112 protein-coding genes and 2 rRNA genes (1 of these 114 only partly in view) are annotated in these 109043 nt (G+C 70.3%); 57 read left to right on the forward strand and 57 right to left on the reverse strand.

Annotation, left to right across the window (positions count from 1 at the left end; translation table 11 throughout):
• Window positions 1-620 carry the 3' portion of a FadR/GntR family transcriptional regulator gene (locus ACWCSU_RS40635; protein WP_357697438.1) on the forward strand. Its footprint begins 55 nt before the window's first position, so the window shows 620 of its 675 coding nt (coding positions 56-675); its start codon lies beyond the left edge, outside the window; it ends in the stop codon at window positions 618-620.
• Between the two features lie 38 nt (window positions 621-658).
• A complete protein-coding gene (locus ACWCSU_RS40640) occupies window positions 659-1606 on the forward strand; it encodes a DNA polymerase ligase N-terminal domain-containing protein (protein ID WP_449942042.1) in 948 nt (315 codons plus the stop codon).
• A gap of 17 nt (window positions 1607-1623) precedes the next feature.
• On the opposite strand, the gene ACWCSU_RS40645 is transcribed toward ACWCSU_RS40640, so the two are convergent.
• From ACWCSU_RS40645 to ACWCSU_RS40685, 9 genes are all read right to left on the reverse strand, one after another.
• A complete protein-coding gene (locus ACWCSU_RS40645; RefSeq protein ID WP_357697434.1) occupies window positions 1624-2544 on the reverse strand; it encodes an aldo/keto reductase in 921 nt (306 codons plus the stop codon).
• A complete protein-coding gene (locus ACWCSU_RS40650; protein WP_357697432.1) occupies window positions 2541-2846 on the reverse strand; it encodes an L-rhamnose mutarotase in 306 nt (101 codons plus the stop codon). Before ACWCSU_RS40650 ends, ACWCSU_RS40645 begins: the two co-directional genes overlap by 4 nt.
• Window positions 2846-3835 carry an ABC transporter permease gene (locus tag ACWCSU_RS40655; protein WP_357697430.1) on the reverse strand — a complete coding sequence of 330 codons (990 nt, stop codon included), beginning with the start codon at window positions 3833-3835 and terminating at the stop codon, window positions 2846-2848. Before ACWCSU_RS40655 ends, ACWCSU_RS40650 begins: the two co-directional genes overlap by 1 nt.
• Window positions 3832-5313: a sugar ABC transporter ATP-binding protein gene (locus ACWCSU_RS40660; protein ID WP_449942043.1), complete on the reverse strand. Its 1482-nt coding sequence runs from the start codon at window positions 5311-5313 to the stop codon at window positions 3832-3834. The genes ACWCSU_RS40655 and ACWCSU_RS40660 overlap by 4 nt, the downstream gene beginning before the upstream one ends.
• Window positions 5313-6353, reverse strand: a complete 1041-nt coding sequence (locus ACWCSU_RS40665) for a sugar ABC transporter substrate-binding protein (RefSeq protein ID WP_357697426.1) — start codon at window positions 6351-6353, stop codon at window positions 5313-5315. Before ACWCSU_RS40665 ends, ACWCSU_RS40660 begins: the two co-directional genes overlap by 1 nt.
• Window positions 6354-6359: 6 nt before the next feature.
• On the reverse strand, window positions 6360-7103 hold the full coding sequence (locus tag ACWCSU_RS40670) for an SDR family NAD(P)-dependent oxidoreductase (RefSeq protein WP_357697424.1): 744 nt from the start codon (window positions 7101-7103) through the stop codon (window positions 6360-6362).
• Window positions 7100-8389, reverse strand: a complete 1290-nt coding sequence (locus ACWCSU_RS40675) for an L-fuconate dehydratase (RefSeq protein ID WP_449942044.1) — start codon at window positions 8387-8389, stop codon at window positions 7100-7102. Before ACWCSU_RS40675 ends, ACWCSU_RS40670 begins: the two co-directional genes overlap by 4 nt.
• Window positions 8389-9234, reverse strand: coding sequence for a fumarylacetoacetate hydrolase family protein (locus ACWCSU_RS40680; RefSeq protein WP_357697421.1), 846 nt, complete (start codon window positions 9232-9234; stop codon window positions 8389-8391). Before ACWCSU_RS40680 ends, ACWCSU_RS40675 begins: the two co-directional genes overlap by 1 nt.
• Window positions 9235-9523: 289 nt before the next feature.
• Window positions 9524-9805, reverse strand: a complete 282-nt coding sequence (locus tag ACWCSU_RS40685) for a hypothetical protein (RefSeq protein WP_449942045.1) — start codon at window positions 9803-9805, stop codon at window positions 9524-9526.
• Window positions 9806-10005: 200 nt separating this feature from the next.
• Here ACWCSU_RS40685 and ACWCSU_RS40690 point away from each other — a divergent pair, with 200 nt between their 5' ends.
• On the forward strand, window positions 10006-11190 hold the full coding sequence (locus ACWCSU_RS40690) for a cytochrome P450 (protein WP_449942046.1): 1185 nt from the start codon (window positions 10006-10008) through the stop codon (window positions 11188-11190).
• Between the two features lie 26 nt (window positions 11191-11216).
• On the opposite strand, the gene ACWCSU_RS40695 is transcribed toward ACWCSU_RS40690, so the two are convergent.
• The 4 genes from ACWCSU_RS40695 to ACWCSU_RS40710 form a co-directional block, all read right to left on the reverse strand.
• Window positions 11217-12038, reverse strand: a complete 822-nt coding sequence (locus ACWCSU_RS40695; RefSeq protein WP_449942047.1) for a hypothetical protein — start codon at window positions 12036-12038, stop codon at window positions 11217-11219.
• 116 nt (window positions 12039-12154) lie between these two features.
• The gene (locus ACWCSU_RS40700) at window positions 12155-13003 is read right to left on the reverse strand and encodes a CU044_5270 family protein (RefSeq protein WP_357697413.1); all 849 of its coding nucleotides are present in this window, start codon (window positions 13001-13003) and stop codon (window positions 12155-12157) included.
• Entirely contained in the window at window positions 12996-13568 is a 573-nt protein-coding gene (locus ACWCSU_RS40705; RefSeq protein WP_357697411.1) for an RNA polymerase sigma factor, read from the reverse strand. The genes ACWCSU_RS40700 and ACWCSU_RS40705 overlap by 8 nt, the downstream gene beginning before the upstream one ends.
• A 97-nt stretch (window positions 13569-13665) precedes the next feature.
• Window positions 13666-14505, reverse strand: coding sequence for an LLM class flavin-dependent oxidoreductase (locus tag ACWCSU_RS40710; RefSeq protein ID WP_357697409.1), 840 nt, complete (start codon window positions 14503-14505; stop codon window positions 13666-13668).
• A 76-nt stretch (window positions 14506-14581) separates the two neighbouring features.
• Between ACWCSU_RS40710 and ACWCSU_RS40715 the strand changes: the two genes are divergently transcribed.
• A complete protein-coding gene (locus ACWCSU_RS40715) occupies window positions 14582-15055 on the forward strand; it encodes a MarR family winged helix-turn-helix transcriptional regulator (RefSeq protein ID WP_364085357.1) in 474 nt (157 codons plus the stop codon).
• Window positions 15056-15060: 5 nt separating this feature from the next.
• Here the strand turns inward: ACWCSU_RS40715 and ACWCSU_RS40720 are convergent, their stop codons facing one another.
• From ACWCSU_RS40720 to ACWCSU_RS40730, 3 genes are all read right to left on the reverse strand, one after another.
• A complete protein-coding gene (locus tag ACWCSU_RS40720; RefSeq protein ID WP_357697406.1) occupies window positions 15061-15900 on the reverse strand; it encodes an SRPBCC family protein in 840 nt (279 codons plus the stop codon).
• Window positions 15893-16450, reverse strand: a complete 558-nt coding sequence (locus tag ACWCSU_RS40725; RefSeq protein ID WP_449942048.1) for a helix-turn-helix domain-containing protein — start codon at window positions 16448-16450, stop codon at window positions 15893-15895. The genes ACWCSU_RS40720 and ACWCSU_RS40725 overlap by 8 nt, the downstream gene beginning before the upstream one ends.
• A gap of 262 nt (window positions 16451-16712) precedes the next feature.
• A complete protein-coding gene (locus ACWCSU_RS40730; protein ID WP_357697402.1) occupies window positions 16713-17741 on the reverse strand; it encodes a GDP-mannose 4,6-dehydratase in 1029 nt (342 codons plus the stop codon).
• A gap of 265 nt (window positions 17742-18006) precedes the next feature.
• Between ACWCSU_RS40730 and ACWCSU_RS40735 the strand changes: the two genes are divergently transcribed.
• From ACWCSU_RS40735 to ACWCSU_RS40750, 4 genes are all read left to right on the forward strand, one after another.
• Window positions 18007-19278 carry a glycosyltransferase family 4 protein gene (locus ACWCSU_RS40735; RefSeq protein WP_364085369.1) on the forward strand — a complete coding sequence of 424 codons (1272 nt, stop codon included), beginning with the start codon at window positions 18007-18009 and terminating at the stop codon, window positions 19276-19278.
• A 46-nt stretch (window positions 19279-19324) separates the two neighbouring features.
• Window positions 19325-20035, forward strand: a complete 711-nt coding sequence (locus ACWCSU_RS40740) for a class I SAM-dependent methyltransferase (RefSeq protein ID WP_357697398.1) — start codon at window positions 19325-19327, stop codon at window positions 20033-20035.
• Entirely contained in the window at window positions 20032-21087 is a 1056-nt protein-coding gene (locus ACWCSU_RS40745; RefSeq protein WP_449942049.1) for a prenyltransferase, read from the forward strand. The genes ACWCSU_RS40740 and ACWCSU_RS40745 overlap by 4 nt, the downstream gene beginning before the upstream one ends.
• 75 nt (window positions 21088-21162) lie before the next feature.
• On the forward strand, window positions 21163-22209 hold the full coding sequence (locus ACWCSU_RS40750; protein ID WP_449942084.1) for a DUF1702 family protein: 1047 nt from the start codon (window positions 21163-21165) through the stop codon (window positions 22207-22209).
• Between the two features lie 69 nt (window positions 22210-22278).
• On the opposite strand, the gene ACWCSU_RS40755 is transcribed toward ACWCSU_RS40750, so the two are convergent.
• Window positions 22279-22920, reverse strand: coding sequence for a class I SAM-dependent methyltransferase (locus tag ACWCSU_RS40755; protein WP_357697392.1), 642 nt, complete (start codon window positions 22918-22920; stop codon window positions 22279-22281).
• 73 nt (window positions 22921-22993) lie between these two features.
• Between ACWCSU_RS40755 and ACWCSU_RS40760 the strand changes: the two genes are divergently transcribed.
• From ACWCSU_RS40760 to ACWCSU_RS40775, 4 genes are all read left to right on the forward strand, one after another.
• Window positions 22994-23446 (forward strand): pyridoxamine 5'-phosphate oxidase family protein, encoded by a 453-nt coding sequence (locus tag ACWCSU_RS40760; protein WP_357697390.1) that lies wholly within the window; start codon window positions 22994-22996, stop codon window positions 23444-23446.
• Complete coding sequence (locus tag ACWCSU_RS40765; RefSeq protein WP_357697388.1) at window positions 23443-23634, forward strand: ferredoxin; 192 nt, start codon at window positions 23443-23445, stop codon at window positions 23632-23634. The genes ACWCSU_RS40760 and ACWCSU_RS40765 overlap by 4 nt, the downstream gene beginning before the upstream one ends.
• Before the next feature lie 22 nt (window positions 23635-23656).
• Window positions 23657-24745, forward strand: a complete 1089-nt coding sequence (locus tag ACWCSU_RS40770) for a Zn-dependent alcohol dehydrogenase (protein WP_357697386.1) — start codon at window positions 23657-23659, stop codon at window positions 24743-24745.
• A gap of 172 nt (window positions 24746-24917) precedes the next feature.
• Window positions 24918-25241 carry a hypothetical protein gene (locus ACWCSU_RS40775; RefSeq protein WP_357697384.1) on the forward strand — a complete coding sequence of 108 codons (324 nt, stop codon included), beginning with the start codon at window positions 24918-24920 and terminating at the stop codon, window positions 25239-25241.
• 69 nt (window positions 25242-25310) lie between these two features.
• On the opposite strand, the gene ACWCSU_RS40780 is transcribed toward ACWCSU_RS40775, so the two are convergent.
• The gene (locus ACWCSU_RS40780) at window positions 25311-25679 is read right to left on the reverse strand and encodes a MerR family transcriptional regulator (protein ID WP_357697768.1); all 369 of its coding nucleotides are present in this window, start codon (window positions 25677-25679) and stop codon (window positions 25311-25313) included.
• Between the two features lie 101 nt (window positions 25680-25780).
• On the opposite strand from ACWCSU_RS40780, the gene ACWCSU_RS40785 reads away from it, so the two are divergent.
• Window positions 25781-26296: an SDR family NAD(P)-dependent oxidoreductase gene (locus ACWCSU_RS40785; protein WP_449942050.1), complete on the forward strand. Its 516-nt coding sequence runs from the start codon at window positions 25781-25783 to the stop codon at window positions 26294-26296.
• Between the two features lie 31 nt (window positions 26297-26327).
• On the opposite strand, the gene ACWCSU_RS40790 is transcribed toward ACWCSU_RS40785, so the two are convergent.
• Window positions 26328-27551, reverse strand: a complete 1224-nt coding sequence (locus tag ACWCSU_RS40790) for an NAD(P)/FAD-dependent oxidoreductase (protein ID WP_449942051.1) — start codon at window positions 27549-27551, stop codon at window positions 26328-26330.
• A gap of 252 nt (window positions 27552-27803) precedes the next feature.
• On the opposite strand from ACWCSU_RS40790, the gene ACWCSU_RS40795 reads away from it, so the two are divergent.
• Window positions 27804-28331, forward strand: a complete 528-nt coding sequence (locus ACWCSU_RS40795; RefSeq protein WP_357697379.1) for a hypothetical protein — start codon at window positions 27804-27806, stop codon at window positions 28329-28331.
• 25 nt (window positions 28332-28356) lie between these two features.
• On the opposite strand, the gene ACWCSU_RS40800 is transcribed toward ACWCSU_RS40795, so the two are convergent.
• The 8 genes from ACWCSU_RS40800 to ACWCSU_RS40835 all read right to left on the reverse strand — a co-directional run bounded on the left by ACWCSU_RS40800 (window position 28357) and on the right by ACWCSU_RS40835 (window position 37391).
• A complete protein-coding gene (locus ACWCSU_RS40800; RefSeq protein ID WP_449942085.1) occupies window positions 28357-29364 on the reverse strand; it encodes a sugar phosphate isomerase/epimerase family protein in 1008 nt (335 codons plus the stop codon).
• Window positions 29361-30512, reverse strand: coding sequence for a Gfo/Idh/MocA family protein (locus tag ACWCSU_RS40805; protein ID WP_449942052.1), 1152 nt, complete (start codon window positions 30510-30512; stop codon window positions 29361-29363). Before ACWCSU_RS40805 ends, ACWCSU_RS40800 begins: the two co-directional genes overlap by 4 nt.
• Before the next feature lie 11 nt (window positions 30513-30523).
• Window positions 30524-31570, reverse strand: coding sequence for a substrate-binding domain-containing protein (locus ACWCSU_RS40810; protein ID WP_397037952.1), 1047 nt, complete (start codon window positions 31568-31570; stop codon window positions 30524-30526).
• Window positions 31567-32574, reverse strand: a complete 1008-nt coding sequence (locus ACWCSU_RS40815) for an ABC transporter permease (protein ID WP_449942053.1) — start codon at window positions 32572-32574, stop codon at window positions 31567-31569. The genes ACWCSU_RS40810 and ACWCSU_RS40815 overlap by 4 nt, the downstream gene beginning before the upstream one ends.
• Entirely contained in the window at window positions 32574-34058 is a 1485-nt protein-coding gene (locus tag ACWCSU_RS40820) for a sugar ABC transporter ATP-binding protein (protein WP_449942054.1), read from the reverse strand. The genes ACWCSU_RS40815 and ACWCSU_RS40820 overlap by 1 nt, the downstream gene beginning before the upstream one ends.
• A 10-nt stretch (window positions 34059-34068) precedes the next feature.
• Window positions 34069-35226, reverse strand: coding sequence for an ROK family transcriptional regulator (locus ACWCSU_RS40825; protein ID WP_357697369.1), 1158 nt, complete (start codon window positions 35224-35226; stop codon window positions 34069-34071).
• A gap of 178 nt (window positions 35227-35404) precedes the next feature.
• Window positions 35405-36277, reverse strand: a complete 873-nt coding sequence (locus ACWCSU_RS40830; protein ID WP_449942055.1) for an SDR family oxidoreductase — start codon at window positions 36275-36277, stop codon at window positions 35405-35407.
• 55 nt (window positions 36278-36332) lie between these two features.
• The gene (locus ACWCSU_RS40835) at window positions 36333-37391 is read right to left on the reverse strand and encodes an MBL fold metallo-hydrolase (RefSeq protein WP_449942056.1); all 1059 of its coding nucleotides are present in this window, start codon (window positions 37389-37391) and stop codon (window positions 36333-36335) included.
• Window positions 37392-37437: 46 nt separating this feature from the next.
• On the opposite strand from ACWCSU_RS40835, the gene ACWCSU_RS40840 reads away from it, so the two are divergent.
• On the forward strand, window positions 37438-38283 hold the full coding sequence (locus ACWCSU_RS40840) for a glutathione S-transferase family protein (protein ID WP_364085439.1): 846 nt from the start codon (window positions 37438-37440) through the stop codon (window positions 38281-38283).
• Here ACWCSU_RS40840 and ACWCSU_RS40845 read toward each other — a convergent pair.
• Window positions 38231-39520, reverse strand: a complete 1290-nt coding sequence (locus tag ACWCSU_RS40845) for an MFS transporter (RefSeq protein ID WP_449942057.1) — start codon at window positions 39518-39520, stop codon at window positions 38231-38233. The two genes, ACWCSU_RS40840 and ACWCSU_RS40845, sit on opposite strands and share 53 nt — an antisense overlap.
• On the reverse strand, window positions 39517-40098 hold the full coding sequence (locus ACWCSU_RS40850) for a winged helix-turn-helix domain-containing protein (RefSeq protein ID WP_449942058.1): 582 nt from the start codon (window positions 40096-40098) through the stop codon (window positions 39517-39519). Before ACWCSU_RS40850 ends, ACWCSU_RS40845 begins: the two co-directional genes overlap by 4 nt.
• Window positions 40099-40173: 75 nt before the next feature.
• On the opposite strand from ACWCSU_RS40850, the gene ACWCSU_RS40855 reads away from it, so the two are divergent.
• The 5 genes from ACWCSU_RS40855 to ACWCSU_RS40875 all read left to right on the forward strand — a co-directional run bounded on the left by ACWCSU_RS40855 (window position 40174) and on the right by ACWCSU_RS40875 (window position 46559).
• The gene (locus tag ACWCSU_RS40855) at window positions 40174-40818 is read left to right on the forward strand and encodes a B3/B4 domain-containing protein (protein WP_449942059.1); all 645 of its coding nucleotides are present in this window, start codon (window positions 40174-40176) and stop codon (window positions 40816-40818) included.
• Between the two features lie 204 nt (window positions 40819-41022).
• The gene (locus ACWCSU_RS40860) at window positions 41023-44661 is read left to right on the forward strand and encodes a multifunctional oxoglutarate decarboxylase/oxoglutarate dehydrogenase thiamine pyrophosphate-binding subunit/dihydrolipoyllysine-residue succinyltransferase subunit (RefSeq protein ID WP_357697355.1); all 3639 of its coding nucleotides are present in this window, start codon (window positions 41023-41025) and stop codon (window positions 44659-44661) included.
• A 90-nt stretch (window positions 44662-44751) separates the two neighbouring features.
• Window positions 44752-44931: a DUF6104 family protein gene (locus tag ACWCSU_RS40865; protein WP_352323532.1), complete on the forward strand. Its 180-nt coding sequence runs from the start codon at window positions 44752-44754 to the stop codon at window positions 44929-44931.
• 99 nt (window positions 44932-45030) lie between these two features.
• Window positions 45031-45834, forward strand: coding sequence for a DUF4097 family beta strand repeat-containing protein (locus tag ACWCSU_RS40870; protein WP_357697353.1), 804 nt, complete (start codon window positions 45031-45033; stop codon window positions 45832-45834).
• Entirely contained in the window at window positions 45831-46559 is a 729-nt protein-coding gene (locus ACWCSU_RS40875; RefSeq protein WP_357697351.1) for a PadR family transcriptional regulator, read from the forward strand. Before ACWCSU_RS40870 ends, ACWCSU_RS40875 begins: the two co-directional genes overlap by 4 nt.
• Before the next feature lie 61 nt (window positions 46560-46620).
• Here ACWCSU_RS40875 and ACWCSU_RS40880 read toward each other — a convergent pair whose 3' ends face one another.
• From ACWCSU_RS40880 to ACWCSU_RS40900, 5 genes are all read right to left on the reverse strand, one after another.
• The gene (locus ACWCSU_RS40880; protein WP_357697349.1) at window positions 46621-47478 is read right to left on the reverse strand and encodes an oxygenase MpaB family protein; all 858 of its coding nucleotides are present in this window, start codon (window positions 47476-47478) and stop codon (window positions 46621-46623) included.
• Between the two features lie 75 nt (window positions 47479-47553).
• Window positions 47554-48510, reverse strand: a complete 957-nt coding sequence (locus tag ACWCSU_RS40885) for a zinc-binding dehydrogenase (protein ID WP_449942060.1) — start codon at window positions 48508-48510, stop codon at window positions 47554-47556.
• Between the two features lie 101 nt (window positions 48511-48611).
• Window positions 48612-49487, reverse strand: coding sequence for a hypothetical protein (locus tag ACWCSU_RS40890; RefSeq protein WP_397037970.1), 876 nt, complete (start codon window positions 49485-49487; stop codon window positions 48612-48614).
• Between the two features lie 129 nt (window positions 49488-49616).
• A complete protein-coding gene (locus ACWCSU_RS40895; protein ID WP_449942061.1) occupies window positions 49617-51056 on the reverse strand; it encodes an acetyl-CoA acetyltransferase in 1440 nt (479 codons plus the stop codon).
• A gap of 332 nt (window positions 51057-51388) precedes the next feature.
• Entirely contained in the window at window positions 51389-51631 is a 243-nt protein-coding gene (locus ACWCSU_RS40900; protein WP_357697341.1) for an SSI family serine proteinase inhibitor, read from the reverse strand.
• Between the two features lie 346 nt (window positions 51632-51977).
• Here ACWCSU_RS40900 and ACWCSU_RS40905 point away from each other — a divergent pair, with 346 nt between their 5' ends.
• The 3 genes from ACWCSU_RS40905 (at window position 51978) to ACWCSU_RS40915 (ending at window position 54839) form a co-directional block, all read left to right on the forward strand.
• Window positions 51978-53099, forward strand: coding sequence for a trypsin-like serine peptidase (locus ACWCSU_RS40905; protein ID WP_357697339.1), 1122 nt, complete (start codon window positions 51978-51980; stop codon window positions 53097-53099).
• Between the two features lie 197 nt (window positions 53100-53296).
• Window positions 53297-54457 (forward strand): trypsin-like serine peptidase, encoded by a 1161-nt coding sequence (locus tag ACWCSU_RS40910; protein ID WP_357697338.1) that lies wholly within the window; start codon window positions 53297-53299, stop codon window positions 54455-54457.
• Window positions 54458-54644: 187 nt separating this feature from the next.
• Window positions 54645-54839, forward strand: a complete 195-nt coding sequence (locus tag ACWCSU_RS40915) for a hypothetical protein (RefSeq protein ID WP_364085482.1) — start codon at window positions 54645-54647, stop codon at window positions 54837-54839.
• Window positions 54840-55009: 170 nt separating this feature from the next.
• Here the strand turns inward: ACWCSU_RS40915 and ACWCSU_RS40920 are convergent, their stop codons facing one another.
• On the reverse strand, window positions 55010-55294 hold the full coding sequence (locus ACWCSU_RS40920) for a GntR family transcriptional regulator (protein WP_449942062.1): 285 nt from the start codon (window positions 55292-55294) through the stop codon (window positions 55010-55012).
• Window positions 55295-55473: 179 nt separating this feature from the next.
• Here ACWCSU_RS40920 and ACWCSU_RS40925 point away from each other — a divergent pair, with 179 nt between their 5' ends.
• The 6 genes from ACWCSU_RS40925 (at window position 55474) to ACWCSU_RS40950 (ending at window position 62934) form a co-directional block, all read left to right on the forward strand.
• A complete protein-coding gene (locus ACWCSU_RS40925) occupies window positions 55474-55689 on the forward strand; it encodes a DUF397 domain-containing protein (protein WP_357697332.1) in 216 nt (71 codons plus the stop codon).
• A 73-nt stretch (window positions 55690-55762) separates the two neighbouring features.
• On the forward strand, window positions 55763-56179 hold the full coding sequence (locus ACWCSU_RS40930) for a hypothetical protein (RefSeq protein WP_449942063.1): 417 nt from the start codon (window positions 55763-55765) through the stop codon (window positions 56177-56179).
• Between the two features lie 33 nt (window positions 56180-56212).
• Complete coding sequence (locus tag ACWCSU_RS40935; RefSeq protein WP_449942064.1) at window positions 56213-57007, forward strand: inositol monophosphatase family protein; 795 nt, start codon at window positions 56213-56215, stop codon at window positions 57005-57007.
• Between the two features lie 537 nt (window positions 57008-57544).
• Entirely contained in the window at window positions 57545-59149 is a 1605-nt protein-coding gene (locus tag ACWCSU_RS40940; protein WP_449942065.1) for a trypsin-like serine peptidase, read from the forward strand.
• A 440-nt stretch (window positions 59150-59589) separates the two neighbouring features.
• Entirely contained in the window at window positions 59590-61209 is a 1620-nt protein-coding gene (locus ACWCSU_RS40945) for a hypothetical protein (protein ID WP_449942066.1), read from the forward strand.
• A gap of 180 nt (window positions 61210-61389) precedes the next feature.
• A complete protein-coding gene (locus ACWCSU_RS40950; protein ID WP_449942067.1) occupies window positions 61390-62934 on the forward strand; it encodes a hypothetical protein in 1545 nt (514 codons plus the stop codon).
• 42 nt (window positions 62935-62976) lie between these two features.
• On the opposite strand, the gene ACWCSU_RS40955 is transcribed toward ACWCSU_RS40950, so the two are convergent.
• Both ACWCSU_RS40955 and ACWCSU_RS40960 read right to left on the reverse strand, forming a co-directional pair.
• The gene (locus ACWCSU_RS40955) at window positions 62977-64335 is read right to left on the reverse strand and encodes a hypothetical protein (protein WP_357697321.1); all 1359 of its coding nucleotides are present in this window, start codon (window positions 64333-64335) and stop codon (window positions 62977-62979) included.
• 280 nt (window positions 64336-64615) lie between these two features.
• Complete coding sequence (locus ACWCSU_RS40960) at window positions 64616-65824, reverse strand: NAD(P)-dependent malic enzyme (protein WP_449942068.1); 1209 nt, start codon at window positions 65822-65824, stop codon at window positions 64616-64618.
• A 262-nt stretch (window positions 65825-66086) separates the two neighbouring features.
• Between ACWCSU_RS40960 and ACWCSU_RS40965 the strand changes: the two genes are divergently transcribed.
• The 4 genes from ACWCSU_RS40965 to ACWCSU_RS40980 are packed head-to-tail and all read left to right on the forward strand — an operon-like array spanning window position 66087 to window position 68999.
• Entirely contained in the window at window positions 66087-66944 is an 858-nt protein-coding gene (locus ACWCSU_RS40965) for an ABC transporter substrate-binding protein (RefSeq protein WP_449942069.1), read from the forward strand.
• 3 nt (window positions 66945-66947) lie between these two features.
• A complete protein-coding gene (locus ACWCSU_RS40970) occupies window positions 66948-67775 on the forward strand; it encodes an amino acid ABC transporter permease (protein WP_357697315.1) in 828 nt (275 codons plus the stop codon).
• Window positions 67772-68515, forward strand: coding sequence for an amino acid ABC transporter ATP-binding protein (locus tag ACWCSU_RS40975; RefSeq protein WP_357697313.1), 744 nt, complete (start codon window positions 67772-67774; stop codon window positions 68513-68515). Before ACWCSU_RS40970 ends, ACWCSU_RS40975 begins: the two co-directional genes overlap by 4 nt.
• A gap of 55 nt (window positions 68516-68570) precedes the next feature.
• Entirely contained in the window at window positions 68571-68999 is a 429-nt protein-coding gene (locus ACWCSU_RS40980; RefSeq protein ID WP_449942070.1) for a CGNR zinc finger domain-containing protein, read from the forward strand.
• A gap of 37 nt (window positions 69000-69036) precedes the next feature.
• Here ACWCSU_RS40980 and ACWCSU_RS40985 read toward each other — a convergent pair whose 3' ends face one another.
• On the reverse strand, window positions 69037-69330 hold the full coding sequence (locus ACWCSU_RS40985; protein ID WP_357697309.1) for a S24 family peptidase: 294 nt from the start codon (window positions 69328-69330) through the stop codon (window positions 69037-69039).
• 89 nt (window positions 69331-69419) lie between these two features.
• On the opposite strand from ACWCSU_RS40985, the gene sodN reads away from it, so the two are divergent.
• The 3 genes from sodN (at window position 69420) to ACWCSU_RS41000 (ending at window position 71171) form a co-directional block, all read left to right on the forward strand.
• Window positions 69420-69821: a superoxide dismutase, Ni gene (gene sodN, locus ACWCSU_RS40990; protein ID WP_352331376.1), complete on the forward strand. Its 402-nt coding sequence runs from the start codon at window positions 69420-69422 to the stop codon at window positions 69819-69821.
• Window positions 69822-69948: 127 nt separating this feature from the next.
• Window positions 69949-70374, forward strand: coding sequence for an ATP-binding protein (locus tag ACWCSU_RS40995; RefSeq protein WP_357697307.1), 426 nt, complete (start codon window positions 69949-69951; stop codon window positions 70372-70374).
• A gap of 17 nt (window positions 70375-70391) precedes the next feature.
• Window positions 70392-71171, forward strand: a complete 780-nt coding sequence (locus ACWCSU_RS41000) for an RNA polymerase sigma factor SigF (protein ID WP_352352343.1) — start codon at window positions 70392-70394, stop codon at window positions 71169-71171.
• Here the strand turns inward: ACWCSU_RS41000 and ACWCSU_RS41005 are convergent.
• Window positions 71168-71551 (reverse strand): hypothetical protein, encoded by a 384-nt coding sequence (locus ACWCSU_RS41005; RefSeq protein ID WP_357697305.1) that lies wholly within the window; start codon window positions 71549-71551, stop codon window positions 71168-71170. The two genes, ACWCSU_RS41000 and ACWCSU_RS41005, sit on opposite strands and share 4 nt — an antisense overlap.
• 89 nt (window positions 71552-71640) lie before the next feature.
• On the opposite strand from ACWCSU_RS41005, the gene ACWCSU_RS41010 reads away from it, so the two are divergent.
• Entirely contained in the window at window positions 71641-72606 is a 966-nt protein-coding gene (locus ACWCSU_RS41010; RefSeq protein ID WP_449942071.1) for a diacylglycerol/lipid kinase family protein, read from the forward strand.
• A 272-nt stretch (window positions 72607-72878) separates the two neighbouring features.
• On the forward strand, window positions 72879-73133 hold the full coding sequence (locus ACWCSU_RS41015; protein ID WP_113705541.1) for a WhiB family transcriptional regulator: 255 nt from the start codon (window positions 72879-72881) through the stop codon (window positions 73131-73133).
• 141 nt (window positions 73134-73274) lie between these two features.
• On the opposite strand, the gene ACWCSU_RS41020 is transcribed toward ACWCSU_RS41015, so the two are convergent.
• Entirely contained in the window at window positions 73275-74744 is a 1470-nt protein-coding gene (locus ACWCSU_RS41020; protein WP_357697301.1) for a histidine kinase N-terminal domain-containing protein, read from the reverse strand.
• Window positions 74745-75206: 462 nt separating this feature from the next.
• On the opposite strand from ACWCSU_RS41020, the gene ACWCSU_RS41025 reads away from it, so the two are divergent.
• On the forward strand, window positions 75207-75926 hold the full coding sequence (locus tag ACWCSU_RS41025; protein WP_357697299.1) for a GntR family transcriptional regulator: 720 nt from the start codon (window positions 75207-75209) through the stop codon (window positions 75924-75926).
• A gap of 35 nt (window positions 75927-75961) precedes the next feature.
• Window positions 75962-76669, forward strand: coding sequence for a dethiobiotin synthase (gene bioD, locus ACWCSU_RS41030; protein ID WP_449942072.1), 708 nt, complete (start codon window positions 75962-75964; stop codon window positions 76667-76669).
• Here the strand turns inward: bioD and ACWCSU_RS41035 are convergent.
• Entirely contained in the window at window positions 76666-77241 is a 576-nt protein-coding gene (locus ACWCSU_RS41035; RefSeq protein WP_449942073.1) for a hypothetical protein, read from the reverse strand. The genes bioD and ACWCSU_RS41035 overlap by 4 nt on opposite strands.
• Before the next feature lie 135 nt (window positions 77242-77376).
• Between ACWCSU_RS41035 and ACWCSU_RS41040 the strand changes: the two genes are divergently transcribed.
• From ACWCSU_RS41040 to ACWCSU_RS41055, 4 genes are all read left to right on the forward strand, one after another.
• A complete protein-coding gene (locus ACWCSU_RS41040; protein ID WP_357697293.1) occupies window positions 77377-78537 on the forward strand; it encodes a sensor histidine kinase in 1161 nt (386 codons plus the stop codon).
• Window positions 78528-79181, forward strand: a complete 654-nt coding sequence (locus ACWCSU_RS41045; RefSeq protein ID WP_357697291.1) for a response regulator transcription factor — start codon at window positions 78528-78530, stop codon at window positions 79179-79181. Before ACWCSU_RS41040 ends, ACWCSU_RS41045 begins: the two co-directional genes overlap by 10 nt.
• Window positions 79178-79951, forward strand: coding sequence for a DUF4097 family beta strand repeat-containing protein (locus ACWCSU_RS41050; protein ID WP_449942074.1), 774 nt, complete (start codon window positions 79178-79180; stop codon window positions 79949-79951). The genes ACWCSU_RS41045 and ACWCSU_RS41050 overlap by 4 nt, the downstream gene beginning before the upstream one ends.
• A 77-nt stretch (window positions 79952-80028) precedes the next feature.
• Window positions 80029-81675: an acetolactate synthase gene (locus ACWCSU_RS41055; protein WP_449942075.1), complete on the forward strand. Its 1647-nt coding sequence runs from the start codon at window positions 80029-80031 to the stop codon at window positions 81673-81675.
• A 4-nt stretch (window positions 81676-81679) separates the two neighbouring features.
• Here the strand turns inward: ACWCSU_RS41055 and ACWCSU_RS41060 are convergent, their stop codons facing one another.
• Window positions 81680-83449: a serine/threonine protein kinase gene (locus tag ACWCSU_RS41060; protein WP_449942076.1), complete on the reverse strand. Its 1770-nt coding sequence runs from the start codon at window positions 83447-83449 to the stop codon at window positions 81680-81682.
• A 239-nt stretch (window positions 83450-83688) separates the two neighbouring features.
• Between ACWCSU_RS41060 and ACWCSU_RS41065 the strand changes: the two genes are divergently transcribed.
• Window positions 83689-84072, forward strand: a complete 384-nt coding sequence (locus tag ACWCSU_RS41065; RefSeq protein WP_357697283.1) for a thioesterase family protein — start codon at window positions 83689-83691, stop codon at window positions 84070-84072.
• Here ACWCSU_RS41065 and ACWCSU_RS41070 read toward each other — a convergent pair.
• The 7 genes from ACWCSU_RS41070 to ACWCSU_RS41100 all read right to left on the reverse strand — a co-directional run bounded on the left by ACWCSU_RS41070 (window position 84062) and on the right by ACWCSU_RS41100 (window position 90491).
• Window positions 84062-84274: a biotin/lipoyl-binding carrier protein gene (locus tag ACWCSU_RS41070; protein WP_357697281.1), complete on the reverse strand. Its 213-nt coding sequence runs from the start codon at window positions 84272-84274 to the stop codon at window positions 84062-84064. The two genes, ACWCSU_RS41065 and ACWCSU_RS41070, sit on opposite strands and share 11 nt — an antisense overlap.
• A 42-nt stretch (window positions 84275-84316) precedes the next feature.
• Complete coding sequence (locus ACWCSU_RS41075; RefSeq protein WP_449942077.1) at window positions 84317-85696, reverse strand: acetyl-CoA carboxylase biotin carboxylase subunit; 1380 nt, start codon at window positions 85694-85696, stop codon at window positions 84317-84319.
• Between the two features lie 101 nt (window positions 85697-85797).
• Window positions 85798-87096: an HD-GYP domain-containing protein gene (locus ACWCSU_RS41080; protein WP_357697277.1), complete on the reverse strand. Its 1299-nt coding sequence runs from the start codon at window positions 87094-87096 to the stop codon at window positions 85798-85800.
• A complete protein-coding gene (locus ACWCSU_RS41085; RefSeq protein ID WP_357697275.1) occupies window positions 87093-88448 on the reverse strand; it encodes an HD-GYP domain-containing protein in 1356 nt (451 codons plus the stop codon). The genes ACWCSU_RS41080 and ACWCSU_RS41085 overlap by 4 nt, the downstream gene beginning before the upstream one ends.
• Window positions 88449-88673: 225 nt before the next feature.
• A complete protein-coding gene (locus tag ACWCSU_RS41090; protein ID WP_357697273.1) occupies window positions 88674-89612 on the reverse strand; it encodes an NAD-dependent epimerase/dehydratase family protein in 939 nt (312 codons plus the stop codon).
• A gap of 10 nt (window positions 89613-89622) precedes the next feature.
• Entirely contained in the window at window positions 89623-89889 is a 267-nt protein-coding gene (gene rsrA / locus ACWCSU_RS41095) for a mycothiol system anti-sigma-R factor (RefSeq protein ID WP_357697271.1), read from the reverse strand.
• Window positions 89886-90491 carry a sigma-70 family RNA polymerase sigma factor gene (locus ACWCSU_RS41100; protein WP_357697269.1) on the reverse strand — a complete coding sequence of 202 codons (606 nt, stop codon included), beginning with the start codon at window positions 90489-90491 and terminating at the stop codon, window positions 89886-89888. Before ACWCSU_RS41100 ends, rsrA begins: the two co-directional genes overlap by 4 nt.
• A gap of 234 nt (window positions 90492-90725) precedes the next feature.
• On the opposite strand from ACWCSU_RS41100, the gene ACWCSU_RS41105 reads away from it, so the two are divergent.
• Window positions 90726-91466: a class I SAM-dependent methyltransferase gene (locus tag ACWCSU_RS41105; protein ID WP_357697268.1), complete on the forward strand. Its 741-nt coding sequence runs from the start codon at window positions 90726-90728 to the stop codon at window positions 91464-91466.
• A gap of 96 nt (window positions 91467-91562) precedes the next feature.
• Here the strand turns inward: ACWCSU_RS41105 and ACWCSU_RS41110 are convergent, their stop codons facing one another.
• Together ACWCSU_RS41110 and ACWCSU_RS41115 are read right to left on the reverse strand one after the other, a co-directional pair.
• A complete protein-coding gene (locus ACWCSU_RS41110; protein WP_357697266.1) occupies window positions 91563-91895 on the reverse strand; it encodes a TraR/DksA family transcriptional regulator in 333 nt (110 codons plus the stop codon).
• Between the two features lie 156 nt (window positions 91896-92051).
• A complete protein-coding gene (locus ACWCSU_RS41115) occupies window positions 92052-92795 on the reverse strand; it encodes an SOS response-associated peptidase (protein ID WP_364085585.1) in 744 nt (247 codons plus the stop codon).
• A gap of 62 nt (window positions 92796-92857) precedes the next feature.
• Here ACWCSU_RS41115 and ACWCSU_RS41120 point away from each other — a divergent pair, with 62 nt between their 5' ends.
• The 3 genes from ACWCSU_RS41120 to rsgA all read left to right on the forward strand — a co-directional run bounded on the left by ACWCSU_RS41120 (window position 92858) and on the right by rsgA (window position 96362).
• A complete protein-coding gene (locus tag ACWCSU_RS41120; protein WP_449942078.1) occupies window positions 92858-93889 on the forward strand; it encodes an NAD(P)-dependent alcohol dehydrogenase in 1032 nt (343 codons plus the stop codon).
• Window positions 93890-93961: 72 nt separating this feature from the next.
• The gene (gene aroA / locus ACWCSU_RS41125; protein WP_357697260.1) at window positions 93962-95236 is read left to right on the forward strand and encodes a 3-phosphoshikimate 1-carboxyvinyltransferase; all 1275 of its coding nucleotides are present in this window, start codon (window positions 93962-93964) and stop codon (window positions 95234-95236) included.
• A 94-nt stretch (window positions 95237-95330) separates the two neighbouring features.
• Window positions 95331-96362 carry a ribosome small subunit-dependent GTPase A gene (gene rsgA, locus ACWCSU_RS41130; protein WP_357697764.1) on the forward strand — a complete coding sequence of 344 codons (1032 nt, stop codon included), beginning with the start codon at window positions 95331-95333 and terminating at the stop codon, window positions 96360-96362.
• A gap of 12 nt (window positions 96363-96374) precedes the next feature.
• Here rsgA and ACWCSU_RS41135 read toward each other — a convergent pair whose 3' ends face one another.
• Window positions 96375-96830 carry a DUF4442 domain-containing protein gene (locus tag ACWCSU_RS41135; protein WP_449942079.1) on the reverse strand — a complete coding sequence of 152 codons (456 nt, stop codon included), beginning with the start codon at window positions 96828-96830 and terminating at the stop codon, window positions 96375-96377.
• Window positions 96831-96883: 53 nt separating this feature from the next.
• Here ACWCSU_RS41135 and hisN point away from each other — a divergent pair, with 53 nt between their 5' ends.
• Window positions 96884-97717, forward strand: coding sequence for a histidinol-phosphatase (gene hisN, locus ACWCSU_RS41140; protein WP_449942080.1), 834 nt, complete (start codon window positions 96884-96886; stop codon window positions 97715-97717).
• A gap of 18 nt (window positions 97718-97735) precedes the next feature.
• On the opposite strand, the gene ACWCSU_RS41145 is transcribed toward hisN, so the two are convergent.
• From ACWCSU_RS41145 to ACWCSU_RS41155, 3 genes are all read right to left on the reverse strand, one after another.
• Window positions 97736-98107 (reverse strand): Rv3235 family protein, encoded by a 372-nt coding sequence (locus tag ACWCSU_RS41145; RefSeq protein WP_357697256.1) that lies wholly within the window; start codon window positions 98105-98107, stop codon window positions 97736-97738.
• Between the two features lie 164 nt (window positions 98108-98271).
• Window positions 98272-99057 (reverse strand): fructosamine kinase family protein, encoded by a 786-nt coding sequence (locus ACWCSU_RS41150; RefSeq protein ID WP_449942081.1) that lies wholly within the window; start codon window positions 99055-99057, stop codon window positions 98272-98274.
• Complete coding sequence (locus ACWCSU_RS41155; protein ID WP_357697252.1) at window positions 99044-99517, reverse strand: low molecular weight protein-tyrosine-phosphatase; 474 nt, start codon at window positions 99515-99517, stop codon at window positions 99044-99046. The genes ACWCSU_RS41150 and ACWCSU_RS41155 overlap by 14 nt, the downstream gene beginning before the upstream one ends.
• A 137-nt stretch (window positions 99518-99654) precedes the next feature.
• Between ACWCSU_RS41155 and pstS the strand changes: the two genes are divergently transcribed.
• The 7 genes from pstS (at window position 99655) to ACWCSU_RS41190 (ending at window position 107753) form a co-directional block, all read left to right on the forward strand.
• Window positions 99655-100770 carry a phosphate ABC transporter substrate-binding protein PstS gene (gene pstS / locus ACWCSU_RS41160; protein ID WP_357697250.1) on the forward strand — a complete coding sequence of 372 codons (1116 nt, stop codon included), beginning with the start codon at window positions 99655-99657 and terminating at the stop codon, window positions 100768-100770.
• A gap of 6 nt (window positions 100771-100776) precedes the next feature.
• Window positions 100777-101757, forward strand: a complete 981-nt coding sequence (pstC, locus tag ACWCSU_RS41165) for a phosphate ABC transporter permease subunit PstC (RefSeq protein ID WP_357697248.1) — start codon at window positions 100777-100779, stop codon at window positions 101755-101757.
• Entirely contained in the window at window positions 101754-102626 is an 873-nt protein-coding gene (gene pstA, locus ACWCSU_RS41170; protein ID WP_357697246.1) for a phosphate ABC transporter permease PstA, read from the forward strand. The genes pstC and pstA overlap by 4 nt, the downstream gene beginning before the upstream one ends.
• A gap of 15 nt (window positions 102627-102641) precedes the next feature.
• Window positions 102642-103418, forward strand: coding sequence for a phosphate ABC transporter ATP-binding protein PstB (gene pstB / locus ACWCSU_RS41175; protein ID WP_397038015.1), 777 nt, complete (start codon window positions 102642-102644; stop codon window positions 103416-103418).
• Entirely contained in the window at window positions 103418-104143 is a 726-nt protein-coding gene (locus ACWCSU_RS41180; protein WP_449942082.1) for a response regulator transcription factor, read from the forward strand. The genes pstB and ACWCSU_RS41180 overlap by 1 nt, the downstream gene beginning before the upstream one ends.
• 512 nt (window positions 104144-104655) lie before the next feature.
• On the forward strand, window positions 104656-106005 hold the full coding sequence (locus ACWCSU_RS41185) for a hypothetical protein (protein WP_397038018.1): 1350 nt from the start codon (window positions 104656-104658) through the stop codon (window positions 106003-106005).
• Window positions 106006-106478: 473 nt separating this feature from the next.
• Complete coding sequence (locus ACWCSU_RS41190; RefSeq protein ID WP_449942083.1) at window positions 106479-107753, forward strand: outer membrane protein assembly factor BamB family protein; 1275 nt, start codon at window positions 106479-106481, stop codon at window positions 107751-107753.
• A 935-nt stretch (window positions 107754-108688) separates the two neighbouring features.
• Here ACWCSU_RS41190 and rrf read toward each other — a convergent pair.
• Together rrf and ACWCSU_RS41200 are read right to left on the reverse strand one after the other, a co-directional pair.
• Window positions 108689-108805 (reverse strand): 5S ribosomal RNA (gene rrf, locus ACWCSU_RS41195).
• Window positions 108806-108946: 141 nt separating this feature from the next.
• A 23S ribosomal RNA gene (locus tag ACWCSU_RS41200) occupies window positions 108947-109043 on the reverse strand; the annotation flags it as partial.

Here is a 109043-nt window from a genome sequence, read left to right on the forward strand (position 1 = left end):
AGCTGACTCCGGGCGACCGCCTGCCGAAGGAGGCCGACCTCGCCGAGCGGCTCGGCCTGTCGCGCAACTCGCTGCGCGAGGCCGTCCGCGCGCTCGCCCTGATCAACGTGCTCGACGTACGCCAGGGCGACGGCACGTACGTCACCAGCCTGGAGCCGCACCTGCTGCTCGACACCATGTCGTTCGTGCTCGACCTGCACCGCGACGACACGGTGATCCAGTTCTTCGAGGTCCGGCGCATCCTTGAGCCGGCCGCGACGGCCATGGCCACCGAGCTGATGAGCGAGGCGGACATCGAGGAGCTGCGGCTCATCCTCGACTCGCTGCCCGCCGAGCCGACGGTCGAGGAGCTGGTCGCCAACGACCTGGAGTTCCATCAGCGCATCGCGCGCGGGTCGGGCAACAGCGTGCTGTGTTCGTTCATCGAGAGCCTGTCAGGTCCGACCACTCGGGCCCGGGTGTGGCGCGGCCTCACCCAGGAGGGCGCGATGACGAAGACCCGCGAGCAGCACACCGCGATCTACGAGGCCATCGCCGCCCGCCAGCCGGACGTGGCGCGCTCCTGGGCCACCGTGCACGTCGCGGGCGTGGAGGCGTGGCTGCGCAAAGCGCTCGACTGATCGGCACGCGGGACCGCTCCCCGGGTAGTACCCGTGTCGTGCCCGACAAACTGGAGCGATACCGCAGCAAACGCGACCCCAGCCGGACCCCCGAGCCCGTGCCCGCCACCTCCCCCGAGGACGGTGGCGGCGCCGCGTTCGTCATCCAGGAGCACCACGCCCGGTCCCTGCACTGGGACCTGCGGCTGGAACACGACGGCGTGCTGGCCTCCTGGGCGGTCCCCAAGGGCCTGCCCGCCGACCCCGGCACCAACCACCTGGCCGTGCACACCGAGGACCACCCGATGGAGTACCTCACCTTCCACGGCGAGATCCCCCAGGGCGAGTACGGCGGCGGCACGATGACCGTCTGGGACACCGGCACGTACGAGACCGAGAAGTGGTCCGACCGGGAGGTCAAGTTCGTCCTGCACGGCAGGCGGGCCTCCGGCCGGTTCGTGCTGTTCCGGACGCGGGGCAAGAACTGGATGATCCACCGCATGGACGCCCCCGTCCGCGACCCGTTCCCCGACGTGGAGCCCATGCTGCCCACCGAGCGCGTCCGGCCGCCCAGGGACGCCGCCGCCTACGCCTTCGAGTTCGCCTGGCGCGGACGCCGGCTCCTGGTCCCCATCGACGGCGGGCGCACGACGGCCGCCCGCGAGCACCCCTGGCTGCGTCCGCTGGCCGAGTCGTTCGGCAGCCGGACGGCGGTGCTGGACGGCGAGGTGGTCACGCTGGGCGGGAGCGAGATCCTGGTCGTCCACGACCTGCTGTACGACGAGGGCCGTTCCCTGCTGGACGAGCCGTTCGCCGACCGGCGGGCCGCCCTGGAGGCGCTGGAGCTGGCCGGTCCGCGCTGGCAGACCGCGCCCTCGTGGCCCGGCGAGGCCGGTCCGGTGCGGCAGGCGGCACGCGAGCAGGGCCTGCCCGGCGTGGTCGCCAAACGCCTGGACTCCCGCTACGAGCCCGGCACGTCCAGGTCCTGGCTGTTCATCCCCTCCTGACGCCGCCGGCGTCGCGGTCAGGCCGTCAGCAGGCCCTCGTCGGCCAGTTCCAGCCACAGGTCCTCGGGGACCGGGCGGGACCACAGGGTGGCGTTGGCCAGCACCTCCTCGGGCGCGCGGGCGCCCAGGACGATCGAGGCGACCGCCGGATGCCGCAGCGGGAAGGCCATGGCCGCCTGCGGCAGGGTGACGCCGTGGCGCTCGCAGGTCTTGGCGATCCGGACGGCCCGGTCGAGCAGCGGCGCCGGCGCGGGCGCGTAGTCGAAGGTGCCCGACGGCGTCGGCGTGGCCAGCAGGCCGCTGTTGAAGACCCCGGCCGCCAGCACCCTGACGCCGCGTTCGGCGCACTCCTCCAGCAGCGGCAGCCCCGACTGGTCGAGCAGCGTGTAGCGGCCGGCGAGCATGACGACGTCGATCCCGGTCTCCCGGACGAACCGCAGCGGCGCCCGCCACTGGTTCATGCCGACGCCGATCGCCTTCACCACGCCCTGTTCCCGCAGCTCGGCCAGCGCCGGGTACGCCTCGGCGAGCGCCTGCTCCACGTGGTCGTCGGGGTCGTGGATGAGCGCGATGTCGATCTCGGGCAGGCCGAGCCGGGCGAGGGAGTCCTCCAGGGAGTCGCGCACCCCGTCGGCCGAGAAGTCCCATGCGCGGCCCAGCCCGACGGGGACGTCGAAGATCTCGTCGTCCTCGCGGACCTGCGAGGGCACCACCAGCCGGCCCACCTTCGTGGACAGGACGTAGCCCGACCGCTCGGCGAGCGCGGCGCCCAGGCGGCGCTCGGACAGCCCGAGCCCGTAGTGCGGCGCGGTGTCGTAGAGCCGCACGCCGCTGTCCCAGGCCGCGTCGACCGTGGCGCGCGCCTGCTCGCCGGAGACCGCCTGGTACAGGTTGCCGATCGGGGCGCCGCCGAAGCCGACGCGGGGCAGGTCGATCACGTCATCTCCCAGACCGGCCGCAAACCGCCCGCCGACTTGTCGAAGTCGCCGTCGAGCAGGCGGTTCATCTGACGCTGCCAGGCCTGGTCGGCGGGGTCGTCCTTGAGCGCGGCCTGCAGCGCGGCGTAGTCCTCGACCTCCACGAAGTGGAACAGGTCAAGGCCGTCGCGCCAGATGCGCCACGAGATCACGCCGTTGGCGCGCATGGCGGACTCCAGAGCGGCCGGGATCTCGGCGTGCTCCCTGTCGTAGATCTCCTCGCACCCGGCCTTGAGCCTGGTGCGGAGGGCGAGGCGTTCCATCAGTCCTGCGCCTTTCCGCCGGCGATCCTGCTGATGATCAGTGCGATCAGAATGATGCCACCGTAGATCACCGGTTGCCAGAAGCCGGAGACCCCGATGAGGGTCAGGATGTTCTGGACCAGGCCGATCACCAGCACGCCGGTCAGCGCGCCGAGGACGGTGCCCTTGCCGCCGTCCATGCTGACGCCGCCGATGACGGCCGCGGCGAAGACCATGAAGATCCAGCCGTCGCCCATCTCGTTGCCGATCCCGCCGAGGCGTCCGGTCTCCAGAATGCCGGCCGTGGCGGCCAGGATGCCGCCGAGCACGAACACGCCGAACAGCACGCGGTCCACCCGGATGCCGGCGGCGCGGGCGGCGTCGGCGTTGCCGCCGATGGCGTACAGGGCGCGGCCGAGCCTGAGGTAGGTCAGGCCGAAGACCCCGGCGGCGAACAGCAGCGCGGCGATCCAGATGGCGGCGGGCAGGCCGAGCCAGGTGGCGCTGCCGAGGTAGAGCAACGAGTCGGGCAGCTCGAACAGCGTCTTACCCTGGGTGAGCCCCTGCTGGAGGCCGTCCACGATGATCAGCATGGCCAGCGTGACGATGAACGCCGAGAGCTGGAACCTGATGATCAGGAACCCGTTGAACGCGCCGATGGCCGCGCCCACGAGCAGGGCCAGCGGGATCACCAGCCAGCCGGGCAGCCCGAGGCCGAACCCGCCCGCCGACGCCGGGACGACCAGCATCACGGCGATGCTGGGCGCGCTGCCGACCGTCGACTCCAGCGACAGGTCGAACTTCCCGGCGATCAGGATCATCGCCTCGGCCAGCACGAGCAGCGAGATCGCCGCCTGCTGCTGCAGGACGTTCGTCAGGTTGCCCGCCGTCAGGAAGGTCGGGTCGAGGAACGCGCCCACGACGAGCAGGAGCAGGATCACCGGCACCAGGGTCAGGTCGCGGAACCTGGCCAGCCGCAGCCGGGGGGCCGGAGCAGTCAATGTGGTCACTCTTGTATGCCTTCCATCACGGCCACGAGCTCGTGGTCGGTCCAGCCACGCGGCACGTCCTTGACGACCCGGCCGTGGAACATCACCAGCACCCGGTCGCAGATGCGCAGGTCGTCGAGCTCGTCGGAGACCACGACGGCCCCCGCGCCCCGGCCGACCGCGTCCTCGACCGCGCCGAGCAGGGCCTGCTTGGCCTTGACGTCGACGCCCGCGGTCGGGTTGATCACGACCAGGGCCCTCGGGTCGTCCACGAGCGCCCGCGCGAACACGACCTTCTGTGCGTTCCCGCCGGACAGGTCGCCGACGGGCTGGTCGGGCCCCTCGGTCTTGATGTCCAGGCTCTCGATCATCTGGACGGCCCTGGCCCGGCGCCGCGCGGGCGAGACGATGCCGTAGGGGCCCAGCTTGTGGGCGATCGGCAGGGTGGCGTTCTCCCCCACGGACAACATCGGGACGAAGCCCTCGTGATGCCGGTCCTCGGGCACGAACCCGAGCCCGGCCCGCATGGCGGCGGGCACGTCGCCCGGCCTGACCTGGTCGCCGTCGATCGTGACCGTGCCCGCGTCCGGTTTGCGCAGCCCGACCAGGGTCTCGGCCAGGCCGACCTTGCCGCTGCTCGCCGAGCCGGCCAGGCCCACGACCTCGCCGGACCTGACCGCGATGTCCACGTCCTGGTAGCGGCCGGCCAGCGACAGGCCCGTGCCCGCCAGCACGACCGCCTCGCCCGGCGTGCGCTGCCGGGCCTGGTAGGCGGCCGTGGCCTCGCCGGTCATCGCGTCCACCAGCTCGTTGTGCGGGAAGCCCTCGACCGGCCGGGTCACGATGTGCCGGGCGTCGCGGAAGACCGTGACGCTCTGGCAGATCTCGTACACCTCGTCCAGGTGATGGGAGATGTACATCATCGTGACGCCCTGCTCGCGCAGCGAGCGCATGCGGGTGAACAGCCGCTCGATGGCCGGGCCGTCGAGCCTGGCGGTGGGCTCGTCGAGGATGATGAAGCGCGCGCCGAACGACAGCGCCCGCGCGATCTCCACGAGCTGCCGCTGCTCGACGCTCAGCTCGCCGGCCAGCGCCCGCGGGTCGACGTCCACCTCGTACGTGTCCAGCAGCTCGCGCGCCTTGGCCCGCAGCGTCCGCCAGTTGATCACCCGGCCGCGCTCGGTCTGGCGGTTGACGAACAGGTTCTCCGCGACCGTCAGCGCCGGGATGATCGTGGACTTCTGGTACACGCAGGCGACGCGCCGCCGCCAGGCGTCGCGGTCGCCGAGGGCGGGCGCCGTCTCTCCCGAGAACAGCACCTCGCCCTCGTCCGGCCGCTGGAGCCCGGTGAGGATCGACACGAGGGTGGACTTCCCCGCGCCGTTCCGGCCGACGAGGGCGTGGGTCTGGCCCTCGGCGATGGCGATCTCCGCGCCGTTCAGCGCGGTGGTCGGGCCGAAACGCTTGACGACATTTCGGGCTTCAACGTGATATTTCATCACTTGACCTGGTTACCCCAGAGGTTCTGGTCGTCCACGTTGTCCTTCGTCACCAGCGGCGCCGGGAGCTGGTCCTCGAAGCCGTTGGGGAGCTGGATGATGTTGCTGCCGTGGTCCGTCGGGCCCGGCTGGAACGTCTTGCCGTCGACCGCCGCCTTGGCGTAGAAGATCGCGTACCGGGCGTAGAGGTCGGCCGGCTGCGACACCGTGGCGTCGATGTTGCCCTTGCGGATCTCCTCGAACTCCTGCGGGATGCCGTCGTTGGAGACCACGAAGACGTGTTTGGGGTCGGTCGGCGGGACCAGCAGGTTCTTCTGCTTGAGCACCTGCAACGTCGGGGCCAGGTGCACGCCGCCGGCGTGCATGTAGATGCCCTTGATGTCCGGGTTCTGCTCCAAGCGGGTCTGGAGCATGGACGCCGCCTTGCTGCCCTCCCACTCGGTCGGCTCGCTGAACACCGTGATGCCGGGGAACTTGCTCTTCATGCACTCGTTGAACGCCTCGGACCGGTCGCGGCCGTTGATCGAGCTGAGCGCGCCCTCAAGCTGCACGACCTTGCCCTTGCCGCCGAGCTTCTCACCGAGGAACTCGCACGCCTTGGTGCCGTACGCGCGGTTGTCGGCGCGGACGACCATGTAGACCTTGCCCTTGTCGGGGCGGGTGTCCACGGTCACCACGGGGATCTTCTTGTTCTCCAGCTGCTGGAGCGTGTTGGCGATGGCGCCGGTGTCCTGGGGGGCCATGACGATCGCCTTGGCGCCCTGGCCGACCAGCGCCTGCACGTTGTTGACCAGCTTGGAGACGTCGTTCTGGGAGTTCGTGGCGGGCATCAGGTCGACCTTGAGCTCGGTCGCCATCTGCGGGACGTACTTGATGTAGGAGTTCCAGAAGTCGGAGTCGGCGCGCGGGTGGTCGATGCCCACCTTGCCGCCGCCTCCCCCTTCCGCCGTGGAACCGCTGGTGCCGCTCGTGCCGCTGGAGCCACAGGCGGCGACGACCGCCAGCAGGGCCGCGCTCGCGACCACCGGACCGATCTTCATGGGGGGTTACCTTCCTTGGTTGGTTGGCCGGAGCCGCAGCCCCTGCATGCCGCCGTCGACCGCGAGCGCGGTGCCGGTGGTCGAGGCGGCCTCGGGACCCGCCAGATAGGCGATCGCCGCGGCGACCTCCTCGGCGCTGACCAGACGGCCCATGGGCTGCCGGGCGTTCAGCGCCGCTCGTTCGGCCTCGGGATCGTCGGCCGAGTCGAGCAGCCGCCCCACCCACGGGGTGTCGGCGGTGCCCGGGTTGACGCAGTTGACGCGGATGCCCTCGCGGACGTGGTCGGCGGCCATGGCGAGGGTCAGCGACAACACCGCGCCCTTGGTCGCGCTGTAGAGCGCCCGGTCCGGCAGCCCCGCGGTGGCCGCGATCGAGCAGGTGTTGACGATGGCCGCGTGCCGCGACTCGCGCAGGTACGGCAGCGCCGCCCGGCTCACCCGCACCATGCCGAACACGTTGACGTCGAAGACCTTCCGCCACTCCTCGTCCGGGTTGTCCTCGACCGTGCCCTGGGCGCCGACGCCCGCGTTGTTGATCAGGATGTCGATGCCGCCCAGCCGCTCGGCGGCCTCGGCCACCGCCGCGCGCACGGACGCGTCGTCCGCCACGTCCGCCTTGATCCCGACGAACGGGTCGCCGGGCGGGACGAGGTCGAGGCAGGCGACCTTCATGCCGCGCGCCACGAGCAGGGTGGCGGTGGCCAGGCCGATGCCCGAACCGCCGCCGGTCACGATGGCCTTGAGTGTCATGACGCGGACCTCCAGACCTCGCCGTCGGGGAACGTGTGGGCGGTGATCGACGCCGTGTGCATCTCGGCGCTGAAGCCGGGCGCCATGGGGGCGGCGTAGCGGCCGTTGTCGATGACGACGGGGTGCACGAAGTGCTCGTGGAGGTGGTCGACGTACTCGATCACGCGGCCGTCCATCGTGCCGGTGACGGCCACGTAGTCGAACATCGACAGGTGCTGCACCAGCTCGCACAGCCCGACGCCGCCCGCGTGCGGGCAGACCGGCACGCCGAACTTGGCCGCGAGCAGCAGGATCGCCAGGTTCTCGTTGACCCCGCCGACCCTGGCCGCGTCGATCTGCAGGAAGGAGATCGCGCCGGCCTGGAGGAGCTGCTTGAAGACGATGCGGTTCTGGACGTGCTCGCCGGTGGCGACCGGGACCGGCCTGATGCCCTCGGCGATGGCGGCGTGCCCGAGCACGTCGTCGGGGCTGGTCGGCTCCTCCACCCAGTGCGGCCGGTACGGGCTCAGCGCGCCGACCCACTCGATGGCCGAGGCGACGTCCCAGCGCTGGTTGGCGTCGATCGCGATCGGGTAGTCGGGGCCGCAGACCTCGCGGGCCACGCGGAAGCGGCGCAGGTCGTCGTCGAGGTCGGCGCCGACCTTGAGCTTGATCTGGCCGAAGCCCTGGTCGAGCGCCTCCTTGCAGAGGCGTCGCAGCTTGTCGTCGTCGTAGCCCAGCCAGCCGGGGGAGGTGGTGTAGGCGGGGTAGCCGGTCTCGATGAGCCGCTGGATCCGCTCTTCCTTCCCCCCTTCCGCGTTTTTCAGGATCTGGAGGGCTTCGTCCCGGGTGAGCGCGTCGCTCAGGTAGCGGAAGTCGATCAGCCCGACGATCTCCTCGGGGGACATCTCGGACAGCAGCCGCCACACCGGCTTGCCCGCCCGCCTGGCCTTCAGATCCCACAGGGCGTTGACCACGGCGGAGATCGCCATGTGCATGACGCCCTTCTCCGGCCCCAGCCACCGCAGCTGCGAGTCGTTGACCAGCTCCTTGTACAGGGCGCCCAGGTCTTCGACGTCCCGGCCGAGCACGTACGACTCAAGCGCCCGGATCGCCCCGGTCTGCACGTCGTTGCCGCGCCCGATGGTGAACGCGAACCCGTGCCCCTCGACCCCGTCGTCGGTCCTCAGCACCACGTACGCCGCGGAGTAGTCGGGGTCGGGGTTCATCGCGTCCGACCCGTCCAGCTCGCGCGAGGTGGGGAAGCGCACGTCGTGCGTCTCCAGCGCGACGATTCTGTACGACATCAGCCCTGCCCCACCGTCTGGCGCTGGCGGCCGAGCCCGTCGATCTCCAGCTCCATCACGTCACCGGCGCGCAGGTACGGCTGTCCGGGGATGCCCATCGCGACCCCGGCCGGGGTGCCGGTGTTGATCACGTCACCGGGTTCGAGCACCATGAACCGGCTCAGATAGCGCACGATCTCGGCCACGTCGAAGATCATGTCCTTGGTGGCGCCGTCCTGGCGCTGCTCGCCGTTCACCCAGAGGCGCAGCCCCAGGCTCTGCGGGTCGCCGACTTCGTCCGCCGTCACCAGCCAGGGGCCCAGCGGGTTGAACGTCTCGCACGACTTGCCCTTGTCCCACTGACCGCCGCGTTCGAGCTGGAACTCACGCTCGGAGACGTCGTTGGAGATCGCGTATCCGGCGATCACGTCGAGGGCCTCCTCCCGGCTGTCGAGGTAGCGGGCCTGCTTGCCGATGACGACCGCCAGCTCCACCTCCCAGTCGGTCTTCACGCTGCCACGCGGCACCAGCACCTCGTCGTACGCGCCGATCACGGTGTTGGCGGCCTTCATGAACACCACGGGCTCGGCGGGCGGCTCGGCGCCGGACTCGGCGGCGTGGTCGCGGTAGTTCAGCCCGATGCAGACCACCTTGCCCGGACGGGCGATCGGCGCGCCCACCCGCAGCCCGGCGGCGTCGACGACGGGCAGGTCGCCACGCTCCAGCGCGGCACGCACGCGCGCCACTCCCCCGGAGGCGAGAAAAGCCCCGTCGATCTCGGGCTCCCCGATGTCACGCAGGGTGCCGGAGGCGTCCATCACCACCGGCCGCTCCTGCCCGACAGGTCCCACTCGCAGCAGCTTCACACCGCACCCTTCAGTCATTCATCGGATGTCTGTGTCTCAGATGCTGCTGCGGGATGGCGGCGCATGTCAAGGGCGTCCAGCGGGATACATCCGATCCGTAACCTGAACCCACACCTCGAACCCCAAGCAAACCACCCAACCCAGCCCCCACAGCTCCGACGGCTTCCTCTTCTCTGCCGATCACCTCGCCTTGGAAAACATCGGACGTGCCTCAGAGGTGCGCCGCTCGGCGTGGAACGGGGGCTGGGGGCCCTGTGCGGTGGTCGTCTCGCACGTGCGCCCGCGGGCACTACACCGGGACGACACCCCTTCCCACGCTCGCTCCCCTGCGTCGTGGCCGGAGCAGCAGCAGCCCGGTGACGGTGAGCGCGCAGGCCGGGATGACGAATTGCACGCCGTGGTGGAGGGGCCTCGTCGGGAGCAGAAGGTGGCCGGTGTGCACGCCGACCGCCATCCACAACGTGCCCGTACGCGCCCGCGCCGCCGCGCACGCGAAGCCGAGTGCGACGGCCTGGAGCACGTAGAGCAGGCGTTCGGCCGGTGAGCGCCTCGCCCTCCGCCTCAGGGCCACCGACCACCCCACCCCTGACCGCCCCCCGGAGGACGGGCGAGAGGACGGCAGTCAGGGGTGGCGTTCTGCGGGGTTACATCGAGGTGTCCGGTCGGACGGGAGCTCGGGGCCGACCGGGGCTACTTGACGGGCGTACAGTGGCGTAATAGAACACGTTTCAGTACATATAAAACAAGCGCTTGATCAAGAGGTGACCGCGAGTGCATATCGACCTCGTCGACAGGGACCGTTACGCGACTTCCGGCCCACCCCACGAACAGCTCGCCTGGCTCCGCACCAACTCCCCCGTCCACTGGCACGAGGGCGAGCCCGGGTTCTGGGCGGTCACCCGCTACGAGGACGTCGTGCACGTGTCCCGCCACTCCGAGCTGTTCTCCTCGGCCAAGAAGCTCGCCCTCTTCGACGAGATGCCCGAGGACCAGATCGCCCTCCAGCGGCTGATGATGCTCAACCAGGACCCGCCCGAGCACACCAGGCGGCGTTCGCTGGTCAACCGCGGCTTCACCCCCCGGACGATCGGCGCCCTCGAACAGCACATCCGCGACATCTGCGACGACCTCCTCGACAAGTGCTCCGGCGAGGTGGACTTCGTCACCGAGGTCTCCGCCCCCCTCCCCCTGTACGTGATCTGCGAGCTGCTCGGCGCCCCCGCGACCGACCGCGACAAGCTGTTCTCCTGGTCGAACCGCATGATCGGCGCCCAGGACCCCGACTACGCCGCGACGCCCGAGGAGGGCTCCGGCGCGGCCATGGAGGTGTACGCCTACGCCAACGAGCTCGCGGCGCAGCGCAGAGCCAGCCCCAAGGACGACATCATCACCAAGCTCCTCCAGCCCGATGAGAAGGGCGAAAACCTCAGCGAGGACGAGTTCGACCTCTTCGTCCTGCTGCTGATCGTCGCGGGCAACGAGACCACCCGCAACGCGGCCTCCGGCGGCATGCTGGCCCTCTTCGACCACCCCGACCAGTGGGACCGCCTGGTCGCCGACCCCACGCTGGCCAGGACGGCGGCCGACGAGATCGTCCGGTGGGTGTCGCCGGTCAACCTGTTCCGGCGCACCTCCATGGCCGACCAGGTGCTCGGCGGGCAGCCCGTCAAGGACGGCGACAAGGTCGTGGTCTTCTACTCCTCCGCCAACCGGGACGCCTCCGTCTTCCCGGACCCGGAGGTCTTCGACATCGGGCGCACGCCCAACACGCACATCGGGTTCGGCGGCGGCGGCGCGCACTTCTGCCTCGGCAACCACCTCGCCAAGCTGGAGCTGCGCGTGCTGTTCGAGCAACTGGCCAGGCGCCGCCCGCGCATCCGCCAGGCCGGCCCGGCCCGCCGCCTGCGCTCGAACTTCATCAACGGCATCAAGGAGCTGCCGGTCACGATCGCCTGACCCTCCCGTAGGCACCGGGAACGCCCTCACGAGAAGCGCCGGTGCCGGGGATGGCGGTGGGTCCTGCGGCGGGCCGCGCGGATCTGGCGAAGGACGTGGACAGTGCCCTCCGGGCCCGGTTGCCAGCCTTGCTGGATCAGCGCGTCGGCGACGTGGCGGAGAAGGCCGGCGATCTGGCCGGGGATGACGTCGCGGCGTACGGCGATCACGCGCCAGCCGAGCCTCCGCAGCTCGGCGCGGCGGTCGTCGTCGCGCCGCCGGTCCTCGGGCGAGGTGTGGTGCTCCCGGCCGTCGTACTCGACCCCCACCTTGTACGGCTCCCACCCCAGGTCGAGGTAGGCCCGCCTGCCGCCGCCCAGGTCCACGGCGAGCTGCGTCGTGGGCCGGGGGAGGCCGCCGTCGACAAGGATGACCCGCAGCCAGCTCTCCCGGGGCGAGGCGGCACCCGCGTCGGCCAGGCTCAGCGTGTCGCGCAGCCGCCAGGAGTTGAGCGGACGACGCCACAGGGCCTCCATGTCGACCCCCAGCCGGGCGAACTGGTCGAGCGCCGCCACGGCCTCCGGACGCGGCAGCGACCGGGCGCAGTCGAGGGCCGTGCGCGCCATGGTGGTGAGCCGGACGCCCCGATGGTCGGTGACGTCGTCGGCGGGCAGCTCGCCCACGTACGTGACGCAGCCGGGGATCGCCAGGTGAGCGGGGGCGATCACCTCTACCGGCCAGTCGGCCTCCTGGACGGAGGGCACGCTCAGGCCCCAGACATGTGCGGCCGTCTGCCGGCAGGCGACGGCCTGCCGGCAGGACCGGGTGATGCGCTCGGCGCGGCCGAGCAACGAGAGTGAGCCGTTCACGGGCCCAGGGTGACGGCCTTCCCCAGGCCCCCGCAGAGCCGAGCCACGTTCTGTGGAAAACCAGCGAACTCCGCGCCCTCCCGAAGCCCGCCCGCCCAACCGGCGCCCACCCCACGTCAGCGCGGAGGCTGATCGGTCCAGCCTGCGGTGACCCAGACGAAGCTCGGGCCCCACGCCACTCCCCCGTCGCCGCCGTAGAGGTAGTTGGTCCGGATCACCCGGGCGCTCGCAGGGTCGACGACCGTCCTGATCTCGGGGCCGCCGTCGGGGTTGGGGAACCGCAGCTCCTGCCCGTCCTCGACCTCGCCCGCGTTCTCGACCCCGGGTGTCGCGGCGAGTGCCCGGAACGCCGCGGACCGGACCTCCGGCGGCGCCGGCAGCTCCGAGATCAGCGCGACCAGTGAGAACAGCGGGTCACCACGCTGCTCGGAGGAGGTCATGGCGCGGGCGAGCCCGGGAAGGGCGGCGATCCGGGCGATCAGGGCGGCCGGCTCCGTCGGCAGCCCTTCGAGCTCCTCGATGCTCACCTCGGCCCCCTTGAGCCTGAGCGGGTTCGGGTCGGGCACGACGACACCCGCGGGGGCGTCCGGCCGGCCCCTGGACCAGCGACGCCCGTCCCGCGTCGTCCAGCTCTCCCGTGAGGGGATGTCGGCGTCCCGGTACTCGCGGGTGACGTGCCAGTACCGGCCGGCGCCCTCGGGCGTACGCTCGGCGCTGGCGGCGGCCATGAGCAGGACGTCCTTGCCCGAGGCCGGTGTGCCGGCAGGCGCGATCACGCCCGTGGCGAGCACCGTGACGACAGCGGCGGCGGCGGCCAGGGCGAGCGACGGCACGAGCCACCCCGTCCGCCGCCGCGCCGTACGGCCGCGCATCCTGTCCTGGAGGCGGCCCCTGCTGCGCGCGATCGCCTCGGTGGCCGGTTCGGGCTTGGCCAGCAGGGTGGCGAGCTCGTTCAGGTCATCCATGAGCGGTCTCCTTGTCGACAAGGGCGTGGATCTTCGCGCGCGCCCGGCTGAGCCGGGAGCCGACCGTGCCGGCGGCGATGCCGAGCGCCTGGGCCACCTCGTCGTAGCTGAGCTGGCCCAGGGCCACGAGCAGCAGGACGTCGCGCTCGCCCCCGGACAGCGCGGCGATCGCCCTGGCCAGGTGGGGCTGCATGCGCTGGGCAGCGACGGAGGCCACGACCCGGTTCTCATGGCCTTCCACGGCGGGTTCCGTGCCCAGCCGGGCCAGCGCCCGGTAGTGGCGGACCTCCTTGCGCCGGTGCCTGGCGATCAGGTTGGTGGCCAGGCCGAACAACCAGGGCCGCAAACCCCCGCGTTCCGGGTCGAACCGGTCGCGCTGGTCGAAGGCCAGCAAGAACGTCTCGGCCGTGATGTCCTCGGCGATCTGCGTGTCCAGCCGGCCGGCGACGTACAGGTAGATGTCGCGGTAGTGGCGATCGTGCACGATGGTGAACAGCTCGGGGTCCCGCCGGTACCGGGCGACCAGCTCGGCGTCGGTCAGCTGTTCGCCCGCTTCGGCGATCACGTTGTCGTCTCCGTCATCAGGCGCCTTCACGAAGTGGTGGACTGTCACCCATCCTTCGCCGCAGGCCCGGATCGTCTTCCGCGCGTCCCGCCGCCGGTCAGGAAGTCAGCGCGCGGAGGGCGGGCAGCACCTCCCCGGCCAGGCGCTCCGCCTGGGCGCGCGGGTCGGGGCCGACCGGCGTGAAGTTCATCGACGTGAACCCCATGGCCACGAACTCCGCCAGGCGGCCGGTCACCTCCGACGCCGAGCCCGCGACCATCCCGTCCCCCTCGGCGGCGGCGCCGATGCGGAAGGCGACGTTGTACACGCACTCGACCGGGCGACCGGCCGACAGGACGCGCTCCCTCATGGGCGCCGCCCGTTCCGGCGGCGCGAACCCCAGGGAGGGGATCCAGCCGTCGGCCAGCCGTCCGGTGGCGTCGAGGGCGCGCGGTCCGTACGTGCCCAGCCAGATCGGGATGGGGCTGAGGGGCTTGGGCTCGATGGTGGCCCGATCGGTGTGGTAGCGAGAGCCTTCGTACGTGAAGTGCGATTCGGACCAGAGGCCGCGGATGACGTGGATGGCCTCCACCATGCCGTCCACCTTCTCGCGGGGTGTGGGCACGCCCAGCCCGAACGCGCGGAACTCCTCGTCGGAGTAGCCGCCCCCGAGCCCGAGGATCAGCCGGCCGCCGGAGAGCCGGTGCAGCGTCTCGGCCATCTTGGCGACCATCGCCGGCGGCCGGTACGGCACCCCCAGCACCCGCGTCGCCACCCTGATCCGCGAGGTGGCGGCGGCCACCCAGGTCAGCATCGTCCACAGCTCGTACGTCGGCTCGCTCCCGCAGGGATGGTCCGAGGCCGAGACGAAGTCGAAGCCCAGCTCCTCGGCCGCGCGAGCGTCCCCCACAGGATCGGCCCCCGGCCCCGCCGAGGTCGATATGCCCAGTCCGAACACGACGTGCCTCCTCCAGATTGGTTTACATGTAAACCTAGAGCTGAGGTCGGTTACACGTCAACTAAACTCCGGGGACATGGAGCCCAACTGGCTGGACGACGCCGAGTTCCGGGCCTGGATCGGCTACCGCAGGATGCGCCTGCTGCTGGATGCCCAGGTCAGCCGCGACCTCGCGCGCGACTCAGGGCTGTCGGCCCCCGACTACGACGTCCTGTCCGCGCTGACCTCCGCGCCCGACCACCGGTGGCGTCTCACCAGGCTGGCCGACCGGATGCTCTGGTCGAAGAGCCGCCTCTCGCGGCACATCTCGCGGATGGAGCAGCGCGGGCTCGTCACGCGCGAGGGCTTCGAGGGGGACGGGCGCGGCGCCGTGGTCGTGCTGACCGAGGGAGGGCTGCGGGCCATCCAGGAGGCGGCGCCCGCCCATGTGGCGTCCGTCCGCAGGCACTTCATCGACCTGCTCTCACCGGAGCAGATCGAGGTGCTCGCGACGATCGCCGAGACCGTCCTCGACCACCTGCCGGACGCCGATCACGACAAACCCGGCTGAACCGCTCAGGCCTCGACCCACATCGGACGCCAGTCCGGCACCTCGTGGAAGCGCCGCAGCTCCGCCACCCCGGACAACATCCCGCCCCAGGCCGCGTACGGCGGGCGCTCGGCGTCGAAGCCGCTCTGCACGAGCGTCAGCCGCGTCCGGCCGGCGGACCCGGCGAGCTCCCACGAGCTCACCCCCGGGCCGCCCCAGTCGACGGAGAACCGGCGCTCCGGCTCCAGCTCCAGCACCTTGGCCGGCGACGGGTCGTTCGCGAACCCGCCCATGGCGAACCGGCCGCCGACGTACGGCTCGATCTCGATCGGGAACCCGAACCACTTGGTGACCGTCTCCGAGTCGATCAGCGACTCGAAGACCTGGGCGGGCGCCGCGTCGATGGTGACCTCGGCGCGCAGCTCGCGCGCGGTGAAGTCGACGCGCGGCGTGAGCGGCCGGCCCTCGACGTGCTCGGCCAGGCTGGCCAGGACCTGGTACCAGTACGTCTGCAGCACGCCGCGGATGCTCGCGCCGGTGACGACGTCCTGGAAGTCGTAGTGCGACTGCGACACCGAGACGATCGTCGCCGACTCGCCGTCCTCCTCGACCGTGATGCCGGCGGTCGTCTCGACCCCGTCCAGCAGCCAGGCGAACTGCACACTGCGGTCGTCGGCCGACAGCACCCGCTGGTGCGGCGCGTCGCCCTCCGGCGTCGTACGGCCCCAGAACTCGAACCGGTCCGGCAGGTCCACCTCGGCGTGCTCGGCCAGCCAGACGCGCGCCGCGGCCGAGTCGGTCAGCGCGTGCCACACCTCCTTGACCGGCGCGTGGACGCGGACCTTCGCGATCATCGGCTCACTCATGCTCTTCTCCCTTGGGGTAACAGGCGACGGCGAGCTTGAAGGCGTCACCCTCAGCGCCGCCGTAGCGAGTGAAAAGCTCCTGCAGCATGCCCTGCAGGTCGTTCAGGAACTGCTGGCGGCTCTCCGGACGTACGTGGATCTCTCCGGACAGGCCGATGGACGGCAGCTCGGGCGCGTCCCGGTCGAGCGCGGCGATGTCGGCCTGGACCTCCTCCATGAGGTCGAGCAGGTAGCCCAGGCTCAGCTCGTCGCGTGCCCTGCGCAGCCCGATCCGCCCGACCAGCCGCGGTGACAGCCAGTACGAGCGGGCGCCGGCCTGGTAGATGCCCTCGTGGATGCCGCGCACCTTGCGCTCGGACACCAGGTCCACGAGGCCCGCCTCAACCAGCCGCTTGACGTGGTAGTAGACCCGCTGCGGCGTCTGCCCGAGGCGTTCGGCGACCTCCGAGCACGTGCGCGGCTCGGCCAGTTGCCTCAGCACCTCGACCCGCTGCGGCTTGAGCAGCGCCTCGGCCTGCTCGATCTGCTCCAGATACAGGACATCTCTCATCGCAAAACCAATCTTTTACGTAAAAATCCTCTTTGTCAATGGGATCCACGGGATCGCCGTGAGAACTCAGAGGGCCCACAGAGCGCCGCGTGACGGCGGGTCACCGGTGAAGGGTCAGCGGCCGTGCCCCTGGAGGGCCCTCAGCCGCAGTACGGCGGATGGCCCGACCACGCGAAGCCGTGAAGAGACAGCAGAACCCGCACCGGAACAGGCGGCCACAACCGCACAGACCCCGGGAAACAACGACCGGAAGCAGTCCGGTCTACGGCCAGGAGCTGTCCTGGTCGGGGTCGCCGCCGGCGGAGAGGAGGCGGAGGTCGCTCTCGACCATCATGGCGACCAGCTCGTCGAACGACACGCTCGGCTCCCACCCCAGCTGCGCCCGCGCCTTCTTCGGGTCGGCGCACAGCAGGTCCACCTCCGCCGGCCGGTGCAGCGCCTGGTCGACCACCACGTGCCGCTCCCAGTCCAGCCCGGCGGCCGTGAAGGCGGCCTCCACCAGCTCGCGCACCGACTTCATCCGCCCGGTGCCGATCACGTAGTCCTCGGGGCTGGCGGCCTGCAACATCAGGTGCATCGCCTTGACGTAGTCGCCGGCGTAGCCCCAGTCGCGACGCGCCTCCAGGTTGCCCAGCCGCAGCTCCGTGGCCAGCCCGAGCTTGATCCGGGCCACCCCGAGCGTGACCTTCCTGGTCACGAACTCCGCGCCGCGGCGCGGCGACTCGTGGTTGAACAGGATGCCCGACACCGCGAACATCCCGTACGACTCGCGGTAGTTCTGCGTGAGGAAGTGCCCGTACGCCTTGGCCACCCCGTACGGCGAGCGCGGGTGGAAGGCGGTGCGCTCGGTCTGCGGCGTCTCGGTGACCTGCCCGAACATCTCCGACGACGAAGCCTGGTAGAAGCGGATCTGCCCCGACGGCGACGATCCCCCACCCCTCGACACGCCCGAACACACCCGGATGGCCTCAAGCATCCGCAGGACGCCCATCCCGGTCACCTCGGCGGTCAGCTCGGCCTGCTCCCATGACATGGGCACGAACGAGATCGCCCCCAGGTTGTACACCTCGTCGGGTTGAACGCGTTCCACCGCGGAGATCAGCGACCCCTGGTCCAGCAGGTCACCCCGTACCACCTGGACGTCGGCGAGCAGCTTGCGCATGCGCGAGACGCGCGGGTTCGCCTGTCCGCGGGCCAGCCCCCACACCTCGTACCCCTGGTCGAGCAGGTGCTCGGCCAAGTAGGAACCGTCCTGGCCGGTGATGCCGGTGATCAGAGCGCGCCTGGCCAAGGGGTCCTCCAACTATCACGTAGGTACGGTGGCCCGCACCGCGTCCCTTTGGGACGGGAATGTACAGCTAAGCGCCTGGACGCAGCACCAAGCCACCTAGAACATGTTTCACCGAACCACGCTCGGTTACCTTAATGTCGCAGTTCGCACGGCCTGTGGAGACTGTTGTGAACAATTCCAGGTGACCTACCGAATGGTAGCCTTCTCGGACTAAGGTCATCTTTCACGGTACACGCCCGCCTCTTGGGGCCTTACCGCAGAAAACATGGGCCTACCGGCGGAGAAAGGGGTGTCCGTGAGCGAGGCGCTGCGGATCGCGCTGCTGTCCTATCGCAGCAAGCCCACCTGCGGCGGGCAGGGCGTCTACCTCCGGCACCTGAGCCGTGAACTGGTCGCGCTCGGTCACCACGTCGAGGTGTTCTCCGGACCGCCCTACCCCGAGCTGGACGAGGGCGTCGTCCTGCGCAAGGTGTCCAGCCTCGACCTCTACCGGGACGAGGACCCGTTCAGGACGCCGAAGCTGGCCGAGTACCGCGACTGGATCGACCTCCTGGAGGTCGGCACCATGTGGACGGCCGGCTTCCCCGAGCCGCTGACCTTCACCCTGCGCGCCTACCGCGAGCTGAAGAAGCGGGTGGGCGACTTCGACGTCGTCCAGGACAACCAGACCCTCGGCTACGGCCTGCTCGGCATCCAGAAGCTGTTCCCCGTGGTCGGCACGATCCACCACCCGATCAGCGTCGACCGGCGGATCGAGCTGGAGGCCGCCACCGGCTACAAGAAGCTCACCATGCGCCGCTGGTACGGGTTCGTGAAGATGCAGTCCCGCGTCGCCCCCAGGCTCAGCCCGATCCTCACCGTCAGCGAGTCGTCGCTGGCCGACATCCACCGGGACTTCAACGTCCCGCAGGCCAACATGCGGCTGATCCCGCTCGGCGTGGACACCCGCTACTTCCACCCGCGCCCGGACAAGCCGCGCCGCAAGGGCTCGATCGTCGCGGTCGCCAGCGCGGACTCGCCGATGAAGGGCGTGGCCACGCTGCTGCGCGCGGTCGCCAAGCTGGCCACCGAGCGCGACGTGAACCTGACCGTCGTCAGCAAGCCCACCCCCGGCGGCCCGACCGAGCGGCTCGTCCAGGAGCTCTCGTTGCAGGACCGGGTGCGTTTCGTGCACGGCATCTCCGACGACGAGCTGGGCGAGCTGATCGCCACCTCGGAGATCTCGGTGGTCCCTTCGCTGTACGAGGGCTTCTCGCTGCCCGCCGTCGAGCACATGGCCTGCGGCACGCCGCTGGTGGCCAGCCGTACGGGCGCGCTGCCCGAGGTCGTGGGCGACGCGGCCGTCCAGGTCCCGCCGGGTGACGCCGAGGAGCTGGCCGCGGTGCTGCGCCGCCTGCACGACTCCCCCGAGGAGCGCGAGCGGGTGGGCAAGGCCGGCTACGACCGCGTCATGGAGCGCTACACCTGGCACGTCGTCGCCAAGCGGACGGTCGAGGCGTACCGCGAGGCGATGGCGGCGCACAAGAGCCGCCGCTGACCCCCGTACGAAAAGCCCCAAGAGCTGATCAAGGAGAAGCGACAAAGTGCTGACCGTGGACTTCGACCGGCTCCCCGTGGGCCCCGGCGTGCGTGTGCTCGACCTGGGCTGCGGCGGCGGCAGGCACGCCTTCGAGGTGCTGCGCCAGGGCGCCGACGTCGTCGCCTTCGACATGGACCAGTCCGAGCTGGACAACGTGGCGGCCATGTTCGTGGCGATGGACAAGGCGGGCGAGGTGCCGCTGGGCGCGACCGGCGAGACCGTCCAGGGCACGGCGCTGGACATGCCGTTCGAGGACGGCGGCTTCGACCGGGTCATCGCGGCCGAGGTGCTGGAGCACATCCCCGACGACATGGCGGCCATGCGGGAGATCTTCCGCGTGCTCAAGCCGGGCGGCACCGCGGCGATCACCGTGCCGAGCTTCCTGCCCGAGCGCATCTGCTGGGCCCTGGACGAGGACTACCACACCGCGCCGGGCGGCCACGTGCGGATCTACACGCTGGCCGAGCTGTCGGCCAAGCTCAAGTCCGTCGGCTTCGAGATCGGCCCGCACCACCACGCCCACGGCCTGCACGCGCCCTACTGGTGGATCAAGTGCGCGGTGGGCGTCAACAACGACGACCACCCGGTCGCCAAGGCGTACCACGAGCTGCTGGTGTGGGACATCATGAAGCGGCCGGCCGCCACCAGGATCGCCGAGGCGCTGCTCAACCCGCTCATCGGCAAGAGCGTGGTCCTCTACGTCAAGAAGCCATGATCTCCCGCGAGGAGGTCGTCCGCACGGCCCTCAGCATCGCGGCCATCCAGCAGGACGACGGCGGCGTGCCCTGGCCCGAGGGGCACGTGGACGCGTGGAACCACGTCGAGTGCCTGATGGGCATGTGCGTGGCCGGGCTGGCCGAGCCGGTGCGGCGCGGCTGGGAGTGGCTGGCCCGCCACCAGCGCCCCGACGGCTCCTGGCCGATGAAGCTGCTCGACGGCGTGGCGGCCGAGGCGGGCGGCGAGTCCAACCACGCCGCCTACGTGGCCGCCGGCGTCTGGCACCACCATCTCGTCACCGGCGACCGCGAGCACGCCGAGCGGTACTGGCCCATGGTCAAGGCCGCCCTCGACTACGTGGTGGGCCTGCAGACCGAGCGCGGCGAGATCGTCTGGGAGCGGGACGCCCACGGCCGGCCCGCGGCGTACGCGCTGCTGACCGGGTGCGCCTCGATCCACCAGGGTCTGCGCTGCGGCGTGCTGCTCGCCGACCACCTGGGCGACCCGCAGCCGCACTGGGAGCTGGCCGCCGACCGGCTCGCCCACGTGCTGTCGGCGCACCCGGAGGCGTTCGCCGACAAGAGCCGGTTCTCGATGGACTGGTACTACCCGGTGCTCGGCGGCGCCGTACGCGGCCGGCAGGCGTTCGAGCTGCTGGAACGCGAGTGGTCCACGTTCGTGGTGCCGGGACTCGGCATCCGGTGCGTGTCCGACCAGCCGTGGGTGACCGGGGCCGAGACGTGCGAGCTGGTGCTGGCCCTGGACGCCATGGGCGACCGTACGCGGGCCGCCGCGCTCTTCGCCGACGTGCAGCACCTGCGGCACGAGGACGGCTCGTACTGGACCGGCTGGCAGTTCGTCAACCGCAAGCACTTCCCGCACGAGCGTTCCGGCTACACCGCGGCCGCGGCCATCCTCGCCGCGGACGCGTTGCAGCGCCTCTCCCCCGGTTCCGGGCTGTTCCGCGACATCGCGGGCACGTCGGTGTCCGATCCGGAGGCGTGCGGGTGCGTGGAGCGGCAGTCCTTCAGGCCGGCGCCCCCCGGCTGACCCGCCGGAGAGGGCGCAAGGGCTTTTGCGGGTTCTTTGCCGGGGACATCCGGTGCGCCGCCGGTGAACGGCGCAATGGGGTTACTAGCTTCGTGTCTGGCCGTAGGAGGCGTCTTCGGGGGAAGCGTGGGCGACACGGGCACAACAGCGTTCTTGGACCAGGTCAGGATCGAGCCGACACTGTCCCCGGCGAGGGGGCTGCGGAGGTTTCTGACCAAGGATCCTTCGGAGTCCGATCTGAGCCGGCGCAGGTTCCGGTCGCGCGCCGGGGCTCCCCGAACAGTCTTCGCGGATGCCGAAAAGTCGTACGTATTCGGCTTCAACGCGGTGATGTCGCGGGAAGTCGAGAAGATCGAAGAACTATCACCTGAGCAGCGGCCTTACGGCTACGAGGGCGCGGCGGCGGCCTGCACCGTGCTCGACCTGCTCACCCTGACCCGGGGCCGGCGCCTTCACGAGCTACTGGCCGGCCCCGCCCAGCATCACCGCCACGCCGCGTACGTCGGCGCCGGACGCGGCTACGCGCTGCTGCGGCTGCGTCCGGTCTGGGGCGCGCGGCGGGCGCACCCGCTGATGCGCTGGCTGGCCGTGGACGGCTTCGGCTTCCAGTGGAGCCTGTCGCGCGCCGACCGCATGGTCGGCCGCAGGAGCATGCCCGACCTACTCACCCGCGCCCACTGCGCGGTCTTCGACCAGGGGCTCGGACGGCTGCTGTGGTACCACGACTGCGCCTCGCCGGACGACGTCGGCGCGCGGATCGCGAGCTTCCCGGCGACGCGACGGGCCGACCTGTGGAGCGGCGTGGGGTTCGCGGCCACGTACACGGGCGGCGCCGACAGCGACGAGCTGTGGTGGCTGACCGAGCACGCCGGGGCCGACGGCTTCCGCGCCCACCTCGCGCAGGGCTGCGCCTTCGCGGTCACGGCGCGGCTGCGGTCGGGGGCGCTGCCGGACCACGCGCGGCTGGCCGTGCCGATCCTGGCCGCCGTCGCGCCCGACGAGGCCGCCGCGTGGACCGACCAGGCGCTCCTCGCCCTCGGCCACGACGCCCACACGCACGAGGACTTCCAGCGCTGGCAGGCCCACACCCGCAGGTCGTGGAACCGCCGCCACCGCGGCTAGACGCGTTCCGGAACGCTTCTGCCCGGATGCCAGGTCCGACGCGTTCGAGGACGCGCGGCGAGCCCTCGGCTAGATGCCCGGGGCCACGCGTTCGAGGACGCGCAGCGAGCCCTCCACCGACACCTCGCGGAAGGCGCCCGACGCGAGGGCCCGCAGGTAGACCCGGTACGGCGCCTGCCCGCCGTCGGCCGGGTCGGGGTAGATGTCGTGGAAGACCAGCGCGCCGCCCTCCATGACGTGCGGCGCCCAGCCCTCGTAGTCGCGGGTGACCGGCTCCTCGGAGTGGCCGCCGTCGATGAAGAGCATGCCGAGCGGCGTGTTCCACAACGCGGCCACCCGGTCGGACCGCCCGACGACGGCGATCACCTCGTCCTCCAGCCCGGCGGCGGCGATCGTGGCGCGGAAGACGGGCAGCGAGTCCATCCGCCCGAAGCGCGGGTCCATCAGCGTCGGGTCGTGGTGGGCCCAGCCCGGCTGGATCTCCTCCGAGCCCCGGTGATGGTCGACGGTGACGACCACCGAGCCGACGTGCCGGGCCGCCGCGCCGAGGTAGATCGCCGACTTGCCGCAGTAGGTGCCGATCTCGCAGACCGGGCCGCGACCGCCGTACCGGCAGGCCGCCTCGAACAGGGCCAGACCCTCCTTCGGCGGCATGAATCCCTTGGCGTGCTCCGCTGCGAGGAGCAGCTCCGGCGGCATCGTCATAGGCATGCACCCTAGCCGAACCGAACAACATTCCAGCGACCTCTTGCCGTGCTTCTTTGCAACCTGTTCTACTTGGCACGTGAATCAGCGCGCTCGCATCGCGATGTCCGACGACGAGGTCACGGCGTTCCTGGAGGGTTCGCGGAAGGTCCAGCTCGCGACCATCAACCCCGACGGGACACCGCATCTGGTGACCATGTTCTACGGGCTGGACGAGGGCCGCATCGCCTTCTGGACGTACGGCAAGGCGCAGAAGGCACGCAACCTGGCCCGCGACCCGCGGGTGAGCTGCCTGGTCGAGGCGGGCGACGACTACGACGAGCTCCGGGGCGTCCTGGTGTACGGCGTCGCCGAGCAGGTGGACGACCGCGACCGCGTGCTCGGCATCGGCATGGCGATCGCCCGCAGGATGACGCCGGGCGTCCCGGACGACCTGCTGAGCCCGTACGTCGAGCAGACCGGGAGGAAACGGATCGCCTACGTCGTCGAGCGCACCAAAGTGGTCTCATGGGATCACAGGAGGCTCACATGAAGGTCAAGGTCGATGAACTGGTCTGCGAGGCCAACGCCGTGTGCATGGGCCTCGCGCCCGAGGTGTTCGAGGTCGATGACGACGACCAGCTCCACATCCTGCTCCCCGAACCACCCCCCGAAATGCGGGACCGCGTCCGCAGCGCGGTCAGGTCCTGCCCGAAAGCCGCCCTGTCGCTAGAGGACTAGCCGTAGCCGGAGGAGGAACCCCATGCGCGCCGCGATCCTGCACGCCGTAGGCAACGACAAGCTGGACATCCGCGACGACATCACCCTGGCCCCCGTCGGGCCGACCGATGTCCGCGTACGGATCAGAGCCACAGGCGTGTGCCACTCGGACCTGTCGGCCATGTCCGGCGTGCTTCCGCAGCCGGTGCCGCTGGTCCCGGGCCACGAGGGCGCGGGCGAGGTGGTCGAGGTGGGCGAGCACGTCACGTCGGTCGCGCCGGGCGACCACGTCGTGATCAGCTGGCGCCCGGCCTGCCAGACCTGCGACCTGTGCGTGGGCGGGCAGCCGTACATGTGCATGAAGTACGTCATCGAGTCCTTCAGCAAGGGCAACTTCCGCTTCGGCGGCGACAACGCGACGGCGTTCGGCATGGCGGGCTGCGGCACCTGGGCCGAGGAGGTCATCGTGCCCTGGCAGGGCGCGATCAAGATCGACGAGGACGTGTCGTGGGAGGCGGCGGCCCTGATCGGCTGCGGCATCACGACCGGCGTCGGCGCGGCGATCAACACCGCCAGGGTGCGTCCCGGCTCCACGGTCGCGGTGATCGGCTGCGGCGGCGTCGGCCTGTCGGTCATCCAGGGCGCCCGCCTCTCCGGCGCCAGGACGATCCTCGCCATCGACCCGCTGGAGTCCAAGCACGCCCTGGCCAAGAAGGTCGGCGCGACGCACGCGATCACGCCCGAGCAGGTCCCCGAGGCCCTGAACGAACTGACCGGCGGCAGCGGCTTCGACTACGGCTTCGAGGTCGTCGGCAAGGCGGCGACCATCCAGAGCGCCTGGCAGATCACGCGGGCGGGCGGCGACGTGGTCGTGGTCGGCGCCGGCGCGGTGGACGACATGGTCTCCATCTCCGCCTTCAGCCTGCTGTTCGAGGGCAAGAAACTGCTGTCCAGCCTGTACGGCGAGGCCGACGTGCGGCACGACTTCCCGTACTTCGCCAAGCTCCACAAGGCGGGGCAGCTCGACCTGGAATCGCTGATCAGCGCCCGCATCCGGCTCGGCGACCTGAACGACGCCGTCGCAGCCCTGCGGGGCGGCGAGGTGCTGCGCCAGATCGTCATCATGGACTGACACCGCCCCCCGGCCCGCCGAGGCCGGAAACCGGGCCCCCGGTTTCCGGCCTTCGCGGTCGCGGCGCGATCGGCGACCCTGGTCGCATCCCCTTGCTGTCGCAGCCCATTGCTAAGGAAACTTTCCTAATAGATACTCCGGGTTGAGTGCCCACACCCCCCAAGGAGTATCCATGCTTCGTCGCGGCCTCGCCCTGCTCTCGCTCGCCTCCGCCGCCCTGCTCGCCGTCGCGGCGCCCGCCCAGGCGGCCGTCGTGGACGTGCCCTTCGGGCCGCTCTCGATCGGCGACTACTGTCACGCCAAGGTCAACTCGGCCTCGTGGATCGGCTTCTACGAGTCCGGCGGCCTGCGCTGCTACACCGAAGGCCCCGGCGGCACCAGGGCCTACGCGGGCTCCGGAGACCCCTACCTGGCCTGCAAGTTCCTCACGACGGACGTGGTGATGTCCGCGCTGCGCGGCACGTCCGACGCCCTGATCTGCCGCGTCGTCCGCTGACCGCCCCCGGCGGCGGCACGGCCTCGGGAGCGGCCCCCGCCCCCACCGTGCCGCCCCGGCCGTCAGGCGTCACCGGGGGCAGGGTTTTCCCTCGTGGGCGGCCTTGGCGGCCAGCGTGATGACCGAGTCGAGCTTGTCGCGCGCCTTGACCAGCTCGCCGATGCGGTCCTCGATGCGGCTCCGCTCGGCCGAGAGCCGGCCGAGCAGCTCCGGGGTCACCTGGCCGCTCTCCACGCACGGCATCAGGTCCACGATCGACCGGCTCGCCAGGCCGGCCGCGTAGAGCTGCCTGATCAGCCAGACGCGTTCCACCGCGCTCTCGGGGTAGTGCCGCTGGCCGCCGGAGCTGCGTTCGGAGACGAGCAGGCCCTGCTCCTCGTAGTAGCGCAGGGCCCGTACGCTCACGCCCGCCCTGGTGGCGAGCTCGCCGATGCGCATGGCGGCTCCCGCCGTGATCCTGCTCACAATACTTGCCTCTCACGTCAACGTCAGGTTTTAGCGTATCCCCGAACCCGACACCGACCTGCCAGGAGGCAGTCATGGACATCTCCGGATCCGTCGCCCTCGTGACCGGCGCCAATCGCGGCATCGGCCGCCACTTCGTCACCCAGTTGCTGGAGCGGGGGGCGAAGAAGGTGTACGCCACCGCCCGCAGGCCCGAACTCGTCGACCTCCCGGGCGTCGAGGTGCTGCGCCTGGACATCACCGACCCGGCCTCCGTGTCGGCCGCCGCCGAGGCCGGCCAGGACGTCACCCTGCTGGTCAACAACGCGGGCATCGCCTACAGCGCCGCCAAGGCGGCCGCGTGGAGCCTGACCAACGGCGTCCGCCTCGAACTGCGCGCCCAGGGCACCCTCGTCACCGGCGTGCACCTCGGCGCCGCCGACACCGACATGATGGCCGGCTACGAGGGCCCGACCCTCGACCCCGCGGACGTGGCCGGGGCCGCGCTCGACGGCGTCGAGGCCGGCCGGTGGGAGGTGGTCGTGGACGAGTGGAGCCGCACCGTCAAGGCGTCCCTGGCGGCCGACCCCGGCCTGTTCTACGCGCTCTGAGCGCGCGGCGGGGCCGACCGTCGAGGGCGGCTCAGGACGGCAGGAGAGTGTCGAGGGGGACGGCGGGGTCGGCGAGCCCGGCCCGGTCCACGGGCTTGCGGGAGCGGATGAGGGCCTGGGTGTGGTCGGTGACGTCCCAGACGTTGACGTTCATCGCGGCCAGCACCTTGTCCTCCTCGTCCAGCCAGAACGCGATGAACTCGCGGGCGTCCAGGTCGCCGCGCACCACGACGTCGGGGGTGTGGCCGGGCGGGATGTGGCCGACGTACTCCATGCCCAGGTCGTACTGGTCGGTGAAGAAGTAGGGCAGCTTGTCGTAGGCGTCCTCCCGGCCGAGCATCGCGCGGGCGGCGGTGGCGGGCTGGTTGAGCGCGTTCGCCCAGTGCTCGACCCGGACGTGGTGGCCCAGCAGCGGGTGGTAGGCGTTGGCGATGTCGCCGGCCGCGAAGATGTCGGGGTCGGAGGTGCGCAGGTCGGCCCCGACCTTGACGCCGTCCTCGACGGTCAGCCCGGCGGCCCGCGCGAGGGCGGTGTCCGGGTCGGCCCCGACGCCGGCCACGACGACGTCCGCCTCGACGTGGGCGCCGCCTTCGAGCAGGACCCCCGAGTCGGTGATCTCGGCGGGGCGGGCGTCGAAGAGGAAGTTCACGCCGTGCTCGCGGTGCAGCGCGGTGAACACCTGGGCGACGTACGGCCCCAGCACGCGCAGCAGCGGCGCGGACGCCGTCTCGATCACGGTGACCTCGGCCCCGGCGGCCCGCGCCGCGGCGGCCACCTCCAGCCCGATCCAGCCGGCTCCGAGGATCGCGACGCGACCGGCGCGGGCCAGGGTGGCGCGCAGGCGTTCGCTGTCGTCGACGGTACGCAGGTACAGCACGTCGGACCGGTCGGCCCCGGGGATGCCGGGACGGCGCGGCCGGGAGCCGGTGGCCAGCAGCAGCTTGTCGTAGCCGAGCCGCTCGCCGCCGGTGAGCGTGACCTGGTGGCCGCCGGGGTCGATGGCGGTGACCTCGACGCCCAGCCGCAGCTCGACGTCGTGCTCGGCGTACCAGGAACGGTCGTGGACGAAGATCTTGTCGCGTTCGGCGCCGCCCTGGAGGTAGTCCTTGGACAGCGGCGGCCGCTCGTACGGCAGATGGGTCTCGCTGCCGACCAGCACGAGCCGGCCGTCGAACCCCTCCTCGCGCAGGGCCTCCGCGGCCTTGGCGGCGGCGAGGCCGCCACCGGCGATCACGATGGTCACGGGTTCGGGCATGGTCGGATCTCCTCTTCCTGTCCTGGACGACGGGCTCGGCGCCCGGACGGGGCCGGGCATCGACGCGATGATCGCGGCGCACCTCAGCTCTTACCCACACCGAGCGCGCTGAGCCCGCCGCCGGCCCCGGCGTGTGCCGGGACCCGGGTTCGGGCAAGGGTTGCGCATTGGCCGGTCCGCAGCCGGGCGGGCGCTCTATCTTGGGACCCTCCAGCTCCGCCGGAGCGGCGACGTGGTCGGGGAAGGCGTCTGATGGTCGCAGCCATCGCCAGGGTCCATGGCCTGTCGGCAGCGCTGGTCCCGTGCGCGTACGGGGCCGCGGTGCTGACGCTGACCTGGCTGACCCAGGACGGGAACCTGGGCGACGTGATGTACGGGGACCTCGCCATGATCGTCATGGCCTTCCCGCTCTACCTCGCCGCCGGCCCCCTGAACGGCACACTGCTCCAGGCGGTCCGTCCGAGGCCGTACGACGACCCCGCCTACGGATGGGACTACCCCTACAGCTGGGACTACGTCCTCATGGCGTGGCCGGGGGTCGTCATGGCGGCCCTGCTGGCGGTCCTGCTGGCACGCCGGCGCACCCGTACGGCGGGCCGGGTGCTCGGGTGGCTCTCGGCCGCGGCCGTCACCCTGGTGGGGGTGGCGACCACCTTCGACGGCTGGGGGCCGCGCCGGCCGTTCGGGTGGCCGTTCCTCGTCTACGGGCTGGCGATGATCATCGGGTTGATGACCGCGCGGAGCCCGGCCACGAAGAAGACCGCCACCCCGGACGTCTAGCCCGGCCCCCCGGGGGCCGGGCGTCCTACGTGGTGGAGAAGGCCGCGTCGAAGGACGTGGCGGGCGGCGTGATGGAGTTGAGCCTCCTGATGTACCCCAACGCCTCCCGGGCCCCGTCCAGCCGGTCCATGCCCGCGTCCTCCCACTCGATCGAGATCGGGCCGTCGTACCCGATCGCGTTGAGCGCCCGGAAACAGTCCTCCCACGGCACGTCCCCGCGTCCGGTGGAGACGAAGTCCCAGCCCCGGCGCATGTCCGCCCAGGGCAGGTGCGACGACAGCCGCCCCTTCCGCCCGTCGCCGATCCGCACCCGCGTGTCCTTGCAGTCCACGTGGTAGATCCGGTCCTTGAAGTCGAGGATGAACGCCACCGGGTCCAGGTCCTGCCACACCATGTGCGACGGGTCCCAGTTCAGCCCGAACGCCGGCCGATGCCCGATCGCCTCCAGCGTCCGCTGCGTCGTGTAGTAGTCGTAGGCGATCTCGCTCGGGTGGATCTCGTGCGCGAACCGCACCCCCACCTCGTCGAACACGTCGAGGATCGGGTTCCAGCGGTCGGCGAAGTCCTGGTACCCGGCCTCCACCATCGAGGCCGGCACCGGCGGGAACATGGCCACGGTGTGCCAGATCGACGACCCCGTGAACCCCACCACCGTGTCCACGCCGAGCGCCGCCGCCGCCCTGGCCGTGTCCTTCATGTCCTCGGCCGCTGCCCGCCGTACGGACTCGGGGTCGCCCGAGCCCCAGATGCGCGCGGGCAGGATCGCCTTGTGCCGCTCGTCGATCGGATGGTCGCAGACGGCCTGGCCGACGAGATGGTTGGAGATCGTCCACACCTTCAGGCCGTGCTTGTCGAGCTGGGCGCGCTTGTGCTCCACGTACGACGGGTCCGCCACGGCCTGCGCCACGTCGAAGTGGTCACCCGAGCAGGCGATCTCCAGGCCGTCGTAGCCCCATTCGGCCGCCAGCCTGCACACCTCCTCGAACGGCAGGTCCGCCCACTGCCCGGTGAACAGCGTTACTGGTCTCATCAGTCCTCCACAGGGGTGTACCGGCTGCCGTCGGCCGCGCTCGCCTCCACCGCCGCCAGCACGCGCTGCACCCGCAGCCCGTCGGCGAACGACGGCGAAGGGTCGGTTCCGGCCGCGACGGCCTCCAGGAAGTCCTTGATCTCGTGGGTGAAGGTGTGCTCGTAGCCGAGCCCGTGCCCCGGCGGCCACCACGCGCCGACGTAGGGGTGGTCGGGCTCGGTGACCAGGATCCGCTCGAACCCGCCCCCGCCCGCGCTGAACCACAGCTCGTTCATGGACTCGAAGTCGAACGCCAGGCTGCCGAGCTGCCCGTTGATCTCGATGCGCATCGCGTTCTTGCGCCCGGTCGCGAACCTGGTGGCCTCGAAGGAGGCCAGCGCGCCGCCCGACATCCGCCCGATGAACAGCGCGGCGTCGTCGACGGTGACCACCCCCCGCTCCTCGGTACGCGAGCCGCCCAGCCCCGCCGACTCCCTGGCCAGCGGACGTTCCTTGACGAACGTCTCCGTCAGCCCCGACACGCCCACCACGTGCTGGCCGGTGACGAACTCGGCGGCGTCCACGATGTGCGAGCCGATGTCGCCCAGCGCCCCCGCGCCCGCCTTGTCCTTCTGCAACCGCCACACCAGCGGGAACTCCGGGTCCACGATCCAGTCCTGGAGGTACTGGGCCCGTACGTGCCGGATCTCGCCGAGCCTGCCCTCCTCGACGTACCGGCGGGCCAGCGCGACCGCGGGGACCCGCCGGTAGTTGAAGGCCACCATGCTCCTGCCCGGCGCCTCGGCCGCCGCCGCGACCATGGCCTCGGCCTCGGCGACGGTGTTGGCCAGCGGCTTCTCGCAGATCACGTGCTTGCCGGCGCGCAGCGCGGCGACGGCGATCTCGGCGTGCGAGTCACCCGGCGTGCAGATGTCGACGATCTGCACATCGTCCCGCCGTACGAGCTCTCTCCAGTCCGTCTCGACGTCGGCCCAGCCGAGCCGGGCCGCCGCGGCCGCGGTGTGCTCCTTCGACCGGCCCGCGAGCACCGCCATGCGCGGCGTGAGCGGCAGGTCGAAGAACGCGCCGACGCTCCGCCACGCCTGGGAGTGGACGCGGCCCATGAACGCGTAGCCGATCATGCCCACGCCGATGGTGGTCTTGTCTGACATGCAACCCCCGATCAGGATTCGAATCCGAGCGCCAGATACTTGTCGACGTTCTCCTTGGTGATCGTCTCCGACGCGAGGGTGATCGACTGGGGGACCTGGTTCTCCACGAGATCACTCATGCCCTTGCCCTGCGCGATCAACCTGGCGAGCCTGATGGCCGAGGAGGCCATCGTGGGACTGTAGGTGACGGTGGCCTTGAGCACCGAGGTGCCGGCCTGGATCTCCTTCATCGCGTTCAGCGAGCCGGCGCCGCCGACCATGACGAACTCGTCGCGGTTGGCCTCCTTGATGGCGGCCAGCACGCCGATGCCCTGGTCGTCGTCGTGGTTCCACAGGGCGTCGATCTTCTTGTGCGCCTGCAGCAGCGAGGTCGCCACCTGGTTGCCGGTCTCGACGGTGAACTTGGCGTCCTGCTTGGCCGTGACACTGAACCCGTACGTCTTCAGCGCGTCGGCGAAGCCCTTGCTGCGGTCCTGGGTCAGCGGCAGCGTGGCGATGCCCTGGATCTCGACGATCACCGGGTTCGCGACGCCCTTGTCCTTGAGCTGCTTGCCGATGTAGTGCCCGGCCGCGACGCCCATGCCGTAGTTGTCGCCGCCGATCCACGTGCGGTAGGCCAGCTTGTCCGGGAACACCCGGTCGAGGTTGATGACCGGGATGCCCGCCTGCGCCGCCTGCAGCGCGACCTGGTTGAGCTGCTGGCCGTCGTTCGGCAGGATGACCAGGGCGTTCACCTTGGCCGCGATCAGCGACTCGACGGCCGAGATCTGCTGGTTGATGTCGTTGGTCGGCTCGACGGGCTTGAAGTCGACGTCGCCGAACTGCTTGGCCGCGGCCTCGGCGTTCTTGGCGATGGCCGCGATCCAGCCGTGGTCGGCGGCCGGGGCGGAGAAGCCGATCGTCACCTTCTGACCGGGTTCGTCGTTGCCGCTCGCGGCGGGAGCGGGCGCGGGCGCCGCCGAGGTGGGTGCGGCCGCGGGCTCGTTGCTGGTGCAGCCCGCAGCTAACAGCACCGCCCCGCCGACGAGGAATCCCCTGCGCGCGACGTTCTCACTCATATTGCTCTCGCTTTCAGGTTCCGCCGCTGGAGAAGGACGGCGACGACGATGATCAGGCCCTTGGCGATCAGCTGGTCGCTGGTGTTGAGCCCGTTGAGGATGAACAGGTTCGTGATGAGGGTGAAGATCAGCAGGCCCAGGATCGAGCCGATGATCGTCCCCCGGCCTCCGGTGAGCAGGGTGCCGCCGATGATGACGGCGGCGATGGCGTCGAGCTCGTACAGGTCGCCGTGGGTGGACGAGCCTGTCGTCGTGCGGGCCATGATGAGGATCGCGGCGACGCCGCAGCAGAAGCCGGACAGGGCGTACAGGAGCATCGTGTGCCTGCGTACGTCGATGCCGGCCAGCCTGGCCGCCTCGGGGTTGCCGCCGACCGCGTACGTGCGGCGGCCGAACGTGGTGCGGTTCAGGACGATCCACCCCAGCACCACGACCAGGGCGAACACGTAGACCAGCAGCGGGATGCCGAGCAGCCGCGTGGTGGACAGCTGCACGATGCCCTCGACCTGGATGAGCTGCGTCTTCCTGTTGGACATGCGCTGGGCCAGGCCGCGGGCGGCCACGAGCATGGCGAGGGTGGCGATGAACGGCACCATCCGCCCGTAGGCGATCAGCAGCCCGTTGACCAGCCCGGCCCCGGTGCCGACGAGGATCGCGCAGACGGCCATCACCACCGGCCCGTACGACTGGGTGGCCAGTGTGGTCGCCCACACCGAGGCCAGGGCCATGACCGCGCCGACGGACAGGTCGATGCCGCCGCCGATGATCACGAAGGTGGCCCCGACGGTGATCACGCCGATGGTGGCGGCCAGGGCGAGGATGCTGACCAGGTTGGAGGTGGTGGCGAAGTTGTCGAACCGGGTGACGAGGCCGACGACCACGAGCAGCGCCAGCGCGCCGAGCAGGCCGAGATGGCGGACCTCGGCGATCCCGCTCAGCAGGGACGGTCTCGGCCGGGCGACCCCGGCGGCGGGTCGTTCGGGCGCCTCAATGGGGTCGCTCATCACGCGGCCCTCCCATCCATGATCATGTCGAGTACGCGGTGCTCGTCCAGGCCGGCCGCCTCGCCCTGGTGGATGACGGCGCCCTCGCGCAGCACGAGCACCCGGTCGGCCAGGCCGAGCACCTCGGGCACCTCGCTGGAGACCAGCAGCACGCCGATGCCCTGGTCGGCCAGGTCGCGGATGACGGCGTACAGTTCGGCGCGGGCGCCGACGTCGACGCCGCGGGTGGGCTCGTCGAGCAGCAGCAGCCTGCGTCCGCCGAGCAGCCAGCGGGCGAGCACGGCCTTCTGCTGGTTGCCGCCCGACAGGGTCCTGATCGGGCGTTCGGGGTCGGGCGGGCGGATGTCGAGGAGCTCGGCCAGGCGGGCGGCCTCGGCCCGCTCGCGCCGGCGGTCGATCCAGCCGAACCTGGAGAACTCCGGCAGCGTGCCGAGGGTGATGTTCGCGGTGACGCTCTGGTCGAGCATCAGGGCCTGGGCCTTGCGTTCCTCGGGGGCCAGGCCCATGCCCTGCCGGACGGCGCCGGTCACGCGGCGGCTCGCCGGGCGGCCGGCGAGCGTGACGCGGCCGGAGGCCGGACGGGCGCCGTAGACCGCCTCCAGGATCTCCGAGCGTCCGCTGCCGACGAGTCCGGCCAGCCCGACGATCTCCCCGGCGCGGACGGAGAAGGAGACGTCGGCGAACAGGCCGGGCGCGGTCAGGTTCTCGACGCGCAGCACCTCCTCGCCGGGGGGCCGGGTGGGGCGGGGCGGGAAGACGTACTCGACGTTGCGGCCGGTCATGAGGGAGACGATCCGGGCGGTGAGCGTGTCGCGGGCGGGCAGGCCGACGGCGACGGTGCGCCCGTCCTTGAGCACGGTGACGCGGTCGCCGATCTCGCGGATCTCCTCCAGCCGGTGGGAGATGTAGACGACGGCCACGCCCTGGGCGGTGAGCTCGCGGATGATGCGGAACAGGTTGGCGACCTCGTCGTGGGCCAGGGCGGCCGACGGCTCGTCCATGATGATCAGGCGGGCGTCGTGGGAGAGGGCGCGGGCCATCGAGACGACCTGCTTGGCGGCCGGTGAGAGCCGTCCGACCTCGGTGGACGGGCGGATCTCGCCGTGGCCGAGCCGTTCCAGCACCTGGCGGGCGGCCCGGCGGCCGGCCTGGCGGTTGACGAAGCCGAAGCGGGCGTGCTCGTGGCCGAGGAAGATGTTCTCGGCGACGCTGAGGCCGTCGACGAGGTCGAGTTCCTGGTAGATGGTGGCGAAGCCGAGCCGGATGGCGTCGATCGGGCTGCTCGGCCGGACCGGCGCGCCGTTGAAGACGATGGTGCCCTCGTCGGGCTGGTGGGCGCCGGCCAGCACCTTGATCAGGGTGGACTTGCCCGCGCCGTTCTGGCCGAGCAGGCAGTGCACCTCGCCCGCCCGTACGTCGAGGTCGACCCCGTCGAGCGCGCGCACGCCGGGGAACTGTTTGACGATGCCCTTCATGACCAGCATCGGGTCCCCTTCAGGCGTTGACGATGCGGTTGATGTTGTCCGGTGACAGGTAGTGCTCGATGGCGAGCAGGCCCGCGCCGAGCGCGGCGGCGTTGATCCCCGTGCGGCTCGGGGTGATGGACAGGTGGTGGGTGGCCAGCGGCAGCGACCGGCGGTAGATCGTCTCCCTGATGCCGGCGAGCAGGTGTTCGTGGACGCGGGACAGCGCGCCGCCGATGACGATGACCTCGGGGTTGAAGAAGTTGACCAGCCCGGCCAGCACCTCGCCGATGAGCCGGCCGGCCTCCCTGACCAGCCGCAGCGCCTGGGTGTTGCCCGACTGGACGAGCGCGACGACGTCGGCGCCGCTCTCGGCGGCCAGCCCGAGCTCGGCGAGCCGCCGGGCGATGGCGGCGCCGCCGGCCACGGCCTCCAGGCAGGCGCTGTTGCCGCAACGGCAGCCGGCGTCGTCGTGGCCGCTGACGCGGATGTGCCCGATGTCGCCGGCCGAGCCCTGGGCCCCTCTGTGGAGCTTGCCGTCGGCCACGATGCCGCAGCCGATGCCGGTGCCGACCTTGACGAACAGCAGGTGGCTGGTGCCGGCGAAGGCGTTGCGGTGCTCGCCGAGCGCCATGACGTTGACGTCGTTGTCGACCAGCACCTGGATGCCGTCGAAGTACTCGGGGACGGGGTAGTCGTTCCAGCCGGGCATGATCGGCGGGTTGTTGGGGCGGCCGGTGGCGAACTCCACCGGGCCGGGCACGCCGATGCCCATCGCGCGCAGCGCGGCGCGCGGGCGTCCGACCTCGGCGAGCAGCCGGTCGAGCCGCTGGTCGACGTGGGCGAGCACCTTCTCGGGGCCCTCGCCGATCTCCAGCGGGTCCTCGCATTCGGCCAGCAGGCCGCCGGTCAGGTCCATGAGCGCGACCCGGCAGTGGGTGGCGCCGAGGTCGACGCCGGCGAAGGCGTGCTGCTCGGTGTGCAGGCGGAGCTGGCGGGGCGGGCGGCCGCCGGTGGACTCGCCGCTCTCGGTCTCCTCGACGAGGCCGCGCTCGATGAGCGCGTCGACGCGCTGGGAGATCGTGGATCTGGCCAGTCCGGTGAGGCGCGCGAGATCGGAACGGGTGGTCGCCGATCCGGCGCTGATGAGCGTCAGGACGTCGGCAGCCGAGCCCGGCTGGGGGGTCATGCGGGAACAATAAGATCACTCATGCGGCAAATCAAGAGTCTGATTCGACCGAACTTCCCAGACTTATGCCGAAGATCGAACAAAGCCTGTTATGTGACGCCCGCCGAAACCTCCCCGAACGCGCGGAAGCCGGCCGCCGCCCGGACGGGCGGTGACCGGCTTCCGGCAGGTGCGGGCGCTAGAGCATGGCCTTCATCGAGTCGCCGGCCGTCAGCACGTACGGCTGCTCGGCCATCACCGATCCCCAGTTGTCGGCGATCGCCTCGGGCGTGAGGTCGTCGGTCTTCCAGCCCGGCCCCTCGGCCACGAACACGCGGGCCACCCGCCCGCCGCCGACGGTGAACACCTCTCCGCTCGACTCGCACGAGTCGTGCGCGAGGTAGGCGACCAGCGCGCTCACCCGCTCGGGCGTGAACTTCGCCTCGAACTCGGCCGGCAGCAGCGCCTCGGTCATCCTGGTCCAGGCGATCGGCGCGATGGCGTTGGCCTTGATGCCGTTGCGCGCGCCCTCGATGGCCAGCGTCTTGGTCAGGCCCACCAGGCCCATCTTGGCCGTGGAGTAGTTGGCCTGGCCGAAGTTGCCGAACAGGCCGGCCGGGCTGGAGGTGTTGACGATCCGGCCGTGCCCGGCCTCCTTCATCAGCGGGTACGCGGCCTGGCTGACCAGGTACGACCCGCGTACGTGCACGGCCAGCACGCCGTCGAAGTCCTCGACCGTCATCTTCCCGAACGACCGGTCGCGCAGGATGCCCGCGTTGTTGACGACGATGTCGACCCCGCCGAACGCGTCGACGGCCGTCTGCACGAGCGCCCTCGCGCCCTCGGGGGTGGCGACGTTGTCGGCGTTGGCGACGGCCTGGCCGCCGTTCTTGGTGATGAGCTCGACCACCTCGGCCGCCGGGCCGGTGGAGGCGCCGGTGCCGTCGAGGGCGCCGCCGAGGTCGTTGACCACGACCTTGGCGCCCCGCTCGGCGAGCAGGAGCGCGTGCGCCCTGCCGAGGCCGTGCCCGGCGCCCGTGATGATCGCGACCCTGTCATCGAACCGAAGCATCGAACCTCCAGAGCAAGAGAACAACATTCTGGTAGGAGTACGATAACCGACCGGCTCAGGCGCGTCTCCAGAGCTCGGGCTCGCCCTCCTCCCTGCGTACCCTGCCCCGTCCGGCCAGCCACACCAGGTGGGCCAGCGTCTCGTTGTTGGCCGCGCGGCGCATGAACGGCGGGATCGTCTCCCAGGGCCGCGACCAGCTCAGCCGGGTGGCGACCTCCCAGCAGGTCACGCCGTCGTCCTCGCCGACGACCCGGTCGATCTCGGCCAGCCGCTCGTCGTGGTGCGCCAGCACGTGGTCGACGCGTCCGGCCAGCTCCAGGAAGCGGTACTCGTGGCCGGGCAGCACCTCGTCCACGTCCAGGTCGCGCACGGCGGCCAGCGAGCCGAGGTAGTCGGCCAGCGGGTCCGGGCCCGACTGGGGGTGCACGGCCACGATCGGCGTGATCTTCGCCAGCACGTGGTCGCCGGAGAGCAGCAGCCGGCGCCCCGGCGAGACGAAGCACAGGTGGCCGGGCGTGTGCCCGGGGGTCCAGACGGCCCGCAGGTCCCAGCCGGGCAGCCCGAGGTCCTCGCCGTCCTCGATCAGCCGGTCGGGACGGGCCATCGTGACCATGTGCCTGATCATCATGGAGGCCCCGGCCAGCTCGTCCAGGCTCAGGTCGGGCACGCCGGAGCGCCGGAGCAGGGCCCGCTCGCGCTGGACGAGCGAGTCGATGGCGTCGTCGTCGTACCGCTCGCGCACGAGGCCCGCGTCGGCCGGGTGCAGCCCGATCCAGGCGCCCGACGCCTCGCGGACGCGCCCCGCCAGGCCGTAGTGGTCGGGGTGCAGGTGGGTGACCAGGACGGCCTTGACGTCGGCGATCCCGTAACCGGCCACGGCCAGCCCGGCGGCGAGGGCGTCGTACGCCTCGTCGGTGTTCCAGCCCGCGTCCACGATCGCCACGCCGTCGGGCAGTTCAAGGGCGTAGACGAGCACGTACCGCAGCGGGTTGACCGGAATGGGCACCGGGATCGACCACAACCCCGGCCGGACCCGCTCGACCTCGGGAACCGCCCCGCTCACCCATGCCTCACGCTGCGCCACGCTGGAAGGAGTCACCACGAACTTCGCCATGGCCCCGAATATAGTTCTGGTCCCGAATCATGTTCTACTAGGGGTCATGAAGCTGAGCCGCGAGATCTCAGACGATGGCCGCTTCGTCCGGCAGCCGAACCGCTTCACCGACCGGCTCGGACCGCCCGAGCCCGGCCGTTACCGGCTCTACGCCTCCTACGCCTGCCCGTGGGCACAGCGCGTGCTGATCGTCCGCGCCCTGCTCCGCCTGGAGGACCTGCTGGACGTCACGATCGTCGACCCCGTCCGCGACGACAAGGGCTGGCGGATCCCCGACGGGGACCCGCTGTACCTGTCGGAGCTCTACCACGCCACCGAACCGGGCTACACGGGCCGCTACACCGTGCCCTGCGTCTGGGACGCCCGGGACGAACGCATCGTCACCAACGACTTCCCACAGATCACCCTCGATCTGGAGACGTCGTGGGGCACCGCGCCCGACCTGTACCCGGAACGCCTGCGCCCGGACATCGACATCATGAACGACCGCCTCTACCACGGCCTCAACAACGCGGTCTACGAGGCCGGCTTCGCGCGCGGGCAGCAGGCGTACGAGGACGCGGTCACACGCGTGTTCACCACGCTCGACCTGCTGGAGGTGCGCCTGGCCGAGTCGGAGTTCCTGTTCGACACGCTCACCGACAGCGACGTGCGGCTGTTCACCACGCTGGTCAGGTTCGACACGGTCTACCACGGCCACTTCAAGTGCTCGATCAGGCGGCTGACGGACTATCCGGCGTTGTGGGCGTACGCCCGCAGGCTCTACGCCATCCCCGCCTTCCGCGACACCACGGACTTCGACCACATCAAGCGCCACTACTACCTGACCCAGACGAACATCAACCCGAGCAGGATCGTTCCGGTAGGGCCGGAACTCGACTGGAGCCTGTGACCCCCGGCCTCGGCATCGCCACGAACAGCAGCGCCGAGGCCAGCACCACCCCCGAGGCCACCCACCAGGCGGCGGACGCCCCCGTCTGCGCGGCCAGCAGGCCGAGCGTGGAGTTGGCCAGCACCCCACCCGCCTGCAATGACAGCGAGGACGTCGAGGTGACCGTGGTGCGCTCGGCGGCGGACACCGCGTTGTGCTGCATCTCCAGGCAGAGCAGCCCGGTCACCGACAGCCCGGCGAACATGACGAGGTAGGCCAGCCCGGCCGTCACCAGGCCCGGCACGCCGTCCAGCCCGGCGGTGGCGGCCAGCGAGCCGACCGACAGCGCGCAGAGCACCGCGCCCGCGGCGGCCCCCCGGGCCGAGCTCCTGGCCAGGCGCGCCACGCGAGGGGCGAGCACGCTGCCCGTGGCGCTGGCGGCGTAGCCCAGGGCGGCCACGACGGCGTAGGCCAGGCTGCCGCGCTCGGCGGTGCCGGCCAGCTCGGCCAGCCGCCCGGGGGTCAGCAGCTCGATCGTCATCAGCAGCACACCGGACGCGGCGGCGGCGAGCATCAGGCGGCGCAGCACCGCGCCCCCGGCCGCCAGCCGGATCCCGGAGACCACCGTGGCGGGCACCTCGCGCAGCACGCCGCCCAGCGACCGCCGCGCGTGCGCCGGCTCCGGCAGCGCGAACACCACCACGACCAGCAGCACGACGGCCGCCGCCGCCCCCAGCAGGGGCGGCACGGCCAGCGGCGTCATCAGCCCCGGCGGCACCAGCAGCGGCACCGCGCCGCCCACCAGCACGCCGACGCACAGGGCCGCCGACTCCATCGCGCCGCCGCGCGCCAGGCCCGGCTTGAGGTCGGCGCCCTCGCCTTCGAGCTCGTGCAGGGTGTCGACGTACCAGGAGGTCGCCGGACCACTGGACAGGGCCCTGGCCACCCCCTTGAGCACGCCGCTGACCACGAACATCCAGAACGCCGTGGAGACGCTCATCAGCGCGAGCCCTGCCACGGTGAAGACCGCCGAGCAGGCCAGCACCATCCGCCGCCCGACGACGTCGGCCAGGCCGCCCGTGGGCAGCTCCAGGCTCGCGGTGACGACCGAGAAGACGGTCACCGACAGGCCGATCTCGGCCAGGCCGAGCCCCCTGTCGGTCATCAGCAGCACCATGCAGGCGACCATGAGCCCGGGCGGCAGCCAGGTCAGGAAGCTGACGAGCATGTAGCGCCGTAACGCGGAACGAGCGGTCATCGGTCCTGCTCCTTGTCGCTGGGAAAACCGTCGCGGGGGAAACCGCCCATCCAGATGTTGACCTGGCGGGCCTCGGGGTCGCCTGAGTAGCGGGCGGCGAGGTCGCGCAGCAGCTCCATGGCCCGGTCGTTGAACTCCCTCAGCCCGGCCGCGGGCAGCTCGACGATGTCGTCGCTCAGCCCGGCCGCCCGCACCCACTCGGGGGACCACTCGCGCTCGTCGTAGTCCTGGTTGACGCGGGCGAGCACCTCGACCTGGCGCATGCGCATGATCCGGACCGCCTCGCGGCCCTCGTCGGTGCCGGACAGCTCGCTGTTGTCCCAGGAGGTGTAGCGGTGGCGGGCCCGCCAGCGGCGTTCGCGCCCGTCGCGCCGGTCGGGGTCCTCCTCGATGAAGCCGTACTTGAACAGCTCGCGCAGGTGGTAGCTGGTCGAGCCGGAGCTCTCCCCCACCTTGCGCCCCAGCTCGCTGGCGGTGGCCGGGCCGTCGCTGCGCAGCAGCCCGAGCAGCCGCACCCGCAGGGGGTGGGCGACCACTTTGAGCACCTGCGGGTCACTGATCTTGTACTGCTCCTCCATGAGGACGACCCTAGACCGCAAAGGCTTTTTTGCAAAGTGATTTTTGCGAATTTCCCGGCCTTCTAAACTGGGCGCATGCTCGACGACATCCGCGTGGACGACGCCGTCCTCGCCCTGCGCCCCGACTTCGCCGTCCTGGTCATGCTGGCCCACGACCTGCGGAACGGCCCCACCGACGACCTCACCCGCGCCTGGCTGGCCGAGGCGTCGCAGGCCGAGGTGCAGAGCGACAAGATCGACGCCTGGAAGGACGCCTACCGCGCCTTCGGCGCCAAGCCGCAGCGCACCAGGCCCTCGGTCGACGCCCTGACCCGGCGCATGCCGCTGCCGGAGATCAACCGGGTGGTCGACGCGTACAACACGATCAGCGTCAAGCACGCGCTGCCCATCGGCGGCGAGGACCTCGACCGCTACCAGGGCCCGGCCCGGCTGGTACGGGCGACCGGCGACGAGCACTCGGAGGAGGCGCTCGGGCAGCCCGAGCCCGGCGAGGTGATCTGGCGCGACGACGCCGGCGTGACCTGCCGGCGGTGGAACTGGCGTCAGGTGGCGCGCACCCGGCTCACCGAGGAGACCACCAACGCGATCTTCCTTCTCGAACGCCTTGAGCCGATGTCGATGGAGGAGCTCCAGCAGGCCGGGAAGGAGCTGGCGGACCTGCTGTCGCAGCTGTCACCCGGGGTGCGGATCACCAGCAGAATCGCGCCCGGCGGGAAATAAACCTGGCGGCCACACGTTGATACCAAACAGTAACAATGGCGACTCTCCCTGGATTGACTAGGCGGGCGTGACCTCTTCGGCGTGTCCTGAGAGGATCGTTCGGGGCGGCACGTGCTCTTCGGCGCGCGCTGCCGGTCCGGGCGAGTAGCCTTGGACAGGTTCTCTAACATCAACGCCGATCTGCGGAAGAGGGCGATTTCCGCCGTGTCGTCTGAGTCGTCGCGGACAAACCCGCTGGCAAGCTTTGGTCAGAACGAGTGGCTTGTCGACGAGCTGTACCAGAAGTACCTTCAAGATCCAGAGTCTGTCGACAAGGCCTGGTGGAACTTCTTCGCTGACTACAACCCTGATAGCGGGCCGGGCCGTACCCCGGTCAGGGAGGCGGCGAACGGCACTGCGACCGCGCCCGCTCCTCCCAAGGCGCCCCCGAAGGCGCCTCCGGCAGCTGAGAAGCCGAAGCAGCCGGCCACCCCGGTGCCCAAGGGCGCCGAGGAGGTGAAGCTGCGCGGCGCCGCCGCACGCACGGCCGCCAACATGGACCTGTCCCTGACGGTCCCCACGGCGACCAGCGTTCGGGCCATCCCGGCCAAGCTGCTCATCGACAACCGCATCGTGATCAACAATCACCTCAAGCGGGGGCGTGGCGGCAAGATCTCCTTCACGCACCTGATCGGCTTCGCGATCGTCAAGGCGCTGAAGGCGATGCCGGAGATGAACCACTCCTACACGGAGATCGACGGCAAGCCGACGCTGGTCAAGCCCGAGCACGTCGGGTTCGGCCTGGCGATCGACGTCCAGAAGAGCAACGGTGAGCGCCAGCTCCTCGTGCCCTCGATCAAGGGCGCCGAGGAGATGGACTTCCGCCAGTTCTGGGTGGCCTACGAAGAGGTCGTCCGCAAGGCCCGCGCGGGCAAGCTGGGCGTCGACGACTTCTCCGGCACCACGATCTCGCTGACCAACCCCGGCACGATCGGCACGGTCCACTCGGTCCCGCGCCTGATGCCGGGCCAGGGCACGATCATCGGCGTCGGAGCGATGGAGTACCCGGCCGAGTACCAGGGCGCCTCGCCCGACACGCTCTCGCGCCTGGCCGTCTCCAAGGTCATGACGCTGACCAGCACCTACGACCACCGGATCATCCAGGGCGCCCAGTCGGGCGACTTCCTGCGCCAGATCCACCGGCTGCTGCTCGGCGAGGACGGCTTCTACGACGAGATCTTCGAGGCGCTGCGCATCCCGTACGAGCCGGTGCGCTGGGTCCAGGACATCTCGGCCTCGCACGACGACGACGTGGCCAAGTCGGCCCGGGTCATCGAGCTGATCCACGCCTACCGCGTGCGCGGCCACCTGATGGCCGAGACCGACCCGCTGGAGTACAAGCAGCGCAAGCACCCCGACCTGGACATCCAGTCCCACGGGCTGACCTTGTGGGACCTTGAGCGCGAGTTCGCCACCGGCGGTTTCGGCGGCCGTGCGCTGATGAAGCTCCGCGAGATCCTGGGCGTGCTGCGCGACTCCTACTGCCGCACGGTCGGCATCGAGTACATGCACATCCAGAACCCCGAGGAGCGGGCCTGGATCCAGGCGCGGGTGGAGAAGCCGCACGCCTCTCCCGAGCGCGACGAGCAGCTCAACATCCTGTCCCGGCTCAACACCGCCGAGGCGTTCGAGACGTTCCTGCAGACGAAGTTCGTCGGCCAGAAGCGCTTCTCGCTGGAGGGCGGCGAGTCCCTGATCCCGCTGCTCGACTCGGTGATCAGCGATGCCGCCGACGAGGGCCTCGACGAGGTCGTCATCGGCATGGCCCACCGCGGCCGGCTCAACGTGCTGGCCAACATCGTGGGCAAGTCCTACGCGCAGATCTTCGGCGAGTTCGAGGGCAACATCGACCCGCGCACCGCCCACGGCTCCGGCGACGTCAAGTACCACCTGGGCGCGAGCGGCGAGTTCACCGCGCCCAGCGGCAAGACGATCACCGCGTCCGTGGTGGCCAACCCCTCCCACCTGGAGGCGGTCGACCCGGTGCTGGAGGGCGTCGTCCGCGCCAAGCAGGACCTCCTGGAGCGCGGCGAGGAGGGCTTCACCGTCCTTCCCGTCCTCGTCCACGGCGACGCGGCCTTCGCCGGCCAGGGCGTGGTGGCCGAGACGCTCAACCTGTCGCAGCTGCGCGGCTACCGCACCGGCGGCACCGTGCACGTGGTGGTCAACAACCAGGTGGGCTTCACCACCTCGCCGGCCTCCTCCCGCTCGTCGGTCTACGCGACCGACGTCGCGCGGATGATCCAGGCGCCGATCTTCCACGTCAACGGCGACGACCCCGAGGCCGTGGTGCGCGTGGGCCAGCTGGCCTACGAATACCGCCAGGCGTTCCGCAAGGACGTCGTCATCGACCTCATCTGCTACCGCCGCCGCGGCCACAACGAGGGCGACAACCCCGCCTTCACCCAGCCGCTGATGTACGACCTGATCGACGCCAAGCGCTCGACCCGCAAGCTCTACACCGAGGCGCTGATCGGCCGGGGCGACATCACGGTCGAGGAGGCCGAGTCGGCGCTGCGCGACTACCAGGCCAAGCTGGAGCAGGCGTTCACCGAGACGCGCGAGGCGGCCAAGAAGCCCAAGGAGGCGGCCGCCATGCGGGTGCCCCCGGCCGAGGTCGTCAAGTGGTCCCACGCCGACACGCCGACGGCGATCAGCGACGAGACGCTCAAGCGCATCGTCGACACCCAGCTCAACCTGCCCGACGGCTTCACGCCGCACCCGCGCCTGGCGCCGGTGCTGCAGCGCCGCGGCCAGATGGTCGAGACCGACTCGATCGACTGGGCGATGGGCGAGACGCTGGCGTTCGGCTCGCTGCTGATCGACGGCCACCCGGTGCGCCTGGTCGGCCAGGACTCCCGGCGCGGCACGTTCACCCAGCGGCACGCGGTGCTGGTCGACCGGATGACCGGCGCCGACCACACCCCGTTGAAGCAGTTCAACGAGGGCACCACGAAGTTCTACATCTACGACTCGCTGCTCAGCGAGTTCGCGGCGCTCGGCTTCGAGTACGGCTACAGCGTCGTGCGTCCCGATGCCCTGGTGGCCTGGGAGGCGCAGTTCGGCGACTTCGTCAACGGCGCCCAGACGATCATCGACGAGTTCATCTCGTCCGGTGAGCAGAAGTGGGGTCAGCGGTCGTCGGTCGTGCTGCTGCTGCCGCACGGCTTCGAGGGTCAGGGTCCCGACCACTCCTCGGCCAGGATCGAACGGTTCCTGCAGGTCTGCGCGCTCGACAACATGACGGTCGCGCAGCCGTCCACGCCGGCCAACTACTTCCACCTGCTGCGCTGGCAGGTGGAGTCCAACCGGCACAAGCCGATGGTGGTCTTCACGCCCAAGTCGCTGCTGCGGCACAAGGCGGCCACGTCGAAGGCCTCCGACTTCACCACCGGCACCTTCCAGCCGGTCATCGGCGACACCACGGTCGATCCGGCCAAGGTCACCCGGGTCGTCCTGGTCTCGGGCAAGCTCTACTACGACCTGGCCGCGCAGCGTGACAAGACGGGCCGCGACGACGTCGCGATCGTCCGGCTTGAGCGGCTCTACCCGTTCCCGACCGAGGAGCTCACCGCCGAGCTGGCCCGTTACGGGCAGCAGGCCGAGCTGGTGTGGGCACAGGACGAGCCGGTGAACATGGGCCCGTGGCCCTACCTGACGCTGAAGCTGGCCGAAGACCCGCAGACGCTCGGCGGCCGGTCTCTCCGTCGCGTCTCGCGCACCCCGAACAGCTCGCCTGCGACGGGTTCGCACAACTCGCACGACACCGAGCTGGAGGAGATCCTCCACCAGCTCTTCGGCTGAGCAGGCCGCCAGAGAGCCCCCGGCCGTCCGGCCGGGGGCTTCTGTGTTGACCGGTGGGGGTGAGGCCCTGCCCGCACGAAGGAGAAACCCATGTACTTCACCGATCGAGGCATCGAGGAGCTGGTCGATCGGCGGGGCGAGGAAGAGGTCAGCGTGCTCTGGCTGGGCGAGCGGCTGCGCGAGTTCGTCGATCTCAACCCCGAGTTCGAGACCCCGATCGAGCGGCTGGCCACCTGGCTGGCCCGCCTCGACGACGAGGACGACGACTGACGCGAACCGGCCCTCCAGACGCGATACATCTTGAGTTTTCGAGTAACGCGACATATCGTGTTCTTGTAGCAGACGTACTCGTCGAGGAGGCATACGTTCATGGAGAAGTGGACGCTGGAGGCCCCTGAGCAGCTCACGTTCGGGCCGGTGGAGTCACTTGACGTGCGGATCGTCGCGGGCAGGCTGGCCGTCCTGGCCAGCGAGGGCCCGCCCACGCTGGAGCTGACGGAGATCGAGTCGGCCGCGCCGCTGCTGGTCAGCTACGACGCGGTGACCAAGGAACTGGTCGTCACCTACGAGGGCCTGACCCTGGACGGCCTGCTCACCTGGCTGCGGCGCGACCGGCGCAGGACCAACCTGACCCTCACCGTGCCCAAGGGATGCAGGGTGAGCACCGAGGTGGTCTCGGCGTCCACGGTGCTGGCCGGGTTCGAGCGTTCCACCCGGGTCAAGAGCGTGTCCTCCGAGGTCGTCCTCGACGGCGTGAGCGGCGAGGTGAGCGCCACGACGGTCTCCGGCTCGATCGAGAGCCGGGCCATGGAGGGCGACCTGGCGTTGAAGACCGTCTCGGGCGAGCTGACGCTGGCCGACGGCAGCCCGCGCCGGCTCAAGGCCAGCACGGTGTCCGGCCGCATCACCGCCGACCTGAGGCTCCGGCCAACGAGTCACGTGACGCTCAACAGCGTCTCGGGTGCCATCCTGGTGCGGGTGCCGGAGAACGCCGAGTCCGACGTCAGCATGAGATCCACCTCCGGCCGGCTGAGCTCGACGTTCGACGGGCTGTCGGCGGCCAACAGCCCCGGCTCCAAGACGCTGTCCGGGCGGCTGGGCGGCGGCATGGCCTCACTGTCGGCGTACACCGTCTCGGGCGAGGTCGCGTTGCTCAAGGGAGAGAAGGAATGAGCCCTGTCTTCGGTCACGGCCGGCTCCGGCTGTACCTGCTCAAGCTGCTGGAGGAGAGCCCGCGGCACGGCTACGAGGTCATCCGGCTGCTCCAGGACCGCTTCCTCGGCGTCTACTCGCCCTCCCCCGGCACGATCTACCCGCGCCTGGCCCGCCTGGAGGAGGAGGGCCTGGTCACGCACGAGGTCGTCGACGGCAAGAAGGTCTTCTCCATCACCGACAAGGGCCGCGAGGAGCTCAACGCCCGGCTCGACGAGCTCGACGACTTGGAGCAGGAGATCTCCGCCTCGGTGCGCGACATCGCCCGCGAGGTCAAGGAGGACGTCCGCGACACGGTGAAGTCGCTGCGCGACGAGCTGACCCGGATGGCCAAAGACGTCCGCACCGGCACCCGCGACAGCGCCAAGACCCGGGCCGAAGACCTCAAACAGCTCAAGGAGCAGCAGAAGCGGCAGTGGATGGCGCACGCCAGCCAGTGGCAGGTGGAGAGCGACCGGCTGGCCGGCGAGTGGCGCCGGATCTGGTCGGACATCTGGACCACGCTCGGCGGCGACACCGTGCGCCGCATCGAGCTCGACAGCGAGCTGGGCGAGCTGCTGGCCGACTTCGTGGCCCAGGCCCGCACGGAGGCCGCCGACGCCGCCCTGACCACGCAGAAGCTGGCCGAGCTGCACGCCGTGCTCGACGAGGCGTCCGCCCGCATCCGCGACATCCTCGAACGCTGAGCCGCCACTGGCCGCCACTGGCCGCCGCTGAGCCGCCTGCCTGGCCGCCGGTGAGGCGTCGTCAGGCGGAGCGCAGTGAGCGTGCCGGGCGTTCGAGGCCGCGGGCCGCCCTGCGGGCGTGGTAGGCGACCGGCATGTAGCGCAACCGCTCGGGCAGGCGCGCGGTCAGCATCGCCACCGCGTGCCCGAGGTGCCGCAGCCGCCGCTCGTCCCGGGCCGTCCAGCGCAGGCCGAGCTTCCTGCGGGCGGCCGGCGGCAGGGTGCCGACGGTGACGAAGTGGTTGAACTCCCCCGACCCCAGCCCCACCGGCGTCCACAGGCGGCGCAGCGGCCTCGGCAGGCCGGGCGGGGCGGGCGTGCCGCGCATCACGGCGAGCACCTCCAGCGCGGTCGGGTGCGGCTCCAGCCGCTCGGCGATCATCATGTCGAAGTAGCGCCAGAACGCCTCCAGATCCGCCGGCATCTCCCGCTCCGGCACGTGCAGGATCGCGCCGAGCCGGCGCGACTCGGCGTACATGCGGCGTTGCTGCTCCTCGGTGTACGGGGTGCCGAAGTAGCGGTTGAGCGTGACGAACCGCTCGAACAGCGACAGGTGCACCCAGGCCCACGCCTCGCCGTTCAGGGCGTGGTAGGCGCGGCCGTGCTCGTCCACGCCGCTGATGGACCGGTGCAGCTCGCGCAGCCGCCGCCCCTCGGCCAGGCCGCCCTCCCCGCCGTAGACCCACTTCTGGACGGAGGCGAGCGTGCGGTTGAGCCGCCCCCACGGGTCGTCCTTGTACGTCGAGTGCTGTGCCACGGCCGCGCCGACCGCCGGATGCATGGTCTGCAGGACCAGCGCGCTGCCGGCCACGAGCAGGTTGCGGTATTCGCCCGCGGTCTCCCAGTGCATCGAACCCGGGCCGAACGGCTCCACGTCCATGGTGACGCCTCCAGGGTGATACGGCCTCATTCTTCGTGTATCACCCGGAAGGCGGACAAGTAACCCTTCACTTATTCAGCCGGCAAAGACGATCTTTCCGAAGATCTCCCCTTCGGCCATGGCGGCGAAGCCGTCGCGGGCCTCGGCCATCGGCAGCGTGCGGTCGATCACCGGCCGCACGCCGGTCTGCTCCAGGAACACCGCCAGCCGCTGGAGCTGGTCGCGCGTGCCCATGGTGGTGCCGACCACCGAGAGCTGCAGGAAGAAGACACGGTTGAGGTCGGCGGGCGGGACCGCGCCGCTGGTGGCCCCGGAGACCACGATGCGGCCGCCCGGCCTGAGCGACTTGAGCGAATGGTCCCAGGTGGCCTGGCCGACGGTCTCCATGACCGCGTCCACCCGCTCGGGCAGCCGCGCGCCGGTCTCGAAGACCTGGTCGGCGCCGAGTTCGCGGGCCCGCTCACGCTTCTCCTCCGAGCGGCTGGTCGCCCAGACCCGGAAGCCGCCCGCCCGGCCGAGCGCGACGAGCGCGGTGGCGACGCCGCCGCCGGCCCCCTGCACCAGCACGGTCGAGCCCGGTTCGAGCCCCGCCTTGTCGAACAGCATGCGGTAGGCGGTCAGCCAGGCCGTCGGCAGGCAGGCGGCCTCCTCGAAGCTGAGTGCGGCCGGCTTGGGCACGAGGTTGCGCCGCGGCACGGCCACCCGCTCGGCGAACGTCCCGTCGTACACCTCCGACAGCAGGGAGCGCCTGGGGTCGAGCGTCTCGTCCGCGCCCGTGCCGATGACCGCGTGCACGATGACGTCGTTGCCGTCCTCGTCCACGCCGGCGGCGTCGCAGCCGAGCACGATCGGCAGGCGGTCCTTCCTGATGCCCACGCCCTTGAGCGTCCACAGGTCGTGGTGGTTGAGGGCGGCGGCGCGTACGGAGACGGTCGTCCAGCCGTCGGGCGCCTCGGGGTCGGGGTGCTCACCGAGCGTCAGCCCGGCGAGCGGATTGTCGGGATCGGTCTGTGTGGCGGTTACGGCGAACATGGCCGCACCTTACTAACCGGCCCACCGCCACCCACGGCACCGCCCCGCCGCGCGACGCCTTGCCGGCGTTCGACCTTCACCCGGGCCCCCTGGCCCGCCTGTCAGCGTTCGACCTTCACCCGGATCCCCGCCAGGGCGCGGCGTCTGAAGTCCTCGGGGCCGGCGACGGCGACCTCCACGTCCCCCCGGCACGTCCACTCGCCCGGACGCCCGCGCCCCTCGATCACCTTCGGCAGCCGGGCCTTCTCCGCGCAGTCGGGCGTGGGCACCAGCACGACCATCTCCCGCACTCCCCCGCCGAACCAGAGCTGCGGCCCGGCCGGATCCCCCTGCACCGTGGCCCCCGGCCCGGCCAGCCGCACCGACCCCTTGCCCGACAGCACGAGGTAGCCGTCCCTGGTCACCTTCCCGCGCAGCTCCCGCGCCAGGGCCGTGCGCTGGTCGAAGGTCAGCCCCTCGCCCCGGTCCTGCATCGCCACCCGCCACCGTCCGAACGAGAACAGCAGCACCTGCCCGCTCCCCCCGCCGGGCTGACGCGGCCACAGGGTGACGCCGGGGCCGTAGCTCCTGATCGGCCGGCCGCCGCCGGTCACCTCGGCGACCCCGTTGTACGGCACGCCGAACTGCCGGAACTGCCCGTCTATCCACGCCCCCTGGAACGGCCGCACCCCCAGCTCGTTGAGGTCGAGGTCGGCCGGATAGCGCACCTCGGCCTTCAGCCCGTCGGGGAAGACGACGTCGATGATCTCGTCCCGTCCCTTGGTCCTGGCCGGGATCCGCAAGGTGCTGGGGCCGTTGTCGATCGTCGTGAGGGACCGGATGGGCGCGGTGGCGGACGGCGCCGGCGGCGGCTGCGGGTCGCGGCTGAGCAGCAGGCTGACGGCCGGGATCACCAGCAGGGCCACCACCGACGCCAGCCCGATCCATCGGCGGCGGCCACGCCCACCTGCCTCGATGACGTCGAACTGGTCGGACACGACGTGCCTCGCCGGGTTAGTGCGGGTTGCGCCCTTCACTCCCAGTTCAGTTGAGCGACCTCCACCCGCGCAAGCCCTCGGACCCGGCGAAGTCGCCGTCCGAGGTCACAACTTCACAACCTCCCGGGCTCACCAGGTGGCGATGTTGAGCCTGCCGTCGGTGACCAGCTCGACCCGCTGCCCCACCAGCTCCCTGGACATGGCGTCGGCCAGCAGCTCCGGCTCCAGCACGTGCGCGTGCGCCCGCCCGCCGTCCGGCAGGTCCACGACGAGGATGCCCTTCTCCGGCCCGCCGTCCCGGCCGTGCGCGACCGTGTACCCGGCCACGGCGGCAGGGCCGGCGTACGCGTCCACCACGGGCACCCCGGACGCCGTGAACACCGGCGTGGCGTCCCCCAGGAGCCCTCCCGGCTCGCTGGACCACACCGCGTACGTGTGCTTCGTCAGGTGCATCCCCACGCCGGTCACCAGCCCGTGCCCCGGCCGCGCGCGCAGCAGCCCGGCCATCGTGGCCGTCGAGTGCAGCACGTAGTCGCTGGACGGGCCGCCGGCGTACGGCAGGCCGCCGGTGACCGTCAGGCCGCGCCGGTCGAACGGGTCGAGCCCGATCGCGTCGCACGCCTGCCGCAGCGCGACGGCGAAGCAGCTGTACAGGTCGAGGGCGTCCATGTCGCCGAGGCCGAGCCCGGCGCGGCGGAAGGCGGCCTCCGCGGCGGCCCCGATCGCCTGCGAGGAGCCGAGCGCGGGCCGGGCCGCCACCTCCCAGGTGTCCTCCGCGTACGCCCAGCCGCGCAGGTGGACCCGCCGCTCGTCCGGCACCCCGAGGCGGTCGGCCAGCTCCGCGGAGGTCAGGACGACGGCCGCCGCCTGGTCGACCTCCATGACGGCCACGGTGTTCCTGGTGTACGGCCAGCCGACGAATCTGTTGCCCTTCACCAGTTCCTCGGGCGTGCGCACGGACCGCCGCCACGCGTACGGGTTGGCCGCGGCCACCTCGGTCATCGGCGCCATCATCCGTCCACGGTCGAGCATCTCCTCCTCGACCGTCATCCCGGCCGCCGCCCGCCGCGCGGTCTCCATGATCGCGTACGTGTGCACCGGCAGGAACAGCTCGTGCGCCAGCTCGGCGGGGTGCGGCGGACGTTCCCAGCCGTAGGGCGGCTTGGGGTCGGCGGCATGGCTCCACGGCACGTGCTCGCCCGCCTGCCGGTAGGCCCGCCGGGTGGCCAGCGCCTCGGCCCCGGTGATCAGCGCGCAGTCCAGCTCGCCCGCCGCGATCCGGGCCGCGGCCTCGCCGACGAGGAGCTGCGGAGCCGTGCCGCTGACCTTGGAGTAGGACTGGTGGCGCGGGGTGGCGCCCAGACGCTCGGCCAGCCGTCCGGTCGGGGAGTCGTACTGCCAGGAGTCGGTGTACACGACCTGGATCGAGTCGAGCCGTCCGAGGGGGAGCCGGGCGTCCTCGGCCGCCTCGCGGGCGACCGACTCCCACAGGTCGAGCGGTTCGGGGCCGGGCTGATCGCGAATGGTCCGTTGGGCGATGCCGATGAGACAGGGGGTGCGTGGATCCATGCGCACATCCAACCAGAACAACATTCGGTTGATAAGTGTCGGCGTTTGGTAATAAGCGTTACCGGTATTGCCACAGGCTAATTACCGCCACTCTGACCTGGGAGAACGCCTTCTTTTCGTAACGGGACCGAACCGGTGCCCGCTTTTTCTCGTTCCTTCCTGGCCGACGGGTTGTGCCATTCATCGGCGTTCTCGACGTTTTCCTGACCCACCGGCGGACCGGCGACATGCCGCGATCCGGCCCGTCGGTCGAGGCCCCGGATCCCCCTCGGGCGGGATCCGGGGGCCTTCCCCCGCCGTTTCGCGTCCCACGCCCCCCTCAGGGGCCTGGTTCAGACGCGGAAGACCGGTCCCGTGGCGACGGCGAGCGCGCAGGCGTTGGGGAACGTCTGCGAGTAGCGGTAGCGGTCGCCGTCCCAGACACCCCACGCCCGTACGTCCACCGGCTCGTAGTCGGCGGTGCAGGAGACGCCCGGACGGCCGGTCAACTTGGCCGGGTTCCCGTGCACCTGTTCGAGAGCGGCGCAGGCGGCGACCTGCCCCGGGGCGACCCGGCCAGGCGTGCACTGCAGCACGCCCTGACGATCTCCCACACTGATCCGGAAAAGCCTTTGGTCCTTGTGCGACGTCTGGACATCGGACGGACCGGTCGTGGCGTACGCCACTGGAGCGGCCGCGAATGCCGCACAGGAAAGCGCGGCGATGGCGAGAATTCGGTGCATACGCGAAGCCTCTATCACCCCTCTGACCTGCGGCAACGACCGACACGCGTGATCATTTAGACGTATCGGGAGGGATCGGCTGATGGTGTCCTTATCGCACACGGTGCACTCTTGATCAGGTAACGAATCTCTATCCGGGCTGCAATACAGGCAGTTGATCTGGAAAAATCCACCCTTACGACCCTAAGAAAGGCATTTCATGATCTCCCGGGCCAGGCAACTGGCAGCGGCCGCCCTGGGCGGCGCGCTGCTGCTGCTGCCTGCCTTCACGGGGATCGCGAACGCCGCGCCGGCGAGCGCGTGGACGAGCGCGTCGGCCAGCAAGGTCTTCGGCGTCACGCTGGCCAGGACCGCCACCGACATGAGGAAGGTCGCCGACTACTGGCGGCCCGACCGGCTCAAGCAGGCCGACAACTACAGCCCCGCCACGCCGGGCGCCCAGGCCGCCCCGACGTCCTCGGCCGGCGCGGTCTCCGGCCCGATCTCGCCCGCCACGACGGCGCGGCGGACGTCCGCGACGCAGGACGTGGTGCCCGTGCTTCCCAGGCAGGGCGGCGCCGCCAAGACCATGGGCAAGGTCTTCTTCCGGTTCGGCACCAAGGAGTACTGGTGCTCGGCCAGCGCGGTCGCGTCCAGAAACCGCAGCGTCGTGGCCACGGCCGGGCACTGCGCGTACGACTCCCGGCAGGCCAAGGCCGCCGAATACTGGATCTTCGTCCCCAACCCCGGCCCCAACGGCGAGACGCCCGACGGGATCTACGTGGGCGCCGCGCTCAGCCTGCACGAGGACTGGCCCGGCAAGGGCGACTACGACTACGACTACGCCTTCGTGACCGTGCACCGCGGGTTCGTCTGGGAGCAGGCCAAGGACGGCACGTACTCGATGAAGGACGTCGGCAGGCTCCAGGACAACGTGGGCGCCCAGGGCATGGAGATCAACAAGAAGCCGGCCGCCTACACCGTGGCCGCCTTCGGCTTCCCGGCCGGCGCACAGCCCGACGGCACCCGCCCGTTCGACGGCAAGACGTTGCGGACGTGCCAGGGCGGCGTCACGTACTGGACCGTGGCCCCCGCGCTCGACCTGCAGAAGGGCGTGCGACTGCAGCCGTGCGACTTCAGCCCCGGCGCCAGCGGCGGCCCCTGGCTGGTCGACTACGACGCCACCCGCAGGCTCGGCAGCCTGAACGGCGTCAACAGCCTGACTTGGAACAGGGACGCCAAGGGGGCCTACGACGCGGTGTCGTCGCCGTACTTCGACACGACCACCGCGGAGGTCTACCGACGCGCCGCCGCGATCACCACACCGGGAAATGTGGCGTAAGTCACATGAAACGGTGTGATCACTGCTGGTGATCAGCCCATCCGTTGATCTCGACACGGTAACGGGGCACTTGGGAGCGCTGACACGATCTTCCTAAAATTTTCATAAGCACTGTCAGCGTTATAGGTTCCGGGTCGTCCGTTTGCTGAGTTATGGGGTGCAAGAGGCGCCTCCTGTCAGCGCAACCTGGAGATACCTTGAAGCGAATCCTCCTCCCCGTCGGCGGCGCGGTCCTGGCGACCGGTCTCCTCGCCGCCGGGCTCTCCGCCACCGCCCAGGCCGACGGCGACGTCTCCAACGACCCGATGGCCGGCAGCAACTCGCAGGCCGCCTCGATCGCCTCCTTCTGGATCGCCTCGAACGGCGCCGCGCTCCGCCAGGCCACCCAGTACACCTGGGACTCCAAGGAAGTGCGGAAGGTCGTCTCCAAGGGCGGCTACGACCCCGACGGCCGTCCCGGCATGACCGCGCCCACCGGCGCCCAGAAGGCCGGCGCCTCCCAGAACGTGAACCTCCCCAAGAGCATCGGCAAGGTCTTCTTCGTCGACGGCTCCGGCAAGTTCCGCTGGTGCTCGGCCACGTCCATCCAGTCGGGCAACCGCAACCTGGTGGCGACCGCCGGCCACTGCGTGTACGACACGGACAGCAACAGCGACACGCTGTCCAACTGGGTCTTCGTCCCCGGCTACTACCAGGGCAAGGCTCCGTGGGGCATCTACGTGGGCAAGCAGGCCTTCACCCACTACGACTTCGACAACTACGAGGACTACGACCGCGACTACGCGTTCGTGACCGTCTACAACGGCATCCAGTTCGACGGCGTGAAGCAGGTGGACCGCAAGGACTACGACAGCTTCAGCGGCCCGAAGCGCTCCTGGGGCGGCCACTACTACATCCTGCTGTCCAAGGACGCCGGCCGGCTCGGCGACGCCGTGGGCGGCCAGGGCTTCGCCTGGAACCAGCCGACGGGCAAGTTCGTCCGCACCTTCGGCTACCCGGCGGCCCCGCACCCCGACGGCAACAAGCCGTACAGCGGTGTGACGCCGAAGAACTGCTACGGCAAGACCACGGCCAAGACCGTGGGCGCGTCCTGGCTCAAGATCGAGGAGCACGTCGGCCTGAAGTGCGCCGTCACCCCCGGGTACGACGGTGGGCCGTGGCTGCTCAACTACAACAACGCCAAGCGCCTCGGCTACGTGAACGGTGTCACCAGCACCTTCGCGGACCAGGACGGCAACGACCGCATCGACTACATCACGTCGCCTTACTTCGACGGTGAGACGGCGGCCGTTTACAAGGCAGCCACCAACTTCCCGTCGGGGAAGATCGTGGGCCCGAACGGCGAGCTGTACAAGTAAGCCCTCACCAGGGGAAAGAGGGTCCCGGCGTTGCTCCTTGCCGCCGGGGCCCTCACTTGTGTCCACACCAATCCCCCCTCACCGAAGAGGGCGCGCCGCGCCCACAGGCTCAGGCCCTTGCGCCACCTCTCGAATCGGAAGCGCTTCGGGACGTGATTCGCCGGCGCTTGTGGCGCAAGATGTCGGTATGACCGAGGATCACCGCGAGACCACCACCGCCCCCGCCTTGCCGGGCCCAGAGGTCACGATCACCCTCGACCCTCACGTCAAGGCGTACGTCGACCGAGCGGTCGAGAACGGTGAGTTCGAATCCGTGTCCGCCGCCTTCAACGAAGCGATGCTGGAACGTATGCGCCGCCGCCCCCGCGTCCGCAGCTGGTGACCACGGACAAAGCCACAGGGCTCTCCCGGACGCCGCCGAAGAGAACGACCCGGCCGTCCGCCCCGGACGCAGGGCCGGGCCCATGACCAGCGGACGGTGACGCGGTCACCCGCCGGCGCCGACACCGGCGCATGGGCGCCCAGAATGCCTGCGCCCGCAAGAGCATCAAGTCAAGCGCTTGTACCCGGCGCCCCAGGCGCGGAGGCGCGGGACACGAACGTCCCCCGCCCATGGACGACGACCAGCAGGCCGCGCTCCGCCAGATCCTTGACCGCGCGCCGAACGGTCACTCGACTGACGCCATACTGGCTCGCCAGCTCCAACTCGGTCGGCATCTTGGCGTTCGGAGCGAGCACCCCGGCGGCGATGTCGCTCTCGACGTCCTCGGCGAGCTGCCGCCACACCAGGTCTGGCCCGACGTGATCGATGCGGTCACTTCTATCCTGCAAGGCCATACGGAAACGCTAATGGGCGGGGAACCTACGAGTACGAGCGACTACCTCCTCCAAGGTATGGAGAGGTCTTATCATGTCTACTGCTTGTATCCTCGATCGCTCCCTCCGCGGCCGCGATGACGACGAGCTCCATGAGCGTGTCCCTCCTCACCCCGACGGCCCTGACGAAAGGAAGCAGCATGACCGACCTGTATGGCGGCAGCCTCGACGGCGTGCCCTTCACCCAACTGTGCGGTGGCAATCAACAGGAAGAGCACTTGGAGACCTGCGTCCTGATCGCCCCGATTCCCGGCATCGAGGACGCCTACGCGCTCCGTGACTCGAAGAACCCGGACGCCGGGACGCTCCGCTTCACCGGTACCGAGCTTCGCGCCGCCGGGATCGCCACCATCTAGCCAAGACCCGAGACGGCCGGCCTCGCCCGGAGGACCCGGGCGGGGCCGGCCCGCCGACCGTAGGGGAGCACCCATGCACTGGCACGCCTACCTGTGGACCGGCTCCGGCGCCGACCGCGGGAACGAGGCCGAACGCCGTCCAAGCTCCCCCGATTTCCCCACCTCGACGCTCCCTCCGATGCGCACGGGCGACTGGCTGGCGAAACCGGCGGCGCGCATCGCGGCCACGTTCGAGGAACCGGAACCGGCGACCAGGTGGATGGCGGCCGAGTACGGAAAGACGCATGACCAACTCCACCCGCCCGAGCGGATTCCCCTTGAGGAACGGCTTGCGACGGCCCTCGACCTGCTCCCCCGAGGCATCGACGTGCAGTGGGGCGAATGGCTCCAGAGCGGACGGTTCCTCACGATCGGCGTGATCTGCTGCCCGAACCGACACCTCTCCCACCCATGCCCGATCCACCGCCCTTACCGACAAACCCCTCTTTAGTGACGTAAGGGCCCGATGTCTAACATGACACCCATGCTGATCGACGCGGTGACCGAGATCCTTCGCGAGACCGCCGAGATCGCGATCCTCCCCCGGTTCCGCGCCCTCGCCGCCGGTGACGTCTCCGAGAAGACGCCGGGCGAAGTGGTCACCGTGGCCGACCGCGAGGCCGAAGACCTGATCAGCCGCCGCCTCCGCGACCTCCTGGACGCCCCCGTCGTCGGCGAGGAGGCGACCGCCGCCGACCCCGCGCTCCTCTCCGCCCTCCAGGACGCCCCGACGGCCTGGCTCGTCGACCCCCTGGACGGCACGGCCAACTTCGTCGCCGGCCGCCCCGAGTACGCGGTGATGGCGGCCCTGGTCCGGTCCGGCGAGACGGTCGCGTCCTGGGTCGTGCGCCCGGCCGAGGACGACGTCTACGTCGCCGAGCTCGGCTCCGGAACCTGGCGCAACGGCATCCCCGTCCACCGCGCCCCCGCTCCCGCCGACCCCGCCCACCTCCGTGGCGCCGCCCTCACCCGCTTCCTGGACGACGCCACCAAGGCCCACGTCAGCTCAGCCGCCCACCGCTTTGCCGCCCTCACGCCAGGCACGAAGTGCGCCGGCGTGGACTACCCCCGCCTCCTGAACGGCGACCAGGACTTCCTCCTCTTCCACCGCACGCTGCCCTGGGACCACGCGCCGGGCGTCCTGCTGCTGACGGAAGCCGGCGGAACCGCCCGCCACCTCGACGGCACCCCGTACAGCCCGTCGATCCCCAAGGCCGGCCTGCTCGCCGCCGCCGACGAAGCCTCCTGGCAGACGGTTCGCCCCCTCCTTCTGCCCTGACACCTCGCGAACGCGGGGCCGCCCGGGGGACGAGCTCCCCCTTGAAGACACACCGCCGGAGATCCCGGCGGCGCTTCGCCATGCCCAATACCGACAAAAGGCACAAAAGGTACACGGACCGAGCGGTCAGGTTGCCCCCACACCCCCTGCAAAATCGGCCAGATTGTCGAATCCTGAGGGCTCCCGACGCGAACCTGAAGATCACCTGTGAACGATGGACCGATTTAGACGGATGAGCCCTAAATCTGGTTCCTGTGATCTGAGTCACATTCAATCGGTCACAGAGAGCGACAGGCCACTAACGGAACTTTCGTTCCAATGGTCAAATTCCCTACAGGGCCAGCGAAAACATCACCTTCCGGTAACATCACGCTAAAGCCTCTGACAGATAACAGCACGGTAACGGCGGAAGCGGCCCTTACCGATCGCGTCAGAACGGCTTTCACCTGCGGAGATCACTGGCTATGTTCCTTGCTATCCCTTTACTGACGCATGGGACGCATGTTGCGACCCACGACAGAGCAAGGAGCAGTTCCCTTGAAGCGCATCCTCATCCCCGCCGGTGGCGCCATCCTGGCTACCGGCCTCCTGGCCGCCGGCCTCGCCGGCACGGCCTCGGCCGACAGCGACGTCTCCACCGACGCGATGGCGGCGAGCGCGGCCAACGCGAAGGCCATCGCCCAGTTCTGGGCCGAGAACAACGGTGCCGCCCTCAAGGCCGCCACCGAGTCCAACGTCTGGGACAAGGCGGACGTCGCCAAGCTGCAGAGCAAGGGCGGCTACAGCGCCGACACCAAGCCGGGGTCCACCGCCCCGATTGGTGAGGAGAAGAAGACCACCGCCAAGACGCAGAACGTCAACATGCCGCGGACCATCGGCAAGGTGTTCTTCGTCAACGGCAAGGGCGAGAAGAAGTGGTGCTCCGCCACTTCGATCCAGTCGAAGTACCGCAACCTGGTCGCCACGGCCGGTCACTGCGTCTACGACACCGGCGCCAACGCCGACGTCCTGTCCAAGTGGGTCTTCGTCCCCGGTTACTACCAGGGCAAGGCTCCGTGGGGCATCTACGTGGGCAAGCAGGCCTTCACCCACTACGACTTCGACGTGTACGAGGACTACGACCGCGACTACGCGTTCGTCACCGTGTACAACGGCGTCTCCCTCAGCGGCAAGACCACCAAGGTCACGCCGAGCGAGTACAAGTCGCACGTCGCCAAGGGCGGCATCGGCTACGTCGAAGAGAAGACGATCACCAAGGAAGAGTTCGACGAGGGCTTCGGGAAGTACGGCCAGGACGGCCCCTTCAAGTCGAAGGCTGTCGACCCCAAGGTCGAGACCGTCGCCAAGCCGGGTGACGTGACCGACAAGAACATCGACGCCTACATCAAGGGCGAGGGCCCCACCAAGGGTGTCCAGCTCACCGGCGCCGAGGTCTACAAGTCGCAGTACACCGCGGCCGGCACCGGCTGGGACAACGGCGACAAGTTCGAGCGTCTGAGCAACGAGGTCCCCGTCAGCAAGGAGGACTACGAGTCGCTCAAGTCCGCCAAGGCTGACGGCAAGTTCCTCGGTGAGGTCCGTGCCGAGCTCGGCAAGGACGGCAAGACCGAGATCGCTTGGTACAAGCAGCAGTTCTTCATCAAGAAGTGGATCAAGACCACCGCTCAGATCAAGTACTGGGTCGAGGACTACTACGTCGTCGACATCTCGGGCAAGGACTACGGTCGCCTCGGCGACAACGTCGGTGGCCAGGGCTTCGCGTGGAACCAGCCCACCGGCAAGGACGTCCGCGTGTTCGGCTACCCGGCCGCGCCGCACCCCGACGGCCACAAGAACTACACCGGCGTCACGCCGAAGTGGTGCTACGGCAAGACCACCAAGAAGCTGGTCGGTTCGGCCGCCAAGAAGATCGAGGAGCACGTGGCGCTCAAGTGCGCCATGACCGAGGGCGCCGACGGTGGTCCTTGGCTCCTCAAGTACAGCAACTCCAAGCGCCTCGGTTACGTGAACGGTGTCACCAGCACCTTCAACGACCAGGACGGCAACAACCGCGTGGACTACATCTCCTCGCCGTACTTCGACGGTGAGACGAACGTCGTCTACAAGGCCGCTGCCAACGTTTGGTCCGGCAAGATCGTCTAAGGGCGGCTCTCCCAACGACCGGCTCTGACCGTTCGTGAGAACCGTTAGCAACTGAAGGGCCCGGCACCCGCCGGGCCCTTCAGCCTTTCCGGCCCGGAAAGTGAAGGCGGTTGGACGCACGCGACGCCGAATCGGTGCCATCAACCTAATGTGATCTGCGTCACATCGCCCGAGCGGACCGGATCGCGCGCGATCGGCGAGCCCGCCCGCCCTCCTCACACCTTCTTTATGTTGATCAGGGCAAACAGTCTCAAGCCCGACTTCATTCAACTCCTGCGCAACATCAGCCTAAACATCACAGAACGATAACGCCCGGCTTGTCGCATCTTTTCCTCTCAAAGCGGCTACCGGATCTCAAGATCGACACTGTATGTTCCTGGCTATCCCTTTACTGACGCATGGGACGCAAGAAGCGTTCCACGACAGCGCAAGGAGTTACCTTGAAGCGCATCCTCCTCCCCGCCGGTGGCGCCATTCTGGCCACCGGTCTGCTGGCCGCCGGTCTCGCCGGTGCGGCCCAGGCCGACCCGGACGTCGACGCTGCCGCTCTGGCTGCCAGCCAGCAGAAGGCCGCCGAGGTCCTGAACTTCTGGACCAAGTCCGACAACGCTGCCCTGCGGCAGGCCACGGCCTACTACTGGGACAACAAGGACGTCAAGAAGATCGTGCAGAAGGGCGGGTACGTCGCTGACGGCAAGCCCGGCTCCACCCCGCCGATCGGCGCCGAGAAGACCACCACGGTCAAGTCGCAGAACGTGAACCTGCCGAAGTCCATCGGCAAGGTGTTCTTCGAGGGCCGCGACGGCAAGCTGTACTGGTGCTCCGGCACCTCGATCCAGTCGAACTACCGCAACCTGGTTGCGACGGCTGGTCACTGCGTGTACGACATCGCCGCCAACGACGAGGTCGTGTCCCGCTGGGTGTTCGTCCCGGGTTACTACCAGGGCAAGGCTCCCTGGGGCATCTACGTGGGCAAGCAGGCCTTCACCCACTACGACTTCTCGAACTACGAGGACTTCGACCGCGACTACGCGTTCGTCACCGTCTACAACGGTGTTGGCGGCACGCTGGGCGCCAAGAAGTCCGAGGTCACCCGTAGCGAGTTCGACGGCTACAAGGGTGTCGGCGACAAGTACTTCCAGGACGAGGAAGTCACCAAGGCCAAGTGGGACGACCTCGCGGTCAAGTACGGCCAGAAGGCCATTGACCCGAACGGCCCGCTGATCAAGGTCGAAGAGGGCGACACGAAGGACCGTGTCGGCCACGACTACTCCGGACCCAAGAAGCTGGTGAAGGAAGAAGTCGACATCAAGACCTGGGTCGTCGGCCCCGCCCCCACCGCCGCCAATGTGAATGGCGAGAAGTGGGGCGACCACTTCGGCTGGGAGCTCACGCCGGTCTCCGAGACCCAGTACGAGGAGTTCCTCAAGAACAAGGCGGACGGCAAGGAGCTCGGCCAGGCCCTCAAGGCTGGCGACAAGTACATCTTCTCTGACGGTTCCGAGCGCACCGTCGACAAGGGTTGGTACATCCTCCGCACCTACGTCAAGCAGTGGTACAAGAAGACCGAGGTCAAGTACCTCGTGCGCCACTACTTCATCGTGGAGCACGACCTCAAGGACGCCGGTCGTCTCGGCGACAACGTCGGTGGCCAGGGCTTCGCGTGGAACCAGCCCACCGGTAAGTACGTCCGTACCTTCGGCTACCCCTACGCCAAGCACCCCGACGGCTCGAAGCCCTACTCCGGCGTTACGCCGAAGTGGTGCTACGGCAAGACCGGTGCGAAGGCCACCAAGGTCCCGAGCCTGAAGATCGAAGAGCACATCTCGCTGAAGTGCGCCGTCACTGGCGGCTACAACGGCGCCCCGTGGCTCCTCAAGTACAGCAACGCCAAGCGCATGGGCTACGTCAACGGCGTGACCAGCGTTCTGTACGACACGGACAACAACGACCGCTGGGACTACATGTCCTCCCCGTACTTCGACGGTGAGACCAACTCGGTCTACGCCGCCGCGGCGAACGTGTGGTCGGGCAGCATCCTTCCGAAGGCCGACAGCTGATCTTCGGACGGATCCCGGGCTGAGGGTCCAAACCTCCGCTCAACCTAGCTTCACCCGAAGGGCTCGGCATCTGCCGGGCCCTTCGGCCTTTTCTGGCGAAAGAGACAGTAACCCTTACCAGAGTGACTAAAGGGTCGATAGTGTCTTTACGCCATTCTTGACAACTTCGTGGAGCCTCCCTTGAAGCGCCTGCTCATCCCCCTCGCCGCCGCCGGCTTGAGCGCCGCCCTGCTTGCTCACCCCTCCAGCGCCGTCCCCAGCTGGGTCAGCGACAACCTCATGCCGAAGCCCGCCGACGCGTACAGCACCGCCAAGTTCTGGCTGGGCGCGAACGGCGCGGCCCTGCGCAAGGCGACGCAGTACCACTGGGACGCCAAGGACGTCTCCAAGCTGGTCGCCACGCAGAGCAAGGACGGCGCCCCCGACGGCAAGCCCGGCCTGACCGCTGCCACGACTACGCCGAAGCCCAGCGCCAGCAAGAACGTCAACCTGCCCAAGACCATCGGCAAGGTGTTCTTCGTCGACAGCGCCGGGCGCCACCGCTGGTGCTCGGCCACCTCCGTCCAGGCCCGCTACCGCAACCTCGTGGCGACCGCCGGCCACTGCGTGTACGAGACGGGCAAGGACGTCTACTCCAAGTGGATCTTCGTCCCCGGTTACTACCAGGGCAAGGCTCCCTGGGGCGTCTACGTCGGCGCCTACGCCTTCACGGCCTACGACCTCGACACCTACGACGACTACGACGGCGACTTCGCCTTCGTCGCGGTGCACAACGGCTTCTCCCTGACCGGCAGCAAAGAGGTCACCAAGAGCGAGTTCACCGCCTGGGGCGGGGACAAGTGGATCGACCAGGAAGAGGTCAAGAAGGACGAGTACGACACCGGCCGGGAGAAGTACGGCTCGGCGGGACCGTACTGGTCGAAGGACTTCGACGTCACCCCGGACAAGGTGGGCCACGACTACAAGGGCGAGAAGGCCCTGACCAGGGTCGAGGTCACCGAGGCCGACTACGCGAAGGCTCCGGCGGGCACCCGGGACGACAAGAACGGCGAGCAGTACGAGAAGGTCGGCCCCACGCCCATCAGCCAGGAGACCTACAAGAAGCTCGTGGCCGACAAGGCCGACGGCAAGGTCCTCGGCAAGCTCGACGTCACCAAGGACGCCAACGGCACCGAGACCGGCTGGTTCGAGACGCACTACTACCTCAAGCAGTGGGTCAAGGCGGGCAAGACGGTCCGCTACTTCCGCGACCACTACTTCATGGGAATGGCCAAGGACATGGGCCGGCTCGGTGACGTGGTCGGCGGTCAGGGCTTCGCGTGGAACCAGCCGCGCGGCCAGAAGGTCACCGTCTTCGGCTACCCCGGCGACCCGCACCCCGACGGCGACAAGCCCTACACCGGCGTGACCCCCAAGTGGTGCTCCGGCAAGACCGGCACGAAGACGTACCAGGTCAACACCTTCCGGGTGGAGGAGCACCAGGTGCTCAAGTGCTCCATGACCGGCGGCGCCGACGGCGGCCCCTGGCTCATGAAGTACGACAACGGCAAGCGCACCGGCTACGTCAACGGCGTGACGAGCATGTTCCACGACCAGGACGGCAACGACCGGATCGACTACATCAGCTCCGCCTACTTCGACGGTGAGGTGGCCGACGTCTACAACAAGGCCAACTACGCCGAGACCAAGAGCATCGTCGGCCCGAACGGCGAACTCCTCAAGTAGCGCAGCGAAGCCCCGGACCGCCAGGAAAGGCGGCCCGGGGCATCACACGGACGTCAGCTCGCGCGTACGCTCCCGCAACGCCATCACGGCCCGCTCGTTCTTGAACGGCTCCAGCCGCCGCCGCAGATCCGCCGCGTACGACCGGGACCGCGCCGACTGCAGCTCCCCCGCCAGCGAGAGCGCGCTCCCCGCCGCCTGGCACGCCTCGTCGAGCTCGCCGCACTCCAGCAGCCCGGCCGCCAGCAGCGACAGGTTGAACATGCGCCCCCGGACGTACCGGGTGTCCATGTCGAGGGAGCGCCGCGCCAGCCGCACGGTGCGCTCCCCCTCCCCCAGGTCGCGGAAGCAGTGGGCGAACTTGGCCGACAGGTAGGCCTCGTCGAAGTAGCTGAGCCAGCGCGGCTCCTCGGTGGGCCTGCGGGCGTCGAAGGCCAGCTCGGCCTGGTGCAGGGAGGCGCCGCAGGACCTGGGGTCGCCGAGACCGGCGTGCGCGTGGGCCTCCAGGACCTGGGCGGAGGCCAGCAGGGTCTGGACGCCGGCCCGCCGGGCCGCGAGCTGGGCGGCCCTGGCGAGGTCGAGCGCGTGGGCGGGCTGGCCCATGTAGATGGCCTGGTGGGCCATGCCGGCCAGGATCTCGCCGCCCAGGGTGTGGTCGTCGGCGCCCCTGGCCAGGCGGAGGGCCTGGATGAGATAGCGCTGGGCCAGGCCGTGCTGCTCCATGTCGTAGGCCATCCAGCCGGCCAGGCGGGTCAGCTCGGCGGCCGCGGCGGCGAGCTGCTTGCCGGTGGACTCGCCGTAGCTGCCGTCCTTGAGCAGGGGGGAGACGGCGGTGTCGAGGTACTTCACGACGGACGAGCGCACCCGGCCGCTGCCGAAGCGGTTGTCGAGCTCGCCGAAGGACCGGGTCACCTCGTGGATCGCGGCGATGTCCGCCCGGCCCACCCGGCGGGCCCCGGTGCCGCTGGGACGCCCGTCGGCGGGCGCCGTCAGCCACCGTATGGCTCCGACGGAGCCTGCTCCGATCGCGAAGGTGGAGTCGATCAGAAACCTCCGTCTCTCTACGTCGGCCCGCCACAACGCCGTCACGGTCGCGACCCCCTCCTGCCACGTGTGGGTGAACTCCTGACCGAGGTCGAGGGGCGTGATGTTGGTCGGCATGCCCAGATCCTCCGAGCTCACCGGGCGGCCGAGCCGCAATGCGAAGATCTCCGTGAGCAGGCACGGGACGGGATCCCGTGGTTTCTGGCCGCCGATCCACCGCAGCACCGAGCTGTGGTCGTACTTGAGGCCCGGCGTGCCGCGCGCGGCTCCGAGATCGTTGAGGCGCCGGGCCAATCCCTTGTGGGAGAAACCTGCCTCCGCGATGAGCTGCTGCAGCAATCGATTAGGCTCGCGTTCCATCGCTCTCCTCGTCACAGGAGTCGGCGCCCACATCCTTACAGAGCGCTATTGTTATAGCACGTTGTGTAAAGGCTTTCCGGCGGTTCCCCAAGGTCACGCGAACTCCATCGCAATCCCTCCGCCAGCCCTGCTCGGGATCCGGATCCGCATCCGGTTCCCCTGGACGGGGAACTCACCTACCCACGCCGCGGCCGGGAAACAGCAATGCCCTCCGACCTGCGAGGAAGCGCGAAAAGGCGGCGAGCGGGGGCCGATCGGCCCCCGCTCGCAACAGGGTGGATCAGGCGCGGGCGACGCCGTCGGCGCGGGCCTGGGCGGCCACGGCGGCGGTCACGGCCGGGGCCACGCGCTGGTCGAACGGGCTCGGGATGACGTACGTGGCCGAGAGGTCGTCGCCGACGACGGCGGCCAGCGCCTCGGCGGCGGCCACCTTCATGTTCTCGGTGATGGTCGTGGCCCGCACGTCGAGCGCGCCCCGGAAGACCCCGGGGAAGGCCAGGACGTTGTTGATCTGGTTGGGAAAGTCGGAGCGCCCGGTGGCGACCACCCTGGCATGCCTGGCGGCCACCTCCGGGTGGACCTCCGGGGTGGGGTTGGACAGGGCGAAGACGATGGCGTCGGGGGCCATCGACGCGATGGCCGCCTCGGAGACGGTCGAGCCGGACAGGCCGAGGAAGACGTCGGCGCCGGCCAGGGCCTCCTCGGTGGAGCCGGTGTGGCCGGCCCGGTTGGTGTCGCGGGCCAGGGCCTGCTTGACCGGGTTGAGCCCTTCGCGGCCCTCGTAGATCATGCCCTTGGAGTCGGCGACCGCGATGTCGCCGATGCCGGCGCCCAGCAGGATGCGGGTGACGGCGACGCCGGAGGCGCCCGCGCCGGCCACGACGGCGCGCAGGTCGCCGAGCGTGCGGCCGGTCAGGCGGGCGGCGTTCTGCAGGGCGGCCAGCGCGACGATGGCGGTGCCGTGCTGGTCGTCGTGGAAGACCGGGATGTCGAGCAGGTCGCGCAGGCGGTCTTCGACCTCGAAGCAGCGCGGTGCGCTGATGTCCTCCAGGTTGACGCCGCCGAACGACGGCGCGAGACGCACCACGGTCTCGACGAGCGCGTCGACGTCGGTGCAGTCGAGGCAGATCGGGACGGCGTCGACGTTGCCGAACTCCTTGAACAGCAGCGCCTTGCCCTCCATGACCGGCATGGCGGCCGACGGCCCGATGTCGCCCAGGCCGAGCACGGCGGTGCCGTCGGTGACGACGGCGACCACGTTGGAGACCCAGGTGTAGTCGTTGACCAGCGAAGGCGTCTCGGCGATGGCGGTGCAGACCCGGGCGACGCCGGGCGTGTAGGCGAGTGACAGGTCGTCGGCGTCGCGGACGGGAATGGTCGAGCGGACCTCCAGCTTGCCCCCGCGGTGGAGCGCGAAGGCCGGATCGAGGTCGAGCGATTCGACGGAAGCAGAAGCGGGCGTGGCAGACACAGCGACCCCAGTATTCATCGGAACGGACGAAACCATCGGCGTACGAGCGCGAGTGGGCCGGCTTCGGTAGCTGCCGGGCTCCCCTCGTCGGTCGTCTCTGAGGGGTTACGGGGGTCACCCGTCTCCCCATAGTGCCACATGGTGAGATGGTCGATGGTGTCGGAGCCGACGCCGTTCCGTTGACGCATCGTTAAACGCAGGATGACGGACCGCTGCTAAACCCCATTTAAACTGCACAAAACGCAAGTTACGTGGCATAACTCTTTCGAGGAGGCCGTACATGGCCCTCAGCCCCCAGGGCCGCCGTGGCTACGCTGTCGGCGCGCTCGCCCTGACCGCCGCTCTCGCCCTCAGCGCGTGTGGCAGCGACACCGGAGGCACCTCCGGCAGCACGACCGGTGCGAGCTCCTCCGCGGCCGGCGGCGTGAAGCTCGTCCAGCCCGGCAAGCTCACGGTCTGCACGAACATCCCGTACGAGCCGTTCCAGTTCAAGGACGACAGCGGCAAGATCGTCGGTTTCGACGTGGACATCGTCGACCTCGCCGCGAAGAAGCTGGGCGTGACCCAGAACATCGTGGACATCGACTTCGCGGTGATCAAGAGCGGCGCCGCCATGGCCGCGGGCAAGTGCGACGTGGCCGCCGCCGGCATGACGATCACCGACGAGCGCAAGCAGAACATCGACTTCTCCGAGCCCTACTTCGACGCCACCCAGGCCCTGCTGGCCAAGAAGGGCTCCGGCGCGAAGTCGCTGGAGGACGTCAAGGCCAAGAACCTCAAGCTGGGCGCGCAGGCCAGCACGACCGGCCTCGACTACGTCAAGAAGCAGGGCTTCAACCCCACCGAGTACGCCGACTCGGCCAAGGAGCTGCTGGCCCTCCAGGCAGGGCAGGCCGACGTGATCGTCCAGGACCTTCCCGTGGTGCTGACCTGGCTGAAGAAGCCCGAGATCGCCGAGAAGTTCGAGCTGGTCGCCAGCCTGGACACCGGCGAGCAGTACGGCATCGGCCTCAAGAAGGGCGCCGACCCGACCCTGCTCAAGACGATCAACGAAGAGATCACCAAGGCCAAGCAGGACGGCTCCTACGAGAAGATCTACGTGAAGTGGTTCGGCAAGAAGCCCGGCGAGCTGGGCTGATCCATGGCCGACCAGCCGAAGACCGCTGAGCCCGGCCGTGCCGGGCTCAGCCCTCGGAAGAAACAGCAGATCACGCGTACGGTCCAGTACGTCGTGCTGGCCGCCGCGCTCGTCGCCGTGGTCCTGTACGCGGACTGGGCCAGCCTCGCGCAGAACTTCGCCAAGGCCGACGTCGCCAAGCAGGCGCTGCCCGACCTGTTCACGGTCGCGCTGCGCAACACGATCATCTACACGGTGGGCGGGTTCGTCGTCTCGTTCGTGGCCGGGCTGCTGCTGGCGCTCATGCGGTTGTCGCAGGTGCGGCCGTACCGGTGGATCGCGGTCGTCTACATCGAGATCTTCCGTGGCCTGCCGGCGCTGCTGATCTTCCTGATGATCACCTTCCTGCCGCTGGCGCTGCCCGGGTTCGAGGTGCCGTTCGGCACGTACGGACAGGGCATCCTGGGCCTCGGCCTGGTCGGCGCCGCCTACCAGGCGGAGGTCTTCCGCGCGGGCCTTCAGGCGGTCCCCAAGGGCCAGACGGAGGCCGCCAGGTCGCTGGGCATGTCCGCGACCCGGGCACAGGTGACGGTGGTCATCCCGCAGGCCATCCGCATGGTGATCCCGCCGACCACCAACCAGTTCGTGTCCCTGCTCAAGGACTCCTCGCTGGTGCTGTTCCTGGGCGTCTCCGGCGAGTACGTCGAGCTGGCCAAGTTCGGCAACGACCTGGCCTCCCAGTACGCCAACGCCACGCCCATCATGGTCGCCGGCGTGACGTACCTGATCGTCACGATCCCGCTGGGCTACCTCGCGTCCCGGCTTGAGGGGCGTAAGCGGAGGAGCCAATGACGCACGCCATCGAGCTACGAGACCTGCACAAGTACTTCGGCAAGAACCAGGTGCTCAAGGGCATCGACATGACGGTCGAGCCGGGCCAGGTGGTGTGCGTCATCGGGCCGTCCGGCTCGGGCAAGTCCACGCTGCTGCGCTGCGTGAACCTGCTGGAGGAGCCCACCAAGGGCAAAGTGTTCGTGCAGGGCGTGGAGGTCACCGACCCCGACGTGGACATCGACGACGTACGACGCCGCATCGGGATGGTCTTCCAGCAGTTCAACCTGTTCCCGCACATGACGGCGCTGGAAAACGTCATGATCGCGCAGCAGCGGGTGCTGAAGCGCGGCAAGCGGGAGGCCGAGGTCGTGGCCCGGGAGAACCTGGAGAAGGTGGGCGTCGGCGCCAAGTGCGACTCCTACCCCACCCAGCTCTCCGGCGGGCAGCAGCAGCGGGTGGCCATCGCCAGGGCGCTGGCCATGAACCCCGACCTGATGCTGTTCGACGAGCCGACCTCGGCGCTCGACCCCGAGCTGGTCGGCGACGTGCTCACGGTCATGCGCAAGCTGGCCGAGGAGGGCATGACCATGCTCGTGGTCACCCACGAGATGGGCTTCGCCCGCCAGGTGGCCGACCGGGTGGTCTTCATGGACGGCGGCGTCGTCGTCGAGGACGGCGACCCCGCCCAGGTGATCGGCGACCCGCAGCACGAGCGCACCCGCACGTTCCTGCACCGGGTGCTGCACCCGGAGGAGTGACCCTTCCGGGCCCCCGGAGGTGCCGGGGGCCCGGCAACTCGTGTAATACTCCCGCATGGACCTGACCTCTTACGCGGAGTGGGCGGTCCGCCTGATCAACGATCCCGCCCCGCCCCCGGAGCTGACCGGCCTGCGCGCCGAGCTGGCCGCCGTGTTCGACGCCGCGGGCGACGCGCACGCGGTGGCCGAGCGCCTCAACGCCCTGCTGGTGCGCTACCCGGTGCACCCGCGGCTGTCGGACCACGACGGCCAGGGCTGGCACCTCCATCTGGCCGAGGACTCCGCCGCCAGCGCGGTGATGGGCCTGGCCGCCGTCGTCGCCGAGCTGGGCGCCGACCGGCTGGGCCGCTGCCACGAGCCGCGCTGCGCCCGCGCCTTCCTCGACACCTCCTCCAACCGCTCCCGCCGCTACTGCTCCTCCCGCTGCGCCACGCGCGCGAACGTGGCGGCCTACCGGCGCCGCAGGAGCGCCCAAGAAGGCTGAGGGGCCGCCCACGGGGTCGCAGCGGTCGCCTGAGAGGTCAGCTGCGGCGCACCAGCGGCCAGTAGCGCAGCACGACGCGCCCGACGATCTCCTCGACCGGCCCGAAGTCCCAGCTGTCCCGGCGCCCGCCGGCGCGCTGGTTGTCGCTCTCCAGCCACCAGCCGCCCTCGCCGTGCCACTGGGCGCGTTTCACGATGAGCTGATCGGGATCGCCGGGCAGCCTGGCCACGACGAGGTCGCCGGGATGGACGACGGCTCCCCGGCGGACCAGGAGCCAGTCGCCGGGAACCAGCGCGGGACGCATCGAATCGCCCTCGACACGCACTCTCATGGGCAGAGACCCCCTACTCCACAGGCGTTGGGACCCGAGTAAGGTCGGTTGTGGACCAAGCTGATTCAGCATCAAGGAAGGACTTTCTGATGCTCGCACGACTGCTACGACCCAAGCATGTCGCTTCCGCCCACTGCGACCTGCCCTGTGGTGTCTACGACCCCGCCCAGGCCCGGATCGAGGCCGAGTCGGTCAAGGCGATCATGGAGAAGTACGAGGCCAGCGACGACCCGGTCTTCCGTACCCGCGCGCTCATCATCAAGGAGCAGCGCGCCGAGCTGGTCAAGCACCACCTGTGGGTGCTCTGGACCGACTACTTCAAGCCGCCGCACCTGGAGCAGTACCCCCAGCTGCACCAGCTCTTCTGGGAGGCCACCAAGCTGGCGGGCGCCGCGGCCGCCAAGGGCACCGTCGACGGTGGCAAGGCCGACGAGCTCCTGGCCAAGATCGACGAGATCTCCAAGATCTTCTGGGAGACCAAGGCCGCCTAAATCGGCACAAAAGGCTCTGTGCGGTCCAGACCGCACAGAGCCTTTTCCGTTGATGGCGAGTCTGAATCCGCCAAGCACCTCCCGGGAGCGGTAAGTTGCAGTTGGCGTCGGAAACGCGAGGAGGAACGTGACCGAGGAAACCGAGACGCGTCCGGAGGGCGTGGCCGGCATCCGTGACGTGGTGAGCATCAGGCTCCCGGCCGCGAGTGCCTACCTGTCCGTGCTGCGTACGGCCACCGCCGGCCTGGCCGCCCGGCTCGACTTCACCCTGGACGAGATCGAAGATCTGCGCATCGCGGTCGACGAGGCGTGTGCCATGTTGCTGAGCGAGGCGGTCCCGGGCACCGACCTGACCGCCGAGTTCGAGCTGACCGGCGACGTGATGAAGGTCAGCGTCGAGGTGGCCACGGTAGGCAACTCCGCCCCGAAGCGCGACGACTTCGCCTGGATGGTCCTGACCGCCCTGGCCGACGACGTCGACGCCGTGACCGACTCCCCCGACCGCATGGCGATCGTCCTGCGTAAGCGCCGAGGCGCAGCGAGGCCGGCGTGACGGAAAGGACTGGAGCCATGGCCACCAGCGAACACGCCGTGCCCGACAGGGTTCGCGCCCGCTTGCTCTTCGCCGAGCTGGCCGAGCTGGGTCCCGAGGAACCGCGCCGCCAGCGCATCAGGGATGAGCTGGTCGAGCTTCACCTTCCTCTGGTCGAATACCTGGCCCGCCGCTTCCGCAACCGCGGCGAGTGGCTCGACGACCTCACCCAGGTCGCCACGATCGGCCTGATCAAGTCGATCGACCGGTTCGATCTCAAGCGCGGGGTGGAGTTCTCCACCTACGCCACGCCCACCATCGTCGGCGAGATCAAGCGGCACTTCCGCGACAAGGGCTGGGCGGTCCGGGTGCCGCGCCGCCTGCAGGAGCTGAAGCTCTCGCTGACGAAGGCGATCAGCGACCTGTCGCAGCGCGAGGGCCGCGCGCCCACGGTCGCCGAGCTGGCCGCCTACCTCAAGATGACCGAGGAGGAGGTGCTGGAGGGCCTGGAGTCGGCCAACGCCTACTCCACGGTGTCCCTCGACGCGCCCGACTCCGGCGACGACGACGCCCCCGCGGTGTCCGACTCGCTGGGCATCGTGGACGAGTCGCTGGAGGGCGTCGAATACCGCGAGTCGCTCAAGCCGCTGCTCGAACGGCTGCCGCCGCGCGAGAAGCGCATCCTGCTGCTGCGGTTCTTCGGGAACATGACGCAGTCGCAGATCGCGACCGAGCTCGGCATCTCGCAGATGCACGTGTCCCGGCTGCTGGCCCGTACCCTCGCCCAGTTGCGTGAGGGGCTGACCGCGGAGGACTAACCGTCCCCGTAGAGAGCATGGGTGGTGGGGGGCGCGAGCAGCGCCACCAGCCCGGTCAGGGCCACCACGATCAGCGGAACGCCGATCAGTGGCTGGTCCGACTGGATGAGCGTGACCCCGACGGGCAGCAGGAAGATCTGTGCCAGCACGCCCGGCGACCTCCCCCACCGCTCCGCCCGGAGCAGGCCGCCCCAGGCGACCCAGAGCAGCCCGGCCCCGATCATCAGCCCGAAGGCCGACTCCGCGATGGCCGTGGTGAGACTGTCAGGCGTGCTCACCACCGTCTCCACCGCTACGTAGATCCCGAGCCCGAGGGCGACGAGCCCCTCCAGGGCCACGACGACGGCGGCGACGAGCAAACTCCACGGACGCTTCGACACAGCCAAACCCTATCCGCCCCGGGGTCCGGTCCCGCCGGGGATGTTCCCCCACCCCGAGCAGGTCGGCGATCAGCGGCTACGCTGGCGATATGCGCGCAATGTTGCTGGTCAATCCCAAGGCCACCACCACCAACGCCCGCACGAGAGACGTGTTGATCCGCGCGCTCGGCGCGGCCGTGGAGCTGTCGGTGGAGGAGACCGGCTACCGGGGGCACGCCGCGACACTGGCGGCCACGGCCCATGCCAAGGGGTTCCACGTGGTCGCGGTGCTCGGCGGCGACGGCACGATCAACGAGACCGTCAACGGCCTGCTCAACCCGGTCAACGGCCACGACACCCCGCCGGCCGATGACCCCAGCTCCGGCCGCCCCGGCCTCATCGTGATCCCCGGCGGCAGCGCGAACGTGTTCGCCCGCTCGCTCGGCCTGCCGAACGAGCCGGTCGAGGCCACCGGCGCGGTCCTGGAGGCGCTGCGCGAGGGCCGGCGCCGGACCGTGGGCCTGGGGCAGGCGCTGTGGGAGGGGCACAACCGGTATTTCACCTTCTGCGCGGGCATGGGGTACGACGCCGAGGTCGTGCGGGCCGTGGAGGGCCTGCGGGGCACGGGGAGGAAGGCTACCCCGGCCCGGTATGTGAACACCGCTCTGCGGCACTATCTGGCCACGGACAAGCGGCATGCTCCGATGACCCTGACCGGGCCGGGCATCCCGGCGGCCGAGGGCGTGTTCATGACCATCATCACCAACACCTCGCCGTGGACGTACCTGGGGGGCAAGCCGGTGACGCCGACGCCGTGGGCGAGCTTCGAGACCGGGCTCGACCTGCTCGGGCTGAGGCGGATGGGGCCGGTCCAGATCGCCGGGTTGATCCGGCAGATCCTCACGGAGAGTGACGCCGTCCCGTCCGGCAAGCATCTCGTCCAGCTGCACGACGAGGCCGAGTTCACCCTCACCGCCGACCGTCCCGTGGCCTTCCAGCTGGACGGGGACTACCTGGGCGAACGCGAATCCGTAACATTCCGGTCTACCCCGAACGCGTTACAAGTTCTGGTCTAGCCGGTTACATTCGGTCATTGTGTGACGCATCCGACATCCATAACCCCCAAAACTTCGCCCCAACCCTCTTGCGTGCACTCTGCGTGGCTGAAAGGCTCAACACTGACGTCGGAACGTAGGACCTTTAACAACCCCAAGGCCCTCCGGCTGTCAGGCGGACAACCCCGGTCCAACACCTGGATGCGGGTAATTGTTCGCGCGAGTTAGTGAAACTCTTCACAAAGTAGCCGCACGGAGCCGACCAAAGGTTCCATCTACTAAGGAGTGGACGCATGGACTGGCGCCACCGAGCTGCCTGCCGTGACGTGGACCCCGAGCTGTTCTTCCCGATCGGCAACACCGGCCCTGCCCTGATGCAGATCGAAGAGGCCAAGCAGGTCTGCCGGTCCTGCCCGGCCGTCGACGCGTGCCTGAAGTGGGCGCTGGAGTCCGGACAGGACGCCGGCGTCTGGGGCGGTCTGAGCGAGGACGAGCGCCGCGCTCTCAAGCGCCGCACCGCCCGCGCCCGCGCCCGCGCCTCCGCCTGACCCCGCTGTTCCCCGCAGGAGCCGTCCAGCTTGGCGTGATCGACGTTTCCGCCAAGACCCCGTCGCGACGCGTACGCGGCGGCCAGGCTCGTACGGACCGGGCGCGCCACCTCTGAGGCGGCCGCCCGGACCTGCGGAACCTCACGCGGACGGCATCGGGATCGACAACCCGACGTGCGTGCCGCCCCCCTCGCGCGGTTCGATCGTGAGCCTGCCCGACAGCTCCCCCTCCACCAGCGTGCGGACGATCTGCAGCCCCAGACTGGTGGACTTGTCGAGATCGAAGTCCGCGGGAAGGCCGCGCCCGTCGTCCCAGACGGTGACGTTCAGCCGGTCGGGAGCGGGCTCGACCACCACCTCCATGCGCTTGGGACGCCCGTGCTGCAACGCGTTCTGCAGCAGCTCGGTCAGCGCCATGGCCAGCGGCGTGGCGATGAGCGAGGGCAGCACGCCGAACGCCCCCACCCGCCTCGGCGTGACCGCCGCCTCGGCCGCCGACACCTCGCCCGCCATCGCGATCACCCGGTCGGCGATCTCGTCGAAGTCGACGAACTCCTCCGGCGCGTGCGACAACGTCTCGTGCACGATGGCGATCGAGCCGACGCGGCGCACGGCCTCCTCCAGCGCCTCGCGGCCCTCGGGCACCTGAAGGCGCCGCGCCTGGAGCCGCAGCAGCGCGGCGACGGTCTGGAGGTTGTTCTTGACGCGGTGGTGGATCTCGCGGATCGTGGCGTCCTTGGTCATCAGCTCGCGCTCGCGCCGCCGCAGCTCGGTGACATCCCTTATGAGGACGAGCGCGCCGATGCGGCCGCCGCCGACGATCAGCGGGATCGCCCTGAGCTGCACGATCGTGCCGCCCGACTCGACCTCGGTCTCCTTGGCCGCGCGCCCGCTGGCCACGATCATCAGGTCTTCGTTGATCGGCTCGTCGGAGTAGCACAGCGTCGCCGTCACCCGGCCCAGCTCGGCGCCCACCAGGTCGGCGTGCAGGCCGAGCCGCCGGTAGGCCGACAGGGCGTTGGGCGAGGCGTACGTGACCCGCCCGGCCCGGTCGAGCCGCAGCAGGCCGTCGCCGACGCGGGGCGAGCGGACCAGGATCGGCTCCTCCCCCGAGAACGGGAAGCGCCCCTCGGCGACCATCTGCGCCAGGTCGGACGCGCTCTGGAGGTAGGTCAGCTCCAGCCGGGACGGCGTGCGGGCCGAGGAGAGGTTCGTGGAGCGCTGGATGACGCCGAGGAAGCGGCCCTCGCCGTTGTCGACCGCCCGGCGCACCGGGATGGTCTCCTCGCGGACCGGGACCCCCGTGGACCAGTCGGGGTCGCCCTCGCGGCAGATGCGGCGCTCGTTCCAGGCCGTGTCGATGAGGTGGCGCTCGCCCTTGGCGGCCATGCTGCCGACGATGTCGTCGTGGTAGACGGTGGGGCCGGTGGTGGGGCGCATCTGGGCGATGGCGATCCAGCCGTTCTCGCCGAGCAGCGGCGCCCACAGGATGAGGTCGGCGAAGGACAGGTCGGCCAGCAGCTGCCAGTCGGAGACCAGTGAGTGCAGCCAGTCGAGGTCCGCCTCGTCGAGTGCGGTGTAGCGGGCGACGAGGTCGCTGAGAGTCGGCACGAGTGCATCATGCGTGCTTCGGCCGCCAACAGCCAAACCGACCCCCTGATCGAATGCGCAGCTCCTGGCCGGGGAAGGACTCCGCGCACCGCACACGGGTGCGCCACCGTGCACCCGGCGCGACTTTCGGGGAATCTCATGGTGTGAGAACCGTCACACGGCGGGGTTCGCCCGATCCCCATGACGGGACTTCACGGGCATGCCGGAGGTGATCGACACGGGCGGGTGGCTCCTCGATGACGCGGGCCCGGCACCGGCCTCGGTTGCGATCGCGCACGCTGCTGTGGATATCCTTCACAATCAGTCTGAGCTGCCCGGATTCGCGCGTACTTGGTGGTGTGCGCGCTCCGTGCGGATATGCCGTCCCTCCAGGTGGTTGACCGCTCGGGCCGATATGAGTTCCGATGATCTCGCGGTGATCAGACACGCCCTCACCGCCGTGCCAGAAGTGAAGGTGAGAGCGTGACCGACGACGGCCCCCGCGTTCCCAAGTACTACGACGTGAAGCGCAGTCTTCTGGAGCTCACCAAGAGCCTGCCCACGGGCACCGCCCTGCCTCCCGAGCGCACGCTGGCGGTGCGGTTCGAGACCTCGCGCACCACCGTCCGCCAGGCGCTGACCGAGCTGGTCGTCGAAGGCAGGCTGCTGCGCATCCAGGGCAAGGGCACGTTCGTGGCCCAGCCGAAGGTCGCGCAGGTGCTCCAGCTCACCTCCTACATCGGCGACCTGCGCACGGCGGGCCTGGAGCCGGACACCAAGATCCTGGAGATCGGCTACATCACCGCCGACGAGGCGCTCGCGCGGCGGCTGGCCATCAACCCCGGCGGCCGGGTGCTGCGCATCCACCGGCTCCGGCTGGCCAACGGCGAGCCCGTCTCCATCGACACCACCCACCTGTCCGCGCGGCGCTTCCCCCGCCTGCGCCGGGAGCTGGAGGTGCACGCCTCCCTGTACGAGACGCTGCACAACGCCTACAACGTACGACTCACGGACGCCGAGGAGATCATCGAGACCGTCCTGGCCACCCCGTACGACGCCAAGGCCCTGGGCGTGGACGTGGGCCTGCCGATGCTCCTGCTGACCCGCCACGCCTTCGACGCCGACGGCCACCCGGTGGAGTGGGCGCAGTCCCTCTACCGCGGCGACCGGTACAAGTTCGTCACGCGCCTGCGGCGTCCCTGACCGCGATCGCGGACGGCGGCTTCTAGGCTGGGACGATGAGCGTTCTCGTCGTGGCCGGCACCGACTTCGGCGTGGGCAAGACCGTCGTGTCGGCCGCGCTGGCCGCCCTGGCCGTGGAGCGGGGGTCGTCCGTGGCCGTGGTGAAGCCGGCGCAGACCGGCGGCGGCCACGACCTCGACGAGGTGATCCGGCTGTCCGGGGTGAGCACCACGTTCGAGCTGGCGCGTTACGCCGAGCCGCTCTCCCCGGCCGCCGCGGCGCGGGTCGCCGGGGTGCCGCCGGTGTCGCTGACGGCCACCGCCCGGTTCGTCGAGGAGCTGGCCGAGAGCAACCGGCTGGTCGTCGTCGAGGGCACGGGCGGGCTGCTGGTGCGGTTCGACGAGGACGGCGCGACGATCGCCGACCTGGCCCGCCTGGTGGGCGCACAGGTGCTCGTGGTGGCCGGGGCCGGGATCGGGGCGCTCAACCACACGGCGCTGACCCTGGAGGCCCTGGCGCACCGGGGGCTCGACCCGGCGGGCGTGGTGATCGGGCGCTGGCCGGCGGAGACCGGGATCATCGAGCGGAGCAACGTCGCCGATCTGGAGATGCTGGCCGCGCGGCCGCTGGCGGGGGTGCTGCCCGAGGGAGCCGGGAGACTCGGCCGCGAGGCGTTCGTCCGGGCGGCGCGCGAGGGGCTGGGCGCCACGCTGGGCGGTTCGTTCGACCCGTCCGCCTTCAAGCGGCGGGTGGGGGTGCTCTAGCAGGCGGCCTCGGGGAGGCGGCAGACCCTGACGGTCATCTCGCGCGCCTGTCCGATCAGCCCCTTGAAGCCCTTGAGCGGCAGGCTCCTGGTCGGCCAGGCCGACTCGCCGGCGATGTAGAGGGCCGCGCCGCGCCTGACGGCGACCGCGTGCTCGCCGTTCTCGAAGAAGCGGCCGCCGGCGCGCAGGCCGTCGTCGCCCACGTCCAGGGGCCGGGTGAAGTAGCGGCGGCGGTTGACGCCCTTGCCGGCGTCGGCGCAGCGCCTGAGGTCAGCGCGCAGGACGCGCATGGCGGCCTCGGCGTGCCGGACGTCCTTGTAGACGACGAGCTGCTCGTACTTCATCTCGTCCTCGCTGGAGTACAGGACGGCCCGCGCCTCCAGGCGGCCGCCGTCCCGCCTGCGGTACGACAGGCACGGGTCGAGCTGGAGCGGCAGTTCGACGGAGTTCTTGACGGTGTAGGTCTCCCACTGCCTGGCGGGCGGGTGCTTCTCCAGGAACAACATGCCGTGCGGTAACCCGCCCAGCAGCGTGGACGCGGCCGCCAGCGCGGCGACCCCTGCTGCGAACATGCGAACCTCCCCTTGGTCTGTTTGGAAATGAGATGTCCGGTGCGCGGCAATGGTTCGAGGGTGGGGTTAGCCCTACCGTCCACCGGCACACCAGACCCATTTCGCGGGGGTCTGGTGGGTCAATACCTTTGACGCATGAAAGTCCCCCGTCCCTGGTCGGCACGTGCCTGGCTCGACACGTCCCACGTGATGATCGGGCTGCCGGTCGCCATGGTGCTCGGCGGGCTCACGTTGCTGCTGGCCGTGGCCCCGCCGGTGCTGCGGCGCGGCGTCCCGGTGTTCACCCGGGTGCAGCGGTCCAGGTTCGCGGCCTTCCTCGACGTACGCATCCCGCCGCCGGTGGGCCCGGCCGGCTGGCGCAGGGCGACCACCTGGCGGCAGATCGCCTACCACCTGCTGTCGCCCTTCGTCGGCGCGGCGGCGGCCTTCCTCGTCGCGCTGGCGTGGGGCGGCGCCGTGGTGGGGCTGCTGGCGTTCCTGCCACCGCGCATACAGGCGCCGCCGCTGGTGTTCCTGGTCGACCTGCGCGATCCGGTCATCGCGGGGGTCTCCATGGCGACCGGCCTGGCACTGCTGCTGCTCGCCCCCCTCCTGGCCAGGGGCATGGCGGCGCTCGACCTGTCGGTGGCGCGCACGCTGCTCGGGCCCAGCCGTAACGAGCTGGGGCAGCGCATCGAGACGCTGACCGAGAGCCGGGCCGGCGTGATCGACGCCGCCGACGCCGAGCGCCGCAGGATCGAGCGCGACCTGCACGACGGCGCCCAGCAGCGCCTGGTCTCGCTCGCCATGAACCTCGGCCTGGCCAGGGCCACCCTCACCGACCTGCCCGAGCCCGCCCGCGAGGCGATCGAGCGGGCCCACGAGGAGGCCAAGCAGGCGCTCAAGGAGCTGCGCGACTTCGTCCGCGGCCTGCATCCGGCCGTGCTCAACGACCAGGGGCTCGACGCGGCGCTCTCCGGCGTCGCCGCCCGCGCCCCGCTTCCCGTACGCCTGCGCGTCGACATCGACCGGCGCGTCTCCCCGACCATCGAGGCGGTGGCCTTCTTCATCGTGTCCGAAGCACTGACCAACATCGCCAAACACTCCGCCGCGACCAGGGCCGAGGTGACGGCCCGGCGCGAGCGCGACCGCCTGCACGTGCTGGTGCACGACAACGGCTGCGGCGGCGCCCGGCTCGACGGCGGCACCGGGCTGCGCGGCCTGGCCCAGCGCATCGACTCCGTGGACGGGACGCTGCGCCTGTCCAGCCCGCTCGGCGGGCCGACCACGATCGAGGTGGACCTGCCGTGCGAGTAGTGCTGGCCGAGGACTCCGTCCTGTTGCGCGAGGGGCTGATCAGGCTGCTGGACGCGTCCGGCATGCGGGTGGTGGCGGCCGTGGACGAGGCCGAGGGCCTGCTGCGGGCCGCCGAGGAGCACCGGCCGGAGCTGGTGATCACCGACGTCCGGATGCCGCCCACGCACACCGACGAGGGGCTGCGCGCCGCTCTCGTGCTGCGCCGCCAGCATCCCGGCCTGCCCGTGCTGGTGCTCTCCCAGTACGTCGAGGAACGCTACGCCGCCCGCCTGCTGGCCACGGCGACCGGCGGCGTCGGCTACCTGCTGAAGGACCGGGTGGCCGACGTGGCCGACTTCATCGACGCCCTGCGCAGGGTCGCCGGCGGCGGCACCGCCCTCGACCCGGAGGTCGTCGCCCAGCTCCTGCTGCGCGGCGACAGCGACCCGTTGGAACGGCTGACGCCACGCGAGCACGAGGTGCTCAAGCTCATGGCCGAGGGCCGCTCGAACGCCGGCATCGGCCAGGCGCTCGTGCTCAGCGAGGGGGCCGTGGGCAAGCACATCGGCAACATCTTCACCAAGCTCGACCTGTCCCCCGCCGAGGGCGATCACCGCCGGGTCCTCGCCGTCCTGCAGTTCCTCAAGATCAGGAGCATGCCGTGAGGGCCATATGGCTGACGGCGGGAGCCGTGGCCACGGTGGCCGCCCTGCTGCTGTCCGTCCTGCTGGTCTGGAACGGGTTCGCCCGGGCCACCGCGCCGCAGGAGAGGCAGGTCAGGTCGGTGCCGTTCGAGCTGAGCACGCTGAAGGTCACGACGGGCAGCGGCGAGGTGAACGTGGAGATCGCCCCGGGCCCGGCGGGCGAGCTGACGATCGCGCGGAACGTGGGCTGGACCTCGATCGACCGGCCGGTGATCACCGAGGACTGGAACGGCGACACCCTGCGGCTCGACATCCGGTGCGGGGCCTCGCGCGACCCGGACGGTCCCGTGTGCCGGGCCGACTACACGCTTCTGGTGCCGTTCGAGACCGGGATCGAGGCCCGGACGACCGTCGGCGACCTCTCGGTCGGCAACGTGGTCGGCGCCGTGCGGCTGACCACCGTGTCAGGGGACGTGCGGGCCGACGGGATCACTGGCGGGCTGTGGGCCAGGTCCGGTTCGGGGACCGTCAACGGCAACTCGCTGCTCGGCACCCGGGCCGACGTCGAGACCGGCTCGGGCGACGTACGGCTCGACTTCGCCAGCCCGCCCCTCACGGTCAGGGCCGTCGCGCGGGCCACCGGCGACGTCGAGCTGCGCCTGCCGCCGGAGACCTACGACGTGACGACCGAGGGACGGCGCACCGAGGTGGAGGTCGACGCGTCCACGGGCGCGCCCAGGAAGGTCGAGGCACGGGCGCCACTGGGCTCGGTCCGCGTCTGCTGCGGATAGCGGCAGAGCACCCGGTCCAGTCCAGACGCAAGCCTGAGGATCTGTTTACTCTTATCACTGGTTGGTAAGTTCCCGGCATGGAGTCTGCGAAGCACGCCGGTGACGTCGCCGTCGCCGTGTCCAAGGCCTATGGCGTCGAGACCATGTTCACCCTGTCGGGAGGCCACGTCTTCCCGCTGTACGACGGCGCGGTGCACGAGGGCATGCGCATCCTCGACGTACGCCACGAGCAGAGCGCGGTCTTCGCCGCCGAGGCGACGGCCCGGCTGACCAGGAAGCCCGGCCTGGCCGTGCTCACCGCCGGCCCGGGCATCACCAACGGCGTCAGCGGCATCGCGACCGCGCACTTCAACGGCTCGCCGGTGGTCGTCATGGGCGGCCGCGCCCCCCAGTCGCGCTGGGGCAGCGGCGCCCTCCAGGAGATGGACCATCCGCCGCTGCTCGGCCCGATCACCAAGCTGTCGTTCACCGCCTCCGGCGCCGACTCGGTCGGCCAGGACGTCGAGTCGGCCTTCCGCACCGCCGTCGCGCCCCAACGCGGCCCGGTCTTCCTCGACTTCTACATGGACCACCTGTTCGCCCCCTCGCCCGCCCACGAGGTGCACACGCAGTCGCCCTCGCCGCTGGAGCCCGACCCCGACGACCTGGCCTCCATCGCCCGGCTGCTGGCCGAGGCCCAGCGTCCGGTGCTGGTCTACGGCTCCGACGTGTGGATGGACCGGGCCGAGGAGGCCGCGCGCGACTTCGCCGAGACCTGGCGGCTGCCGGTCATCCCCAACGGCCAGGGCCGCGGCATCCTGCCCGCCGGGCACGAGCTGCTCGTCACCCGCGCCCGCGGCCTGGCCTTCTCCCAGGCCGACCTGGTCATCGTGATCGGCACCCCGCTCGACTTCCGGCTCGGCTACGGCTGGTTCGGCGGCAAGGACGGCGCGCCGCTGGCCCGCGTCGTGCACATCGCCGACGCGCCCTCGCAGCTCGCCACGCACATGCAACCCGCCGCCAAGGCCGCGGGCGACCTGTCGGTGGTCCTGTGGAGCCTCGGCGCGGCCTGCGGCGACGCCGGGGTCAAGCCCGGCTCGTACGCGTCCTGGCTGTCCACGCTGGCCGACGCCGCCGCCGCGGCGATCGAGGGCGACGCCGGCCTGCTGGCCGCCGACACCGACCCGATCCATCCCATGCGCATCTACGGCGAGCTGGGCAAGGTCCTGGCCGACGACGCCGTGGTCATCGGCGACGGCGGCGACTTCGTCTCCTACGCCGGCAAGTACGTCGAGCCCAGGCAGCCGGGCAACTGGCTCGACCCCGGCCCGTACGGGTGCCTCGGCACCGGGCTCGGCTACTCCATCGCCGCCCGGCTGGCCCGTCCGTCCTCGCAGGTCGTGCTCCTGCTCGGCGACGGCGCCGCCGGCTTCTCCCTGATGGACGTCGACACCCTCGTACGCCACCGCCTGCCGGTCGTCATGATCTGCGGCAACAACGGCATGTGGGGCCTGGAGAAGCACCCCATGCAACTCCTGTACGGCTACGACGTGGCCGCCGACCTCCAGCCGCAGTGCCGCTACGACCAGGTCGTGACGGCACTGGGCGGCGGCGGCGAGCTGGTCACCAAGCCGTCGGAGATCGGGCCCGCGCTGCGCAGGGCGTTCGACTCCGGCATCCCGTACATGGTCAACATCGCCACCGACCCGCAGGTCGCCTACCCCCGCAACACGACGGGGATCTGACCCCCTACGACTTGGGCGTGGCCGAGGGGGTCGGCGACGGCGTCGGCGTCGTGCAGATGCCGTCGATGACGTAGAGCGTGATCACCTTCGTCTCCGGGACCACCGTGCCACCGGCCGGCACCGTCTTGGTGATCTTGCGGCAGGCGGGGTCGTCGGTGGTCACGGAGGTGTCGCGGACGTGGACCTGAAGGCCCGCCGCCTCGATCATCTCCTGCCCCTTGAGGAAGGACAGGCCGGCGACCTCGGGCACCTTGATCTTCTTGACCGTCGGCGTCGGCGTGCTCGTCGGCGTCTTGGTCGGTCCCTTCGTGGTGGTCGGGGTGGTGGTGGGCGTGGTCGTCGGCTCCTCCTCGGGCTCCGACGGCTCCTCGCTCGGAGGGTGCGTGGGCGGTCTGGTGGTGGGCGGCAGGGGCGGCTTCGTGGCAGGCGTCGCCGTGGGCTTGATGGGCTTCTTGCCGCCGTTCTTCGTCGGCGTGGGGCCGTCGTCGCTGTCGCCCTGGTGGGTGATGGTCGAGGTCGGCGTCGGCGTGCCGGGGACCATGCCCGTCAGCGCCACCGCGCCGGCGCCCACGCCGAGCACCACCGCGGCCGTGAGCCCGACGACCAGGCCGGTCCTGCGCGGCGCCTTGGCGGCGCGGCGGCCACCCGGGCGGCGCTCGCCGACGGCGGCGGTGGTCTCCTCCGCCGACGCCGGCAGGTGCGTCCCCGTCTGGAACGCGCCACCCCCGGCCGGCGGCTGCCCGCCCTGGTAGGCGGGCGGCTGACCCTGCTGGTAGGCACCGGTCTGCGAGGGCTGCCCCTGCTGATAGGCGCCCGTCTGCGAAGGCTGCCCCTGCTGATAGGCGCCCGTCTGCGGGGACTGGCCCGCCTGGTAGGCGCCGGTCTGGTACGACTCGGGCGGCGGGGCCATCGTGGCCCCCGTGGCCGGCGGCGCGATCTCGGCCACCGGCGTGATCGCCTGGCCCGACCCGGCCGTGCGGGCCGCCTCGCTCATCGCCTTCGCCGTCGGGAACCGCCTGGCGGGGTCCTTCGACAGCGCCACCTCCACCAGCGTCCGGATCGGCGCCGGGATGTCGGCGGGCAGCGGCGGCGGCGCCTCCCGGATGTGCTTGAGCGCGATCGTGACCGCGCTGTCACCGTCGAACGGCCGCTGACCCAGCAGGCATTCGTAGGCGACCACGCCGAGCGCGTAGATGTCCACGGCCGGCGTGACGGGCGCGCCCTCGGCCTGCTCGGGCGCGCAGTAGGCGGCCGTGCCCAGCACCATGCCGGCGTCGGTCAGCCGGTTGGCCAGGTCGGAACGGGCGATGCCGAAGTCGGTCAGCACCAGCGTCCCGTCACGCTGCACCAGCAGGTTGCCCGGCTTGACGTCACGGTGCACGATCCCCTGGTCGTGCACCGCCTGCAGGGCCGAGGCGGCCTGTGCGATGAGCTCCATGGCCGCCTGGGGCGGAATCCGGCCGAGCCGGGCCAGGAGCCGGTCGAGCGGCTCCCCGTCCACGAACTTCATCACGAGGTAGACGGTGTCGCCGCTCACCCCGTAGTCGTAGACGTCCACCACGCCGGAATGGTTGATCGTGGCCATCGCCCTTGCTTCCCCCTGGAAGCGGGCGACGAATCCGCGATCATCCATGCGGCCTGGGAGCAGCACCTTGACGGCGACGGTGCGGGCGAGCACGATGTCCTCGCCTCGCCACACCTCGCCCATGCCGCCGGCGCCGATGCGGGTATCCAGCCGATACCGCCCCGCCAGCGTCGTGCCTTGGGCAACCATGACTCCCCCGCTACCCCCCTACATCGGTAACCTCGCCCACCCCGCGGTTCTCCAACAAAGCGAACTTTTGTCGCGGTGAGGTAACACCGTGGTCACGGAAACTCCGAGAGTGTACCGGTCTCAGGAGTCCCATATGCCACTCAAATGCCGCAAGCTGTACAAACCCTATCCTGGAGCCTTATAGGCGTTGTTGTCCGCGTTTCCTGGAGATCAGAATCGCCCTGGGTAGGCTGATTCCCATGACGCTCTCACCTGGACTCCGCTCCCAACTGCTCACCATGGTCGAGAGATCCGACACAGCCGAGAAGTTCGGCAGCGGCGACGTGCCCGTGCTGGCCACGCCCAGACTGCTCGCGCTGGCCGAACGGGCCACCGTCGAGGCCGTACGCCCCCAGCTGGCCGAGGGCGAGACGTCGGTCGGCACCCGGGTCGAGCTCGAACACCTGGCCGCCAGCCCCCTCGGCGCCCACGTCGAGCTCACCGCCGAGCTCACCGAGGTGGACGGCCGCCGGCTGGTCTTCACCTTCGAGGCCCGCGACCTGCAGGGCACGGTGGTGGGCAGGGGCACGGTCGAGCGAGTGGTCGTCGACCGCGCCAGGTTCCTGGCCCGCGTCAGTCGATGACGGCGATCAGATCGCCCTCCTGGATCACGTCGCCCTCGGCGACCTGGAGCTGGGACACCACGCCCCCGTCCTCGGCGAGCACGGGGATCTCCATCTTCATCGACTCCAGGATGACCAGCGTGTCGCCCTCGGAGACCGCCTCGCCCTCCCGGACGACCACCTTCCACACGTTCGCCACCATCTCGGCGCGCACCTCAGCCACCGGGGCTCCTCTCTTCCGACGCCACCAACCATGTCAACAGGGTCAAGCCCGCATTCGCCCGACCAGTCCTGTGTCGTAGTCTCCCGCGACGAATGCCGGGTTCTCCAGCAGCTCGGCGCAGAAGGGCAGATTGCTCTTCGGCCCCTCCACGGTGAACTCCGCGACCGCCTTGCGGCCCAGCTCCAGCGCCTCGGTACGGTCGGCCCCGACCACGCACAGCTTGGCCATCAGCGGGTCGTAGTACATGCTCACCGTGTTGCCCACCTCGTAGCCGGAGTCGACGCGGACGCCGTCGCCGGCGGGCTCGTCCCAGGTGGTGATCCGGCCGGGCCCGGGGAGGAAGCGCTTGGGGTCCTCGGCGTAGACCCGGAACTCGATCGCGTGCCCGGTGGGCGCCACCGTGATCTCCGGGCTCTCCCCCGCGGCCACGCGCAGCTGCAACTCCACCAGGTCGAGGCCGGTGACCAGCTCCGTGACCGGGTGCTCGACCTGGAGCCTGGTGTTCATCTCCAGGAACACGAAGTCCTGGGCGTCGGCGTCGACCAGGCACTCGACCGTGCCCGCGCCGACGTAGCCGACGGCCTCGCCGGCCCGCACGGCTGCGGCCAGCATGCGTTCGCGCAGCTCGGGGCCGATGCCGGGGGACGGCGACTCCTCGACGACCTTCTGGTGGCGGCGCTGCACCGAGCAGTCGCGCTCGCCCAGGGCCAGCACCCGGCCGTCGGGCAGGCCGAGGATCTGCACCTCGACGTGGCGGGCGCGTTCGACGTAGCGCTCCAGCAGGACAGCGGGCCCGGCCAGCGCGTCACCCGCGCCGCCCGCCGCGGCCGCCGCGGCGAACCTGGCCGCCGCCCTGGCCGCCTGCTCGAACGCCTTGGCCAGCCCGGCGTCGTCGCGGGCCACGCTCATGCCGATCCCGCCACCGCCGCCGGCGGTCTTGACCATGACCGGGTAGCCGATCAGCTCGGCCGCGTCGAGCGCGGCGACCAGGTCGGTGACCGGTTCCCTGGTGCCCGCGGCGACGGGCACGCCCGCCTCCTCCATGAGGTTCCTGGCGTTGATCTTGTCGCCCATACGGTCGATGCACTCCGGCGACGGCCCGATCCACACCAGCCTGGCCTCGATCACCGCCCGCGCGAACGCGGCGTTCTCCGACAGGAAGCCGTAACCGGGGTGAACCGCCCCCGCTCCCGTGGCACGGGCCGCCTCCAGGAGCCTGGCGGGGTCGAGGTAGCTCTGCGCGGGGTCGGCCGGGCCGATCAGCACCGCCTCGTCGGCCTCGCGCACGAACGGCAGCCCGGCGTCGGCCTCGGAATGGACGGCGACGGCCCGCAACCCCATCCGCCTGACCGTGCGGATGATCCGCCGCGCGATCTCCCCGCGGTTGGCGATCAGAACGGGCCCGAGCGTCTCAGCAGTCACGCGGACAACCCTATGACCGCCGTCGGCTCGTCCCCTTTCCCCCGGGCGCACCGATCAACAGAGCATGATCTGTAGGAACCCCACAAAACCGGGCGATTCAGCTAGATGCGGCCTCTGCCGACCACCCGGGTCAGGGCGTCGAGCGCGGCGGCGTCGTACGCGCTGCCCGCCGTGAGCCTGATGCGCTCCAGCGCCGCCCCCGCCCGGTCGCGATCGGTGGACGGCCCCACCAGGTCGTCGTAGGCGTTGGCGACCCTGATGATGCGGCTGGACAGCGGCGGGTCGTCGGCGATCTCGTCGCACTGCCTGCGGACCACCTCGGCCACCCGGTCGAGCACGCCCGTCTGCCTGATCACCTCGGCCCCCAGCTCGGCGATGCGCCGCGCCTGCTCCGGATCGGCGAGCACGGTCGCGCCCCCCGGGATGGGGTCGCGCAGCGAGAGCTGGCCGATGTCGTGCATGAGGGCGGCGTACTCCAGCTCCAGCAGCTCGGGCTCGGCCATGCCCAGCTCCCGGCCGACCGCCACGGCCAGGCGGGAGACCCTGCGGGAGTGGCCGGGCTCGACGTAGCCGCCGACCTCGGTGACCCGCGACAGGGCGCGGACGGTCTGCAGGTAGGTGGCGCGAATGCCGGCGTACTTGCGGAAGGCCACCTGCGTCACCAGCAGCGGCGCGGCGAAGACCAGCAGGGCCACCAGGTCCATGCTGTGCGTGGCGAGCGCGAGCAGCACGCCGGAGGCGGCCACGGCGGCGCCCAGCGGGAACGCCATGTTGATCTCGTCGCGCACCGCCACCCGGAACGCCGTGCGCAGCCGCTCGGCCCGCAGCAGCGCGGCGATCAGCACGTCGACCAGCAGCGTCACCGTGATCAGCGAGACCATCACGACGAGCGCCGGCCACCAGGTGTGGGCGCCCGGCGGCGGCTTGGTGAGCTGGTAGAGCGGGTCGGCCAGCGGGCGGAAGGCGAAGGCCAGCAGCGCGCCGGTGAGCAGGCGGCGGGCCATCGCGTCGAGCCGCGGCGGCCGGCCGACGGCCAGGTGGGGCAGCGCGCCGGCGACCATCCCCGCCGCGATCACGGCCACGACCTGCAACGCGGAGTGGCGCAACTGGTTCTGGCTGAGGTCGAGCAGCAGGGTGTAGCCGAGCGCCGCGGCGGCGCCGATGGGCGCGACCTCCCTGTTGCCCGGCATGGTCAGCCGGGCCAGCTCGCCCACCGCGATCAACGCGCCGAACCCGATGGCGATCTCGGGACGGTCGAGCCCGACGGCCGCCGTGTGCGCCACCCCCGCGACGGCGACCAGGCCGGCCGCGCAGATCAGCAGCAACTGGCCGGAGTCGAGCCTGCGCAGGACGGTGGCCTGCGCCCTGTCGGCGCGCCGGACGCGCTCGGTGGTGGTCATGGCCCGCTCACGACCTGGATGGGCATCGTCGGGTCGTCGTGGTCCTTGATCGTGGCCTCGGCGGCGTCGGGCGGCGGCGCCTCGACCCGGCGCGGCGGCTGCCACGGATTACGTTCCAGCGCCTTGATGAACGCGGCCACCATGATCGGGTCGAAGTGCGTGCCGGAGCACTTGCGCAGCTCCTCCACGGCCACCTCGACCGGACGCGCCCCCCGGTAGGAGCGGTCGGAGGTCATCGAGTCGAACGCGTCGGCCACCGCGATCACCTTGGCGAACTCGGGGATCTCGTCGCCGGCCAGGCCCATCGGGTAGCCGGTGCCGTCGTGGCGCTCGTGGTGGTGCATGATCCCGGCGTAGGCCTCGTCGAGGAAGCCGATGCCGCGGACGATCTCCAGCCCGCGCATCGGATGGAGCTGGATCGCGGCGAGCTCCCCCTCGGTGAGCGGCCCGTCCTTCTGCAGCACCTTCGTGGGCACGCCGAGCTTGCCCACGTCGTGGAGCATGCCGGCGTAGCGGATGGCGCGCACGCGTTCGAGGCCCATGCCGATCTCCTGGGCGATCATGCTGGAGGCGAGCGAGACACGCGTGCAGTGGCCCCGTGTGTAGTAGTCCTTGGTCTCGACGGCCTGGCAGAGCGCGGCGATGGTGGCGTCGTACGAGCGCTGCTGGGCGTGGTACTGGCCGAACGCCCAGCGGGCCACGAACAGCGGCATCAGGACGAGCACCGCCGAGATCGACTGCACGGTCGCCCACAGCCCGGCCACCAGCAGCCCGAACGTGCCGTAACCGAGGTAGGACAGCAGGAACTGCACCATGCCGCGCAGCGGCACCTCCGTGGCCCGCACGCTGGTCGCCAGGCTGATCATGGTCAGCGTGAGCACGATGTTGAGCGGCACGAAGACGGCGGTCGCGGCGGCGTAGGGGCCGATGAGGCTGTCGAACTCGTTGACCCGCGGCACCCCGATCGTGCCGTGCAGCCACTCGTAGACCCAGCCGGAGGCGTAACCGCAGACGGCGAACTGGGCGCCGTTGAACAGCCGTTTGATCAACGGCAGCCCCGGCCGCACGCTGACCGCCGCGGTGAGCCCCACGACCGCCGCACCCTCCGGCCCGATCAGCACGACCGCGGCCAGCGACGCCGAGAAGCTCACCGACACCGCGAACTGCTCGACGTTGAGCAGCGTCGGCATCGACTCGCACACCAGGAAGAGCAGCGCGAGCACCAGCAGGATGTCGAGATTCTCCGGCGCCACGAGCGGGCCGGAGACGATCGCGCTGTGCCCGATGAGAGCGGCCGCCGCCGCGATCACGGCGACCAGGTAGACCCTCGCGGGCCAGGGCAGGTCACGCATTGCCGCCCCCTACTGCGGTCAGGTCCAGGACACCCCTGGCGGAAGCGCGCCGATACCGGCCAGGACCACCGTCGAGGCGACCACGATGACGGCGGCGAGCAACCAGGTGAACCTGTCCTTCAACATCCCACATGCCTCCACGTCGACTTCTGGAGTTCACGCTACAGAAGAGGACGTCACCGTACGGGCCGAGCGGGAAATCGCAAGCAAAGTGTAATCAAGCAACTACCTGGCGCGACTCCGCGCCCAGGCCACGGTGCTCTTGACACCGGTCGGCAGGTCGGTGCGCGGCTCCCAGCGCAGCCCCTCGTGGGCGGGCACCGGGTCGACGGCCATCGCGGGCAGGTCGCCGACGCGCGGCGGCGCGAACCCCGGCTTGTCGTGGGCTCCGGCCGCGTCGGCGATCAGCGAGTGCAGGCGCCTGTCGGTGGTCTGGATGCCGGTGCCGAGGTTGAACCGGCGGCCGTTGCCGTCGCTGCCGCAGGCCCGGACGAAGCCGTCGACCACGTCGTCGACGTAGACGTAGTCGCGGGTCTGGGTGCCGTCGCCGTAGAGGACGGTGGGGGTGCCGTTGAGCAGGGCGTCGGTGAAGATCGACACGACGCCGGCCTCGCCGTCGGGCGACTGGCGCGGGCCGTAGACGTTGGAGAGCACCAGCGTGGTGTACTCCAGGCCGTAGAGGGCTCGGAAGGTCGCCAGGTAGGTCTCGGCGCTCAGCTTGGAGGCCGCGTACGGCGAGCGCGGGTCGGTGGGCGCGTCGCCCGGCACGGGGATCGTGGACGGCCGGCCGTAGACCGCCACGGAGGAGGCGAACACCACCTTGCGCGTGGTGCCCTCCTTGGCCGCCGTGAGCACCGAAGCGGTGCCCTCGACGTTGAGCCGGGCGTCGTGGACGGGGTCGGCCACGCTCTTGCGCACGCTGATCTGGGCGGCCAGGTGGCAGATGACCTCGGGCCGCAGCTCGGCCGCCAGCCCGATGATCGCCGGGTCGCGCACGTCGAGCACGTGCAGGCTGAAACGGTCGCTCTCGGCCGCGTTGACCAGGTTGTCCCTGCTGCCGGAGGACAGGTCGTCTACGGCGACGACCTCGTGTCCGTCCGCGAGCAGGCGGTCGACGAGATTCGACCCGATGAAACCGGCACCACCGGTGACTAGGACGCGCATGGCGTGAATCCTAGTCGGCCAGCTCCGACCTCACCTGCTCGATCCGCGCCAGCACCTTGGAACGCAGATCGGCGGGGACGGGGTCGCAACCGCAGTGCTTGGCCACGAGCGCCTTGACGGCCTTGTCGAGGTCGTACTCCTTCAGGCACGGGCTGCACTCGTCGAGGTGCACCCGGATGTCGGAGACGTCATGGTCGGTCAGCTCGCCGTCGAGATAGGCGTAGACCTTGTCCAGCACCTCGCGACAGTCGGTGTCGTGCGGGTTGCCACAGCTCATTTCGTTCCCTCCGAGGGGACCAGGCCGCGCTCGCGGGCGTAGTCCTCAAGGAGGCCCCGGAGCTGCCTGCGTCCCCGATGCAGCCTGGACATCACGGTGCCGATGGGAGTGCCCATGATGTCGGCGATCTCCTTGTAGGGGAAGCCTTCGACGTCGGCGAGGTAGACGGCGATCCTGAACTCTTCCGGCAGTGCCGCGAGCGCCTGCTTGATGTCGCCGTCGGGGAGGTGTTCGAGCGCCTCGACCTCGGCCGACTTCAGCCCGGTGGAGGTGTGGGACTCGGCCCGCGCGAGCTGCCAGTCCTCGATCTCCTCGGTGCCGGACTGCTTGGGCTCACGCTGCTTCTTGCGGTAGCTGTTGATGAACGTGTTCGTCAGGATCCGGTAGAGCCACGCCTTGAGGTTCGTGCCCTCCTGGAACTGGTGGAACGACGCGAACGCCTTGGCGAAGGTCTCCTGAAGCAGGTCCTCCGCGTCCGCTGGATTCCGGGTCATCCGGAGCGCGGCGGAGTAGAGCTGTTCGAGATACGGCATGACGTCGCGCTCGAACCGCTCGCTGCGCTGCTCCAGAGTCTCCGCGCCTGTCGCGGGCACCGGACCCACCCCCCTAAGATCACCGGTGGCCGGCTGTGGCGGTACACCGTACTCAGGGGAGAATACCCGCTGGCCGATGACCTCCTGGTCATCGGGGCGCGGTCTTTCCAATGTGAGCATGCTCGTCGCAACACGCCCGCGCCCTTGTCTGTTCCCGCAAGATAGAAGGTACAGAGGACCCGGTGCGGGGAACGTCAATACGTACCGGCTGGTAGCCCTTTTTCCGGAACTCAGGAGTCGCGTGTGCTGCCCATTCCGGCCGAGGAACTGAACGGCTCTGGGACGCTCGGGCCGTACTGGACCTTCTACCGCGCCGTCGCCGCCGAGCAACTGAACCGATGGCTCCCCGGCGAACCATCGGTGATCCTGGATCTGTCCGGCGGCCGCGGACGCTGGTCCGGCCAGGCCGCGAGGGCGGGACACCGGGTGATCGAGGTGCTCGACTTCCGCCGGACCGTGGACGCGCAGTCCCGTTTGCGGGACGCCGACCGGGTTCGGCACGTACGCGCCGATGATCTGGCGTTTCTTCCCGATGAGAGCGTCGACGCCGTGCTCGCCGAGGAACGCGCGATGTCGATCGAGCTCATGGCCGAGTCGGCGATGAGCGACGTGGCCAGGGTGCTGCGTCCGGGCGGGCGGGCGCTGGTGTGCGTCGACTCGCTGGTGCTCGGCATGGCGATCCTGGCCGAGCAGGAGCAGTGGCAGCATCTGCGGCAGACCGGCGAGGTCATGCTGGTGCCCTGGCCCGACGGCAGCATCACGCGCTGCTTCAGCAGCGGTCAGCTCCGGGAGCTGCTGATGGGGGCCGGGCTGGAGGTGGAGTGGATGCGGCCGCGCACGGTGTTGTCGCCGTCCACGGTCGACCACGTGCTCGGGTCCGACGGGCGGTCGCTGACCTGGCTCGTGCGCACCGAGCTCGACGCCCATCCCGACGACGACGACACGGTCGGGATTCACCTGGTGGCCAGCGCCCGCAAGAGCTGAGCCGCCGGCCGGTCCCGGGGGCCGCCGTTCTTCGTGTCCGGCGGCCTTCGGCTCCCGCCCGCGCGGCTCCCGCCCGCCGGTTCGGCGTCCGGGCGGTCAGCGGCGGCGTTCGCGTCTTCCCTGGCACTGTACGCAGCGGGCGGCCTCCGGGCGGGCCTCCAGCCGGCCCTCGGGCACCGGCTTGTCGCAGTCGACACACCTGCCGTACGCGCCTTCGTCCAGGCGGGTGATCGCCTCGGTCACCGCGCGGCGCTGCGCGGTCGCCGCGGTGAGCATGGCCTGCGCGCGGTCGGCGTCGGTGAGGTCGGAGCCCGCGTCGGCCGCCGAGCGTTCACGGATCGCGACGGGATCGCCCCGAAGGACCCCGATCGAACGGTCCAGCTCCACGAGCATGTCTTCGAGCCGCCTACGAGCGGTCGCGACGTCCACGAATCCGCACCTCCGGGTGAAAAGGGGGAAGGCCGCGGCGAGGACTCCCCGGTTGTCCCGCCCGGCGCAATTAGGGGCATGTCAGAGCGGTGACACCGAGTGAACGGTTGCATCGCTTTCCTCACCGAATGCCCACTTACCCTGCTTCTTACACCTTTAGAAAAGGCCGGCTTCTTCCCCGTCGGGCAGCGGTTTGATGAGATCCGGTCCATTGTTCCGGACATTATTGACATCAGTGGAAACGGGATATGCCGCCAGCCTCCCGGCCTCCGCGGGCACCAGGAGACGCGAGGCGCGGTCGGTGTCGGTCAGACCCGGGTCGAGCCAGTCGGCCCAGCGGTCGCGCTCGATCATCATGGGCATCCTGTCGTGGATGCGGCCGAGGTGGTCCTCCGCGTCCGTCGTGATGACCGTGCAGGTCACCAGCCACTTGAGCGGGTCGTCGTCGTCGCGCGTACGGTCCTTCCAGAACTCGTACAGGCCGGCCATGGCCAGCACGCCGCCGTCCTCGGGGTGGATGAAGTACGGCTGCTTCTTCTTCTCGCCCTCGACGGCCATCCACTCGAAGTAGCCGTCGGCCGGGATCAGGCACCTGCGCTTGGCGAACGCCTGCCGGAACGACGGCTTCTCGGCCAGCGTCTCGGCCCTGGCGTTGATCAGCCGGGAGCCGATCGACGGGTCCTTGGCCCAGACGGGCACCAGGCCCCACTTGACGATCCTGAGCTGCCGGACCGCGTGCTCGTCCTCCTTGGACGTCCGGCTCATGACCGCGTAGACGTTCTTGGTGGGGGCGACGTTGAAGTCCGCGCCCAGCTCCTTGTCGGGCTCGCCGTCGAGCTCGACCTGGAACTCCTCCAGCAACTCGTGCTTCTTGCGCGCCGAGGCGTATCTACCGCACATGTCCCCACATTGCCATACGTGTGTTCGCTTCCGGCCCCGCCGGACGGGGTAGGCGTGCTCGCGTGAAGGCTTACCAGCTCGTCGAGCCCGGCAGAGCCGAGCTGACCGACGTCGACGTGCCCTCCCCCGGACCCGGCCAGGTGCTGCTGCGCGTGGCCGGGTGCGGCGTGTGCCATTCGGACCTGCACCTGCTGCACGCCGCCTCGGGGCTGCCGTACCCGATGACGCTCGGGCACGAGCCCGCGGGCACGGTGGCGGAGCTGGGGGCCGACGTGCGCGGATGGGAGGTCGGCCAGGGCGTCGTCGGGTACATCGTGTGGGGCTGCGGGGTGTGCCGCCGGTGCGCCGAGGGGGCCGAGAACGCCTGCGAACGGTTCCCGCGCGGTCTCGTGCCCGGCCCCGGGCTGGGGTTCCCCGGGGCGATGGCCGAGTACATGGTGGCCCCGGCGCGTTCGCTGGTGCCGCTCGGCGGGCTCGACCCGGTGGAGGCGGCGCCGCTGGCGGACGCGGGGCTGACGCCGTACCACGCGATCGACAGGTGCCGCGCGCTGCTCACGCCGGCCGCGACCGCGGTGGTGATCGGGGTGGGCGGGCTCGGGCACATGGCGGTGCAGATCCTGCGGGCGGTCACGGGCAGCAGGATCGTCGCCGTGGACCTCGATCCGGCCAGGCTGGCCGCCGCCGGGGGCTACGGCGCCGACGAGACCGTCCTGTCGGACGGCGACGCGGCCGGGCGCGTCCTGGAGCTGACCAAGGGGGTGGGCGCGGACGTGGTGCTCGACTTCGTGGGCGCCGGGCCGACGCTGTCGCTGGCCGCGGCGGCGGTGTCCTCGTACGGGCAGGTCGTGGTGGTGGGCCTGGCGGGCGGGACGCTGGCGTTCCCGGCGGCGAGCCCGCCCCAGGGCCTGCCGTGGGGCGCCGCGGTCGTCAAACCGTACGCCGGGACGCGGCGCGACCTGCACGAGGTGCTCGCGCTGGCCCGCCAGGGGCGGATCAGGGCTCGGGTGGAACGCTGGCCGCTGGCCGAGGCCGCGTCGGTGCTGTCCGAGCTGGAGTCCGGCGCGATCGAGGGGCGCGCGGTCCTGACCCCGTGATCCCTCGAACACGGGACGACGCGTTGTCCACAGGCTGTGAACGCGCCGTACCAGGCCCAGTAGGCTTTGGACATGCCCGCTCAGCACTGGCCCGCGCCGACGGCCGCCACCCCCGTCAACGCCTCCGTCCGCCTGCCCGGCTCCAAGTCCGTCACCAACCGCGCGCTGCTGCTGGCCGCGCTGGCCGACGGTCCGGGCGTCGTGCGCCAGGCGCTGCGCAGCCGCGACGCCGACCTCATGGTCTCGGCCCTGCGCGCGCTGGGCGCCACGCTGACGGCCGTGCGCGAGACCACCGACGCGGTCGACTGGGAGGTGACGCCGGGCCCGGTCAGCGGCGGCGCCCGCATCGACGCCGGTCTGGCGGGCACGGTCATGCGGTTCGTCCCGCCGATGGCGGCGCTGGCCGACGGGCCGGTCTTCTTCGACGGCGACCCCTACGCCCGCAGGCGTCCGATGGGCCCGATCCTCGACGCCCTGCGCGCGCTGGGGGCACGCATCGACAACGACGCGCTCCCGTTCACGATCAGCGGGCCGCTGACCGGCGGCGAGGTCACGATCGACGCCTCCGGCTCCTCGCAGTTCGTCTCGGGGCTGATGCTGACAGCGGCGCGGTTCGAGAAGGGCGTCACGATCCGCCACGTCGGCCCGCCGGTGCCGTCCCAGCCGCACATCGAGATGACCGTGCACATGCTGCGGGAGGCCGGGGTCAGGGTCGACGACGCCGAGCGCGACGTGTGGCGGGTCGAGCCGGGCCCGATCGCGGCCAGGGACATGACGGTCGAGCCCGACCTGTCCAACGCGGCCCCCTTCCTGGCCGCCGCGCTGGTCACGGGCGGCACGGTCACCGTCCCCGGCTGGCCACCGGAGACCACCCAGCCGGGCGACGCGCTGCGCGGCCTGCTCACCACCATGGGCGCCACGGTGACCCGCGACGGCGACGACCTGGTCGTCACCGGCACGGGCGAGGTCAAGGGCCTCGACGCCGACCTGCACGAGGTGGGCGAGCTGACCCCCACGATCGCCGCGCTGGCCGCCCTGGCCACCACGCCGAGCCGCATCCGCGGCATCGGCCACCTGCGCGGCCACGAGACCGACCGGCTGGCCGCGCTGGCCACCGAGATCAACGCACTCGGCGGCGACGTCGAGGAGACGGCCGACGGCCTGCTCATCCGCCCGCGCCCGCTGCACGGCGGCGTGTTCCACAGCTACGACGACCACCGCATGGCCACGGCCGGCGCCGTGATCGGCCTCGCGGTGCCGGGCGTCGAGGTGGAGAACATCGCGACGACCGCCAAGACGCTGCCCGAGTTCGTCCAGATGTGGGCGGCCATGCTGGAGTCCCGATGAGCAGCGGTGATCGGGCGTTTCGCGGCAGGCGGCGGGGGCACTTCGCAGGAGGGTCCGGCATGGTGAGAGGAAGCGAGCGCATGGGAGCGGACCGCTGAGAAAGCGGGAGTACGACGAGGACGACGTACGGGTCAGGCCGGGCAAGGGCTCGCGCCCGCGCACCCGCATCCGTCCCGCGCACGAGGACGCCGTGGAGGGCTTCGTGGTCGCCGTCGACCGGGGCCGCTACACGACCCTGGTCGAGCCCGAGCGCGGCCACAAACGCAAGCAGCAGCAGCGCCGGCTGGTGGTCGCCATGAAGGCCCGCGAGCTGGGCCGCAAGGGCATCGTGGTCGGCGACCGGGTGGCCCTGGTGGGCGACGTGTCGGGCCGCCCCGACACGCTGGCCAGGGTGGTCCGGGTGGAACCGCGCACCTCGATGTTGCGCCGCTCGGCCGACGACACCGACGACACCGACGGCATCGAGCGCCCGGTCGTGGCCAACGCCGACCAGCTCGTGATCGTCACCGCGCTGGCCGACCCGCCGCCCCGGCCCCGGATGATCGACCGGATCCTGGTGGCGGCGTTCGACGCCGAGATCGACGCGCTGCTCTGCCTCACCAAGTCCGACCTCGCCCCGCCGGACGAGCTGGTCGCCCTGTACGAGCCGCTGGGCGTGCCGCACATCGTGGTCCACAAGGGCGGCTCGCTCGACGAGCTGCGCGAGCATCTGGCCGGCCGCATCAGCGTGCTGGTGGGCCATTCGGGCGTGGGCAAGTCCACCCTGGTCAACGCCCTGGTGCCCGACGCCAACCGCGCGGTCTCGCACGTCAACGCGGTCACCGGCCGCGGCCGTCACACCTCCACCTCGGCCGTCGCGCTGGAGCTGCCCGAGGGCGGCTGGATCATCGACACGCCGGGGGTGCGCAGTTTCGGCCTGGCCCACGTGTCGGTCGAGACCGTGCTGGCCGCCTTCCCCGACCTGGTCGAGGGCACGGTCACCTGCCCGAAGGGCTGCACCCATCTCGGCGACGGGTGCGCGCTCGACGCCTGGGCGGCCGAGGGCAACGCCGACCCGGCCCGCCTGGAGTCGCTGCGCCGCCTGCTGTCCAGCCGCGAGGGCGCCCCCGACGAGCCGGCCGCCTGACCCCCGGCGGGTTCAGGGGCGGTTGGGGCGCAGGGTCCAGGTGACGGTCAGGCCGGTGACCAGGGTGCCGGCCGCGTCCCGCACGTCGACCAGCACGTCGAAGACCGGGCGCTCACCGGCGTCCAGCTTCGCGACGACCTCCTCCCTGGTGGCCGCCACCCGCGCCTCGGCCCGCACCTCCCCCAGGGCCACCTTCCGGAACTCGATGGTCGCCGTCGTGGGCAGCGGCACGCTCCGGCTGAGCTGGTCGCCGAACCTGGACAGCACCGCCGCCCCCGACGCCGACTCGGCCAGGGTGAACAGCGTGCCCGCGTGCGGCCCGGCCACGTGGTTGTGCAGCTCGGGCCGGTCCGGCAGCCGGCACTCCGCCCGGCCGTCCTCGACCGAGTCGAACACGATCCCCAACGTACGGGCGAATGGAACGGTTTCGAGGAGGAAGGCACCTACATCAATGGACATAGGAGACATGTTACTGGTCAGTAGGTGAAAAGGGAGTTACCAGAAAAGGGCGCCGGTGACTGATGTCCGGCACGACTGACGCGATAGCGTGGCTGACCGTGCAGGGTTACAACGACGATCTACGCCTCGCTCACGTCATGGCGGACGCCGCCGACGACCTGACCATGCGGCGGTTCAAGGCGGTCGACCTCAAGGTCGAGACCAAGCCCGACCTGACGCCGGTCAGCGACGCCGACCGCGCCGTCGAGGAGGCCATCCGCGGCACGCTGCGCCGCGCCCGGCCCCGCGACGCGGTGGTGGGCGAGGAGTTCGGCAAGACCGGGTGGGGAGCCCGGTCGTGGATCATCGACCCCATCGACGGCACCAAGAACTACGTGCGCGGCGTGCCCGTCTGGGCCACCCTGATCGCGCTCATGGAGTACGGCAAGGTCGTCGTCGGCCTGGTGTCGGCCCCCGCGCTCGGCCGGCGCTGGTGGGCGGCGACCGGCGGCGGCGCGTGGACCGGCAGGAGCCTGGCGAAGGCCACCAGGATGAACGTCTCCTCGGTCGCCAGGCTGGAGGACGCCTCCTTCTCCTACTCCAGCTTCGGCGGCTGGGAGAAGCTCGGCAAGCTGGACAACTTCCTCGACCTCGGCCGCGCCTGCTGGCGCACCCGCGCATACGGCGACTTCTGGTCGCACATGATGGTCGCCGAGGGCTCGGCCGACGTGTCCGCCGAGCCGGAACTGTCCCCCTGGGACATGGCGGCCCTGACCGTGATCGTCGAGGAGGCCGGCGGCGTGTGGACCGACCTCGCCGGCGTGCGCGGGCTGGAGGGCGGCAGCCTGGTCTGCACCAACGGCGCCCTCCACGACGAGGTCCTCAACCGCCTCAACGGCACCACGATCATCTCCTGAGCCGGGGCGGCCCCGCCCTCAGGCCGTCTCGAAGTCGGTGCACAACCATTGGTGTCCGTGCCGCTCCAGCCGTACGGCCAGAACGTGGCTGCGTTCACCGCAATGCACCAGCAGGCACATCTCCACGGCCCCTTCCCTGGGCTCCTTGACGTGCGGGCTCCCGACGAACGGCGGCCGCTCGGCGGAGATCATCCGCCCGGCCCTGACGAGGTCGCGGTAGGCCCGGCCGGTGAGCCGGTCGGCCACCGACTCCGGCGGACGGCGGCCGGTCAGCACCTCGGCCAGCGCCTGCCCGAGCTGACGCAGCCTGCGCTCGTCGGGCCGGGCCCCGGGCGGCCCCCAGACCAGCGGGGTCAGGGCCAGTGCGCCGTGGGTGAGGTCGTCCGCCATGCGTCCTCCAATGACTCAGGGGGAAGAAGGAAACGCCTTAATGAGTTTCCGGCCGGGGCCGCCGGATACGAAATCCGCCAACTTTACCCGGCCATCGTCCTCTTTCATCCGCTTGGGCGAAGAAGGCTTCCTCGAGCTGGATCCCCTATTTCTTTATCGGTTGTTCACAGCGACAACACCCTGGCGACCGCATTCATCAGTGAATCGCGGTAGGAACCTCCGTACAGGACCACGTGCACCAGCAGCGGATGCAACTGGTGCAGCGGCACCCGCTCCCGCCACCCCGCCGCGAGCGGGAACTCCTCCCGGTAGCCCCCCATCACCTGATCCAGGTACGGCAGCCCGAACAGGGCGAGCATGGCCAGATCCGTCTCCCGATGCCCGCCGTGGGCCGCCGGATCGACGAGCACCCCCGTGCCGCCGGACCACAACACGTTCCCGCTCCACAGGTCCCCGTGGACGCGGGCCGGCGGCTCGGGCGGCCCGGCCACCTCGGCGAACCGTTCCACGGCCCGCTCCACCAGCGCCGCGTCCCGGGACGGCAGCCGCGCCAGGCGCAGGAACGGCAACACCCGCCGGGTCGCGTAGAAGGAGGGCCAGTCGCCGTCCGGCGAGTTGTCCATGGGCAGCTCGGCGATGAATCCCGGCCAGGGCGCGCCGAACCCGTCGGCCCCGGCGCGATGCAGACGGGCCAGGTCTCCGCCGAACCGCACGGCCGCCGCCGCCGTGGGCGCCTCCTGCGGCACCCACGACAACACCAGCCGGTCCGGGCCCACCTCCACGACCTCGGGCACGGTGATCGCCTCACCCAGCCAGCGCAGCCCGGCGGCCTCGGAGGCGAACACGTCGGAGGCCGCGCCGAGCTTGGCGAACACCTCCCGCCCGTCCGGCAGCACGCCTCTGAGCAGCCGCCAACCGTGGGAGGAGCCGAGGTCCTCAGTCGATCTCATCGGCGATGTGCCCGGCCACGCCCTCCGAGGCCGTCTCCAGCATGGTCAGCACCTCCTCGAAGCCCTCGCGGCCACCGTAATAGGGGTCGGGCACCTCGGCGCCGTCCGGCGCGCCGGCGTCGAACGAGCGGAACAGGCGCACCTCGACCCCGCCGGGCGCCAGCCGGCGCAGGTTGGCCGCGTTGTCCCGGTCCATCGCCAGCACCAGGTCGTAGCGGTCGAACCAGTCCTCGGTGAACTGCCTGGCGCGATGGGCGGCGCCGTCGTAGCCGTGCTCGGCCAGGATGCCCAGAGCCCGCTCGTCCATCGGGTCGCCGACGTGCCAGCCGCCGGTGCCCGCGCTCTCGACGACGACCCGGCCGCCGAGCCCGTGCTCGTCCAGGGTGCGCCGGAGCACCACCTCGGCCATCGGTGAACGACAGATGTTCCCCATGCACACGAGACACACGCGATAGCTCATGGATCCCATCTTCCCTGGTCAAATTGATGGAGATGACCAGGCGCGTTCACCGAACGTTCACCCTTGTTGGGGGGTCTGAGTCACTTTGCCTGCATAACTTCATGGACGACTAAGGACCAAGTGAGGGGAACCCAACCGTGAAGTATGCAGGCCGGCTCGCCGCCGTCGCCGTCGTCGGCGCGCTCTCGCTCGCTGCGTGCGGCACAGACAACAACAGCTCGGGGAGCACGAACGGCACCACCGCCGCCAGCGCACCCGCCGCGGGCAACGACAACGGCCTGAGCGGCACCATCAACGCCGCCGGCTCCTCGGCCCAGGCCAACGCGATCGACCAGTGGAAGAAGGACTTCCAGGCCAAGAACTCGGGCGTGAGCCTGAACTACCAGCCGAGCGGTTCGGGTGCCGGTGTGCAGTCGTTCATCGCGGGCACGGTCGACTTCGCGGGTTCCGACTCCGCCCTCAAGGACGACAAGGGCGAGCCCGCCCAGGCCGACGCCCGGTGCAAGACCGGCAAGGCCATCAACATCCCGATGGTGACCGGCCCGGTCGCGGTGGTCTACAACGTCCCCGGCGTGGACGGCCTGCAGCTGTCGCCCAAGACCATCGGCGGCATCTTCGACAGCAAGATCACCAAGTGGGACGACGCGGCCATCAAGGCCGACAACCCCGACGCCAAGCTCCCGTCGACGCCGATCTCGGCCTTCCACCGCTCGGACGAGTCGGGCACCAGCGACAACTTCACCAAGTTCCTCAAGGCGACCGCCGGCTGGCCGTACGAGCCCGCCAAGGCGTGGCCCGCCGAGGCCAAGGGCCAGGGCGCCAAGGGCTCCGACCAGGTCGCGGCCAGCGTCAAGAGCACCGAGGGCTCCATCGGCTACGTCGAGCTCTCCTTCGCCGAGAACTCCCAGCTCAGCAAGGCCAAGGTCGCCAACGGCTCCGGCGAGTTCGTCGAGCTGACCGCCGACAGCGCGGCCAAGACGGTCGAGACCGCCGAGATCACCGGCACCGGCAACGACCTGAAGCTGAGCATCGACTACGCCACCAAGACCGCGGGCGCGTACCCGATCGTGCTGGTGACGTACGAGATCACCTGCGAGAAGGGCCTCGCGCCCGAGCAGGCGAAGATCGTCAAGGAGTTCCTCACCTACACCTCCAGCGACGAGGGCCAGGCCGCGCTGAAGGAGCTCGGCTACGCCCCGCTCGCGGGCGAGCTGCTCACCAAGGTCCGCACCGCCGTCGGCGCGATCTCCTAGCAGAACATGACGACCAACGTTCGTACCCGTGGGGGCGGGCCGGCCACGGGCCGGTCCGCCTCGCGGCGCAGCCATGGTGAAGGCCCCTTCAAGTTCGTCTCCACCGGTGCCGGCGTCCTGCTGCTGGGGATCATGGCGGCCATCGCCGTCTTCCTCATCAGCGAGGCCGTCCCGGCCCTGCAGGCGAACAAGGGCAACTTCTTCACCGACCTGATCTGGGAGCCCAACGGCAGCCAGGTGTTCGGCATCGGCGCGCTGGCCTTCGGCACCGTCCTCAGCTCGGCGATCGCGCTGGTCATCGCCACCCCCATCGCGGTGGGCGTGGCGCTGTTCATCTCCCACTACGCGCCCCGCCGCCTGGCCGGGCCGCTCGGCTACCTGGTCGACCTGCTGGCCGCCGTGCCCAGCGTCGTCTACGGCCTGTGGGGCGTGACGTTCCTGGTGCCGCTGCTGCGCACGCCGTCGCAGTGGCTCAACGAGAACCTCGGCTGGTTCCCGCTGTTCTCCGGCGAAGGGGCCATCGGCGGCAAGACCATGCTCGCCGGCGGCATCGTCCTGGCGATCATGATCCTGCCGATCATCGCGGCCATCTCGCGCGAGGTCTTCCTCCAGGCACCGAAGATGAACGAGGAGGCGGCCCTGGCGCTCGGCGCCACCCGCTGGGAAATGATCAGGATGGCCGTGCTGCCGTTCGGCCGCCCGGGCGTCATCAGCGCCGCCATGCTCGGCCTCGGCCGCGCGATGGGCGAGACCATCGCGGTCGCGCTGATCTTCCCCGCCACCTTCGACATCAGCTTCGAGATCCTCACCCCGCACGCCAACAGCATCGCGGCCAACATCGCCAACGGCTTCGGCGAGGCCACGCAGGTCGGCCGGGGTGCGCTGATCGCCTCCGGTCTGGTGCTGTTCGTCATCACGCTGCTGGTCAACATGGGCGCACGCATGGTGATCAACCGGCGCAAGGAGTTCAGGGCGGTAGGGGCATGACCATCCAGCACATCTCAACCAGCCGCCGGATCAAGGACAGGTTCGTCCAGGGGCTGGTCTATCTGGCGTTCGCGCTGGCCGTGGTGCCGCTCATCTCGGTCCTCTGGCTGGTGATCTCGAACGGCCTGCCCCGCTTCGACCTGGAGTTCCTCACCCACTCGATGCGGAACATCGGCGCCCGCGACGTCGGCGGCGGCGCCTACCACGCCATCATCGGCACGTTGGAGCAGGTCCTGCTGGCCTCGCTCATCTCGGTCCCGATCGGCCTGTTCACCGCCATCTACCTGGTCGAGTACGGCCACGGCGGCCGGCTGAGCCGGGCCATCAGCTTCTTCGTGGACGTCATGACCGGCGTCCCTTCAGTCGTTTCCGGCCTGTTCATCCTCGCCTTCTGGGTGCTCTTCCTGGGCAACCCGTTCTCCGGCTTCGCCGGCGCGCTCGCGCTGTCGATCCTGATGATGCCGACCGTGGTCAGATCGGCCGAGGAAATGCTCCGGCTGGTGCCCAACGACCTGCGGGAGGCGTCGTACGCGCTGGGCGTGGCCAAGTGGCGCACGATCCTGAAGGTCGTGCTGCCGACCGCGTTCACCGGCATCGTCACCGGCGTCATGCTGGCCGTCGCCCGCGTGGCCGGCGAGACCGCGCCGCTGCTGCTCACGGTGTTCTTCACCGACTCCATCAACAACGATCCGTTCAGCGGGCCGCAGATGGGCCTTCCTCTCTTCGTCTTCGACCAGGCGGCCCGTCCCAACGACACCGCCATCGACCGCGCCTGGGCCGGAGCCCTCACGCTGATCCTGATCGTCATGCTGCTCAACCTGGTGGCGCGCCTGATCGCCTGGTGGCGCAGGCCCGCCAGGGGCCGATAGGGGGTAACCGCCACAATGTCCAAGCAGATCCAGGTCTCGGGCCTCGACGCGTACTACGGGTCGCACAAGGCGATCGAAGACGTGTCGATGACCATCGAGCCGCGCTCGATCACCGCGTTCATCGGCCCGTCCGGATGCGGCAAGTCGACGTTCCTGCGCACGCTCAACCGCATGCACGAGGTGATCCCCGGCGCCCGCGTCGAGGGCAAGGTCCTGCTCGACGGCGAGGACCTGTACGCCCCCACCGTCGAGCCCGTCTCGGTCCGCCGGATGGTCGGCATGGTCTTCCAGCGCCCCAACCCGTTCCCCACGATGTCGATCTACGAGAACGTGGCCGCCGGGCTCCGCCTCAACGGCCGGGTCGGCAAGTCCACCCTCGACGGCATCGTGGAGGATTCGCTGAAGGGCGCCAACCTCTGGAACGAGGTCAAGGACCGGCTGAACAAGCCCGGCGCCGGCCTGTCCGGCGGTCAGCAGCAGCGCCTGTGCATCGCCCGCGCCATCGCGGTCAAGCCGCAGGTCCTGCTCATGGACGAGCCGTGCTCGGCGCTCGACCCGATCTCGACGCTGGCCATCGAGGACCTGATGGCCCAGCTCAAGGAAGAGTTCACGATCGTGATCGTGACCCACAACATGCAGCAGGCCGCCCGCGTCAGCGACCGGACCGCGTTCTTCAACCTGGCCGCCCAGGGCAAGCCCGGCAAGGTCATCGAGATGGACGAGACCTCCCGCATGTTCACCAACCCCTCGGAGAAGGCGACAGAGGACTACATCACGGGACGCTTCGGCTGATGACCCCACAGCAGGCGGCATCCACGATGAACGGGGACACGCGGACCAAGCCCGTACTGCTCATCGCCGACCCCGACGAAAGCGTCGTCGAAGACCTGGCCACGGCGCTGGAACGCGAGGGCGTGGCCGTCACCGGCGCGCCGGACGGCGCCCAAGGGCTGCTGCAGGCCGGGGCGCTGCAGCCGGACGTGGTGCTCGTGTCGGCCACGCTCCCGGTCATCGACGCGGTGGAGTTCGTCCGCGCGGTACGGCTCGCGCGAGCCGTACCGGTCCTGCTCGGCGTCGGCGAGGGCAACGCCGAGCAGGCCGTACGCGCGCTCGCGGCGGGGGCGGCGGCCTGCGTCGCCCGGCCGTACCGGGTGCCGGAACTGCTGCCCTTCATCCAGGCGGCCTCCCCCGAGTCCCGCAAGGTGCTGGCCATCGGCGCCGTCGAGCTGGACGTCCAGGCGTACCAGGTACGCGTCGACGGCCGCGCGGTGCACCTGCCGCTGCGCGAGTTCGAGCTGCTGCAGTACCTGATGCGCAACGCCGACCGCACGGTCACCCGTGAGCAGATCATGCGGCACGTGTGGCACGCCGCCGCGACCACCTCGACGAACACCATCGCGGTGCACGTCAAACGCCTGCGGGCGCGCCTGGGCGACAACGACGACCGGCTCATCCAGACCGTACGCGGCGTCGGCTACCGGCTGGTCACGCCGGGCAGCTCCGGAAGCCGCGCCTGATCCGTTCGGCGACGCCGCCCCCCACCTCGGCGTGGACGGCGACCGCGTAGTCGTGCCCGCGGCCCCGGACACCAGCGCCTTCATCAGGCGAACGTGGTCATCCACTGCGCCTCCCGCCGGCCTCGGTGAATCCCGCCGCGCCGCCATCAGGATCTGGACCTTGGCCGTGCCGGCGGTGATCAGCCGGTCGCCAAACGTTCTCGCCCCGCCCGCGATCACGCCGTGAATTATCACGAAGAATGACGACAGAACGCCAGGAGTGGCTGGAAATCATCTTCACCTACTCCACATGTCGCGAAGACCCCGACCACCCCCCAGACTGGCGATGTGACCACTGGTACGATTCCCCTCTTTCGGGGTTTCCCAGCACTCTCGGGGCAAAAGTGACAACGGGGCCGACTTATCCGCAGTATCAGGGGCAACAGCAGCAACAGTGGCCGGGCATGCAGCCGCCACCACCACCTCCCACTCCTCTTCCTCCTCCCAGGCGCAGGACCGGCTTCTGGGTCACCATGGGCATCGTCTCGCTCGTGGCGGCGATCGCCGTGGGCGCCGGGGTCGGCTTCGTCCTGCGGGGGCGCATAGGCGGCGTCCAGGACCCGCTGCGGCAGGAGGCGTCGGGCAAGAGCGACCCGAACGCCGTGGTCGTCACCGACCAGGAGATCAACAAGCTGGTCTACGAGCACGGCAAGGCGCTGAGCAGCGGCAACGCCGACGCGTTCACCTCCATCTTCGACAAGGGCAACGCGGCGCTCATCCGCGACCAGCGCAAGGTGTTCACGAACCTGCGCAAGGTGCCGCTCAGCGAGGCGTCGTACAAGGTGATGCGCCGCGAGGGCCGCGCCGAGGACAGCTTCGGGCGGGCCCTGAAGTTCACGCAGGACGTCGCGTTCGTCCACCGGTTCGCCGGCATCGACCTGCGGCCGGTCTCGGAGTGGTACCGCTGGACGCTGGAGAAGGCGTCCAAGGACGCGCCGCTGGTCGTCACCAAGGTGGACGGCGCGCCGCCGCCGATGGTGAGCGAAGGCTCCAAGTCCGTGTACTACCCGGGCCCGTGGGACATCTGGCCGGACATCGCCGTGGTCCGCGCGGGGGCCAGCGTCGTCCTGGCCCGTCCCCAGGACGCGGCCATGGCCAGGCGCGTCGCCCCGGTGGTCGCCGGCGCGGCGAAGAAGAACCTGGACTTCTGGAAGCGCAACGGCGACCCGTCCGCGCCCGTACCGGCCGGATTCGTGGTCGCGCTGGTGGAGGGACAGAACCAGCTCGGCAACCTGTTCCGCAAGGAGAAGGCGCACGAAGCGGGCGTGTCCATCCCCATGCTCGCCTGGAACTCGCTGGGCGACGACGTGAAGGTCGGCGGCACGCGGGTCGTCATGGACACCACCTCAAGCTTCTTCCGGTCCTCCGGGGGCATCCTGGAGATCAGCACGCACGAGCTGGCCCACTCCCTCCTGGCCGGCCTGGACAGCGCCGACTTCTCCCTCTTCGGCAAGCCGAACTGGGTCATCGAGGGCTTCGCCGAGTACGCCGCCAACCGCGGCCGGCCGCTCAACCAGAACATCCGCGTCCAGGAAGGCCGCGCGTACGTGGCCGGGCGCCTCAGCACGCCCTTCTCCGGCCATCTCCCTGACAATCCGTCCTGGGACTCCAACGGCATGACGAACGTGCACTATCTGATGGGACACCTCGCCATGCGCTACATCGCCCAGAAGTACGGCGAGCAGAAGCTGACCACCGCCGTGGTCGCGTCCTACCGGGCCAAGGGCGACGAGGGCGAGACGGCACTGTTCAAGGTGCTGGGCGTGAGCAAGGCGGACTTCGAACGGCAGTGGACGTCGTACGTCCGCGGGCAGCTGGCCTGAACGGGGAACCAACCATGACCGACCACTCCAACACCCCACCCGGCCCGTACGGCCACCAACCCCCCAACCCGTACGGCCAGCCGGCGTCCACTCCCGGCTCCTACCCCCCGCCCTCCCAGCCGTGGCCCCAGAGCCCCGCCGCATATCCCCCACAAGGGACGCCCCCGACCGCCTACCCACCCGCGGGCCACCCACAACCGACCGCGGGCCCGACCTCCTACGCCCCCACCGGGGCGCCTTCCTACCCTCAACCCCCGACGGGCTATCCCCAGCCCCCGACGGGCGCGGCTCCCTACCCGCCACCGACGGGCAACCCAGCCGCATACCCACCGAACTCCCCCTCGCCCGGCGCTCCCTCGCCATACGGACAACCCCCGCAGCCTCCCGCGAACGGCGGCTACCCCGCGCCCACGCACCCCCAGCACAGCCCCCGCCCCAAGTGGAAGACCGCCCTGCTCGCCACCGGCGCGGCCGTGGTCCTCCTCTCCGTCAGCACGGGCACCGCCTGGTTCGTCGCCACCACGGGAACCACCAGCGGGGGCATCACCGCGTTCGGCGGCGGGGACAGCGCAGGCGAATGGGACGTCCCCCTCCCCAACGCCGGAAGCTGGGACTTCACCACCGCCCTGGCCTTCGGCAGCTGGCTGACCGACAAGGTCGTCATCCGCGCCCAGAAGGACGGCGTCCTGGCCTACGACCTCACCTCCGGTAAACGCGCCTGGGGCATCCCCTCACCGGGCGCCCAGCTCTGCGGCGCCACCCCGGACCTGTCACAGGGCAAGGCCGCCATCGCGTACGGAAGCAACACCTCGTGCGACCATCTGGCCGGCATCGACACCACCACGGGCAAACTCACCTGGAAGATCAAGATTCCGGCCGAGAAGTCCACCCTCGCGAACTCCATCAACGTCCCCCGCATCATGAGCGCCGACGGCGTGGCCGTCACCGAGCTGAACGACTCGGTCACCGCCTACCGCCTCTCCGACGGCCGCAAGGCGTGGAGCGCCACCACCTCCCGCGACGACGGCTGCCATATCAAGGACATCAACACCGCCCCCACCCGGGTCGCCGTGATCCTCGACTGCACCTTCAGAGGCGGCACCCGCCTCCAGTACATCGACCCGGGAACCGGCAAGATCACCAAGCAGGCCCCCCTCGGCCAGCTCGGCCTGATGAGCAGCCTCCTGTCGGCCTCCCCCGCCATCATCCGCAACGAGTCCGGCGGCCAGAACAGCTTCACCGTCTACTCCGACACCGCCACCAAGGTGACCGAGATCAAGACCGCCGAGGTGGACATGCTCGCCATGAACACCGTGGCCTTCGTCAGCGGCCTGTACGAACAACGCCGCTACACCATCCACGGCGACCGCCTCTACCTGGCCTCGTTCCCGGAGAACGTCCCGCAGAGCATGCGCTCCCGCAACAAGGCCCTGGCCTACGACCTGAAGACCGGCAAGCAACTGTGGGAATCCTCCGGCACCCACGACACGATCCTCACCTACATCCGCGCCGACGATAAGGGCCTGCTGGCCGTGGAAACGGGCGACCGCCGCGACCTGGCCCCCCGCCTCATCCGCCTGGACGCCGCCACCGGCAAGGTGACCGAACTGGCCACCCTCCCCCAGAAGTACGGCACGGAAGCCGAAAAGGCCCACGTCTTCGAACGCAACGGCGCAGTGATCATCGTCCCCTGGACCTCCGTAGCCACCAAGTACGCCGTCACCTACGTCAACACAAAGTCCGACTGACCTCCAACGCAGAAGGGCCCCACGCATCCCGCGTGAGGCCCTTCTCCCATATCCAGCAACCCCACAGGCTCCCCGCCGCCCTACCGATCCTCTCTGCCGAGAGCAGGTGGTGGAAGAGCCACGTTGTCAGGCGCAGGGCTTCGGACAGGCCCGGGTTCTGGAGGCTTCGAAACGGGCCGGTGGCGGGGGCGGGGCGCTGCTGTGTGAAGGTCTCTGGTCGGGGGGGACGCAGGGTGGGGTTCGCCTTCTCATGGAGGGCGCGGTTGTGATGCTCGTGAGGGGCGCTACTGGAGGGTAGAGGCGCCTGGGTGTGGTTGGGCGGAGCCCCCGGGGAGGTGTCCCTGGGATCTGGGGCAAGAGAGTGGGGGAACTGAGGGTGTGGGCTGGTTCCCTGGGCGTGTGTGGGGGGTGTCGGTTTCAGTGGGAGGCGACCGTCGGCTGTCTGCCCCCGTCAACCGGACCGTTCGCTGCCCGCCTCTAACGAGCCGGTGACGCCGCTCTCAATGGCCTACCGCTCCGACAGCACCCGCCCGGTCCGCTCGGCGCCGCGCAGCCGTCGCCTCTCAAATGCCGACGGCCCGGCGCGCAGCACCCGCCGCCACGCCCATTGCCCTACACCTGCCGCCCGCCAGGGCACCCGCAACCGCGCTCGCCAGCTGTTTCACCCGGCGCATCCCGCAGTCCCCATCGCACGGCCTCGCCCCATCACGCACCCGAAGCCCCGGCCCACCCAGCACCGGCCCGCACCCTCGCGAGTGCCCACCCTGCCGGCCCACACCTCACGCCAGCCCGAGCTCAGCACCAGCCGCGACATCCCGGAGCGCGGCCAGCCACACCACCACGCCCATATGCCCTCGAAGAGAACCAGGCGCGTGGAGAATGCTCCAGAAATGCAGAAAGGGCCCCGACCTAAGTCGGAGCCCTTTCAAAAGATTGTCCGGCGGTGACCTACTCTCCCACACCCTCCCGAGTGCAGTACCATCGGCGCAGAGAAGCTTAACTTCCGGGTTCGGAATGTAACCGGGTGTTTCCTTCCCGCCATAACCGCCGTAACTCTATGAAACTGTCAAGCGAAAGCCGCTTGCTGTTTCAGAATTGCATAGTGGACGCGGGCAAGAATTTCCTTGGTGTGGCGCAGCTCCGGACCCGGCGAAGAGTAACAGAGCGCAGCACGCACCAAAGCAATATGCTTTGTGGTCAAGTCCTCGGCCTATTAGTACCGGTCAGCTCCACACGTTACCGTGCTTCCACCTCCGGCCTATCAACCCGGTCGTCTACCGGGAGCCTTAC

The sequence above is a fragment of the Nonomuraea sp. NPDC001699 genome (genome assembly GCF_053596455.1).

Coding starts and splice junctions, on each gene's coding strand:
- ACWCSU_RS40650 (WP_357697432.1), bottom strand. CDS start 2,846: ATGGAACGCCTCGCCCTCCGCACCAGGCTCAAGGCCGGGTGCGAGGAG.
- ACWCSU_RS40660 (WP_449942043.1), bottom strand. CDS start 5,313: ATGAAATATCACGTTGAAGCCCGAAATGTCGTCAAGCGTTTCGGCCCG.
- ACWCSU_RS40665 (WP_357697426.1), bottom strand. CDS start 6,353: ATGAAGATCGGTCCGGTGGTCGCGAGCGCGGCCCTGCTGGCGGTCGTC.
- ACWCSU_RS40670 (WP_357697424.1), bottom strand. CDS start 7,103: ATGACACTCAAGGCCATCGTGACCGGCGGCGGTTCGGGCATCGGCCTG.
- ACWCSU_RS40675 (WP_449942044.1), bottom strand. CDS start 8,389: ATGTCGTACAGAATCGTCGCGCTGGAGACGCACGACGTGCGCTTCCCC.
- ACWCSU_RS40700 (WP_357697413.1), bottom strand. CDS start 13,003: ATGGATGACCTGAACGAGCTCGCCACCCTGCTGGCCAAGCCCGAACCG.
- ACWCSU_RS40715 (WP_364085357.1), top strand. CDS start 14,582: ATGGAGCCCAACTGGCTGGACGACGCCGAGTTCCGGGCCTGGATCGGC.
- ACWCSU_RS40720 (WP_357697406.1), bottom strand. CDS start 15,900: ATGAGTGAGCCGATGATCGCGAAGGTCCGCGTCCACGCGCCGGTCAAG.
- ACWCSU_RS40725 (WP_449942048.1), bottom strand. CDS start 16,450: ATGAGAGATGTCCTGTATCTGGAGCAGATCGAGCAGGCCGAGGCGCTG.
- ACWCSU_RS40735 (WP_364085369.1), top strand. CDS start 18,007: ATGGGCCTACCGGCGGAGAAAGGGGTGTCCGTGAGCGAGGCGCTGCGG.
- ACWCSU_RS40745 (WP_449942049.1), top strand. CDS start 20,032: ATGATCTCCCGCGAGGAGGTCGTCCGCACGGCCCTCAGCATCGCGGCC.
- ACWCSU_RS40750 (WP_449942084.1), top strand. CDS start 21,163: ATGGGGTTACTAGCTTCGTGTCTGGCCGTAGGAGGCGTCTTCGGGGGA.
- ACWCSU_RS40755 (WP_357697392.1), bottom strand. CDS start 22,920: ATGCCTATGACGATGCCGCCGGAGCTGCTCCTCGCAGCGGAGCACGCC.
- ACWCSU_RS40765 (WP_357697388.1), top strand. CDS start 23,443: ATGAAGGTCAAGGTCGATGAACTGGTCTGCGAGGCCAACGCCGTGTGC.
- ACWCSU_RS40770 (WP_357697386.1), top strand. CDS start 23,657: ATGCGCGCCGCGATCCTGCACGCCGTAGGCAACGACAAGCTGGACATC.
- ACWCSU_RS40775 (WP_357697384.1), top strand. CDS start 24,918: ATGCTTCGTCGCGGCCTCGCCCTGCTCTCGCTCGCCTCCGCCGCCCTG.
- ACWCSU_RS40780 (WP_357697768.1), bottom strand. CDS start 25,679: ATGCGCATCGGCGAGCTCGCCACCAGGGCGGGCGTGAGCGTACGGGCC.
- ACWCSU_RS40785 (WP_449942050.1), top strand. CDS start 25,781: ATGGACATCTCCGGATCCGTCGCCCTCGTGACCGGCGCCAATCGCGGC.
- ACWCSU_RS40790 (WP_449942051.1), bottom strand. CDS start 27,551: ATGCCCGAACCCGTGACCATCGTGATCGCCGGTGGCGGCCTCGCCGCC.
- ACWCSU_RS40795 (WP_357697379.1), top strand. CDS start 27,804: ATGGTCGCAGCCATCGCCAGGGTCCATGGCCTGTCGGCAGCGCTGGTC.
- ACWCSU_RS40805 (WP_449942052.1), bottom strand. CDS start 30,512: ATGTCAGACAAGACCACCATCGGCGTGGGCATGATCGGCTACGCGTTC.
- ACWCSU_RS40810 (WP_397037952.1), bottom strand. CDS start 31,570: ATGAGTGAGAACGTCGCGCGCAGGGGATTCCTCGTCGGCGGGGCGGTG.
- ACWCSU_RS40815 (WP_449942053.1), bottom strand. CDS start 32,574: ATGAGCGACCCCATTGAGGCGCCCGAACGACCCGCCGCCGGGGTCGCC.
- ACWCSU_RS40820 (WP_449942054.1), bottom strand. CDS start 34,058: ATGCTGGTCATGAAGGGCATCGTCAAACAGTTCCCCGGCGTGCGCGCG.
- ACWCSU_RS40825 (WP_357697369.1), bottom strand. CDS start 35,226: ATGACCCCCCAGCCGGGCTCGGCTGCCGACGTCCTGACGCTCATCAGC.
- ACWCSU_RS40830 (WP_449942055.1), bottom strand. CDS start 36,277: ATGCTTCGGTTCGATGACAGGGTCGCGATCATCACGGGCGCCGGGCAC.
- ACWCSU_RS40835 (WP_449942056.1), bottom strand. CDS start 37,391: ATGGCGAAGTTCGTGGTGACTCCTTCCAGCGTGGCGCAGCGTGAGGCA.
- ACWCSU_RS40840 (WP_364085439.1), top strand. CDS start 37,438: ATGAAGCTGAGCCGCGAGATCTCAGACGATGGCCGCTTCGTCCGGCAG.
- ACWCSU_RS40845 (WP_449942057.1), bottom strand. CDS start 39,520: ATGACCGCTCGTTCCGCGTTACGGCGCTACATGCTCGTCAGCTTCCTG.
- ACWCSU_RS40850 (WP_449942058.1), bottom strand. CDS start 40,098: ATGGAGGAGCAGTACAAGATCAGTGACCCGCAGGTGCTCAAAGTGGTC.
- ACWCSU_RS40855 (WP_449942059.1), top strand. CDS start 40,174: ATGCTCGACGACATCCGCGTGGACGACGCCGTCCTCGCCCTGCGCCCC.
- ACWCSU_RS40865 (WP_352323532.1), top strand. CDS start 44,752: ATGTACTTCACCGATCGAGGCATCGAGGAGCTGGTCGATCGGCGGGGC.
- ACWCSU_RS40870 (WP_357697353.1), top strand. CDS start 45,031: ATGGAGAAGTGGACGCTGGAGGCCCCTGAGCAGCTCACGTTCGGGCCG.
- ACWCSU_RS40875 (WP_357697351.1), top strand. CDS start 45,831: ATGAGCCCTGTCTTCGGTCACGGCCGGCTCCGGCTGTACCTGCTCAAG.
- ACWCSU_RS40880 (WP_357697349.1), bottom strand. CDS start 47,478: ATGGACGTGGAGCCGTTCGGCCCGGGTTCGATGCACTGGGAGACCGCG.
- ACWCSU_RS40885 (WP_449942060.1), bottom strand. CDS start 48,510: ATGTTCGCCGTAACCGCCACACAGACCGATCCCGACAATCCGCTCGCC.
- ACWCSU_RS40895 (WP_449942061.1), bottom strand. CDS start 51,056: ATGGATCCACGCACCCCCTGTCTCATCGGCATCGCCCAACGGACCATT.
- ACWCSU_RS40905 (WP_357697339.1), top strand. CDS start 51,978: ATGATCTCCCGGGCCAGGCAACTGGCAGCGGCCGCCCTGGGCGGCGCG.
- ACWCSU_RS40915 (WP_364085482.1), top strand. CDS start 54,645: ATGACCGAGGATCACCGCGAGACCACCACCGCCCCCGCCTTGCCGGGC.
- ACWCSU_RS40920 (WP_449942062.1), bottom strand. CDS start 55,294: ATGGCCTTGCAGGATAGAAGTGACCGCATCGATCACGTCGGGCCAGAC.
- ACWCSU_RS40925 (WP_357697332.1), top strand. CDS start 55,474: ATGACCGACCTGTATGGCGGCAGCCTCGACGGCGTGCCCTTCACCCAA.
- ACWCSU_RS40930 (WP_449942063.1), top strand. CDS start 55,763: ATGCACTGGCACGCCTACCTGTGGACCGGCTCCGGCGCCGACCGCGGG.
- ACWCSU_RS40935 (WP_449942064.1), top strand. CDS start 56,213: ATGCTGATCGACGCGGTGACCGAGATCCTTCGCGAGACCGCCGAGATC.
- ACWCSU_RS40955 (WP_357697321.1), bottom strand. CDS start 64,335: ATGGAACGCGAGCCTAATCGATTGCTGCAGCAGCTCATCGCGGAGGCA.
- ACWCSU_RS40960 (WP_449942068.1), bottom strand. CDS start 65,824: ATGAATACTGGGGTCGCTGTGTCTGCCACGCCCGCTTCTGCTTCCGTC.
- ACWCSU_RS40965 (WP_449942069.1), top strand. CDS start 66,087: ATGGCCCTCAGCCCCCAGGGCCGCCGTGGCTACGCTGTCGGCGCGCTC.
- ACWCSU_RS40970 (WP_357697315.1), top strand. CDS start 66,948: ATGGCCGACCAGCCGAAGACCGCTGAGCCCGGCCGTGCCGGGCTCAGC.
- ACWCSU_RS40975 (WP_357697313.1), top strand. CDS start 67,772: ATGACGCACGCCATCGAGCTACGAGACCTGCACAAGTACTTCGGCAAG.
- ACWCSU_RS40980 (WP_449942070.1), top strand. CDS start 68,571: ATGGACCTGACCTCTTACGCGGAGTGGGCGGTCCGCCTGATCAACGAT.
- ACWCSU_RS40985 (WP_357697309.1), bottom strand. CDS start 69,330: ATGAGAGTGCGTGTCGAGGGCGATTCGATGCGTCCCGCGCTGGTTCCC.
- sodN (WP_352331376.1), top strand. CDS start 69,420: ATGCTCGCACGACTGCTACGACCCAAGCATGTCGCTTCCGCCCACTGC.
- ACWCSU_RS41000 (WP_352352343.1), top strand. CDS start 70,392: ATGGCCACCAGCGAACACGCCGTGCCCGACAGGGTTCGCGCCCGCTTG.
- ACWCSU_RS41010 (WP_449942071.1), top strand. CDS start 71,641: ATGCGCGCAATGTTGCTGGTCAATCCCAAGGCCACCACCACCAACGCC.
- ACWCSU_RS41015 (WP_113705541.1), top strand. CDS start 72,879: ATGGACTGGCGCCACCGAGCTGCCTGCCGTGACGTGGACCCCGAGCTG.
- bioD (WP_449942072.1), top strand. CDS start 75,962: ATGAGCGTTCTCGTCGTGGCCGGCACCGACTTCGGCGTGGGCAAGACC.
- ACWCSU_RS41035 (WP_449942073.1), bottom strand. CDS start 77,241: ATGTTCGCAGCAGGGGTCGCCGCGCTGGCGGCCGCGTCCACGCTGCTG.
- ACWCSU_RS41040 (WP_357697293.1), top strand. CDS start 77,377: ATGAAAGTCCCCCGTCCCTGGTCGGCACGTGCCTGGCTCGACACGTCC.
- ACWCSU_RS41055 (WP_449942075.1), top strand. CDS start 80,029: ATGGAGTCTGCGAAGCACGCCGGTGACGTCGCCGTCGCCGTGTCCAAG.
- ACWCSU_RS41060 (WP_449942076.1), bottom strand. CDS start 83,449: ATGGTTGCCCAAGGCACGACGCTGGCGGGGCGGTATCGGCTGGATACC.
- ACWCSU_RS41065 (WP_357697283.1), top strand. CDS start 83,689: ATGACGCTCTCACCTGGACTCCGCTCCCAACTGCTCACCATGGTCGAG.
- ACWCSU_RS41080 (WP_357697277.1), bottom strand. CDS start 87,096: ATGACCACCACCGAGCGCGTCCGGCGCGCCGACAGGGCGCAGGCCACC.
- ACWCSU_RS41085 (WP_357697275.1), bottom strand. CDS start 88,448: ATGCGTGACCTGCCCTGGCCCGCGAGGGTCTACCTGGTCGCCGTGATC.
- ACWCSU_RS41090 (WP_357697273.1), bottom strand. CDS start 89,612: ATGCGCGTCCTAGTCACCGGTGGTGCCGGTTTCATCGGGTCGAATCTC.
- rsrA (WP_357697271.1), bottom strand. CDS start 89,889: ATGAGCTGTGGCAACCCGCACGACACCGACTGTCGCGAGGTGCTGGAC.
- ACWCSU_RS41115 (WP_364085585.1), bottom strand. CDS start 92,795: ATGTGCGGTAGATACGCCTCGGCGCGCAAGAAGCACGAGTTGCTGGAG.
- aroA (WP_357697260.1), top strand. CDS start 93,962: ATGCCCGCTCAGCACTGGCCCGCGCCGACGGCCGCCACCCCCGTCAAC.
- ACWCSU_RS41135 (WP_449942079.1), bottom strand. CDS start 96,830: ATGTCTCCTATGTCCATTGATGTAGGTGCCTTCCTCCTCGAAACCGTT.
- hisN (WP_449942080.1), top strand. CDS start 96,884: ATGTCCGGCACGACTGACGCGATAGCGTGGCTGACCGTGCAGGGTTAC.
- ACWCSU_RS41145 (WP_357697256.1), bottom strand. CDS start 98,107: ATGGCGGACGACCTCACCCACGGCGCACTGGCCCTGACCCCGCTGGTC.
- ACWCSU_RS41150 (WP_449942081.1), bottom strand. CDS start 99,057: ATGAGATCGACTGAGGACCTCGGCTCCTCCCACGGTTGGCGGCTGCTC.
- ACWCSU_RS41155 (WP_357697252.1), bottom strand. CDS start 99,517: ATGAGCTATCGCGTGTGTCTCGTGTGCATGGGGAACATCTGTCGTTCA.
- pstC (WP_357697248.1), top strand. CDS start 100,777: ATGACGACCAACGTTCGTACCCGTGGGGGCGGGCCGGCCACGGGCCGG.
- pstA (WP_357697246.1), top strand. CDS start 101,754: ATGACCATCCAGCACATCTCAACCAGCCGCCGGATCAAGGACAGGTTC.
- pstB (WP_397038015.1), top strand. CDS start 102,642: ATGTCCAAGCAGATCCAGGTCTCGGGCCTCGACGCGTACTACGGGTCG.
- ACWCSU_RS41180 (WP_449942082.1), top strand. CDS start 103,418: ATGACCCCACAGCAGGCGGCATCCACGATGAACGGGGACACGCGGACC.
- ACWCSU_RS41185 (WP_397038018.1), top strand. CDS start 104,656: ATGGGCATCGTCTCGCTCGTGGCGGCGATCGCCGTGGGCGCCGGGGTC.